Source organism: Dryocola clanedunensis (assembly GCF_038405435.1).
Lineage (GTDB): Bacteria > Pseudomonadota > Gammaproteobacteria > Enterobacterales > Enterobacteriaceae > Dryocola > Dryocola clanedunensis_A.
On sequence record NZ_JBBYHZ010000002.1, the window covers coordinates 248,803 to 364,145 of the forward strand.

99 protein-coding genes and 1 pseudogene (2 of these 100 only partly in view) are annotated in these 115,343 nt (G+C 56.2%); 63 read left to right on the forward strand and 37 right to left on the reverse strand.

All coding sequences use genetic code 11. The features are described 5' to 3' along the window. Positions 1-329, forward strand: the final stretch of a protein-coding gene (locus AAE045_RS05230; protein WP_455546777.1) for a helix-turn-helix domain-containing protein. 544 nt of this gene lie to the left of the window's left edge; 329 of the gene's 873 nt are visible here — the last part of the coding sequence; its start codon lies off the left edge, out of view; it ends in the stop codon at positions 327-329. On the opposite strand, the gene AAE045_RS05235 is transcribed toward AAE045_RS05230, so the two are convergent. Continuing rightward, on the reverse strand, positions 309-1,472 hold the full coding sequence (locus AAE045_RS05235; protein WP_455546778.1) for a benzoate/H(+) symporter BenE family transporter: 1,164 nt from the start codon (positions 1,470-1,472) through the stop codon (positions 309-311). The two genes, AAE045_RS05230 and AAE045_RS05235, sit on opposite strands and share 21 nt — an antisense overlap. A 95-nt stretch (positions 1,473-1,567) precedes the next feature. Here AAE045_RS05235 and AAE045_RS05240 point away from each other — a divergent pair, with 95 nt between their 5' ends. The 3 genes from AAE045_RS05240 (at position 1,568) to AAE045_RS05250 (ending at position 5,299) form a co-directional block, all read left to right on the forward strand. Beyond that, entirely contained in the window at positions 1,568-2,113 is a 546-nt protein-coding gene (locus tag AAE045_RS05240; protein WP_455546779.1) for a helix-turn-helix domain-containing protein, read from the forward strand. A gap of 86 nt (positions 2,114-2,199) precedes the next feature. After that, positions 2,200-4,164: a peptidase U32 family protein gene (locus AAE045_RS05245; RefSeq protein ID WP_455546780.1), complete on the forward strand. Its 1,965-nt coding sequence runs from the start codon at positions 2,200-2,202 to the stop codon at positions 4,162-4,164. Between the two features lie 265 nt (positions 4,165-4,429). Beyond that, the gene (locus tag AAE045_RS05250) at positions 4,430-5,299 is read left to right on the forward strand and encodes a crotonase/enoyl-CoA hydratase family protein (RefSeq protein ID WP_455546781.1); all 870 of its coding nucleotides are present in this window, start codon (positions 4,430-4,432) and stop codon (positions 5,297-5,299) included. 73 nt (positions 5,300-5,372) lie between these two features. Here the strand turns inward: AAE045_RS05250 and AAE045_RS05255 are convergent, their stop codons facing one another. The 12 genes from AAE045_RS05255 to pspF all read right to left on the reverse strand — a co-directional run bounded on the left by AAE045_RS05255 (position 5,373) and on the right by pspF (position 21,680). Then, positions 5,373-6,095, reverse strand: a complete 723-nt coding sequence (locus AAE045_RS05255; RefSeq protein ID WP_455546782.1) for a lipopolysaccharide core heptose(II) kinase RfaY — start codon at positions 6,093-6,095, stop codon at positions 5,373-5,375. A 170-nt stretch (positions 6,096-6,265) separates the two neighbouring features. Next, complete coding sequence (gene pdeR / locus AAE045_RS05260; protein WP_455546783.1) at positions 6,266-8,257, reverse strand: cyclic di-GMP phosphodiesterase; 1,992 nt, start codon at positions 8,255-8,257, stop codon at positions 6,266-6,268. Between the two features lie 343 nt (positions 8,258-8,600). Continuing rightward, positions 8,601-10,535, reverse strand: a complete 1,935-nt coding sequence (locus AAE045_RS05265; RefSeq protein ID WP_455546784.1) for an exoribonuclease II — start codon at positions 10,533-10,535, stop codon at positions 8,601-8,603. An 83-nt stretch (positions 10,536-10,618) separates the two neighbouring features. After that, positions 10,619-11,794, reverse strand: coding sequence for a CMD domain-containing protein (locus tag AAE045_RS05270; protein WP_455546785.1), 1,176 nt, complete (start codon positions 11,792-11,794; stop codon positions 10,619-10,621). 198 nt (positions 11,795-11,992) lie between these two features. Beyond that, entirely contained in the window at positions 11,993-12,781 is a 789-nt protein-coding gene (gene fabI / locus AAE045_RS05275) for an enoyl-ACP reductase FabI (RefSeq protein ID WP_202303677.1), read from the reverse strand. 314 nt (positions 12,782-13,095) lie between these two features. Continuing rightward, positions 13,096-13,902 (reverse strand): putrescine export ABC transporter ATP-binding protein SapF, encoded by an 807-nt coding sequence (gene sapF / locus AAE045_RS05280; protein WP_455546786.1) that lies wholly within the window; start codon positions 13,900-13,902, stop codon positions 13,096-13,098. Next, complete coding sequence (sapD, locus tag AAE045_RS05285; RefSeq protein WP_455546787.1) at positions 13,902-14,894, reverse strand: putrescine export ABC transporter ATP-binding protein SapD; 993 nt, start codon at positions 14,892-14,894, stop codon at positions 13,902-13,904. The genes sapF and sapD overlap by 1 nt, the downstream gene beginning before the upstream one ends. Then, positions 14,894-15,784 (reverse strand): putrescine export ABC transporter permease SapC, encoded by an 891-nt coding sequence (gene sapC, locus AAE045_RS05290; protein WP_455546788.1) that lies wholly within the window; start codon positions 15,782-15,784, stop codon positions 14,894-14,896. Before sapC ends, sapD begins: the two co-directional genes overlap by 1 nt. Next, positions 15,771-16,736 (reverse strand): putrescine export ABC transporter permease SapB, encoded by a 966-nt coding sequence (gene sapB, locus AAE045_RS05295; RefSeq protein ID WP_455546789.1) that lies wholly within the window; start codon positions 16,734-16,736, stop codon positions 15,771-15,773. Before sapB ends, sapC begins: the two co-directional genes overlap by 14 nt. Further along, positions 16,733-18,373 (reverse strand): ABC transporter substrate-binding protein SapA, encoded by a 1,641-nt coding sequence (gene sapA / locus AAE045_RS05300; protein ID WP_455546790.1) that lies wholly within the window; start codon positions 18,371-18,373, stop codon positions 16,733-16,735. The genes sapB and sapA overlap by 4 nt, the downstream gene beginning before the upstream one ends. A gap of 177 nt (positions 18,374-18,550) precedes the next feature. Next, positions 18,551-20,470 (reverse strand): tyrosine-protein phosphatase, encoded by a 1,920-nt coding sequence (locus AAE045_RS05305; protein WP_455546791.1) that lies wholly within the window; start codon positions 20,468-20,470, stop codon positions 18,551-18,553. A gap of 214 nt (positions 20,471-20,684) precedes the next feature. Next, positions 20,685-21,680, reverse strand: coding sequence for a phage shock protein operon transcriptional activator (pspF, locus tag AAE045_RS05310; protein ID WP_455546792.1), 996 nt, complete (start codon positions 21,678-21,680; stop codon positions 20,685-20,687). A 173-nt stretch (positions 21,681-21,853) separates the two neighbouring features. Between pspF and pspA the strand changes: the two genes are divergently transcribed. The 15 genes from pspA to AAE045_RS05385 all read left to right on the forward strand — a co-directional run bounded on the left by pspA (position 21,854) and on the right by AAE045_RS05385 (position 36,414). Next, on the forward strand, positions 21,854-22,525 hold the full coding sequence (gene pspA / locus AAE045_RS05315; RefSeq protein ID WP_455424534.1) for a phage shock protein PspA: 672 nt from the start codon (positions 21,854-21,856) through the stop codon (positions 22,523-22,525). A gap of 60 nt (positions 22,526-22,585) precedes the next feature. Continuing rightward, positions 22,586-22,810: a phage shock protein B gene (gene pspB / locus AAE045_RS05320; RefSeq protein WP_455424533.1), complete on the forward strand. Its 225-nt coding sequence runs from the start codon at positions 22,586-22,588 to the stop codon at positions 22,808-22,810. After that, entirely contained in the window at positions 22,810-23,169 is a 360-nt protein-coding gene (pspC, locus tag AAE045_RS05325; RefSeq protein ID WP_455546793.1) for an envelope stress response membrane protein PspC, read from the forward strand. Before pspB ends, pspC begins: the two co-directional genes overlap by 1 nt. A gap of 106 nt (positions 23,170-23,275) precedes the next feature. Next, complete coding sequence (gene pspD, locus AAE045_RS05330) at positions 23,276-23,509, forward strand: phage shock protein PspD (protein ID WP_455546794.1); 234 nt, start codon at positions 23,276-23,278, stop codon at positions 23,507-23,509. 198 nt (positions 23,510-23,707) lie between these two features. Further along, positions 23,708-25,390 carry an alpha-amylase family glycosyl hydrolase gene (locus tag AAE045_RS05335; RefSeq protein WP_455546795.1) on the forward strand — a complete coding sequence of 561 codons (1,683 nt, stop codon included), beginning with the start codon at positions 23,708-23,710 and terminating at the stop codon, positions 25,388-25,390. A gap of 16 nt (positions 25,391-25,406) precedes the next feature. Further along, positions 25,407-26,699 carry an ABC transporter substrate-binding protein gene (locus AAE045_RS05340; RefSeq protein ID WP_455546796.1) on the forward strand — a complete coding sequence of 431 codons (1,293 nt, stop codon included), beginning with the start codon at positions 25,407-25,409 and terminating at the stop codon, positions 26,697-26,699. A gap of 17 nt (positions 26,700-26,716) precedes the next feature. Continuing rightward, positions 26,717-27,589 (forward strand): carbohydrate ABC transporter permease, encoded by an 873-nt coding sequence (locus AAE045_RS05345; RefSeq protein ID WP_455546797.1) that lies wholly within the window; start codon positions 26,717-26,719, stop codon positions 27,587-27,589. Further along, positions 27,586-28,431 (forward strand): carbohydrate ABC transporter permease, encoded by an 846-nt coding sequence (locus AAE045_RS05350; protein ID WP_455546798.1) that lies wholly within the window; start codon positions 27,586-27,588, stop codon positions 28,429-28,431. Before AAE045_RS05345 ends, AAE045_RS05350 begins: the two co-directional genes overlap by 4 nt. A gap of 49 nt (positions 28,432-28,480) precedes the next feature. Next, positions 28,481-29,530 (forward strand): zinc-dependent alcohol dehydrogenase, encoded by a 1,050-nt coding sequence (locus tag AAE045_RS05355; RefSeq protein ID WP_455546799.1) that lies wholly within the window; start codon positions 28,481-28,483, stop codon positions 29,528-29,530. An 18-nt stretch (positions 29,531-29,548) separates the two neighbouring features. Further along, the gene (locus tag AAE045_RS05360; RefSeq protein WP_455546800.1) at positions 29,549-30,337 is read left to right on the forward strand and encodes a sugar phosphate isomerase/epimerase family protein; all 789 of its coding nucleotides are present in this window, start codon (positions 29,549-29,551) and stop codon (positions 30,335-30,337) included. Positions 30,338-30,351: 14 nt separating this feature from the next. Next, a complete protein-coding gene (locus AAE045_RS05365) occupies positions 30,352-31,392 on the forward strand; it encodes a Gfo/Idh/MocA family protein (protein WP_455546801.1) in 1,041 nt (346 codons plus the stop codon). Beyond that, positions 31,389-33,656, forward strand: coding sequence for a glycoside hydrolase family 65 protein (locus AAE045_RS05370; RefSeq protein WP_455546802.1), 2,268 nt, complete (start codon positions 31,389-31,391; stop codon positions 33,654-33,656). Before AAE045_RS05365 ends, AAE045_RS05370 begins: the two co-directional genes overlap by 4 nt. Then, on the forward strand, positions 33,653-34,330 hold the full coding sequence (gene pgmB, locus AAE045_RS05375) for a beta-phosphoglucomutase (protein WP_455546803.1): 678 nt from the start codon (positions 33,653-33,655) through the stop codon (positions 34,328-34,330). Before AAE045_RS05370 ends, pgmB begins: the two co-directional genes overlap by 4 nt. Positions 34,331-34,344: 14 nt before the next feature. Further along, positions 34,345-35,424 (forward strand): ABC transporter ATP-binding protein, encoded by a 1,080-nt coding sequence (locus AAE045_RS05380; RefSeq protein ID WP_455546804.1) that lies wholly within the window; start codon positions 34,345-34,347, stop codon positions 35,422-35,424. Between the two features lie 78 nt (positions 35,425-35,502). Then, entirely contained in the window at positions 35,503-36,414 is a 912-nt protein-coding gene (locus tag AAE045_RS05385; RefSeq protein ID WP_455546805.1) for an OmpG family monomeric porin, read from the forward strand. Between the two features lie 45 nt (positions 36,415-36,459). On the opposite strand, the gene AAE045_RS05390 is transcribed toward AAE045_RS05385, so the two are convergent. Continuing rightward, positions 36,460-37,470: a LacI family DNA-binding transcriptional regulator gene (locus AAE045_RS05390; protein ID WP_455546806.1), complete on the reverse strand. Its 1,011-nt coding sequence runs from the start codon at positions 37,468-37,470 to the stop codon at positions 36,460-36,462. 182 nt (positions 37,471-37,652) lie between these two features. On the opposite strand from AAE045_RS05390, the gene AAE045_RS05395 reads away from it, so the two are divergent. From AAE045_RS05395 to tyrR, 3 genes are all read left to right on the forward strand, one after another. Then, on the forward strand, positions 37,653-39,050 hold the full coding sequence (locus AAE045_RS05395; protein WP_455546807.1) for a YcjX family protein: 1,398 nt from the start codon (positions 37,653-37,655) through the stop codon (positions 39,048-39,050). Further along, positions 39,047-40,111 carry a TIGR01620 family protein gene (locus AAE045_RS05400; protein ID WP_455546808.1) on the forward strand — a complete coding sequence of 355 codons (1,065 nt, stop codon included), beginning with the start codon at positions 39,047-39,049 and terminating at the stop codon, positions 40,109-40,111. Before AAE045_RS05395 ends, AAE045_RS05400 begins: the two co-directional genes overlap by 4 nt. 179 nt (positions 40,112-40,290) lie before the next feature. Continuing rightward, positions 40,291-41,853 (forward strand): transcriptional regulator TyrR, encoded by a 1,563-nt coding sequence (gene tyrR, locus AAE045_RS05405; protein WP_455546809.1) that lies wholly within the window; start codon positions 40,291-40,293, stop codon positions 41,851-41,853. A gap of 38 nt (positions 41,854-41,891) precedes the next feature. On the opposite strand, the gene tpx is transcribed toward tyrR, so the two are convergent. Next, positions 41,892-42,398, reverse strand: a complete 507-nt coding sequence (gene tpx / locus AAE045_RS05410) for a thiol peroxidase (protein ID WP_455546810.1) — start codon at positions 42,396-42,398, stop codon at positions 41,892-41,894. A 138-nt stretch (positions 42,399-42,536) separates the two neighbouring features. On the opposite strand from tpx, the gene ycjG reads away from it, so the two are divergent. Continuing rightward, positions 42,537-43,502 (forward strand): L-Ala-D/L-Glu epimerase, encoded by a 966-nt coding sequence (ycjG, locus tag AAE045_RS05415; protein ID WP_455546811.1) that lies wholly within the window; start codon positions 42,537-42,539, stop codon positions 43,500-43,502. A gap of 5 nt (positions 43,503-43,507) precedes the next feature. Here ycjG and mpaA read toward each other — a convergent pair whose 3' ends face one another. Next, positions 43,508-44,215 (reverse strand): murein tripeptide amidase MpaA, encoded by a 708-nt coding sequence (gene mpaA, locus AAE045_RS05420; RefSeq protein ID WP_455546812.1) that lies wholly within the window; start codon positions 44,213-44,215, stop codon positions 43,508-43,510. Between the two features lie 97 nt (positions 44,216-44,312). After that, positions 44,313-44,780, reverse strand: a complete 468-nt coding sequence (locus tag AAE045_RS05425; protein WP_455546813.1) for a hypothetical protein — start codon at positions 44,778-44,780, stop codon at positions 44,313-44,315. 260 nt (positions 44,781-45,040) lie between these two features. Here AAE045_RS05425 and AAE045_RS05430 point away from each other — a divergent pair, with 260 nt between their 5' ends. From AAE045_RS05430 to AAE045_RS05445, 4 genes are all read left to right on the forward strand, one after another. Then, positions 45,041-46,660, forward strand: a complete 1,620-nt coding sequence (locus AAE045_RS05430) for a peptide ABC transporter substrate-binding protein (RefSeq protein WP_455546814.1) — start codon at positions 45,041-45,043, stop codon at positions 46,658-46,660. A 69-nt stretch (positions 46,661-46,729) separates the two neighbouring features. After that, positions 46,730-46,996, forward strand: coding sequence for a DksA/TraR family C4-type zinc finger protein (locus AAE045_RS05435; protein WP_455546815.1), 267 nt, complete (start codon positions 46,730-46,732; stop codon positions 46,994-46,996). A 120-nt stretch (positions 46,997-47,116) separates the two neighbouring features. Further along, complete coding sequence (gene zntB / locus AAE045_RS05440; RefSeq protein ID WP_455546816.1) at positions 47,117-48,100, forward strand: zinc transporter ZntB; 984 nt, start codon at positions 47,117-47,119, stop codon at positions 48,098-48,100. Between the two features lie 281 nt (positions 48,101-48,381). Beyond that, positions 48,382-48,531, forward strand: a complete 150-nt coding sequence (locus AAE045_RS05445) for a hypothetical protein (protein ID WP_271128851.1) — start codon at positions 48,382-48,384, stop codon at positions 48,529-48,531. A 36-nt stretch (positions 48,532-48,567) separates the two neighbouring features. Here the strand turns inward: AAE045_RS05445 and ttcA are convergent, their stop codons facing one another. Next, entirely contained in the window at positions 48,568-49,488 is a 921-nt protein-coding gene (gene ttcA, locus AAE045_RS05450; protein WP_455546817.1) for a tRNA 2-thiocytidine(32) synthetase TtcA, read from the reverse strand. A gap of 1,066 nt (positions 49,489-50,554) precedes the next feature. Between ttcA and AAE045_RS05455 the strand changes: the two genes are divergently transcribed. Then, on the forward strand, positions 50,555-50,695 hold the full coding sequence (locus AAE045_RS05455) for a hypothetical protein (RefSeq protein WP_455546818.1): 141 nt from the start codon (positions 50,555-50,557) through the stop codon (positions 50,693-50,695). A gap of 52 nt (positions 50,696-50,747) precedes the next feature. On the opposite strand, the gene ompC is transcribed toward AAE045_RS05455, so the two are convergent. Then, positions 50,748-51,899 (reverse strand): porin OmpC, encoded by a 1,152-nt coding sequence (gene ompC, locus AAE045_RS05460; RefSeq protein WP_455546819.1) that lies wholly within the window; start codon positions 51,897-51,899, stop codon positions 50,748-50,750. Positions 51,900-52,375: 476 nt separating this feature from the next. Between ompC and dbpA the strand changes: the two genes are divergently transcribed. Both dbpA and AAE045_RS05470 read left to right on the forward strand, forming a co-directional pair. Further along, positions 52,376-53,749 carry an ATP-dependent RNA helicase DbpA gene (gene dbpA / locus AAE045_RS05465; protein ID WP_455546820.1) on the forward strand — a complete coding sequence of 458 codons (1,374 nt, stop codon included), beginning with the start codon at positions 52,376-52,378 and terminating at the stop codon, positions 53,747-53,749. A 395-nt stretch (positions 53,750-54,144) separates the two neighbouring features. Continuing rightward, entirely contained in the window at positions 54,145-55,416 is a 1,272-nt protein-coding gene (locus AAE045_RS05470; protein ID WP_455546821.1) for a Rid family hydrolase, read from the forward strand. A gap of 63 nt (positions 55,417-55,479) precedes the next feature. Here the strand turns inward: AAE045_RS05470 and nifJ are convergent, their stop codons facing one another. Then, a complete protein-coding gene (gene nifJ / locus AAE045_RS05475) occupies positions 55,480-59,010 on the reverse strand; it encodes a pyruvate:ferredoxin (flavodoxin) oxidoreductase (RefSeq protein ID WP_455546822.1) in 3,531 nt (1,176 codons plus the stop codon). A gap of 279 nt (positions 59,011-59,289) precedes the next feature. Between nifJ and AAE045_RS05480 the strand changes: the two genes are divergently transcribed. Beyond that, a complete protein-coding gene (locus tag AAE045_RS05480; RefSeq protein ID WP_455424514.1) occupies positions 59,290-59,571 on the forward strand; it encodes a putative hemolysin in 282 nt (93 codons plus the stop codon). Between the two features lie 2 nt (positions 59,572-59,573). Here the strand turns inward: AAE045_RS05480 and hslJ are convergent, their stop codons facing one another. Further along, on the reverse strand, positions 59,574-59,999 hold the full coding sequence (hslJ, locus tag AAE045_RS05485; RefSeq protein WP_455546823.1) for a heat shock protein HslJ: 426 nt from the start codon (positions 59,997-59,999) through the stop codon (positions 59,574-59,576). Between the two features lie 170 nt (positions 60,000-60,169). Then, on the reverse strand, positions 60,170-61,159 hold the full coding sequence (locus AAE045_RS05490; protein ID WP_455546824.1) for a 2-hydroxyacid dehydrogenase: 990 nt from the start codon (positions 61,157-61,159) through the stop codon (positions 60,170-60,172). Between the two features lie 213 nt (positions 61,160-61,372). On the opposite strand from AAE045_RS05490, the gene AAE045_RS05495 reads away from it, so the two are divergent. From AAE045_RS05495 to AAE045_RS05505, 3 genes are read left to right on the forward strand one after another with little or no spacing between them, the layout of a single operon-like run. Further along, entirely contained in the window at positions 61,373-64,015 is a 2,643-nt protein-coding gene (locus tag AAE045_RS05495; RefSeq protein ID WP_455546825.1) for a YdbH family protein, read from the forward strand. Next, positions 64,012-64,203, forward strand: a complete 192-nt coding sequence (locus AAE045_RS05500) for a YnbE family lipoprotein (RefSeq protein WP_455546826.1) — start codon at positions 64,012-64,014, stop codon at positions 64,201-64,203. Before AAE045_RS05495 ends, AAE045_RS05500 begins: the two co-directional genes overlap by 4 nt. Positions 64,204-64,216: 13 nt before the next feature. After that, complete coding sequence (locus tag AAE045_RS05505) at positions 64,217-64,540, forward strand: YdbL family protein (protein WP_455424509.1); 324 nt, start codon at positions 64,217-64,219, stop codon at positions 64,538-64,540. 3 nt (positions 64,541-64,543) lie between these two features. Here AAE045_RS05505 and feaR read toward each other — a convergent pair whose 3' ends face one another. Then, the gene (gene feaR / locus AAE045_RS05510; RefSeq protein ID WP_455546827.1) at positions 64,544-65,452 is read right to left on the reverse strand and encodes a transcriptional regulator FeaR; all 909 of its coding nucleotides are present in this window, start codon (positions 65,450-65,452) and stop codon (positions 64,544-64,546) included. A gap of 243 nt (positions 65,453-65,695) precedes the next feature. On the opposite strand from feaR, the gene AAE045_RS05515 reads away from it, so the two are divergent. Both AAE045_RS05515 and AAE045_RS05520 read left to right on the forward strand, forming a co-directional pair. After that, positions 65,696-67,195 carry an aldehyde dehydrogenase family protein gene (locus tag AAE045_RS05515; RefSeq protein WP_455546828.1) on the forward strand — a complete coding sequence of 500 codons (1,500 nt, stop codon included), beginning with the start codon at positions 65,696-65,698 and terminating at the stop codon, positions 67,193-67,195. A gap of 98 nt (positions 67,196-67,293) precedes the next feature. Next, a complete protein-coding gene (locus AAE045_RS05520; protein ID WP_455546829.1) occupies positions 67,294-67,587 on the forward strand; it encodes a hypothetical protein in 294 nt (97 codons plus the stop codon). Between the two features lie 35 nt (positions 67,588-67,622). Here the strand turns inward: AAE045_RS05520 and AAE045_RS05525 are convergent, their stop codons facing one another. The 3 genes from AAE045_RS05525 to ftrA form a co-directional block, all read right to left on the reverse strand. Beyond that, on the reverse strand, positions 67,623-67,994 hold the full coding sequence (locus AAE045_RS05525; protein WP_455546830.1) for an RcnB family protein: 372 nt from the start codon (positions 67,992-67,994) through the stop codon (positions 67,623-67,625). A gap of 358 nt (positions 67,995-68,352) precedes the next feature. After that, the gene (gene mgtS, locus AAE045_RS05530; RefSeq protein WP_455424504.1) at positions 68,353-68,448 is read right to left on the reverse strand and encodes a protein MgtS; all 96 of its coding nucleotides are present in this window, start codon (positions 68,446-68,448) and stop codon (positions 68,353-68,355) included. 115 nt (positions 68,449-68,563) lie between these two features. Beyond that, positions 68,564-69,526, reverse strand: coding sequence for a transcriptional regulator FtrA (gene ftrA / locus AAE045_RS05535; protein WP_455546831.1), 963 nt, complete (start codon positions 69,524-69,526; stop codon positions 68,564-68,566). Positions 69,527-69,637: 111 nt separating this feature from the next. Between ftrA and AAE045_RS05540 the strand changes: the two genes are divergently transcribed. After that, positions 69,638-70,027 carry a rhodanese-like domain-containing protein gene (locus AAE045_RS05540; protein ID WP_455546832.1) on the forward strand — a complete coding sequence of 130 codons (390 nt, stop codon included), beginning with the start codon at positions 69,638-69,640 and terminating at the stop codon, positions 70,025-70,027. Between the two features lie 188 nt (positions 70,028-70,215). Continuing rightward, on the forward strand, positions 70,216-70,719 hold the full coding sequence (locus tag AAE045_RS05545; RefSeq protein ID WP_455546833.1) for a DUF1993 domain-containing protein: 504 nt from the start codon (positions 70,216-70,218) through the stop codon (positions 70,717-70,719). Between the two features lie 222 nt (positions 70,720-70,941). On the opposite strand, the gene AAE045_RS05550 is transcribed toward AAE045_RS05545, so the two are convergent. Together AAE045_RS05550 and AAE045_RS05555 are read right to left on the reverse strand one after the other, a co-directional pair. Continuing rightward, on the reverse strand, positions 70,942-73,332 hold the full coding sequence (locus AAE045_RS05550) for a glucose/quinate/shikimate family membrane-bound PQQ-dependent dehydrogenase (RefSeq protein ID WP_455546834.1): 2,391 nt from the start codon (positions 73,330-73,332) through the stop codon (positions 70,942-70,944). A 270-nt stretch (positions 73,333-73,602) separates the two neighbouring features. Then, the gene (locus tag AAE045_RS05555) at positions 73,603-75,888 is read right to left on the reverse strand and encodes an FdhF/YdeP family oxidoreductase (protein WP_455546835.1); all 2,286 of its coding nucleotides are present in this window, start codon (positions 75,886-75,888) and stop codon (positions 73,603-73,605) included. A 278-nt stretch (positions 75,889-76,166) separates the two neighbouring features. Between AAE045_RS05555 and bla the strand changes: the two genes are divergently transcribed. The 4 genes from bla to AAE045_RS05575 all read left to right on the forward strand — a co-directional run bounded on the left by bla (position 76,167) and on the right by AAE045_RS05575 (position 80,084). Then, positions 76,167-77,021 carry a class A beta-lactamase gene (gene bla, locus AAE045_RS05560; protein ID WP_455546836.1) on the forward strand — a complete coding sequence of 285 codons (855 nt, stop codon included), beginning with the start codon at positions 76,167-76,169 and terminating at the stop codon, positions 77,019-77,021. 118 nt (positions 77,022-77,139) lie between these two features. Further along, positions 77,140-78,828, forward strand: a complete 1,689-nt coding sequence (locus tag AAE045_RS05565) for a methyl-accepting chemotaxis protein (RefSeq protein ID WP_455546837.1) — start codon at positions 77,140-77,142, stop codon at positions 78,826-78,828. Between the two features lie 95 nt (positions 78,829-78,923). Next, entirely contained in the window at positions 78,924-79,646 is a 723-nt protein-coding gene (locus AAE045_RS05570) for a hypothetical protein (RefSeq protein ID WP_455546838.1), read from the forward strand. 24 nt (positions 79,647-79,670) lie between these two features. After that, complete coding sequence (locus AAE045_RS05575) at positions 79,671-80,084, forward strand: hypothetical protein (RefSeq protein ID WP_455424493.1); 414 nt, start codon at positions 79,671-79,673, stop codon at positions 80,082-80,084. A 173-nt stretch (positions 80,085-80,257) separates the two neighbouring features. Here the strand turns inward: AAE045_RS05575 and AAE045_RS05580 are convergent, their stop codons facing one another. Beyond that, positions 80,258-82,288: a hypothetical protein gene (locus AAE045_RS05580; RefSeq protein WP_455546839.1), complete on the reverse strand. Its 2,031-nt coding sequence runs from the start codon at positions 82,286-82,288 to the stop codon at positions 80,258-80,260. A 319-nt stretch (positions 82,289-82,607) separates the two neighbouring features. Between AAE045_RS05580 and AAE045_RS05585 the strand changes: the two genes are divergently transcribed. Beyond that, a complete protein-coding gene (locus AAE045_RS05585; RefSeq protein ID WP_455546840.1) occupies positions 82,608-83,408 on the forward strand; it encodes a YdcF family protein in 801 nt (266 codons plus the stop codon). Between the two features lie 599 nt (positions 83,409-84,007). Beyond that, positions 84,008-85,345: an esterase-like activity of phytase family protein gene (locus tag AAE045_RS05590; protein WP_455546841.1), complete on the forward strand. Its 1,338-nt coding sequence runs from the start codon at positions 84,008-84,010 to the stop codon at positions 85,343-85,345. Here AAE045_RS05590 and AAE045_RS05595 read toward each other — a convergent pair. After that, positions 85,320-85,520, reverse strand: coding sequence for a hypothetical protein (locus AAE045_RS05595; RefSeq protein WP_455546842.1), 201 nt, complete (start codon positions 85,518-85,520; stop codon positions 85,320-85,322). The two genes, AAE045_RS05590 and AAE045_RS05595, sit on opposite strands and share 26 nt — an antisense overlap. A gap of 34 nt (positions 85,521-85,554) precedes the next feature. Here AAE045_RS05595 and AAE045_RS05600 point away from each other — a divergent pair, with 34 nt between their 5' ends. The 11 genes from AAE045_RS05600 to AAE045_RS05650 all read left to right on the forward strand — a co-directional run bounded on the left by AAE045_RS05600 (position 85,555) and on the right by AAE045_RS05650 (position 100,312). Further along, positions 85,555-87,153 (forward strand): ABC transporter substrate-binding protein, encoded by a 1,599-nt coding sequence (locus AAE045_RS05600; protein WP_455546843.1) that lies wholly within the window; start codon positions 85,555-85,557, stop codon positions 87,151-87,153. Between the two features lie 45 nt (positions 87,154-87,198). Next, positions 87,199-87,432 (forward strand): DUF2526 family protein, encoded by a 234-nt coding sequence (locus AAE045_RS05605; protein WP_455424488.1) that lies wholly within the window; start codon positions 87,199-87,201, stop codon positions 87,430-87,432. A gap of 242 nt (positions 87,433-87,674) precedes the next feature. Beyond that, positions 87,675-89,471, forward strand: coding sequence for an allophanate hydrolase (atzF, locus tag AAE045_RS05610; protein WP_455546844.1), 1,797 nt, complete (start codon positions 87,675-87,677; stop codon positions 89,469-89,471). 9 nt (positions 89,472-89,480) lie between these two features. Beyond that, a complete protein-coding gene (uca, locus tag AAE045_RS05615; RefSeq protein WP_455546845.1) occupies positions 89,481-93,098 on the forward strand; it encodes an urea carboxylase in 3,618 nt (1,205 codons plus the stop codon). Positions 93,099-93,168: 70 nt separating this feature from the next. Next, positions 93,169-93,855, forward strand: coding sequence for a GntR family transcriptional regulator (locus AAE045_RS05620; RefSeq protein ID WP_455546846.1), 687 nt, complete (start codon positions 93,169-93,171; stop codon positions 93,853-93,855). Between the two features lie 19 nt (positions 93,856-93,874). After that, on the forward strand, positions 93,875-95,146 hold the full coding sequence (gene urtA / locus AAE045_RS05625; protein WP_455546847.1) for an urea ABC transporter substrate-binding protein: 1,272 nt from the start codon (positions 93,875-93,877) through the stop codon (positions 95,144-95,146). Positions 95,147-95,225: 79 nt separating this feature from the next. Next, positions 95,226-96,791 (forward strand): urea ABC transporter permease subunit UrtB, encoded by a 1,566-nt coding sequence (gene urtB / locus AAE045_RS05630; protein WP_455546848.1) that lies wholly within the window; start codon positions 95,226-95,228, stop codon positions 96,789-96,791. After that, a complete protein-coding gene (gene urtC, locus AAE045_RS05635; protein WP_202301630.1) occupies positions 96,791-97,864 on the forward strand; it encodes an urea ABC transporter permease subunit UrtC in 1,074 nt (357 codons plus the stop codon). Before urtB ends, urtC begins: the two co-directional genes overlap by 1 nt. Beyond that, positions 97,864-98,661 carry an urea ABC transporter ATP-binding protein UrtD gene (gene urtD, locus AAE045_RS05640; RefSeq protein WP_455546849.1) on the forward strand — a complete coding sequence of 266 codons (798 nt, stop codon included), beginning with the start codon at positions 97,864-97,866 and terminating at the stop codon, positions 98,659-98,661. Before urtC ends, urtD begins: the two co-directional genes overlap by 1 nt. 117 nt (positions 98,662-98,778) lie before the next feature. Continuing rightward, positions 98,779-99,477 carry an urea ABC transporter ATP-binding subunit UrtE gene (gene urtE / locus AAE045_RS05645; RefSeq protein ID WP_455546850.1) on the forward strand — a complete coding sequence of 233 codons (699 nt, stop codon included), beginning with the start codon at positions 98,779-98,781 and terminating at the stop codon, positions 99,475-99,477. 142 nt (positions 99,478-99,619) lie between these two features. Then, positions 99,620-100,312: a GNAT family N-acetyltransferase gene (locus AAE045_RS05650; RefSeq protein WP_455547171.1), complete on the forward strand. Its 693-nt coding sequence runs from the start codon at positions 99,620-99,622 to the stop codon at positions 100,310-100,312. Here the strand turns inward: AAE045_RS05650 and ydeE are convergent. Beyond that, positions 100,309-101,517 (reverse strand): efflux MFS transporter YdeE, encoded by a 1,209-nt coding sequence (gene ydeE / locus AAE045_RS05655; protein ID WP_455546851.1) that lies wholly within the window; start codon positions 101,515-101,517, stop codon positions 100,309-100,311. The genes AAE045_RS05650 and ydeE overlap by 4 nt on opposite strands. A gap of 194 nt (positions 101,518-101,711) precedes the next feature. Here ydeE and eamA point away from each other — a divergent pair, with 194 nt between their 5' ends. Beyond that, complete coding sequence (gene eamA / locus AAE045_RS05660) at positions 101,712-102,605, forward strand: O-acetylserine/cysteine exporter (protein WP_455546852.1); 894 nt, start codon at positions 101,712-101,714, stop codon at positions 102,603-102,605. A 55-nt stretch (positions 102,606-102,660) separates the two neighbouring features. Here the strand turns inward: eamA and AAE045_RS05665 are convergent, their stop codons facing one another. The 6 genes from AAE045_RS05665 to AAE045_RS05690 form a co-directional block, all read right to left on the reverse strand. After that, a complete protein-coding gene (locus AAE045_RS05665) occupies positions 102,661-103,890 on the reverse strand; it encodes a UxaA family hydrolase (protein WP_455546853.1) in 1,230 nt (409 codons plus the stop codon). After that, complete coding sequence (locus AAE045_RS05670) at positions 103,883-104,209, reverse strand: UxaA family hydrolase (RefSeq protein WP_455546854.1); 327 nt, start codon at positions 104,207-104,209, stop codon at positions 103,883-103,885. Before AAE045_RS05670 ends, AAE045_RS05665 begins: the two co-directional genes overlap by 8 nt. Positions 104,210-104,272: 63 nt before the next feature. Then, a complete protein-coding gene (locus AAE045_RS05675; RefSeq protein ID WP_455546855.1) occupies positions 104,273-105,034 on the reverse strand; it encodes an SDR family NAD(P)-dependent oxidoreductase in 762 nt (253 codons plus the stop codon). Between the two features lie 27 nt (positions 105,035-105,061). Next, the gene (locus AAE045_RS05680) at positions 105,062-106,075 is read right to left on the reverse strand and encodes a zinc-binding alcohol dehydrogenase family protein (protein WP_455546856.1); all 1,014 of its coding nucleotides are present in this window, start codon (positions 106,073-106,075) and stop codon (positions 105,062-105,064) included. A gap of 10 nt (positions 106,076-106,085) precedes the next feature. Next, on the reverse strand, positions 106,086-107,378 hold the full coding sequence (locus AAE045_RS05685; protein ID WP_455546857.1) for an MFS transporter: 1,293 nt from the start codon (positions 107,376-107,378) through the stop codon (positions 106,086-106,088). Positions 107,379-107,445: 67 nt separating this feature from the next. Further along, positions 107,446-108,132 carry an RraA family protein gene (locus AAE045_RS05690; RefSeq protein WP_455546858.1) on the reverse strand — a complete coding sequence of 229 codons (687 nt, stop codon included), beginning with the start codon at positions 108,130-108,132 and terminating at the stop codon, positions 107,446-107,448. Between the two features lie 269 nt (positions 108,133-108,401). Between AAE045_RS05690 and AAE045_RS05695 the strand changes: the two genes are divergently transcribed. From AAE045_RS05695 to AAE045_RS05725, 7 genes and pseudogenes are all read left to right on the forward strand, one after another. After that, positions 108,402-109,130, forward strand: a complete 729-nt coding sequence (locus tag AAE045_RS05695) for a FadR/GntR family transcriptional regulator (RefSeq protein ID WP_455546859.1) — start codon at positions 108,402-108,404, stop codon at positions 109,128-109,130. Beyond that, positions 109,130-109,306 (forward strand): annotated as a pseudogene (locus AAE045_RS05700) (EamA family transporter); the annotation flags it as partial. The gene AAE045_RS05695 and the pseudogene AAE045_RS05700, both read left to right, overlap by 1 nt. Before the next feature lie 593 nt (positions 109,307-109,899). Next, the gene (locus AAE045_RS05705) at positions 109,900-110,472 is read left to right on the forward strand and encodes a tyrosine-type DNA invertase (protein ID WP_455546860.1); all 573 of its coding nucleotides are present in this window, start codon (positions 109,900-109,902) and stop codon (positions 110,470-110,472) included. A gap of 491 nt (positions 110,473-110,963) precedes the next feature. Then, positions 110,964-111,488, forward strand: coding sequence for a fimbrial protein (locus AAE045_RS05710; protein WP_455546861.1), 525 nt, complete (start codon positions 110,964-110,966; stop codon positions 111,486-111,488). 100 nt (positions 111,489-111,588) lie between these two features. Further along, complete coding sequence (locus AAE045_RS05715) at positions 111,589-112,275, forward strand: fimbrial biogenesis chaperone (protein WP_455546862.1); 687 nt, start codon at positions 111,589-111,591, stop codon at positions 112,273-112,275. A gap of 158 nt (positions 112,276-112,433) precedes the next feature. Further along, entirely contained in the window at positions 112,434-115,019 is a 2,586-nt protein-coding gene (locus tag AAE045_RS05720; RefSeq protein ID WP_455546863.1) for a fimbria/pilus outer membrane usher protein, read from the forward strand. A gap of 18 nt (positions 115,020-115,037) precedes the next feature. Then, positions 115,038-115,343: the beginning of a fimbrial protein gene (locus AAE045_RS05725; RefSeq protein ID WP_455546864.1), read on the forward strand. 720 nt of this gene lie beyond the right edge of the window; only the first 306 of its 1,026 coding nucleotides appear in the window; the start codon lies at positions 115,038-115,040; the stop codon falls past the right edge of the window.

Below are 115,343 nucleotides of genomic sequence, written 5' to 3' on the forward strand. Positions count from 1 at the left end.
GCGGGCTGGCACCCGTGGTCCTGCGCAACATTCAGGCCTACATCGAACAGCATATCAGCGAGCCTCTGACCCTTGCCGAACTGGCGCTGGAGGCGGGGCTGAGCGAGTTTCACTTCGCAAGAATGTTCAAACAGTCGACCCGGCAGGCCCCGCATCAGTACGTCATGCAGCGCCGCATGGTTCGGGCCGAAACGCTGGTGCGCCACAGCCCGCTCTCCCTGACGGAGATCGCGATGGCCTGCGGTTTCAGCTCCGCCAGCCACTTCAGCAACCGCTTTAAATCAATGCTGGGCGTCACGCCTTCGCAGCTACGCTCTGAGGGCAAGTAGCACGCAGTAACAAATCCCACCCGCCAGCATCCCCCAGAAGGCAGAGCCTACTCCCGCCAGCGTGAGTCCGGACGCGGTCACCAGAAAAGTGACAACGGCGGCGTCGCGCTCACGCTCGTTGTTGAGCGCCTGATGCAGGCTCCCGGCAATGGTGCCCAGCAGGGCCAGCCCGGCAAGCGTATGGATCCAGGCCACAGGCAGGGCGGTCAGCAGCGACGATATCGAAGCGCCAAAAATGCCCGCCAGCACATAGAACACCCCGGCAGCGGCGGCGGCCAGCCATCTTTTATCAGGATCGGGATGCGCTTCTTTGCTCTGGCAGATTGCGGCGGTAATCGCCGCGATGCAAATCGAGAATACGCCAAACGGGGCCAGCAGCAGGGCAATCAGCGCGGTAACAACCATCAGCGGAGAGACGGGCACGTCGTAGCCCGATGCTTTTAACGTCGCCACGCCCGGTGCGTTTTGCGAAGCCATAGTGACAAGGAAAAAGGGCACGCCAATTCCCAACAGGCTGGAGAGCGAAAAGTGCGGAGCGGTAAACTCCGGCAAAACCACACCCATCGGCACGCTGTCTGTGCTGAATTCTCCTGTGACCAGGCAAATAACTAAGCCCGCGATCATCGCAACTACCACCGCATAGCGCGGGGCGAGCAGCTTTGCTACCAGCCAGCTGAGCAGCATCGTGCCGCACAATAAAAAGTGACCCTGTAACGAAGTAAAGGTATCCAGCCCAAAGCGCAGCAGTATTCCGGCCAGCATGGCGGCGGAAAGCGTTGGGGGAATGAGGCGCATCAGACGGGCGAACAGGCCGGTGGCACCGCATATCAGGATGAGCGCGGAAGCAAATATAAAGACGCCAACGGCTTCGTTAAGGGTGCTTCCGTGCAGGCTGGTAGCCAGCAAAGCGGCGCCAGGCGTGGACCATGCGGTGAGGATCGGCGCGCGATACCACAGCGTAAGAATAAGCGTGCTTATGCCCATCCCGATGCCCAGCATGGTCAGCCAGCCGGCAATCTGCGCGCTGTTTGCCCCCGCCGCATCTGCCGCCTGCCAGATGATGGCCGCCGAGCTCGCATAGCCCACCAGCACCGCCACAAAGCCGGCAAGTAAAGCAGGAAGGGGAATAGAGGGTAACCGCATGATGCTCTCCCGTGCGTTATAACGTCCGCCGAGTATAGCGCCGTGCGTTATAGCGCACAAGCGGCTATACTCCCGCCGTACATAAGGAGAACATAATGGATATCACCGCCCATTTGAGCGCCACCCTGAAAACGCTACGCCAGACGCGGGGCTGGAGCCTGGCGCTCGCAGCGGAAAAGACGGGCGTGTCAAAAGCGATGCTCGGACAGATTGAGCGAAACGAATCCAGCCCGACGGTGGCGACGCTGTGGAAGATAGCCACCGGCTTTAACGTGCCGTTTTCGGTCTTTTTGCAGACCAGCGAGCCGCCTGAACGCCCGGTTTTCGATCCCCAGAACAGCGACATGGTGGTGGTTCCGCTGTTTCCCTACGACGAACAGCTACGCTTCGACTGGTTCGCCATCTCCCTTGCCCCCGGCGCGTTAAGCGAATCCTCCCCGCATGATGTTGGCGTGGTGGAACACGTCACGGTGATCAGCGGCGCGCTGGATATGCAGATTCAGGGGCAGTGGCGGACGCTCGCGGCCGGTGAAGGTATCCGCTTCGCCGGGGATGAGGCGCACGGTTATCGCAACAGCAGCGCCGATCGCGTGCAGTTTCATTCGTTAATTCATTACCCGGCCACGCCCTCCGCGCGATGAGGGATATCGGCTAAACATCCCCTGTTTTTAAGGCGTCTTTCTGACTACAATAGCCGCCTTTCGCCATCAGACAGAAAATGAACAATATGCGCCTGCACGCAAATCATCTTGAATTACTCAGCCCCGCCCGCGACGCCGACATTGCCCGTGAAGCTATTCTGCATGGCGCAGATGCGGTTTACATCGGCGGCCCTGGTTTTGGCGCGCGCCACAACGCGGGCAACAGCCTGCGCGACCTGGCCGAACTGGTGCCGTTTGCCCATCGCTACGGCGCGAAAATCTTTGTCACGCTGAACACCATTCTGCATGATAACGAACTGGAGCCAGCGCGCCTGATGATCCACGATCTTTATCAGGCGGGCGTCGATGCGCTAATCGTGCAGGACATGGGCGTCATGGAAATGGACCTGCCGCCCATTGAAATTCACGCCAGCACGCAGTGCGACATCCGCAGCGTAGAAAAAGCGAAGTTTCTGTCTGACGTTGGCTTCTCGCAGATTGTCCTGGCCCGCGAGCTGAACCTGGACCAGATCCGCGCCATTCATCAGAACGTTGATGCGACCATCGAATTCTTTATTCACGGTGCGCTCTGCGTGGCCTATTCCGGGCAGTGCAATATTTCACACGCCCAGACGGGCCGCAGCGCAAACCGTGGCGACTGCTCGCAGGCCTGCCGTCTGCCGTACACTTTGAAAGACGATCAGGGCCGCGTGGTCGCCTTTGAAAAACATCTTCTGTCGATGAAAGATAACGACCAGAGCGCAAACCTGGCGGCTCTGGTAGAGGCGGGCGTGCGCTCCTTCAAGATTGAAGGGCGCTACAAAGATATGAGCTATGTGAAAAACATTACCTCCTATTATCGTCAGCTGCTTGATGAGCTGATGGAGAGCCGTACCGACCTGGTTCGCGCCTCTTCGGGCCGCACGTCCCACTTCTTTATTCCGTCCCCGGATAAAACGTTCCACCGCGGCAGCACCGACTACTTCGTGAATGAACGTAAAATCGACATTGGCGCCTTCGACTCCCCGAAATTCATCGGCCTGCAGGTAGGTGAAGTGCTGAAGGTTGGCAAAGATCATCTGGATGTTGCTGTCAAAGATGAGCTGACCAACGGCGATGGCCTGAACGTGCTGATCAAACGTGAAATTGTTGGCTTCCGCGCGAACACCGTCGAGAAAACGGGTAAAAACCAGTATCGCGTCTGGCCGAATGAAATGCCGGACACGCTGAAAAATCTGCGCCCGCACCATCCGCTGAACCGCAACCTCGACCATAACTGGCAACAGGCGCTGCTGAAAACCTCCAGCGAAAGGCGCGTGGCGGTGGATATGGAGCTGAGCGGCTGGCAGGAGCAGCTGGTACTGACGCTGACCAGCGAGGAGGGCGTGAGCGTAACGAAAACGCTGGAGGGGCAGTTTGAAGCCGCGAACAATCCGCAAAAAGCCTATGACAACCTGCGCGACGGCCTGACCAAGCTCGGGCAGAGCATGTACTCCTCGCGCCAGGTCAACATCAACTTACCTGAGCCGTACTTTGTCCCGAACAGCCTGCTAAACCAGCTTCGCCGTGATGCGGTCGATGCGCTCACAGAAGCGCGCTTAGCGCAGTATCAGCGCGGCTCACGGAAAGCGGTTTCGGTACCTGCGCCGGTTTATCCGGAAGAGCACCTGACGTTTCTTGCTAACGTCTACAACCACAAAGCGCGCGAGTTCTATCAGCGCTATGGCGTGAAGCTTATTGATGCCGCCTATGAAGCCCACGAAGAGAAGGGCGAAGTACCGGTGATGATCACCAAACACTGCCTGCGCTTTGCGTTTAACCTCTGCCCGAAGCAGGCGAAAGGCAATATCAAGAGCTGGCGCGCCACGCCAATGCAGCTGGTTCACGGCGACGAAGTGCTGACGCTGAAGTTCGACTGCCGCCCGTGCGAGATGCACGTCATCGGCAAGATGAAAAATCATATTCTTAAGATGCCGCTCCCCGGCAGCATCGTGGCGACCATCAGCCCGGACGAACTGATGAAAACCCTGCCGGGAAAAGCCAAAGGCTGACGCATCCGTAAGCTTAAAAGTACAGAAGAACGCCCATTCCGATGGGCGTTTTTTTTGGCTTCTGTCCTGAGACATATATAAATAATCTATCGGTTTAGTCATCTGGTCCGATAAGCCGTGGGAAAGTAACGGAGGCAGAAAAATAACCGCAAGGCTGCGTAAACAGAAACTATTGTTTGCCCATGCACGGCGGTAATTGACTGCTTTGCAACGCGATCTAAGGCTCCTTAGATCGTTCTCCCACCCTGAAACCCAGGATTGAAAGATGACAGTACTAAACCAACCAACCTGCAAATTGTTTACCGATACTGCACGTTTTACCCAGCTGTCGGGTTATTACGAAGAAGAGCGCCGCACGGTATGGATGATGCTGCGGGCGCAGCCGCGCCCGTGCTTTAACCACGTCCTGATCGAAGAGATCATGAACCTTAGCTATCTGGTCCAGCAGTCGGGATTTGAGGTGGACTTTTGGGTCACCGGCTCGCTGGTTCAGGGAATGTACAATACCGGCGGCGACCTGGGCTTTTTCGTCGAGACCATACGGCAGGGGCGGCGTGAAGCTTTGCGGGCGTATGCTCGCGCCTGTGTCGATTGCGTTCATGCCGCCTCACGCGGTTTTGATACCGGCGCGATAAGCCTGGCGATGGTCGAAGGCAGCGCCCTGGGCGGCGGTTTTGAAGCGGCGCTTGCGCACCACTTTATCCTGGCGCAGCGCGATGCGCGGCTGGGCTTCCCGGAAATCGCCTTCAACCTTTTCCCGGGAATGGGGGGCTATTCTCTGGTGGCCAGGCGCTCCGGCATGAAGCTCGCGGAAGATCTCATCTATAAAGGAGAGTCCCATACTGCGGAATGGTACGAACAGTACGGTTTAGTCGACGTGTTGTTTGAGCCTGACCAGGGCTACGTGGCAACCCGCACCTTTATTGATACGCTGCAGCCCAAGCTGAACGGCGTGCGGGCCATGCTCCGGGCGCGTCAGCGCGTGCTGCAGCTGCCCAGGGCCGAGCTGATGGATATTACGGAAGATTGGGTCGACGCCGCATTCTGCCTGCAGCCTAAGGATATTGCCTATATGGAAAGGCTGGTGCAGCTGCAAAATCGCCATACCTCGACGACCCTGCGTAAAGCAAGCTAGCAATTACAGAAGTAAGTAAAACGGCTGCGGACCTGCCGTTTTTTGACGCCGTTTCTTACCTGCGGCGTCTTTCTCAGGCTACCTGATTCATTTCAGGGTTGCCTTTTCTAACTTTCAGTTTGTTATGGCGGTGCATCTTTTTTGCCACTATCGCTTTCTGCCATATTCCGCTGACTTCAAACGGGACGCCAATTCTCAGGTTCATGGTTAAATTATCTTCGACGGCGCGCTTTTTATTATACGGTTTGCCGCACAGGTCGATAATTCTAATGCCTTCGTCACTCATGATGAAATTACCCTTGTGCGCGTCGCCGGAGATTATCTCCAGCTCATGCATCTTCTGAACCGCAGTCTTCAGTTCGTTCTTCATATCAGGGGTAATAACCGGGAGTTCCGACAATTCTTTGCCCGGAATATACTCAAACAGCATTATAGAAACTTTGGCAAAGTTCAGAAAGCGTCGCTCTGCCAGCAAAAAGAAATCGTTAGGAAACTGAAAGCCACAGTTTCGTGCGTAGTCGATCTTTTTGATCAGATTGACGTTATAACTTGCTGAAAACAGAGATTTAATGAAGCGTTCTATCAGTTTATTTCCCGGCGCGTAAATTTTCATGACGTACGGGCCGTGCTGAGTATTCAAAAGTGAAACGTGGGTATGCGGTTCACTTTTGAATACTTTATCAACACCGATGGTTTTTACATTGCATGACAATATGTCATCAAATATTTCAATGAGCTTGCGATCGCCATCTTTTACGTAGGTATGAAAGCCTTTATGCCTGAGCTTCTTTATCATCGTTGCGCCCACTCTGAAGGTAAAATACAGGGGAACGCCAGCATCGCTGGCGAAAGAGAAATAACACTTTCTCCTGATATTTTGACCTGTAGGCTAAGTATGACAAGCCCAGGGTTGTTTAATAATAAACCGCCGGGCTAAGCAGCAGGGATCCTCTGCCGGTTAAAGAGTTAGCGTGCGGTCCGCGCCTGATAACGTTTAAACCAGCGTTCAAAGGCGGCGGCGGGCATTGGCTTAGCAAAGAGATATCCCTGCCGTTCGTTGACGCCGTTTTTGGTGAGGAAGGAATCTTCTTTCTGGCTCTCCACGCCTTCGGCGATCACCTGTAAATTCAGCGCCTGGGCCACGGCAACGATGGCACGAACCAGCGACTGCGAAACGGACTGCTTGTGGATATCGCGCACGAAAGCCTGGTCGAGCTTGATTGCGTCAATCGGGAAGCGGGCGAGCTGCGAAAGAGAGGAGTAGCCGGTGCCGAAATCGTCCAGATGAACCTGCGCGCCGAGCTTGCTGAACTGCTGGATCACCGACAGCGCCAGCTCCTCGTTTTCAATCAGGCAGCTCTCCGTCAGCTCTACGTCTATCGGGCAGTACTCAAAATCCAGATCCTTCAGCGCCTGCTTCAGATCGCTGAATATGGTCTGGTCGGCCAGCTGTCGGGCGGAGACGTTCACCGCCACACGCAGGTTAATGCCCTTGTCGCGCCACTTTGCGACCTGCTGCACCACGCTAAGCATTACCCAGCGCCCCAGCGGCACAATCAGGCCGGACTCCTCGGCGTAGGAGATAAAGTCGAGCGGGGGAATCAAGCCGCGCTCGGGGGACTGCCAGCGAACCAGCGCCTCAAGGCTGCGGACTTCACCGCGCCAGGTCATTTTAGGCTGGTAGTGGATCACGAGCTGGTCGTTTTCCAGCGCCTTCCGCAGGTTGGTGTCCAGCCAGAGATATTCAAAGACGCGCTGGTTCATATCCGGCGAGAAGACGCAGAATTTACCGCGCCCGCTCTCTTTCGCCGTATACATTGCCGTATCGGCATTACGGATCAGGCTTTCGCGATCCTCGCCGTGCTGCGGGGCAAGTGAAATGCCCAGCGAACAGCCGGTATAAACCTCAATCAGGCCGATGCGGAAGGGGGTTTTGAGTCGGGTAAGAATGCGCGAGGACATCGCCTCAAGCGTGGCCTGGGATGTGTCGGACGCCAGCACGATAAACTCATCGCCTCCCAGCCTCGCCAGCACCTGACCCTCTTCAAGGCAGCTGAGTATTGCCAGCGAGACGGCCTGCAGAAGCTGATCGCCAAACATATGGCCGTAGGCATCGTTCACTTTCTTGAAATTATCGAGATCCAGATAGACAACCCCTACCTGACCGGCGCCGCGGTTTTCTATCGCTGAGCTGATCAGGTCGTGAATGGCATTTCTGTTCGGCAGGCCGGTAATCGTATCCGTGTTGGCCAGCACGCGCAGACGTTCCTGAGCGCGGCGCTCTTCGGTAATGTCGGTGCCGGAACAAATGAGATAGATTTCGTTTTTGCCGCTGCCGCTGTGCACGAACTTATTGCGAAACAGGAACAGCCGCTGGCCCTTGCGGGTTTTGATCCAGCGCTCCACTTCGTAGGAGTTACCGTTGCGAAAAAAGCCGCTGATATTGCGCTTCGAGGCGGCGGCTTCGCTGCGGCTCATAAACAGCTTAAACACGTTCTGGCCGATGACCTCCTGCTCTTTCAGCCCGGTGTACTCTTCGCTGAGACGGTTAAAGCGCTGGATATTGCCCTGGCGGTCCAGAATAACGATGACTGAGTTAGCTTCGGAAACAACCTGCTCGGCGAAAGAGAGGCCCTGGGCCAGGTCGCGGGCGACGGAAGGGGTGTCGTGCCAGGCGGAGGCCGTGCCCGCCCATTCGCGCTTTGACACCTTACGCCCTACGAGGTGGACGGGTACCTCAGCGCCGAACAGGGAGATAGACATGGTGATGCTTGAGGTGATGACGGTCATGCGGCGTATATCATCTGCCTGCTCCGGCGTCAGCGCCACAACCTGGCTGGTATCGGCCTTTTCATGAGCGGCAAGTTGCAGAGCATTGCTGTCCAGAAGCAAACGCCAGTATGGACTGGTTGTCCCTAAATAACGGTAAAGCAGGTTCTGCTCCATCTCGTCTTTCATGCTTTCTCCTGAACAGATGCATGGCGCGTCAGTTTAGTATTTATATTAGCAACATAAAGCCAATGTCAGGCGGGCAATAGCCGTTAAAAAAATAAGAATTGCGTTAACCGTCAGAAAAATAGCACTAAGGTGCATATTTTCTGGCGTCGTGAGGGCGTGAGAGTGGTTAAAAGCGCCAGTAACGGCTTATTAATTTACATGGGAAATTATAATTAAAGCAATAATATATTCAGCGCCGGATAAAAAGTAAGCGGCGTTTTTAACATGATTTAAAGGAAGGCGGGGGCGTCAGAAAAGAAAAAGGCTGAATATCCATTCAGCCTTTGTGGATCGTTATGTCGGATCAGACGGCGGGACGGGCGATTACGCTGCGGGTTTCCATGCGCACTTCGGCGATGGTCACGTCGATAACGTCAGTCACTTTGTAAGCCACTTCGCCTTTGATCTGCACGGTGCCCAGCTCCTGGCTGCAAACCATTTCATCACGCACGGCGTGAATGAACGGGGCCGGAATAAATGCCACGGCTCCGTTGTCCACCAGGCGCACGCGCATGCCGCCGCGGCTGACATCAATGATTTCGGCGGCGAAACGGGTGTCCGTGCCTGCCTTATCCTTCAGGAAGCGGGCGTACAGCCAGTCGCCAACGTCGCGCTCGGCCATGCGGTTCAGGCGGCGACGCTCGGCCATCTGGACGGTGGCCTCAGCGGCAGGGCGCCCGATGGTTTCACCCTTGATAATCGCCTTCAGCAGGCGGTGGTTAATCATGTCGCCGTACTTGCGGATAGGCGAGGTCCAGGTCGCATAGGCTTCCAGGCCAAGGCCGAAGTGCGGGCCAGGCTCGGTGCTGATTTCAGCGAAGGACTGGTAGCGGCGGATGCGGCTGTCCAGGAACCCTGTCGGCTGGGCGTCCAGCTCGCGGCGCAGCTTGCAGAAGCCGTCCAGCGTCAGCACTTCCTGCGCGTCGACGGTCAGACCGTGGCCCGCCAGCATGGTAGCCAGCTGCTCGGTATTGGCCGGATCGAAGCCGGTATGCACGTTGTAAATCCCGAAGCCGAGCCTGTCGCGCAGCACAACGGCGGCGCAGACGTTCGCGGCAATCATCGCTTCTTCAACGATACGGTTAGCGATACGGCGTGGCTCAGAGATGATATCCAGCACTTCGCCTTTCTCGCCCAGCACGAAGCGGTAGTCAGGGCGGTCTTTAAAGACCAGCGCATGGTTGTGGCGCCATTCGCCGCGGCTCAGGCAGATGCGCTGCAGCAGGCGAATTTGTTGAGCAATCTCGTCGTTCTGCGGCTGCCATTCGCCTTTGCCTTCCAGCCAGTCGGACACTTCGTCATAAACCAGCTTGGCCTTCGACTCGATGGTAGCGGCAAAGAAGTGAATGTCGCTGGCAATAGCGCCATCCTGTTCGATCGTCATACGGCAGGCGATGACGGGGCGGGTGACGTTGGCGCGCAGGGAGCAGAGGTCGTCTGACAGCTCACGCGGCAGCATCGGAATATTAAAGCCTGGCAGGTAATTGGTGAACGCACGCACTTTGGCGATGTTGTCCAGCTTGCTGCCTTCGGCTATCCACGCGGTGGGATCGGCAATAGCAACGGTCAGCTGAAGCCTGCCGTCTGCCAGCTCTTCGACATACAGCGCATCGTCCATATCTTCGGTGCTGGCGCTGTCGATGGTGACGAAGTTCAGGGCGGTCAAATCTTCACGTACCAGGCCATCGTCCAGCATCTCGGTCGCCACGCCGTCAGGCGCTTCACGCTCAAGATTATGGCGGGAAAGGGTGACCCACCAGGGGGCGAGATGATCGTCGCCGAAGGTAATGTACTGGGTCAGCTCGGCGTAGAAGCCGCGGTCGCCTTTCAGCGGGTGACGTTTCATTTCCGCCACGGCCCAGTCGCCGTTCTGGAAATCATGCGTGACGTTACGGTCAGCACGACACTGAATCGCGTCTTTCAACAGGGGATGGTCCGGCACGATGGACAGGCGATCGTCTTTACGCTGGACGCGGCCAACGAAGCGGGTGAGAAACGGCTCGATAAGCTCTTCTGGCTCCGCGGACTCCCGGTCTTTATCCGAATGGATCACTGCGCTGACCCGGTCGCCGTGCATCACTTTTTTCATCTGCGGCGGCGGAATAAAGTAGCTTTTCTGGGAGTCAACTTCGAGGAAGCCAAAGCCTTTTTCAGTGCCTTTTACCACGCCTTCAACGCGTGGAGTCTGGGAATGCAGTTGCTGTTTTAGCTGCGCGAGCAGCGGGTTATCCTGAAACATATTATTTAGTTTTCGTGGCCAAAAGAGCGGCTGACAGTTTTACGCGAATCCACCCCTGGCGGCAAGTGATGTTTACCGCGAAATCACCCCAGGCGACTGGGCTGGACGAGGGTACCGAGACCGATTTTTAAGCGGTTTACCCAGCCAAACAGACCGGCGCTGGCCAGCAGCCTCAGAACCTGAGAGGGGGTGAAGCCCTGCTCGAATAAGGGCTGGATGTGGGCGGCGCTGAATCTGTCCGGTGCGCGCGTCAGCAGCTGCACGGCCTGGATGACGGCCCGTTCACGCGGGTGGTTATGGCTCCAGGCCTGGAGCGCGCGATCGCCGTTGCGTATAGCCTCCGGCAAACCGTTCTCTTCTGCCCACTGTTGCGCGGCCTGAGCAAAGCAGGCGGGGCTGCCGTTGATCCTCGCCGTCAGCATCATGACCAGCTTTTGTTCGCTGCTCTGGCCCGGTGCGGGCTGCCAGAGCAGGCGAATCAGCTGGCTTAAGCCGTTAAGCGTCGGCGCATCGTGGGCCAGCAGCCAGTGCATGCCCTGTAGCGGGCCGAGCGGCTGGCTGACGCTCACCGCCTCAAGCTGATCCGCCTGGGCGTATCGCAGCTCGACGGGGGGTAAATCCGCAGCCCAGCCTGCACCTTCCGCGCTGAACAGCTCCGCCGCCGCGTCCTGCAGCGTATCCAGACCGGGCAGCCAGCGAACGGGCAGACCCTGAAGCGCCTGCCAGACGGCGATAGCGCGTGCCTGGAAGCCAATAAACCCGATGAGCTGGTTGAAGGTTACGATGTCGTCGACGGACAGGCCTACCTCATCCAGATGGGTCCGGGACGTGCTGTCGATGAGCGTCGGCTGGCTGGCGAGCTGGCGGGCGTACTGGGTAATTTGCGTCAGGCGCTGATTGCTCTCGCGGGAGGAGTCAGGCCCGGGCTGGGGAGCAAGACGGGCGGCATAGTGGTTGCACAGCCGCTGTACACCGCACACCTGGGCCACGGTTAACGCGGTGCTCAGCCTGTCGTAGCTGCTCAGCGTATGCAGGCGAGTCACGGTGACGTTTTCAGGCAGCAGCGTCAGGCCTGCGCTACGGGCCGCGTTTATCCACGACTGTTCTTCGGCGAGCTGTTCAGGACTTAACGTCAGGTCGAGCAAAAAACGATCGGCGTGGGCGGCTTCGGGAACTAACGGCAGCGCATCCGCCGGGCAGAGACTGGACTGGGTTTCATGATACCAGTGGTTTTTGCCCAAAATTTGGCGTTGTTCCATGGTCGTTCCTTGGTCAAAGAGTTAACAGGCCTGCCAGAAAGCGGGGGGCCTGGTTCGCTGCTTTATCCTGGCGCAAGCGTGGAAGGTGACAAAAGAATGATCGGTGATAACAAATACCGGAATGCTATATGGGGCGGTGCGGGGAGGGGGATATGCAGAAAAGTATGGGGCGGACGAGCGTCCACCCCATAGTGAAACTTATTTCAGTTCCAGCTCGTTCATTGCGGCGATGCTGAAGCCGCCGTCAACGTGGACCACTTCACCGGAGATACCGGCGGACAGGTCGGAGCACAGGAAGGCCGCAGAGTTACCCACGTCTTCGATGGTCACGGTGCGACGAATTGGGGTAACCGCTTCGCAGTGGGCCAGCATTTTACGGAAGTCTTTGATGCCGCTTGCTGCCAGAGTACGGATAGGACCCGCAGAGATGGCGTTAACACGCACGCCTTCAGGACCCATTGCGTTCGCCATGTAGCGCACGTTAGCTTCCAGAGAAGCTTTCGCCAGGCCCATCACATTGTAGTTAGGGATAGCACGCTCTGCGCCCAGGTAGGACAGAGTCAGCAGCGCAGAACCCGGGTTCAGCATTTCACGGCAAACTTTTGCCATGGCAACAAAGCTATAGGCGCTGATGTCGTGGGCGATTTTGAAGCCGTCACGGGTTACAGCGTTGACGTAGTCGCCGTCCAGCTGGTCCGCAGGAGCGAAGCCGATGGAGTGCACGAAGCCGTCAAATTTAGGCCAGCTTTTCGCCAGTTCGGTAAACAGCGCATCGATGCTTTCATCTTCTGCCACGTCGCACGGCAGCACAATGTTTGAGCCCAGCTCAGCAGCGAAACCTTCAACACGGCCTTTCAGTTTGTCGTTTTGATAGGTGAAAGCCAGCTCGGCGCCTTCGCGGTGCATCGCCTGAGCGATACCGTAAGCGATGGAAAGTTTGCTGGCGAGGCCAGTGATCAGAATGCGTTTACCGGTAAGAAAACCCATAGCTTTGAATCCTTATAGTTTCTGCTAATTTATGACTTTAGAATCATGATGTTACTGATTGCTGGTCACAATTATTCAACACGAAACCGAAATTATATCCCACTGACGCCGGGATGTGTCACGTTATTTTTCCAGGGCGTGCCGAGTGGTTAACACCTCGCCAGAGGTCTGAACAGCTGTGCTGCGCTTATCCGGCCTGGGAATAATGTTGGTGTGGGATGGTTTTGCCGGATGGCGCTGCCGCTTATCCGGCCTACAAACTACGAATAGGGTTGCTGTTGTAGGGGGGATAAGCGCCAGCGTCATCCACCGGGTTAGCGGTCTTTACGCCACGCATCCGCCGTCAGCGCTTCGCCGAAGTGGCTGGCTATCAGGCGTTTGGTCAGGTCGTGAAGCGGGGAGGCCAGCACGTCGGCGGTTGCGCCGCGCTCAACCACTTCGCCCTGATGCATCACCAGCACCTGGTCGCTGATGTGCTTCATCATGCCGATATGCTGGGTAACGTAGATATAGGCGATACCCTGTTTCTCCTGCAGCTCCAGCATCAGGTTGATTAGCTGCGAGCGCATCGACATATCCAGCGAGGCCAGCGCTTCGTCAGCGATGATCACCTTCGGACGCAGGATCAGCGCGCGGGCCAGGCCCAGACGCTGTTTCTGCCCCGGCGCCAGCATGTGCGGATAGTAGCTGGCATGGTCCGGCAGCAGCCCGACCAGACGCAGCGTCTCGACGATCTGCTTCTGCCGCGCCTCCGGCTCCATATCCGTATTCAGCCGCAGCGGAAAATCCAGAATCTGGGATATACGCTGGCGCGGGTTCAGGGACGTGCTTGGGTCCTGGAATATCATGCGGATATGCTGGCTGCGGTAGGTGTAGTCCCCGTAGTGCAGCGGGTGATCGTCAATCACCAGCTCGCCGCCGGTGGGTTCAATCATGCCCGCCAGCATCTTCGCCAGCGTCGATTTCCCCGACCCGTTCTCGCCAATAATCGCCAGCGTTTGCCTTTCGCGCAGGGTAAAGCTCAGCGGCTTCACCGCTTCCACGTGCTGGCGGCGGAACAGGCCAGTTCGGTAGCGAAACGTCTTACTTAAATTACGCACTTCGAGCAGCGTTTCGACCATTACTGACTCTCCATATTCAGCGGGAAATGACAGGCGTAGAGATGCGTTTTCGGCCCGTCAAGGCGCGGTGTTTCTATGCATTTACGCTGGGCGTAAGGGCAGCGCGGCCCGAGTCGGCAGCCGATGGGCAGATGCTCCAGCAGCGGGATAGCGCCCGGCATAGTATTCAGGCGGCTTTTGTGCGGCATCGAGCTGCCAAAGTCCGGAATAGCTCTTATCAGCGCCTGGGTATAAGGGTGGTGCGGCGTGGCAATCAGATCTTCGCTGGTGGCACTCTCTACCGTCTGGCCGCAGTACATGACGTTGATTTTATCCGCCCACTTGCTGAGCATCTGCAGGTCGTGGCTGATAAGCAAAATCGTGGTGTTGTTGTACTGGTTAAGACGGGTGAGCAGCTTAAAGATCTGCGACTGGGTGGTCGGCTCCATGGCGTTGGTCGGCTCATCCGCAATCAGCAGGCGCGGCTGGTTTGCCAGCGCAATGGCAATCATCACCTTCTGGCATTCGCCGTCGGTCAGCTCATACGGATAGCTGCGCATCGCGTCTTTGTGATCTTTAATGCCCACGCGGTGCAGGAGCTCAATTGCACGACGCTTGCGCCAGCCGAAACGCTTCCACCAGCGGCCTTTATAGGTCCAGCCGGGGATGTTCTGCGTGAGCTGCAGGCCCACTTTTTCGGAAGGGTCGAGACAGGACTGCGGCTCCTGGAAAATCATCGACACGTTATGGCCCACCAGGCGGCGGCGCTCCCGGGCCGACAGGCGAAGCAGGTCGATGTCATCGAAGCGCATGCGGTCGGCCGTAATGCGCCAGTTATCCTTGGTGACGCCGCAGATAGCTTTGGCGATCAGGCTCTTACCCGATCCCGATTCCCCCACCAGACCGCGGATCTCGCCTTCGTTGAGCGTCATACTCACGCGGTCAACGGCCTTCACCCAGCCTTCGGAGGTCATAAATTCAATCGTCAGATTGCGGATATCAAGTAGCGGCATTATTGCACCCCCGCGTTAATCGCACGGCGCAGCCCGTCGCCCAGCAGGTTGACCAGCAGTACGCTAATCATAATTGCCGCGCCCGGAAGCATGACGGTCCAGGGCGCAACATAGATCAGCTCCAGCGCATCACCCAGCATGGCTCCCCATTCCGGAGAGGGAAGCTGCGCACCGAGATCCAGAAAGCCCAGCGCGGCGATGTCCAGAATCGCCATCGACAGCGCACGGGTCACTTCCGTGACCAGCGTCGCGGCGGTATTAGGCATCACCGCAAACCATAAAATATTCAGCGTTGACGCCCCGTCAAGGCGGGCGGCAACGACATACTCTTTTTCCAACTCGTCATGCACCGCGCTGTAGACCGAGCGTACCATGCGCGGCAGCAGCGCCAGCCAGACGGCGAACATGGCATGAATCAGATGCGGACCGGCAAAGGCGACCACGATAATGGCCAGCAGCAGCGACGGAATGGACAGCAGCGTATCCAGAATATGATTTAGCACCGCAGAGCGCAGGCCGTGAGTTGCACCGGCGAAAACCCCCAGCACCACGCCAAAAATAGTGGCCGCAAGCGTTACCACGAACGCACCGCCCACGGTCGGTGCCGCGCCGCTCAGCAGGCGACTTAACACATCGCGGCCCAGATCATCCGTCCCCAGGAAGAAGGAGACTTCCCCGTAGCGTGACCATGACGGCGGCAGCAGCTGGTAGCCAAGGAACTGCTGATCCAGGCCATAGGGCGCAAACAGCCCGCCGAACACGCACAGCAGGACCAGCGCGCCGCAGCCGTACAGGCCAATCATCGCCGGGGTATCGCCATAGAATTTGCGCCAGGTCAGGCGCAGCGTACTCGGCGGCCGCTTCTCGCGATAGACGCTATCGTAAGGCATACCATTCCTTATGTTTCAGCGGGTTAGCCATAGCACCCAGAATATCGGAAATCACGTTAACGACGATCACCAGCGTGCCGACCACCATCACACCGGCGGAGATCGCCGCATAGTCCTGCTGGCGAATGGCGTTGATCAGCCAGCGGCCCAGGCCCGGCCAGCTGAACACCACTTCGGTGATCATCGCCAGCGTCAGCATGGTCGAAAACTGGAGGCCCAGACGTGGGATCACCGGAGGAAGCGCGTTGTGCAGCACGTGGCGGTGCAAAATTGTCAGACGCGATAATCCGCGCGTGGCGGCAGCGCGGATATAGTTTTGATCGAACACTTCAATCGTGCTCAGGCGCATCAGGCGAATAACTTCGGTAGTCGGAGCCACGGCCAGCGCAACGACAGGCAGCACCATATGGCGCAGGGCGCTCATGATCATCTCTTCGCGGTAGGGCGAGTCGGAAAGCCAGGCGTCAACCAGCGCAAAACCGGTCACGGATTTTACTTCATAGAGCAGATCAAAGCGGCCGGAAACCGGCAGCCAGCCCAGCGTCAGGGAGAAGAAAAGCGTCAGCAGCAGGGCAAACCAGAAGACCGGAATCGAGAAGCCCACCAGCGCCAGCGCGCTAATGAGCTGATCCTGCCATTTATTCCGGGTGATGCCCGCCAGCATGCCGACAGGAATACCAATCAGCAGCGCCAGGCCAAAAGCAAGGATGCAGAGTTCCATAGTCGCCGGGAAGACATCCCGCAGCTGTTCGTTGATGGACTGGCCGTTAATGCTGGAAACGCCAAAATCCCAGTGCAGCAGGCTCTCAAACCAGAACACCCAGGCGTTCCACAGGGAAGCCCCCTGAAGCGGCGCGTGCGGGGTGAAATAGCTCAGGCTGAAGCTGACTATCGCCAGGAACAGCAGCGTGATGAGCAGCAGCAGCAAACGTCTTAGGGTGAAGATGATCATGGTTTTTTCACCTCTACGTCCTCGCGGGAGACCCCGGCAAAAGATGCGTTACCAAACGGGCTGAGCACAAGACCTTTAATATCATAACGATAGGCCTGCAGGCGCAGTGACGAGGCCAGCGGCAGCACCGGCAAATCTCTCGCCAGAATATTTTGCGCTTCGTCGTAGGCTTCGATACGGGAAGCGAGCTGCTGGGTCGCAAGCGCCTTCTGCAGCACGGTATCAAACTCAGGGTTACACCAGCGAGCATAGTTGGTCTGCGAGCGGATAGCGGCGCAGCTCAGCATCGGGCGAAAGAAGCTGTCCGGATCGTTGCTGTCCGTCGCCCAGCCCGCAAGGGTCAGATCGTGGTTCATGTCCATCAGGCGCGCTTCCTGGAAACGCCCCTCGACGGGCACGATAATCACCTTCACGCCAATCTGCGCCATGTCCGCCTGAATCAGCTCGGCGGTTTTCAGCGGGCTTGGGTTCCAGGCCTGGGAGCTGGTCGGCACCCACAGGCGCAGCTCAAGATTGCTGATCCCCAACGCTTTCAGGCGCTGACGCGCTTTTTCAGGATTGTATTCAGTAATTTTCGCGTCGCTGTCGTAGGCCCATGAGGCGCGGGGCAGAATAGACGCGGCGGTTTCAGCCGTACCGTAATAGATGGACTGCATCAGACGCTGGTTATTAATGGCCAGCGCGAGAGCGTGGCGAACGTCCGGGTTGTTCAGCGGTGCTTTATTCGTGTTGAACGCGAGATAGGCGATGTTCATGCCCGGACGCAGGGTCAGGCGCAGGCGCGGGTCGTCGCGCAGAATCGTTAGCTGGCTGGCGGCAGGATAGGCCAGCACGTCGCATTCGCCGGTAAGCAGTTTGGACAGTCGCCCGGTGCCGCCGGAGCCTAAATCAAGCACTACCTGCGGCATCAGCGGCACGCCGCGCCAGAACTTAGGGTTACGGGCCAGGCGAACGTACTGCCCGGCACGGTATTCGCTAAGCTGGAACGGACCGGTGCCGACCGGCTGGCGGTCCATCAGCTCCTGACGATCGATTTTTTCGAGCTGCGCCGCATATTCTGCCGACATTACCGAGGCGTAGTGGGTCGCCATATGCCACAGGAACGAGGCGTCCGGCTTCTCGAGCTTAAACTCAACGGTGTTGTTATCGAGCTTGCGGACGCTTTTCACCGAGTCCGGGAACTGGAGGCTATCGAAATAAGGGTAATTGCCGCCGTTGATGTTGTGCCACGGATGCTTGCGGTTAAAGATACGCTGGAAGCTGAACACCACATCGTCGGCGTTCAGGGCGCGGGTGGGTTTAAACCACGGCGTTGTCTGGAACTGCACGTTCGGGCGCAGGTGGAAACGGTAGGTCGCGCCGTTATCCAGCACCTCCCAGCTTTGCGCCAGCTCCGGCACCAGGCGATAGGTGTAAGGATCAACGTCCAGCAGGCGGTCGAACAGCTGTGCGGCAAGCGTATCGACGGTCAGGCCGCCGCTCGTCATCTGCGGATTAAAGGTATTGACCTGGCCATTAACGCAATAGACAAACCCACTCTTGCGAATGTCGTCGGGCTTCTGGTCAGGCGTCGCTGCGAGCGCCACGCCGCTGAGGCAGCTCAGACCCAGTAAGAGAGAGGGAATAATTCCGCGCATAAGTTTTTGAGTTTTCAAAGGTGATAGCCAAAGTGTATCGCACTCTGCGGAGCTTCCCAAAATATGTCAGGTCGTTTTGCTTTTTTTATAAACAAAGCCCGGAAAAAAGACCGGGTTTTGCTGTTTTTTGCGGCGAAGCGGGCGTTCTGAACTGGCCAGAACGCCGCTTAAAACAATTCAAAAGGCGTAGCTGGCCGTCAGCGTGCCGTTAAATCCGGTGCTGCTGTCATCTGCCGCCAGCACATTTGCCCCCGCCGCCAGCGTCAGATTTCCCGTGGTCGCGCTGAGATTAATGCCCGTTTTGTAGAGATTTTTGCTGTTATACGCTGAAACCTGATCCACATTGATGCCGTACAGCGAAGCGTGGGAGGTCATCTGCGCGTCATCCAGCAGGCGTTCGTAACCGACGTTAATGCCCGGCGTCAGCGCCCAGCTACCCGGCGTGAACGGCTTCAGGTGGATATCCAGATTGCCGACCAGGCTGGTTTGCGTCTCGTTTGTGCCGTCCACGTCCAGCGCTACTTCGCTGTTTGTTTCCTGCAAGCCCTTGAGATTCAGATGCGTGACCTGTACGCCAAGACTTGGGTCAAACGTCACGATGCCGGGAACAAACCAGCCAAGGCCTGCGCGGGCGCTGTAAAACTGTCCGCTGCTGTCGCCACGCGCGGAGTCAAAACCGCCGCCGGGACGGCGCTCGCTGTCGTAATCTACGTAGCCCGCCGTGCCCTGTAAGGTACCGTACGGCCCGTCCTGTAAAGAGCGCAGGGCGTAGCGTCCGCCAAGGGTGATAAACGTCGAATTTGTTTTTATCTCGTCGGCATTGCTGCTTACCGTACCGTGGCTGTAACCGATGCCGCCGTTGACGGAGATCTGCTCGTTTGCCCGCCAGGTGCTGCCCACGATGGCCCCGGCGGAATGTTCGTTGCTGCTGCTCCGGGCGCTGTTGCCATCGGTACCCAGGTAGCTGTCCATTCCGGTCATCCAGACGGAGGCCGAGCCAACGGCTAATGTGTTGCCCGCAATCCACGGCGATAATTTGTCGTTAATCTGCGAAGGCGCACGCAAAAGATAGCTCGCCGCGTCGGCATAAACCTGCCCGCCGATGCGTTTTTCCATGCCGCCAAGCGAACCGCCGTCAATCGCCGATTGCAGATAGTAGTTGTAAGCGGTGTAGCGGCCGGAAAGCGGGGAGTCCTGTAGCGCGTTCAGAAACGCAGCGCCCGCCGCGGCGTTGCCCGTGAAGCTCTGCTGGCCGGGCAGCTGCGCGTAGCGAACCATCTTCGCCCGCAGAACGTAAATGGTTGCCTGATCCAGTCCCAGACCCTCTTTAAGATAATTATCGACGGTGCCATAGCTGATCAGGATCTGATCGAACCCTGCCTGCAGCCAGCTGGCCTGTACTCCCATCAGCGTGCGGTAGGTTTCGGCCACCGAGGGAGGAAGTGCGGCGACGGTCGCGTTAATTCTGGCGGCGGTGTACTCGTTGGTCGCCAGATAGTTTTGCATGATGTCGGCGGAGCCAACGCCCGCGATGGATTGCAGAATGGCTGCCGTCCAGCCCGTGCGGTCTTTGCCCGCCGTGCAGTGGAACAGCGCCGCGCCGTCCGCCCCGGCAAGTTCACGGAAAACCTCGTTCAGCCCCTGGCGGGCGTAGCTGCTGGTAACGAAACTCCGCTCGCCGTCCTCCATCATGGCGTTGACGCCAGCGGGAGTCAGGCCAGCGAGGGAGCTGGTAATGCTGCTGGTGCTGCCAGAGTTGCCAATCAGATCGACGTTAACGTATCTGGCACCGGTGGGCAGCGTATCCGGCGTGGTAGCAATTTCTGCTGGCGTGCGTAGATCCACAACGCTGGTGATATTCAGCGTGTCCAGAACGGCCAGGTCAGACGGGGTCGGCGTGACTGCATTGGATCTGTAAAACACACCCTGACGCATAACGCCGTCGTTGGCGGTGGCGTAAGCCGTTGTCGTCCCAGCCACATCGCGAAAGTTATCCATACCCTGGAGATGAGGGGTATTCAACGCAGTATCGGCGGCCTGAGCACCGCAGCACAGCAGATAAACGATTGTTGCGGCGTAGGTTTTCTTGAGTTTCAAAAAGCAATCCTTATCAAAGTTAGGCAAGCGGCGCCGATTGTAGGATTGCTTTGTTAAGGAAATGTTGCAGCGTGGCGAGGGGGATGCTAAGCAGGCTAATTAAGCGCTCAGAAAATATCTGAAAAGCGCGCAAAAGAAGCGAGTTAAGGTCAGTTAACTGAAAAGCAAAGAATATAACGACTGGCTGACAGCGTATGCCAGCCATAAATTTTTATTATTGCTCCGCCGACGGCGTGACATCGTGCTTCCTGAGCAGGGCGCGCAGCTGGTGGTAGGTAAGACCCAGCAAATCTGCGGCCCTGCGCTGGTTGTATTTCGCCTGGAGCAGGCTGCGCTCGAGCAGCGTTTTTTCCTGTTCGTTCTGCCAGCCGCGCAGGTCCAGCGGCAGCTGAGGAAGAGTGTCAGCGCTGGTTTCAGCTACGTGGACAAACGTCGCCTTTCGGGCAAACGGGTCGAGAATAACCTCGTCAACCTCTTCTTCACTGCTCCCGTGGCGATAAACCGATCGCTCAACCACGTTTTTTAATTCGCGAATATTGCCCGGCCAGCCGTAGTTCAGCAGCGTCTGCTGCGCCTCTTCGCTGAAGCCGGGGAAGAGCGGGAGCTGCAGCTCGCGGCACATCTGAATGGCAAAGTGCTCGGCCATCAGCATGATATCGGGCTTGCGTTCGCGCAGCGGGGGAAGGGTAACGACGTCAAACGCCAGCCGGTCCAGCAAATCCGCGCGGAATTTACCTTCTTCGGCAAGCTGCGGCAGATCGGCGTTAGTGGCGCACACCAGCCGCACGTTTACCTGCAGCGGCTGGCTGCCGCCCACGCGCTCCAGCTCACCGTATTCCACCACGCGCAGCAGCTTCTCCTGCACCATCATCGGTGCGGTTGCCAGCTCATCCAGGAAAAGCGTTCCTCCGTCGGCGCGCTCAAAGCGGCCCGGATGGCGCTTTTGCGCTCCGGTAAAGGCCCCGGCTTCGTGGCCGAACAGCTCGGAATCAAGCAGGTTGTCGTTCAGCGCCGCGCAGTTCAGCGAGATAAACGGCCCCTGCCAGCGGCGGGACAGGAAGTGGAGGCGGTTGGCGATCAGTTCTTTACCGGTGCCACGCTCGCCGATGACCAGCACGGGCTTCTCCAGCGGCGCCAGGCGCGAAACCTGCTCCAGCACCTCGAGGAAGCTGTTTGCCTCTCCGATCAGATTATCTTTGTGTTCTGCCATGGTGAAATTAACCAACTGTTAGCGAATAAAACCACTATAGCCGCTGCGCAATCAGAGTCAAATTTTATGCTGCCTTTTAAAATCAATAAGATAAAAAGTTGGCACGGAGATTGTATTAATCTTATCGAGCAAGGTGCCAGGCACCGAAAATAATGACTTAAGAGGATTGAATTATGGGTATTTTTTCTCGTTTCGCCGACATCGTGAATGCCAACATCAACTCGCTGCTGGAAAAGGCAGAGGATCCGCAGAAGCTGGTACGCCTGATGATTCAGGAAATGGAAGACACGCTCGTTGAAGTGCGTTCCACCTCGGCCCGCGCGCTGGCGGAAAAGAAACAGCTGTCCCGCCGCGTAGAGCAGGCAACGGCCCAGCAGGCCGAATGGCAGGAAAAAGCCGAGCTGGCGCTGCGTAAGGATAAAGAAGATCTGGCCCGTGCGGCGCTGATCGAAAAACAGAAATTAACCGACCTGATTGCCACCCTGGAAGATGAAGTGGTTCACGTCGATGAAACCCTGGCGCGTATGAAAAAAGAGATTGGCGAGCTGGAGAACAAACTCAGCGAAACCCGCGCGCGCCAGCAGGCATTAACGCTGCGCCACCAGGCTGCGTCCTCTTCCCGTGATGTTCGTCGCCAGCTCGACAGCGGCAAGCTGGATGAAGCAATGGCTCGTTTCGAATCCTTCGAACGTCGTATCGACCAGATGGAGTCGGAAGCGGAAAGCCACAGCTTCGGCAAGCAGAAAAATCTCGACACCCAGTTTGCCGAACTGAAGGCCGACGATGCGATCAGCGAGCAAATTGCGGCGCTGAAGGCGAAAATGAACGGTCAGGATCGCGGTTAATTATTAATGCTGCGGCTGCGCATGACGCGCCGCAGCTCGTTCGACTTGTAAGGAGTACACATGAGCGCGCTTTTTCTGGCCATACCGTTAACGATATTCGTGCTGTTTGTCGCCCCCATCTGGCTGTGGCTGCACTACAGCAACCGCTCAGCGGGCGGCGAGCTGTCGCAGGGTGAACAGCAGCGGCTGGCGCAGCTTACCGACGAGGCGAAACGCATGCGTGAACGTATCGTTGCGCTGGAGCAAATCCTCGACGCTGAGCACCCGAACTGGAGAGACAAATAATGGTGAATTCATTTTCCGGTCGTAAATTGTGGCGTATCCCTGAGAAGGGGATGCTGAAAGGTGTTTGCGCAGGTATTGCGCAGTACCTGGACGTCCCGGTCAAACTCGTACGCCTGATCGTTGTGTTATCAATGATTTTTGGCCTGTTCTTCTTCGTCATGGTGGCCTACATCGCCCTGGCGTTTATTCTTGACCCGATGCCCTACGGTGCGGATCAGGTAAAGCCGCAGCCGACCAGCCGCGATCTGCTTGATGAAGTGGATGCGGAGCTGGCGGCGGGCGAGCAGCGTTTGCGTTCGATGGAGCGGTATATCACCTCTGATACCTTCACGTTACGCAGCCGTTTTCGCCAGCTTTGAACTATGTTGTAGGGCGGATAAGCTAGCGCCATCCGCCACGCCGTAGCGGTGGATGGCACGTTGTTTATCCACCCTACGAAATTTCCACCCTGCGGAGAAAAAAACCATGACAACATTTCGTACAGCCAGCCAGAAAGCCAAACCCGGCCTGAAAATCGCCGGCAAACTGGTTCTGCTGGTCGCTCTGCGCTATGGCCCGGCGGGTGTAGCGGGGTGGGCAGTTAAATCCGTAGCGCGCCGCCCGCTGAAAATGCTGCTGGCGATGACCATCGAGCCGATGCTTGCACGCATGCTGCGTAAAGTTTCTGCTCGCTATAACCGTTCTTCATCTGTGAGATAAATCTTAAACAATATTTGCCTCCCTTCACGCCTGGTTTTTTCCTCCGTTTCATCTTAAATTTGCGGTGCCTCACAAATCTTTATCATAAGGCACCGCATTTTTGTTTTTTCCCGCAAAACACGCCCGCCTTCCGTTGACAGAAATTTTAACCGGGAGTAGTCTCGCCTCTCGTGGTACCGCTCCCATGAGAAAATTAAAATGACTCAAATTATGTATTTGTTAACGGCTATCTACGGTGAGGAAGCTAATAATGCTTTCACTGACGCCTTTATTTCCCGCATAGAAAAAGCGAAAAGCCTGAATTTTCAGAGAAGGAAAAAGGGGTGGGATGAAAATGATGTAGTTCTGATTACCTACGCCGACCAGTTTCATCGTGGCGATGAGAAAACTCTGGGCGTTCTGCGCGATTTTTATAATCGGCACCTGCACGAGCAGTTTTCACACATCCACCTTTTACCTTTTTACCCCTGGTCTTCCGACGATGGTTTTTCGGTAATAGATTATCATGCTGTAGAGTCCGCTGCCGGAGACTGGCAGGAAATAAAACGCCTCAATCAGTCAGCAAAATTAATGTTTGATTTTGTCTGCAATCATATTTCGGCGAAAAGCAAATGGTTCAGGGGTTATTTAGAGAATAAACCTGAATATCAGAATTTCTTTATCTCCGTGGACCCGTCAACTGACTTATCGGCCGTGACCCGCCCGCGCGCGCTGCCGCTTCTTTCGCCTTTTACCCTGGCGGATGGCACGCAGCAGCATATCTGGACTACCTTCAGCGACGATCAGGTCGACCTTAATTTTGCCAACCCGCAGGTGCTGCTGGCGATGGTTGACGTGCTGATCCATTACCTGCAGGAAGGGGCAGACTACGTGCGTCTGGACGCCGTGGGCTATATGTGGAAAACCATAGGTACGAACTGCATTCACCTCGAGAAAACCCATCTGCTGGTGAAGCTGTTCCGCGCGGTAGCTGATGAGATCGCGCCGGGCACCGTGCTGATTACCGAAACCAACGTGCCGCACAAAGATAATATCTCCTATCTCGGGAACGGCTATGACGAAGCCCAGATGGTGTATCAGTTTCCGCTGCCGCCGCTGGTGCTGCACGCTATCCATACCGGTTCAGCGAAGGTGCTGAGCACCTGGGCTGCTTCACTGAGCGCTGACACCAGGGGCAATACCACCTGGTTTAACTTCCTGGCATCCCACGACGGCATCGGGCTGAACCCGCTGCGCGGCATTCTGCCGGAAGATGAAATTCTGGCGCTGGTTGCCGACCTCCAGCAGGAAGGGGCGCTGGTGAACTGGAAAAATAATCCTGATGGAACTCGTAGCCCATACGAAATAAACGTCACCTATATGGACGCGTTAAACCGCCGCAATAACAATGATGAAGAGCGCCTTGCCAGATTTATTCTTGCCCACGCTATTTTACTCGTATTCCCCGGCGTGCCTGCGATATATATCCAGAGCGTTCTGGGATCGCGTAACGATTATGCTGGCGTAGAGGTATTGGGATATAACCGGGCAATTAACCGCCAGAAATACGATCTGCCTGATATTGAAGAGCAGCTGCAGGATGAAAATTCTCTGCGGCATAAGGTCTGTCAGAAATTATTGCAGCTGATTTCCGTCAGGAAAAACCAGGCGGCCTTCCATCCCGACAGCCATTTCACAGCCCAGAGTCATGCTGACAATATTCTGATTGTTCAACGAGGGGCGAAAGACGGCAGCAGCATCCTTGCCCTGTTTAATCTTAGTAATAAAGCCCAGCCATATCCTCTGGCAGATAAAAATTATCGCGATCTGCTAACGGGTGAAGTAATTAACGGTAGCCAGAATTACGAAATGCAGCCTTATCAGGTGTTATGGCTTAGTTAACTATAAGGAAATAACGATGAAAACATCCACAACGGTGCTGTTATCAGCACTGGTAGCCGCTGCTTTGCTCTCGGGTTGTAAACAGGACGACGAACAGCAGGTCACCATTGAATTTATGCACTCTTCGGTCGAGCAGGAGCGCCAGGCGGTTATCAGCAAACTGATTGAGCGCTTCGGTAAAGAAAACCCGCATATCGTCATCAAGCAGGTTCCGGTTGAGGAAGATGCTTACAACACCAAGGTGATTACCCTGGCCCGCTCGGGTTCACTGCCCGAGGTGATTGAAGTCAGCCATGACTACGCCAAAGTGATGGACAAAGAACAGCTCATAGACCGCGATGCGGTGAAATCCGTGGTTGCTGGAATGGGGGAGGACAGCTTTTACGATGGCGTACTGCGCGTAGTCCGAACCGAAGATGCCACCGCGTTTACAGGTGTGCCCATCAGCGCATGGCTGGGCGGCATCTGGTATCGCAAATCAACGCTGGCAAAGGCCGGAATAAGCGAGCCGAAAAACTGGACTGAACTGCTTGATGCCGCCCGCGCGCTGACCGATACCAAAGCTAAAAAATACGGGATTGCGCTGCCTACCGCCGAAAGCGTAATGACCGAGCAGACGTTCTCTCAGTTTGCGCTTTCCAACGGCGCTAACGTCTTCGACGCCGCGCAGAACGTGACCGTAAACTCTCCGGAAATGCTGGCTTCCCTTAATTATTACCGTGAGCTTTCACAGTACACGATGCCGGGCTCCAACGACGTCATGGAAATCAAAGACGCCTTCATGAACGGCACCGCGCCGATGGCCGTCTATTCGACCTACATCCTGCCCGCTTTCTATAAAGATGGCACTCCGCAGGATCTGGGGTTTGTCGTGCCGACGGAAAAATCCCCGGCGGTTTACGGCATGGTGACCTCGCTCACCATCACCGCCGGCCAGAGTAAAGAAGAGACCGAAGCCGCGAAAAAATTCGTCGCCTTCCTTGAGCAGGCGCAGAACTCGGCCGACTGGGTTCTGATGTCGCCGGGTGCCGCTCTGCCGGTCACCAAAGCCGTGGTCCAGACCGCGAGCTACCGGGATAATCCGGTGATCAAAGCCTTTGGCACGCTGCCCGCTGAACTGATTGCGCAGTTCCCGAACGTGCAGGTGTTTGGCTCGGTAGGGGAGAAAAACTTCACCCGCATGGGCGATATCACCGGCTCGGCGATCCTCAGCGAAATGGTCAACCAGGTCACCGTTGGCAAACAGCCTGCCGGTCCGGCGCTGGACAAAAGCCAGCAGCGCATCGTTGAGCTGATGAAACAACACTGACACCAGGATATCTCATTATGAAAAAGTGGTTATCTGGCCGCTCCGATATGCCGTTCGCCATGATGCTGCTCGCTCCCAGCCTGCTGCTGCTGGGAGGGCTTGTCGCCTGGCCGATGCTGTCGAATATCGAAATCAGTTTTCTGCGCCTGCCGCTGAATCCGAACCTGGGCGCGCGGTTTATCGGCCTGGAAAACTATATCAACATTCTTACCGATGCGGCTTTCTGGTATTCGCTGTGGACGACGTTCTGGTACACCGCTTTGGTGGTGCTGGGCAGCACGGGGCTAGGGCTGGGCGTGGCGCTATTTTTCAACCGTGAGTTCCGGCTGCGCAAGACGGCCCGTTCGCTGGTGATCCTTTCCTACGTTACGCCGTCGATCTCGCTGGTATTTGCCTGGAAATATATGTTCAACAGCGGCTACGGCATCGTGAATTACCTCGGCGTCGATAAGCTGCACCTGTTCAATGAAGCGCCGCTGTGGTTTGACAACCCCGGCAGCAGCTTCTTCCTGGTGGTGCTGTTCGCCATCTGGCGCTATTTCCCCTACGCCTTCATTTCGTTTCTGGCGATTTTGCAGACCATCGACAAATCCCTGTACGAGGCGGCGGAAATGGACGGTGCCAACGCCTGGCAGCGGTTCAAAATCGTCACGCTGCCCGCCATTATGCCGGTGCTGGCAACGGTGGTGACGCTGCGCACCATCTGGATGTTCTACATGTTTGCCGACGTCTGGCTGCTGACCACCAAAGTGAACATCCTCGGCGTTTATCTCTACAAAACGGCCTTTGCTTTTAACGATTTAGGGAAGGCCGCGGCGATCTCCGTGGTGCTGTTTGTCATCATCTTCGCCGTGATCCTGCTCACCAGAAAACGGGTAAACCTCAAATGACCGCAACTAACCGCAAACTGCTCGGGCGCGTGGGCTTTTATCTGGGGCTGGCGCTGTTTCTTATCGTCACGCTGTTCCCGTTCTTTGTCATGCTGATGACCTCTTTCAAAAGCCCGAAGGAGGCGATCTCGCTGCACCCGACCATTTTTCCCCAGCACTGGACGCTGCAGCACTATATCGACATTTTTAACCCGACCATTTTCCCGTTTTTGACCTATTTCAAAAACAGCCTGGTGGTGTCGCTTACCTCTTCGGCGATAGCGGTGCTGATCGGCATTCTCGGAGCCTATGCGCTCTCTAAGCTGCGCTTTAAGGGGCGGATGACCATCAACGCCAGCTTCTACGCGGTGTATATGTTTTCCGGGATCCTGCTGGTGGTGCCGCTGTTCAAAATCATCACCGCGCTCGGCATCTACGACACCGAAATGGCGCTGATTATCACCATGGTGACCCAGACGCTGCCCACCGCCGTCTTCATGCTGAAAAGCTATTTCGACACCATCCCGGACGAAATTGAAGAGGCGGCCATGATGGACGGGCTGAACCGGCTGCAAATCATCTTCTATATCACCGTGCCGCTGGCGATTTCCGGCCTGGTATCGGTGTTCGTTTACTGTTTCATGGTGGCCTGGAACGACTATCTGTTTGCGTCCATTTTCCTCTCCAGCTCGGCGTACTTCACGCTGCCGGTGGGTTTGAGCACGCTGTTCAGCACGCCGGATTACGTCTGGGGAAGAATGATGGCCGCCTCGCTGGTCACGGCGCTGCCGGTGGTGGTGATGTATGCGCTTTCGGAACGCTTTATTAAGAGCGGATTAACCGCGGGCGGCGTTAAAGGTTAAGGCAGTGGTTGGGTGGCAACACCCGTCTGAAAATTCAACGGAGTAAGAAATGAAAAAGTTAGTAGCAAGCGCGCCGCGCGTAGCGGCCCTGGTCGAGTATGAAGATCGTCCGGTAGCGGCGCACGAAGTAAAAATTAAGGTTGCCTTTGGCGCGCCAAAACACGGTACGGAAGTGGTGGATTTCCGGGCGGCCAGCCCGTTTATCGACGAAGAGTTCTCCAGCGAGTGGAACCTGTTCGTGCCGCGCGCTGAAGGTGCCGCTCGCGGCATTGAGTTTGGCAAATTCCAGCTCGGCAATATGGTGGTGGGCGAAGTTATCGAACGGGGCAGCGAAGTAGAGGAGTATCAGATCGGTGACCAGGTCTGTACCTATGGCCCGCTTCAGGAAACCGTGATTGCCAACGGCGTCAGTAACTACAAGCTGCGCAAAATGCCCGCCGGTGCGAGCTGGAAAAATGCTGTCTGCTATGACCCGGCGCAGTTTGCCATGAGCGGCGTTCGCGACGGCAACGTGCGCGTAGGGGATTTTGTGGTGATAGTCGGGCTTGGCGCAATCGGCCAGATTGCCGTCCAGCTGGCGAAAAAAGCCGGGGCGGCCATCGTCATTGGCGTCGATCCCATCGCCCACCGCTGCGAAATCGCTAAACGCCACGGCGCGGACTTCTGCCTGAACCCAATTGGCACCGACGTCGGGCTGGAAATCAAAAAGCTGACCGACAGGCTTGGCGCCGATGTAATCATCGAAACCAGCGGCAACAGCGACGCGCTGCAGTCCGCGCTGCGCGGCATCGCCTACGGCGGCACCATCTCGTATGTCGCCTTCGCGAAACCTTTCCACGATTTCAATCTTGGCCGCGAGGCCCATTTCAACAACGCGAAAATTGTCTTTTCACGCGGCAGCAGCGAGCCGAACCCTGAATACCCGCGCTGGGACCGTAAGCGCATCGAGCAGACCTGCTGGCAGCTGCTGATGAACGGTTACCTCAACTGCGAAGATCTCATCGACCCGGTGGTCAGCTTCCATGACAGCGCCGAAAGCTACATGAAGTACGTCGACCAGCACCCTGATTTGAGCATCAAAATGGGCGTCACCTTTTAACCTGAACGGAATTCAATCATGAAAATTGGTACTCAGAACCAGGCATTTTTCCCGACGGATATTTTAGAAAAATTTAAATACGTCAAAGAGATGGGCTTCGATGGCTTTGAAATTGACGGCGGGCTACTCGTCGACAACTTGCCCGCAGTAAAGGCGGCGATTGCCGAAACCGGCCTGCCGGTGACCACGGCCTGCGGCGGCTATGACGGCTGGATCGGCGACTTTATCGAAGAGCGCCGCCTGAACGGTTTACGGCAAATAGCCCGCATCCTGGAAGCGCTGGCGGAGGTTGGCGGCAGGGGAATTGTGGTGCCAGCCGCCTGGGGGATGTTCACCTATCGCCTGCCGCCTATGACGTCGCCCCGCAGCCAGGCCGGAGACCGCAAGGCGGTCGGCGACTCCCTGCGTTTCCTTGATGAAGCTGCGGCCCGCACCGGCACAAAGGTCTATCTGGAGCCGCTTAACCGTTATCAGGACCATATGATTAACACCCTGGCCGACGCGCGTGCGTATATCGAAGAAAACCAGCTTAAGCACACGCAGATCATCGGTGATTTCTATCACATGAACATCGAAGAAGACGATATCAGCCGGGCGTTCCACGATAACCGCGACCTGCTCGGCCACGTGCATATCGCCGACAATCATCGCTACCAGCCCGGCAGCGGCAGCATCGATTTTAAAAAGCATTTTGAGCAGCTGCGCGCCGACGGCTACAGCGGCTACATCGTTTACGAAGGGCGTATCCGCGCTGAAGATCCCGCCGCCGCATACCGCCAGTCGCTGCAGTTTTTACGTACCTGCTGAGGGGCGAGGACGAAATGAACCGAAAACTCAGGGTGGCGATAATCGGTGGCGGCCAGGTGGCTGAAACCGTCCACGCGTCGTATTACCTGACCAGAGAGGATTTGGATCTGGTGGCCGTCGTTGACAGCCATATCGATCGGGCGAAAGCGTTCGCGGAACGCCACGGCATTCCCCACGCTTTCAGCGACGCCGCTGAAATGTATCTGCAGTGCCAGCCGGACATCGTCAGCGTCTGTACGCCAAACCGTTTCCACCATCAGCACGTGCTGGAGGCGCTGGGTAACGGCTGCCACGTGATGTGCGAAAAACCCCCGGCCATGACGCCGGAGCAGGCGGCGGAAATGCGCGACGCGGCCCGCAGCGCCGGTAAGGTGCTGGCCTACGATTTCCACCATCGTTTTGCCAGCGACACCCAGCTTCTGCGCGATGAAATGGTTGCCGGTACGCTGGGCGAGGTGTACGTCACGACGGCAAAGGCCCTGCGCCGGTGCGGCGTGCCGGGCTGGGGCGTGTTTACCAATAAGGAGCTGCAGGGAGGCGGGCCGCTGATTGATATCGGCATTCACATGCTGGATGCCGCCATGTACGTGCTCGGCTTTCCGGCGGTACGCCGGGTTAGCGCCAATGCGTTTCAGAAGATTGGCACCCATAAGCATTGTGGCCAGTTCGGCGAGTGGGACCCGGCGGTCTTTACCGTTGAGGATGCCGTTTTTGCCACTATCGAATTCCACAACGGTGGCATTCTGCGGCTGGAAACGTCCTTTGCGCTCAATATTGCGGCCCAGTCGGTGTTCAACGTGGAGTTCTGCGGTGACAAAGCCGGAGCAACGCTTTTTCCCGCCCACATCTATACGGATGAGGCAGGGGAGCTGGTGACGTTGTCACAAAGAGAGGTGGCGGACGACAACCGCCACTTTAAAAGCATGCATGCTTTTGTCGAGCACGTGCGCGGGGCTCCGGTCAGCATCGCTGACGCGGAGCAGGGTTTCTTAATTCAGCAACTTGTCGCGGCAATCTATCTTGCGGCAGAACATGGGACGAGCATTGACTTATGAGCAACCTGACGCTGCTTAGCGAGCCGTATTTTTGCCCTCATCGTCTGAACAAATACGCCACGCTGATGGCCGCCGGCAACGGCTACCTGGGGCTACGGGCCTGCCACGAAGAGGCCTACACCGACCAGACTCGCGGCATGTATCTGGCCGGGTTTTACCATCGGGCTTCAGCTACGGAAACCACCGAGCTGGTTAACCTGCCGGACGTGCTGCAAATGCGCATCGAGCTGGACGGGCAGATCTTCACTTTGCTTTCCGGCACCGTAGTTAACTACCGGCGCGAGCTGAATTTCGCCAACGGTGAGCTGACGCGCCGCCTGGAGTGGCTTGCCCCCAACGGCAGACGCTACCGCATCGTCTGCCAGCGTTTCCTCTCGGCAAAACGCCTGTCGCTGGTCTGTTCACGTATTGCTATTACGCCGCTGGACGACGCAGCCTGCGTGACCATCAGCACCGGCATTGACGCCACCCAGACCAATAGCGGCCGTCAGCATCTGAATGAAACCAGCGTTCGGGTGTTCGAACAGCGCTACTTACAGGGGGTCTATACCACGCTCGACGGCAGTAAAGAGCTGACCATCAGCAGCTATTGCGAAGTTGCTCCGCAAACTGAGAGCAGCTTTTATGCGAAGAACCGCCGTCTGACGCAGCACTGTCAGGGCCGGGTGGCGAAGGGCGAGGCGTTTGAGCTGGTCAAAACCAGCTGGATTGCCTGCTCGTCAGACGAGCATTATCGGCCGGACGCGGCCCTGGCTGAGCTTGTCGCCTGCGTTGCGCCCGGCTATGAGCAGCTGCTGAGCGAGTCGGCACTAAGCTGGCAGAGCTACTGGCAAAGCAGCCGCGTGGTGGTTAACAGCCGCGACGATGGGGATCAGCGGGCGCTGGATTTCGCGCTTTATCATCTCTTTGCCATGACGCCTGGCCACAGCGAACGTTGCAGCATCGCCGCAAAAGGGCTGACCGGCGAAGGGTACAAAGGCCACATCTTCTGGGATACGGAAGTCTTTTTGCTGCCGTTTAACCTGCTTACCAGGCCAGCCGCTGCCCGCCAGCTGCTGAGCTACCGCTGGCATAACCTGGCTGGCGCAAGGGCGAAGGCGCTTGAAAACGGCTATCAGGGCGCGCTGTTCCCCTGGGAAAGCGCCTGGAGCGGCGAAGAAGAGACGCCGGAATTTGCGGCAATTAACATCCGTACCGGCCTGCGTCAGAAAGTGGCCTCCGCGCTGGCAGAACACCATCTGGTTGCGGATATCGCCTGGGCGGTAGACGTGTTCTTCCAGGCTACGGGAGACAAAGCGTTCATGCATGAGCGGGGCGTCACGCTGCTCAAGGAAACCGCCAGATTCTGGATCGGCAGGGCCGTGGAGGTGAACGGTCGGCTGGAAATTCACGATGTGATTGGCCCGGACGAGTACACCGAGCACGTAAACAATAACGCCTATACGAACTATATGGCGTACCACAACGTGGCGCTGGCGGTGGCGTATGTGCAGCGGCTGGCTAACGACGACGGCGAGTTTATTAGCCAGGCAAAGGATTTTCTCAGCCGCCTCTGGCTGCCGCAGGCCAACGAAGCGCAGCTTATCGGGCAGGACGACAGCTTCTTCAGCAAGCCGACCATCGATCTCAGCAAATATAAAGCGCAGCAGGGCAGCCAGGCGATCCTGCTGGACTACTCCCGTGCCGAGGTGAACGAGATGCAGATCCTCAAGCAGGCGGACGTGGTGATGCTGATGTATATGCTGCCGTGGCTTTTCACCCCCGAACAGCTTGAGGCTAATCTGGACTACTACGAGCCGCGAACGATTCATGACTCCTCGCTCAGCAAGGCGATTCACGGCGTGGTTGCCGCGCGCTGCGGGCGCACTGCGCAGGCTTATCGGTTCTGGCAGCAGGCGTGCCTGATCGATCTTGGTGATGAGCCGCATAGCTGTGATGACGGTATTCATGCCGCGGCGACGGGGGCCATCTGGCTTGGAGCCGTGCAGGGATTTGCCGGGTTAACCATCGGCCAGGGCGAGCTGTGTTTACATCCACGCCTTCCTGAAAACTGGCAGTCCATCAGCCTGCCGTTTATCTGGCAGGGCACGTCCGTACTCCTCACGCTGACTCATGAAACGATCGCGGTTTCGGTGGCCTCGGGCGTTCTGGCTATGCGCATCGGGGAACAACAGGTTGCCGTCAGAGGAAGCGAAACGTTTTTAATAAGCGACTTTTTCACGCCCGTTAATGGGAGCGGTACCATGCAGGAGGTGCAGCCATGAAACCGCAGGCGGTAATTTTTGATCTGGATGGCGTAGTGACCGACACCGCGCATCTTCATTTTCTTGCGTGGCGGCAGATAGCCCGTGAAGCAGGTATCGAAATTAACGAAGAGATTAACGAGCAGCTCAAGGGCATCAGCCGTATGGGGTCTCTGGAGCGCATCTTACGCTGCGGCGGGGCGGAGCATCGTTTCAGCCAGCTACAGCGGGAGCAGATGGCGGAGCGTAAGAACAGCCTGTACGTCGCCTCGCTGCAACAGCTTACCCCTTCCTCCGTATTACCGGGGATAGCGCCGCTGCTCGACGAGCTTCATGAGCGAAAGATCGCGGTAGGGCTGGCCTCTGTTTCGCTGAATGCCCCTCATATCCTCAGGGCGTTGGGGATAAGCGACCGGTTTGATTTCTGCGCCGACGCCAGCCGGATAGAGCGTTCCAAGCCCGATCCGGAAATCTTTCTGGCGGCCTGTGCAGGACTTGGCGTAGATCCTGTGTCCTGCATCGGCATTGAGGATGCCCAGGCGGGCATCGCCGCGATTAACGCCTGCGGCATGCTGTCGGTAGGCATCGGCAGCCGTCTGCAGCAGGCCGATCTGCTGCTGCAAACTACGGCGGAGCTTAGCTGGTCGCGATTACAGAGGTTCTGGCAAACCCACCGCAGCGCGCAGGTTTTGTAAAAAAGGAATAAGAGATGGCACAACTATCGTTACAGCATATCCAGAAGATTTATAACAACCAGGTTCACGTGGTGAAAGACTTCACCCTGGAGATAGAGGACAAGGAATTTATCGTGTTCGTCGGGCCTTCCGGCTGCGGTAAATCCACAACGCTGCGCATGATTGCGGGGCTGGAAGAGATAAGCGGCGGCGAGCTGCTGATTGACGGCGTCTGCATGAACGACGTACCGGCGAAGTCCCGCGGCATCGCCATGGTCTTCCAGAACTACGCGCTTTACCCGCACATGTCCGTTTACGACAACATGGCGTTTGGGCTGAAGATGCAAAAGCTGGACGCAAAAATTATCGATGAGCGCGTCGAGTGGGCCGCACAGATTCTGGGGCTGAAAGCGCTGCTGGATCGCAAACCGGCGGCGCTGTCCGGCGGCCAGCGGCAGCGCGTTGCGCTGGGTCGGGCAATCGTGCGCGAAGCGGGAGTGTTTCTGATGGATGAACCGCTCTCAAACCTGGACGCCAGGCTGCGCGTACAGATGCGTGCGGAGATAAGCAAGCTTCATCAGAAGCTGAACACCACGATGATCTACGTGACGCACGATCAAACCGAAGCCATGACCATGGCAACCCGAATCGTGATCATGAAAGAGGGCATTATCCAGCAGGTAGGCGCGCCGAAAACCGTTTATAACCATCCGGCAAACATGTTTGTGGCGGGCTTTATCGGCTCGCCATCCATGAACTTTATCCGTGGCACGCTGGATAACGGCTATTTCGTTACCGAAACGCTGAAGCTGGCTGTTCCGGCAGAAAAATACGCGGCGATTAACGCGGAGCGCTATCTTCATAAACCCATAATTCTGGGGATACGCCCAGAGGATATTTCATCCGCTCAACAGAAGCAGGGCGTGGATGCTTATATCAGCGTTGCTGAATTAACAGGTGCGGAGTTTATGCTGTATGTCACCGTAGGGGGACATGAATTAACCGTGCGGGCGAATTCCGACGTGGATTACCGGGCAGCGCAAAATATTAAAATCACCTTTGATATGAATAAAAGCCATTTTTTCGATGCGGAAACAGAAATCGCACTGGGCTGAATGAATAACTTGTACCCTGCCGGTTGTTTTCTTCCGGCATTCTTTCGTTAGCTGTTGTATTTGACAAGGACTACCTAAATGAAAAGATTGTTGCAAAGCGCGGCGCTAATAGCCTGCGCAGGTGCGGCGTGCGTCCACGCCGCGGAAGATAATAGCTGGCACTTTAGTATCGGGGCCATGTACGAAATTGAAAATATAGAAGGGCAGGCCGACGATAAAGACGGCTTATATGAACCTTCGGTCTGGTTCAACGCCTCATTGGGCGACTGGAGCATGACCATGACGATGTATCAGGAGGGGGCCGCGGATTACAGTAATTTTACGCGAGGCACCTACTTTAACCGCCCGGAACTCGATGTGCGCTATCAGTTCTATGAAAGTGATACCGCCGTATTTGGCTTTACCTCCGGCGTGCGAAACTATGGTTACCATTTTAAAAACGATGACGGCTCGAATAACGGCACCGCGAATACACAGCGTTATAAATTTATGCCCGATTACTTCCTGAAGATAAATGATAGCTGGAGCTTCAGCGGCTGGCTGGCTTATTACCGCTTTATTAACGATCTGGCGCAGACGGGCTATTCCGACAGCCGCGTGGAGACCGAAACGGGATTCACCTGGCGCATAAACGAAACGTTCTCCCTGCAGACCAACTACTATCTGGAGCGCGGTTTTAACACCGACAGCGACAAAAATAACGGCGAATTTTCAACCCAGGAAATGCGCATTTATCTGCCCATCGCCCTTGGCAGCACAACGCTGACGCCTTACACGCGACTGGGGCTGGATCGCTGGACTAACTGGGACTGGTCAGAAGATATCGACCGGGAAGATCACGACTACAACCGGCTTGGGCTGCTGTATGCCTATGACTTCAATAACGGGCTGTCGATGAGCCTCGAGTACGCCTATGAATGGGAGCATCACAATGATGCCGCGGACGATAAATTCCATTACGCAGGCATCGGTGTAAATTACGCGTTCTGATAATCAGCCGGATGGTTGCGCAAGATGGCAACCATCCTTTGCGTATTAATTGAGCGAACCCGTCAGCGTCAGGGTTGTGGGAATAATCATCCGCGAAGGCGAATTTTTGCCGGCGATTTTATCAAACAGCAGGGCGCTGCCTGCGGCGCCCAGCTCCTGAGTCGGTACTTCAATTCCTCCCGGCGGAGGGGCAAGCAGGAAACTCAGCATATCGTTGCTGTAGCCCACCACCGAAAGCTGCTGCGGAATAGCAATGCCATTTTCGTGCGCGATGCGATACAGGCTCATTAATTTCAGGCTGTCGGTTGCGAATATTGCCTCGGGAAGTTCGCTGCCGCCGAGCAGTTTTTTTGCCGCTTCCAGCGCGGTTTCATTGGTATATCCGCCGTCAACAATCCACTCTTCGGGCAGATTAATTCCCTGCGCTTGCAGACAATCTTTAAATCCGGCCAGCCGATCGACGGAAACGTGATAATCCAGCGGCGCGTGCAGGCAGGCTATTTTACGATGGCCTTTATCAAGCAGTGCCTGGGTTAAGGCCACGCTGTCACGGTAATTATCCGTATCAACCGAGAAGACGTGGGAAAAATCACCTTCCACCTTGCCAATGACCACCACCGGAATAGCGTACCGATCCAGCTCTTCAAAAAAAGATTCGTCTCTTGGCGAGCTGAGCATAATAATGCCCTTGATCATCTTCTGCTTGATTTTGCTGATGCATTTTTGCAGATCCTCTTCGCTGTTTTTAGAGGTCTGTAAAATAACGTCGAACCCTTCATCTTCCGCACGAGCGGTAATTGCGTGCAGCACTTCAGAGAAAAAAGGATTCCCCGCCGTTGTTTTTGTTGAGCGGGTGGAGATAACCATTACCGCGTCAAAACCTGATGACGTCAAAGCGCGGGCTAATTTGTTCGGCTGATAATTCAGCTCTTCTATAGCCTGTAAAACCCGGTCGCGGGCTTCCGGGGATATATTCGTCTGCTTATTTAAAACCCGTGAAACGGTAGATTTCGAAACCTTTGCCACACGAGCGATATCATAGATAGTGGGCGACATGACTGAGCCTGTCCTGTGCTGCGCCAAAAGATAAGGCATATTACTTAACCACAAACGGACTGTCTATTAACGATGCTGTCTGGTAAATAGCGTGTAAAATTGAACAAACGCCTTTGATTTTCCGGCCATTACCCCCATAACTTCACTCATCACTGTTTCAGAAAAACGCAACCAGGACGCATATGAACAGAATCAAGAATGAACTCAATGCGCTAGTGAACCGTGGCGTTGACCGGCATCTGCGCCTTGCGGTTACCGGGCTTAGCCGTAGCGGTAAGACCGCGTTTATCACGGCAATGGTTAACCAGCTGCTCAGCGTCAACAACGGCGCACGCTTGCCAATGCTTGCCGCCGCGCGGGAAGAGCGCCTGCTGGGCGTGAAACGCGTGCCGCAGCGCGACCTGGGCATACAGCGTTTTACCTATGATGAAGGCTTGGCGCAGCTGTACGGCACCCCGCCGAGCTGGCCCACGCCAACCCGTGGCGTAAGCGAAATGCGCCTTGCGCTCCGCTATCGCTCTAACGATTCTCTGCTGCGCCACTTTAAAGACACCTCAACGCTGTATCTGGAAATCGTCGACTATCCGGGCGAATGGCTGCTGGATTTGCCGATGCTGGCACAGGACTACCTGAGCTGGTCGCGGCAGATGACCGGCCTGCTGCAGGGCGACCGCGCCGAGTGGTCTGCCGAATGGCGCAGGCTTTGCGAAGGTCTGGATCCGCTGGCGCCCGCCGATGAAAACCGGCTGGGCGAAATTTCCCAGGCCTGGACGGACTATCTGCTGCGCTGCAAGCGCGAAGGCCTGCACTTCATCCAGCCGGGCCGCTTTGTGCTGCCGGGCGATATGGCCGGTGCGCCAGCGCTGCAGTTTTTCCCGTGGCCGGACGTTGACGGCTTCGGCGAATCTAAGCTCGCTCAGGCCGACAAATCTACCAACCTCGGCATGCTGCGTTCCCGCTTCGAGTATTACTGCGAAAAGGTGGTTAAAGGCTTCTATAAAAATTACTTCCTGCGCTTTGACCGCCAGATCGTGCTGGTGGACTGTCTGCAACCGCTGAACAGCGGCCCGCAGGCGTTTAACGATATGCGCCTGGCGCTGACGCAGCTGATGCAAAGTTTTCAGTACGGGCAGCGAACGCTGTTCCGCAGGCTGTTCTCGCCGGTCATCGATAAACTTCTCTTCGCAGCGACGAAGGCCGACCACGTAACGATTGACCAGCACGCCAACATGGTTTCGCTGTTGCAGCAGCTGGTGCAGGACGCCTGGCAAAATGCTGCGTTCGAGGGTATCGATCGGGAATGCATGGGCATTGCCTCGGTACAGGCCACGCAGAGCGGGCTGGTGGACGTTCAGGGAGAGCAAATCCCTGCGCTGCGCGGTCATCGTCTGGACGATGGCTCGCCGCTTACGGTCTATCCCGGCGAAGTGCCTTCACGTCTGCCCGGCAGCGCCTTCTGGGATAAACAGGGCTTTAAGTTTGAACAGTTTCGCCCGCAGGTTATGGATGTCGACCGGCCTCTGCCGCACATTCGCCTCGACGCGGCGCTGGAGTTTCTGATTGGAGATAAATTGCGATGAGCGAACCATTAAAGCCGCGTATCGATTTCGCACAGCCGCTGGAAGTGGAAAAAGATCCCGTATACAAAAGCGCCCACGCCTTTAGCGAGCCGGAGGCCGAGAAGTTTACACCCGCGCTGGCAACCCTCGACGAAGTGGAAGAGGAGAGCCAGGCCGAGGCCGTTGTCGAAGCCGCGCTGCGCCCGAAACGCAGCATCTGGCGGCGCATGGTGATGGCAGGGCTGGGGCTGTTTGGCATCAGCGTGGTGGCGCAGGGCGTGCAGTGGACGCATAACGCCTTTGTCACCCAGGACTGGATCGCGCTGGGTGGCGGCGTCGCGGGTGGGTTGATCATCGCCGCAGGCGTGGGTTCTGTGGCCACCGAGTGGCGTCGTCTGTGGCGTCTGCGCCAGCGGGCGGAAGAGCGGGACGAGGCTCGCGATCTGATGAGCAGCCACGGCACGGGAAAAGGGCGCGCCTTCTGCGAAAAGCTGGCACGCCAGGCCGGGCTGGACCAGGGGCACCCCGCGCTACAGCGCTGGTACGCCTCGATTCATGAAACCCATAACGATCGTGAAGTCGTCGCGCTTTACGCCCAGCTGGTGCAGCCGGTGCTGGATAACCAGGCGCGTCGTGAAATCAGCCGCTCCGCAGCCGAGTCCACGCTGATGATTGCCGTCAGCCCGCTGGCGCTGGTGGATATGGCGTTTATCGCCTGGCGTAACCTGCGTCTGATTAACCGCATCGCGGCGCTGTACGGCATTGAGCTCGGTTATTACAGCCGTATCCGCCTGTTCCGCCTGGTGCTGCTGAACATCGCTTTTGCCGGTGCCAGCGAGCTGGTGCGGGAAGTAGGGATGGACTGGGTTGGGCAGGATATCGCCGCGCGTCTCTCCACCCGAGCTGCGCAGGGCATTGGCGCGGGCCTGCTGACCGCACGGCTTGGCATCAAGGCGATGGAGCTTTGCCGCCCGCTGCCGTGGATAGGCGAGGATAAGCCGCGCCTCGGCGACTTCCGCCGCCAGCTGCTCGTGCAGCTGAAAGAGACGATGTCCAAAAAGCCTGCCAATCCACCTGTCTGACGTCGCTTGATGCTGCGCTTATCCGACCTGCGGCAAAATTTCGTGGGTGGGTAAGCGTCAGCGTCATCATTCGTGTATATCTGTCAACTTTTCTTCACACATCTCTTCTGACCGGCCGGCATCTGGAGTATTATCACTGCATCTGATGATTCTGTTTACTGCGATAAAAGGTCACCTCCATGCGTCTGGAAGTTTTTTGTGAAGACCGCCTTGGTCTTACCCGCGAATTACTCGATCTGTTAGTCCTGCGTGGCATTGATTTACGGGGCATTGAAATTGACCCGGTGGGGATCATTTACCTCAATTTTTCCACCCTTGAGTTCGACTCATTCAGCAGCCTGATGGGTGAGATTCGCCGCATTCCCGGCGTTAAAGACGTGCGCACGGTGCCGTGGATGCCGTCCGAACGCGAGCACCGCGCGTTAAGCGCGCTGCTGGAAGCGCTTCCGGAACCCGTATTGTCGCTGGACATGCGAAGCAAGGTCGAACTGGCGAACCCGGCAAGCTGCGTGCTGTTCGGGCAGGGCGAAGAGAAACTGCGCAACCACAATGCGGCAAACCTGATCAACGGCTTTAACTTTATGCGCTGGCTGGAAGGCGCGCCTGCGGACTCGCATACCGAACACGTGGTGATTAACGGGCAAAATTTCCTGATGGAGATCACCCCGGTGCATCTGGACGGCGAGGATGGCAAATCCATGCTGGTTGGTGCGGTGGTCATGCTGCGCTCCACGGTACGTATGGGCCGCCAGCTGCAGAACATCTCCCAGGCGGATATCAGCGCCTTCAGCCAGATTGTTGCCGTCAGCCCGAAGATGCGCCACGTTGTGGAGCAGGCGCACAAGCTCGCGCTGCTCAACGCGCCGCTGCTGATCGTTGGCGATACCGGAACGGGCAAAGATTTACTGGCCCACGCCTGCCATCTTGGCAGCCCGCGCGCGCAGAAGCCTTACCTGGCGCTGAACTGCGGTTCAATGCCGGATGACGTCGTCGAAAGCGAGCTGTTTGGCCATGCGCCCGGCGCCTATGCCAACGCCGTGGAAGGTAAAAAAGGCTTCTTTGAGCAGGCTAACGGCGGTTCTGTCCTGCTGGATGAAATCGGCGAAATGTCGCCGCGCATGCAAACCAAGCTGCTGCGCTTCCTCAACGACGGCACCTTCCGCCGGGTGGGCGAAGAGCATGAGGTACACGTAGACGTGCGCGTGATTTGTGCGACGCAAAAGAATCTGGTTGAGATGGTGCAGAAAGGCGAATTCCGCGAAGATCTTTATTATCGCCTTAACGTACTGACGCTGAACCTGCCGCCTCTGCGCGACCGTCCGCAGGACATCATGCCGCTGACGGAGCTGTTTGTTGCGCGCTTCGCCGACGAGCAGGGCGTGCCGCGTCCTAAGCTCGCTAACGATCTCAGCAACGTGCTGACGCGTTACGGCTGGCCGGGCAACGTTCGCCAGCTGAAGAATGCCGTCTACCGCGCGCTGACGCAGCTTGAAGGATACGAATTACGTCCGCAGGACATCCTGCTGCCTGATTTCGATACGGCGAGCCTGGCGGTGGGGGAAGAAGCGATGGAAGGGACGCTGGATGATATTTCGCGTCGTTTCGAACGTTCGGTTCTGACCCAGCTTTACCGGACCTATCCAAGCACCCGTAAACTGGCTAAACGGCTCGGCGTGTCGCACACGGCGATTGCCAACAAGCTGCGTGAATATGGCCTGGGCCAGCGTAAAACCGAAGAGTAAATCACATAATGCCCCCCAGACAGGGGGGCATTCACACCTTAAGCCTTCAGGGCTTCCAGCGCAGCAGCGTAGTCAGGTTCGTTAGTGATTTCATTCACTAATTCGCTGAACACCACTTCATCATTTTCATTAATTACCACTACCGCACGTGCGGTCAGGCCTTTCAGCGCGCCTTCAGCGATAGCCACGCCGTAATCCTGCTGGAACTCAGGGTTGCGCAGGGTGGACAGGGTGATGACGTTGCTCAGGCCTTCTGCGCCGCAGAAGCGGGACTGGGCGAACGGCAGGTCGGCGGAGACGCACAGCACAACGGTGTTCTCCAGCTCTGTCGCCAGCTGGTTGAATTTACGCACGGATGCCGCACAAACGCCGGTATCGATGCTTGGGAAAATGTTCAGCACTTTACGTTTGCCCGCGAACTGGCTCAGCGCAACATCGGTAAGGTCCTTAGCGACCAGAGAAAAAGATGCTGCTTTGCTGCCAGCCTGAGGGATCTGACCTGCAACCGCAACCGGGTTGCCCTGGAAATGAACGAGTTGTGACATGTTTAATCTTCCTGTTTACATATAATTAACGCCGCAAGCAGTGTATTCCAGGATTCATCGGATGAATATAAAAAACTGATACTGCACGCAAAAGTGTTCACTCCTATACTGAGCAAAACGCCGTTAACAAGGGTAATGATGAGAAAAGTTAAGGTTTATCAGGAAGCATGGCCGCTGCATACGCCGTTTGTCATCTCGCGCGGTACCCGCAGCGAAGCCGTCGTTGTCGTGGTAGAGATAGAGGACGATGACGTTAAGGGCGTGGGCGAATGCACGCCGTACCCGCGCTACGGTGAAAGTGACGCTTCAGTACTGGCGCAAATCACCACCATACTTCCGCAGCTTGAACTGGGCATGACTCGTGAAGAGTTGCAGACGGCCCTGCCTGCCGGGGCTGCACGTAACGCCGTGGATAGCGCTTTGTGGGATCTGGAGGCACGAAGTAAAAAAACAACCGTTTCTCACCTGGCTGAAGTGGTGCTACCGGAACTGGTGACCACCGCGCAGACGGTAGGCATTGCCCCGCCTGAACAGATGGCAGCCGCTGCGGCGCTGCTGTGGCAGAAAGGGGCGCGGCTGTTGAAAATCAAACTCGACGACAGGCTGATTACCGAACGTATGGTTGCTATTCGTGCGGCTGTGCCGGAAGCCGTTTTGATTGTGGACGCCAACGAAGCGTGGAAAAGCGAAGGGTTAGCCGCGCGCTGCCAGCTGCTGGCCGATCTGAACGTGGCGATGCTGGAACAGCCGTTGCCTGCCGGTAAAGACGGCACGCTGGCGAACTTTATTCATCCGTTACCGATCTGCGCTGACGAAAGCTGCCACACCCGCGAAAGCCTGGCGGCGCTGAAAGGGCGCTATGAGATGGTCAACGTCAAGCTGGATAAAACCGGGGGGCTGACCGAGGCGCTGGCATTAACGCAGGCCGCGCGCGAGCAGGGTTTTGACGTGATGCTGGGATGCATGCTCTGTACCTCCCGCGCCATCGCCGCTGCGTTACCGCTGGCGGCGAAGGTGCGCTTTGCCGATCTGGACGGGCCGACCTGGCTTGCGGTGGACGTCGAGCCCGCGCTGCATTTTGAAACAGGAAAACTCTTCCCGTAAAACGCTTAGCGCTGCCAGTGCAGCAGGCCCATCATGGCATCCAGATAGCGCTCGCTGGCCTCATCCGCTGAAACAGGCGGGAACTCTGCGGTAATGCACGGCAGGTTCAGATCGGCACACCAGCTGCCGAATGAGCCTGGCGTTTCGTAGCCCACGCTGGTTACCAGCGGCAACTCGAAGGCGTCCGCCAGCCAGCTCCCCAACGGCGAGCCGTGGGGATCTTCAATGCAGCCCAGCGGGTCGTGAAATGAAACAACCCATGCGGGTGTGAGCGAGTGGATTAGCTGGCAAAGGGCGGCAGTCTCTGGCTCTGAGCCTGGTTTCGCCCCGGTGGACAACACCACGTCTCGCTCCTCCGCGCTGCTGTTCCAGCGGTATACCGTTTCCCCTGGCTTCCAGTTGGCCGAAGGGAAATTGCGGTTGAGATCGACGCCGTTGGCATTGGCGCGCAGGCCAAGCTGACAGCCATCCGGGTTGACGGCGAGCACCACATGATGGCGGCGATACCTGGATTCCAGCGTGCGTAGCGCGCAGGAAAGGGTGACCATCGCGGCATTTTCATCACCGTGCGTACCGGCAATAATCAGCCCGCTGCGGGTTTCAGAAGGGCTGGCCGGAAACCAGAGCAGGGGGGCGCCGAACACGGATTTACCGTAGCGTTCGCTACCCTTAGGCAGATGACCCCGTTGCGGGCGAGGGCGGTGACCTGGCATAGCTGTCCTTAATATCGGGAGATAATGATTCATCAGTAATAGCAGTGTTTAATCACAATCTCATCTAAAACAAGCGGCTGCCAGGCGGAAGCGGAGATTATTTCGCCTCTTCCCCATAAAGATCGTTGGCGACTTCGCCTTTGAACGGCTGCAGGCCATCACAGGCATAGACATGACTCCCCAGCGCCAGGCTGTACTCCATACCTTTAAGATTGTTTATCGCGCCGCCCCAGACGATATCCGGTCGGCCAGTTGAGTCTTCAATAAAGGTCCGGGACAGGCTGTCGAACTTCACCGGCAAATATTTATCGTACTGTTTGTTGGCGGCGTTTTCGGTGGTTGAGGCAAAGAGATCTAGCTCGCCGGATTTATTGTTTTTCAGCGCGATAATCGTACGCCCGGCATTTTTACCCTTCATAGCAGCAGACTGGATTTCGATACTTTTCCCGCAAAGCTGATGCTCTGTGGCCTTGAGATTACCAAGCATTGCTGGCGCAGGTTCTGCAGCCCAGGCCGCGTTGAGACAGCCGGCAAGTAACGCCAGCAAAAGAGAGGTGCGTAACATCTAAAGTCCTTGTAATCAATATTGATAATTAACAGGCAATGATATGAGGGATTTCTTGCGCACGATCCGTCAGAAAGTGCTATTTCGGGGTCAAAAACCATTTTTCAGAATTTGAAGCCTGAGTATTTTTATTAAAAACGTTGTCTGCCGGGGCTAAATCACGATGCACGGTTGCATAAAAGCATGTAGTTTGCTTTTCTTATTGGCAAAACAAGCAATTGCGCCACGTAAGCCACCTTACTATCTCTGAAGGGTAACGGATGAAAACAACTTTTCGCATTACCTGCTGTGCGCTGGCCGTAGCGTGCACGTTCTCTACCGCCTGGGCTGCCGATGTGCCTGCCGGGGCTAAACTTGCGCCGAAGCAGGAGCTGGTTCGCCATATTAAAGATGAACCCGCCTCTCTTGATCCGATGAAAGCCGTTGGGCTGCCCGAAATTCAGGTTATCCGCGATCTGTTTGAAGGCCTGGTTAATCAGAATGAAAAAGGGGAGCTGGTACCGGGCGTTGCCACTAAATGGCAAAGCAACGATAACCGCACCTGGACCTTTACCCTGCGTGACGATGCCCGCTGGTCTGACGGCAGCCCGGTGACCGCCCAGGATTTCGTCTATAGCTGGCAGCGTCTGGTCGACCCTAAAAATACCTCCCCGTTTGCGTGGTTCGCAGCCCTCGCGGGCATGACTAACGCACAGGCGATCATCGACGGCAAAATGCCGGTAGATAAGCTGGGCGTAACCGCAGTTGATGCCAGAACTTTACGCGTTCAGCTCGATAAGCCGGTGCCTTACCTGCCTAATCTGACGGCTAACTTCTCGCTCTTCCCTGTGCCGAAAGCAGTGGTGGAAAAATTTGGTCAGGACTGGACGAAACCGGGTAACCTGGTAGGTAACGGTGCGTATACGCTCAGCCAGCGCGTGGTGAATGAAAAACTGGTCGTGGTGCCAAATACCCACTACTGGGATAACGCCAAAACCGTGCTGACGAAGGTGACCTTCGTGCCCATCAACCAGGAAACGGCGGCCACTAAGCGCTACCTGGCCGGGGACATCGACATCACCGAGTCCTTCCCGAAAGTGATGTACCAGAAGCTGCTGAAAGATATCCCCGGTCAGGTTTATACCCCGCCGCAGCTCGGCACCTATTACTATGCGTTTAACACCCGGAAAGGCCCGACGGCGGATCAGCGTGTGCGGCTGGCGCTGAGCATGACAATCGACCGGCGCATCATGGCGGACAAGGTGCTGGGCACCGGCGAGAAGCCAGCCTGGCGCTTCACTCCGGACGTCACGGCAGGCTTTAAGCCGGAACAATCTCCCTTTGAGCAAATGAGCCAGCAGGAAGCAAACGCGCAGGCGAAGACTCTGCTTCAGGCCGCAGGCTACGGCCCGAACAAGCCGCTGCAGCTAACCCTGCTGTATAACACTTCCGAGAACCATCAGAAAATTGCCATCGCGGTGGCGTCTATGTGGAAGAAAAATCTCGGCGTGGCCGTCAAGCTGCAAAACCAGGAGTGGAAAACCTACATCGACAGCCGCAATACCGGCAATTTCGACGTGATTCGCGCGTCGTGGGTAGGGGATTACAACGAGCCGTCGACGTTCCTGTCTCTTCTTACCTCCACCCACAGCGGCAATATTTCACGTTTTAACTCACCGGCGTACGACAAGCTCCTGACTCAGGCCAGCCAGGAAGTTACCGATGAGGCGCGTAATAAAGATTACAACCAGGCTGAAAGGATCATCCAGGAGCAGGCGCCGATTGCGCCGATTTATCAGTACACCAACGGGCGTCTGATTAAACCGTGGCTTAAGGGTTATCCGATCAACAACCCGGAAGACGTGGCCTACAGCCGTACCATGTATCTTCTGGCGCACTGACAAAATCCCGGCCCGCCCGCAGGTGCTATTATTGACACAGGCGAGTAGACAAACGTTCGGAGGTGACAAATGGCATCCGGGTGGGCAAATGATGATGCAGTGCAGGAACAAATCGACAGCACGATAGACGACGCTATCGCCCGCGCGCGCAGCGAATTACCAACAGGTGAAAGCCTGGAATATTGCGAAGAGTGCGGGGACCCCATCCCGCAGGCCAGGCGTAAGGCGATTCCCGGCGTCAGGCTGTGCGTGAAATGCCAGCAGGAAGAAGACGCCAGAAAAGCCACCTTCTCCGGCTACAACCGCCGGGGTTCAAAAGACAGCCAGCTGCGTTAACTCCCCGATCCAGATACCCTCACTTTCCCTGTTAATTCAGCGCGATTGCCATCATGGCTGTTGAATAACTAACGAAGATGGCTAGACTGGCAGCAGAGTCTTTTGGCTGGAGAGAAAGCAGTGGATGTAATTAATGGAGCCGAGCTTCAGGTGCCGGACGCGGTCTTTGCCTGGCAGCTGGACGGCTGTGGCGGCGTCAGACCTGTCGAAAATGATACTATCATCGACAGCGAGCATCCTTGCTGGCTGCACCTGAACTACACCAATCGCGACAGCGCCGAATGGCTGGAAAAAACCCCGCTTTTGCCTAACTACGTGCGCGATGCGCTGTCCGGTGAAAGTTTGCGCCCGCGGGTATCGCGGGTGGGTGAGGGAACGCTCATCACCCTGCGCTGCATCAACGGCAGCACCGATGAGCGTCCGGACCAGCTGGTGGCTATGCGCCTGTACATGGACGAGCGGCTTATCGTTTCTACCCGGCAGAGGCAGGTGCTGGCGCTGGACGACGTGGTAAACGATCTCAACGAAGGCACCGGGCCTACGGACTGCGGCAGCTGGCTGGTGGACGTCTGCGATGCCCTGACCGACCACGCGAGCGAATTTATCGAACAGCTGCACGACAAAATCATCGACCTTGAAGATAACCTGCTCGATCAGCAGATCCCGCCGCGCGGTTTCCTTGCGCTGCTGCGCAAACAGCTGATTGTTATGCGTCGCTATATGGCACCGCAGCGTGACGTCTATGCGCGCCTGTCCAGCGAGCGTCTGCCGTGGATGACCGACGACCATCGCCGCCGCATGCAGGACATCTCTGACCGGCTTGGGCGCGGGCTCGATGAAATCGACTCCTGTATTGCCCGCACGGCCATAATGACCGACGAAATCTCGACGGTGATGCAGGAGGCCATGGGCCGCCGTACCTATACCATGTCGCTGATGGCGATGGTCTTTTTACCCAGCACCTTCCTGACCGGCCTGTTCGGCGTCAACCTTGGCGGCATCCCCGGCGGCAGCTGGCACTTTGGCTTCAGCCTGTTCTGCATAATGTTGGTGGTCGTGATAGGGGGTGTTGCCTGGTGGTTACATCGCAGTAAATGGTTGTAAAATTTCAGATTATTTGCGCAAGGCAGGGCAGGAAATGCCGTCTAAATTGAGCAAAGTCAATAAATCACCGGGCGGGGAGGTGCAAAATCTCTCTTGCAGGTGAATGCAACGTCAAGCGATGGGCGTTGCGCTCCATATTGTCTTACTTCCTTTTTTTTGAATTACTGCATAGCACAATTGATTCGTACGACGCCGGCTTTGATAGTCGGCTTTTTTTTGTCTGCTGCCCCATCCTGAATGGCGTTGTCTATGCTTAAAGGGAGACACAACAGGAGGCAAAGATGAACGAACATCGCGGCATGTTGATGAGTGACCCGGTTCCATCCGACCCGGTACCGATCCCCGATCCCATTCCGAAACCGCAGCCAATACCCGATCCGCCGATAGATCCCGATCCGAAACCGATAATCGACCCGCCACCGCATATGTGAAGCTTTCCCTCTCCAGAACGGAGAGGGATGAAAGGCTTATTTGATTTCCAGCACTTCCAGACGCTGCAGCGGGGCGTCGCTGTCGTCCTCTTCCGGCTGCCAGCCAGCAGGCTGCATCGGGAGTTCTTCACGGTCAAAGGCCAGGTCGCCCCCGTCCACGACTTCAGCGCCGTGCTGCAGGCCTTTAAAGTCGAACAGGTCGGTATCGCACAGATGTGAAGGCACAACGTTCTGCATGGCGCTGAACATAGTTTCAATGCGGCCTGGATAGCGCTTATCCCAGTCGCGCAGCATATCGCCAATTACCTGACGCTGCAGGTTCGGCTGCGAGCCGCACAGGTTGCAAGGAATGATTGGGTATTCGCGCGCAACGGCAAAACGTTCGATATCTTTTTCACGGCAGTAGGCCAGCGGACGAATAACAATGTGCTTACCGTCGTCGCTCATCAGCTTCGGCGGCATGCCTTTCATTTTGCCGCCGTAGAACATGTTCAGGAACAGCGTCTGCAGGATATCGTCACGGTGGTGGCCGAGCGCGATTTTTGTCGCGCCAAGTTCGGTTGCCGTGCGATACAGAATGCCGCGGCGCAGGCGTGAACACAGCGAGCAGGTTGTTTTCCCTTCCGGGATCTTCTCTTTTACGATGCCGTAGGTATTCTCTTCGACAATCTTGTACTCAACCCCGATGCTCTCAAGGTAGGCGGGCAGGATATGCTCCGGGAAGCCAGGCTGTTTCTGGTCAAGGTTAACCGCGATCAGGCTGAAGTTAATCGGTGCGCTCTGCTGCAGATTGCGCAGGATTTCCAGCATCGTGTAGCTGTCTTTACCGCCGGAAAGGCAGACCATGATGCGGTCGCCTTCTTCAATCATGTTGTAATCCGCGATCGCTTCACCCACGTTACGGCGAAGACGTTTCTGAAGTTTATTGAGGTTGTACTGCTCTTTTTGACTGGTCATGGAGTTCTCGGGCTATAAACCAATACGCGTAACGCGCAATGCTGGCGTGTATGGTACGGATTGGCGAGCCGAATGCCAGCATGATTTGCACCCCGTCTGCATCTGTCCGGTACTGAACAAGGGAAGCCACACGTTTTATGCCGGGTTGTGTTTATCAGAGAAGTAGATAACAGGGGGAAGGGGCGGCGAGACACTGACCTCTTACATGCTGATTATGTGCGGAAATCCATATCCTGAAACCAGCATCTCACCATAATAAAAAGAGCGCCAACGGACATTGGCGCCTGGGCTTAGTGGCCCTAATAAGAAACTGTCACCTGTAGAGTAACGCGGCGATCATAATTAATTGCGGGAGATTAATCATCGGGAGAGTGATTTATAAATAAATGTTTGCTGGTATAAGTGCTTACATTTTTGATTAACGCATAATTTGTATGGTTAATTTGACTTGTGTATTATCCACCGCCTGACTTTCCAGTCAGCAAAGCCCGAACGCACAATTTTTAATCGCGCGTTGGGGAAAACGGCCTCAGGAAGGGTCATTATCCGCCACTAGCTCATCGGGAAGAGCGACAACCAGGATGTTGTAGTACGGGGTTCGAGGCTCCGGTGGCGGTCCAACTTTTTAGATCCAATCCTCTGTTACCGACGCTGAACGTCCCAGCAACCACTCTCCAGATTCCGCAGCAATTAAGCCTGCATAAATTCGCACTTAACCGTGACTGTAATGCAATGATTTGGATTAAGTTCCTTAAAAATCAATAAGAATATATCCGTGCATTGTTCATGGAGGATGTTTATACATAGTAAACCTGTCACGGAAAAGACAGGAAGACTTCTGGTACTGCTGTGTGTTTACGGGGCCTGATCGATGTCGACAGGCTCCCGGATTTTTCCCCTCTTCTACAGCCCTTACACCCCTGCTGAATCAAATACCGTGAAGAGACGCAATGGCGGCCCCGCCAGGTTGTGCTAGTTTTTTTATGGGACATCATAAGAGAGCGGGTTAATGAGCCAGGATGAAGAGCGGGTACAGTTAATTGGTTGTGCTATAGGGGCTGCGGTAGTGAGTCTCATTGCGGAGGGGCTGGAGATTAACCGCGACAATATAGTCAGTGAACTTCAGCGGCAGGGTAAAACGATTGGCGATGGGGTGGGCAGTATTATCAGCCACGAAGCGGTAGACATTGTTATGCGTGGCATCTGAGGATTAAAAATAATAAGGCCTGCGCTTGCAGGCCTTATTAGCTATTGCGTCATTAGAACTGGTAAACCAGGCCTAAAGCAACGATATCGTCGGTAGAGATGCCGTTGTCTTTGTAGAAGTGGTCGTCTTCGTCCAGCAGGTTGATTTTATAATCAACGTAGGTAGACATGTTCTTGTTGAAGTAATAGGTTGCGCCAACGTCTGCGTATTTAACCAGGTCTTTGTCGCCTGAGTCAGCGTGGAGTTTTTTAAGGCTGCTAGTGGTCACATTCAGATCCTTACCTTTAGACATCAGGAAAGAAACTGCCGGACGCAGGCCGAAGTCGAACTGGTACTGTGCGGTCACTTCGAAGTTTTGGGTTTTATTCGCTACGCCGTTGCTGTCGCCGTAAGGCGTCATATTACGGGTTTCGGAATACATGGTGGCCAGATAGATGTTGTTGGCATCGTATTTCAGGCCGGCAGTCCATGCGTCAGCCTTGTCGCCACCTGCGTTAGAGTATTGATACTTCTGCTGATCGTTTGAACGATCGGACGACGCGTAAGCCGCACCGGCGCTGAAGCCCATGCCCAGATCGTAAGTAGATGACAGGCCCCAGCCGTCGCCGTTTTCATTGCGAACGTCGTTATCGCTGTTACGGTTGTTCGTACCTTCCTGATCGTTGCTCTTGCTTTCGTTAGCGCCCTGGTACTGAGCGGCGATGCTCAGGCCGTCGACCAGACCGAAGAAATCGGTATTACGATAGGTTGCCACGCCGTTCGCACGGTTGGTCATGAAGTTATCGGCCTGGGAGTAAGAGTCGCCGCCGAACTCTGGCAGCATATCGGTCCAGCCTTCCACGTCGTACAGCACGCCGTAGTTACGGCCGTAGTCGAATGAGCCGTAGTCGCCGAATTTCAGGCCGGCAAACGCCAGACGGGTCCAGGAGTTATCACCGTTATTTTCGGTGTTGTTCGCCTGAACGTTATATTCCCACTGGCCGTAGCCGGTCAGCATATCGTTGATCTGGGTTTCACCCTTGAAGCCAACACGCACGTAGGTCTGGTCGCCATCTTTACCGGCATCATCAGAGAAATAATGCAGGCCATCAACTTTCCCATAAAGGTCCAGCTTATTACCGTCTTTATTATAAACTTCAGCTGCATGAACGGAACCCGCTGCCAGTAAGGCAGGGATAAGAAATGCCAATGTTTTTCTAAACATACAGAACACCCTCTGAGTATAATTTTTATTAACTGTTTGCTTTATAAGCACACGAGATAGCTCGTGAACTAATCGTACTCAGATAGTTCAAATCCCTTTACGCAGCAGTTGTAAGAAAAATAGCTATACCATGTCAATTTATCACGACTGAAACCTTCATTATCTTTATGAATGAATGAGTTATAATCATCAGTGCATGTATATTTACCTTCCCTGGCGTTTGTTTAAGACAATATTTCTTTATTTTATCGGCTGATAGATTGTTTATCAGAGGGGCAATGAATGCTGAGGCGAGTTTTATTGTGGCTTATTTTTAACCGCCCGGATTATTAAATGTGATTTCACTCCCAAATAGTTTGGTTACATTTCACGAGGGGATAAAACGTGATCTGATGCAGAGAAATGACCCCATCACCCGATTCTGCTAGACTACGCGCCAGCCGCTGCGTGCCAGCCCATCTAGTGAGAGTAATACTGTGACATCTTTTTCTACCCTAAACGTCCTGCCTGCGGAACAAATCGCCAACCTTAATGAGCTGGGCTATCTGTCCATGACGCCCGTTCAGGCGGCCGCGCTGCCCGCTATCCTCGCAGGGAAAGATGTCCGTGCGCAGGCGAAGACCGGCAGCGGCAAAACCGCCGCCTTCGGCCTCGGTCTGCTGCAGCACATTGATGCCAGCCAGTTCATCACCCAGTCGCTGGTGCTGTGCCCAACGCGCGAGCTGGCGGATCAGGTTGCCAAAGAGCTGCGCCGTCTGGCTCGTTACATGCCGAATATTAAAATTCTGACGCTGTGCGGCGGCCAGCCGTTTGGCGTCCAGCGCGACTCGCTGACCCATGCCCCGCACGTTATTGTGGCCACGCCAGGCCGCCTGCTGGACCATCTGAAGAAAGAGACCGTCAGGCTGGATGCGCTGCAAACATTGGTACTGGACGAAGCGGACCGCATGCTGGATATGGGCTTCGCGGACGCTATTGATGAAGTTATCAGCCACGCGCCGGAAAAGCGCCAGACGCTGCTGTTTTCCGCCACCTGGCCAACCGCCATCGCTGCAATCAGCTCCCGCGTTCAGCGTGAGCCACTGACCATCGAAATCGATTCAGTCGATGAGCTGCCCTCCGTTGAACAACAGTTCTTCGAAGTCTCCCGCGGCGGTAAAATTGGCCTGCTGCAAAAGCTGCTCAGCAAGCATCAGCCCGCTTCCTGCGTCGTTTTCTGCAATACCAAAAAAGATTGCCAGGCCGTCTGCGACGCGCTGAGCGAAAGTAACCAGAGCGTACTGGCGCTGCACGGCGATATGGAACAGCGTGACCGCGACCAGACGCTGGTGCGCTTTGCCAACGGCAGCAGCCGCGTGCTGGTGGCGACGGACGTTGCCGCGCGCGGGCTGGATATTAAAGCCCTGGAAATGGTCATTAACTATGAACTGTCCTGGGATCCTGAAGTGCACGTCCACCGCATTGGCCGTACCGCGCGTGCGGGGCAGAGCGGTCTTGCCATCAGCTTCTGTGCGCCGGAAGAAGCCCAGCGCGCAAGCGTGCTGGCGGACATGCTGCATTTGTCCCTGAACTGGCAGCAGGCACCCACCGGCATCACCATTAAGCCGCTTGAAGCCGAAATGGCGACGCTGTGCATCGACGGCGGCAAGAAAGCGAAAATGCGCCCCGGCGATATTCTCGGCGCGCTGACGGGGGATATGGGGCTGGCAGGGGCGGATATCGGCAAGATAGACGTGCATCCTGTCCACGTTTACGTTGCCGTGCGTCAGTCAGTTGCCCGCCACGCCTGGAAGCAGCTGCAGCAGGGCAAGATTAAGGGTAAATCCGTTAAGGTTCGTTTGTTGAAATAAAGAGAGTGCCGGATGACGTCCTGTCGACAAAGAATACCTGGCAGGATGTCATCCGGCAGTTCACCAATCAGCATCTGGAGGATGCCGTACTGCCAATAAACTGTATGTTCGTCACAAAGTGCGGCTGGCACAGAAAAATATTTTGCCCGGAAACTCCCAAAATAATGGGGGATTTAATCAAAATGAATGAATAGTCTCGTTTTGATAAGTTTCGCAGTTTGCCTGTCCTGCTTCAATTTGACGCTGCTCATCCCGCCTTGCTCCGTGAATAATAATCTCTCTTTTTCTCGCTATGATATTAATCTGGCATGAGCCCTCTTTTTTAACGGGTTGACAACCCTTGCCGGGAGGATTAAAAATCATCCATCATTTCAATCTGGAAAAGGATGTTTATTATGAGTGGCTATAATGCAGTCCTGGCAAGAAATACAATTAATGACCCGAATAAAAATGGCTTACAGTCGGATAGCGTCGCTTTTTCCCATTATAATAACCTTTCAGCACAGCTACCCATAGTGCCAGCCACGGGAAAGTTGATAGAAGGTGGGGTTAAAGAACAGGCTGGGCAGTGTTTTAAGAATATCAAATCCATTCTGGAAAGTATTAATCATTCCTTAAATGATGTTGTCAGATTAACGGTCTTTATTCGAAATATAAAAGATATCGAAGTTATCAATGAAGTTTATAAAACTTACTTCCCGGCTTATGTTCCGGCCAGAACAATAGTTGCCGTTGCCGCCTTACCGATGAATGCTCTGCTGCAAATTGAAGCGCTAATTACCAACGGCGAAGGTACTATTCCCAACGCCCCGCAGGCTGGCGATCTCATCAAGCTGACTAATAATACCGGCACTGCGCCGCTTTGCCCGTTGTCAGCGCAGACTGTCTCTTTCTCTCACTACAACAACCTTACCGCGCAGCTGCCCATCGATCCGACATCAGGCAGGTTAGTAGCAGGGGGGATAAAAGAGCAGGCCGCGCAGTGTTTAAAAAATATTAAAGCGATTTTAGAAAGTATAAACGTGCCATTCGATGATATCGTTAAAACGACCGTCTTTATTAAAAACATTTCGGATATCGAAGCGGTAAACGCAGTGTATAAAACCTTCTTCCCGGACTCCGCAATTGCCAGAGCGGTCGGTTATTTCCCGGCGAGAACGGTAGTGGCCGCTTCAGCGTTGCCGATGGATGCTTTGGTACAAATTGAGGCTGTTGTCTCCCACGGCGACGGGACGCCGCCACAGGCGATTGAAGATCGGCACGGGCTTATTATTGAGGCGCATAATACTAACGATGCGCCACTCTGCCCGTTATCCACGCAAACGGTCGCTTTCTCTCATTACAATAATATTTTGGCGCAGCTACCTTTACACCCGGCAAGCGGCAAGATTGTTGCTGGCGGCATAAAAGAGCAGGCCGAACAGTGCCTGAAGAATATAAAGACAATTATTGAAAGCGTTAACCATACGATGGATGATGTCGTGAAAATTAATATCTTCCTCAAGAATATAACGGATCTGGATGCCGTAGATGAGGTTTATAAAAAATACTTCGTAAACGTCGTTCCGGCTCGCAGAGTCGTTGGTGTATCCGCCTTACTTCAGGATGCGCTTATTCAGATTGATGCGATAGTCTCAAACGCGGAAGGAACGCCGCCACGGGCGTAACGGAAAGGAAATACTGCGGGGGAAATCGGCCTGCGTCACAGGCGGTTCCCCCCGCAATGGGCATTACTCGCTACCGGCTTTTTCGGCTTTACCTGCCATCCGGGCCAGGAAGTCATACCTCTTTTGCAAATCCTCTGCCGCATCCTTCCACAGCTGCTCGGCAACGTCCGGCTGCTGGGCGTTCAGGCGGCGGAAGCGCTGCTCTTTCATCAGCGTATCGGCCAGCGCGTCCGACGGCGGACGGGAATCCAGCGCCAGCGGCAGCTTGCCTTCGTCCGCGCGGCGCGGGTCGAAGCGGTAGAGCGGCCAGAAGCCGGTCGCGGTGAGCTGGCGCATCTGATCGTGGCTCAGGGCCAGATCGTAACCGTGCTCCTCGCACGGGCTGTAGGCAATAATCAGCGACGGGCCAGGATAGGCCTCCGCTTCCTGAATCGCCTTCACCGTCTGGTTCAGCTGTGCGCCAAGCGAGATTTGCGCCACATAAACATGCCCGTACATCATCATGCTGACGCCGAGATCTTTACGTGCTTTGCGCTTGCCGTGCTCGCCAAACTTGGTGACCGCGCCGAGCGGCGTGGCTTTCGACGCCTGGCCGCCGGTGTTGGAGTAACACTGGGTATCCAGCACCAGAATGTTGACGTTTTCAGTCAGGCTCAGGACGTGATCAAGGCCGCCGAAGCCGATGTCATACGCCCAGCCGTCGCCGCCAATCAGCCAGATAGATTTCTCTACCAGCGCGTCGGCGTCGGTGAGCAGCTGACGGGCATCCGCGTCATCCACGTTAGCCAGATGCTGGCGCAGAGCGACAACCTGCTCGCGGCGAACTTCCGGGGTAGCCTCAGCGTGAAGCTGCTCGTTGAGCTCCGCTGGCAGCCGGTCGGCGAATTTTTCCAGCAGGCGCATCACGCGGGCGCGGTGCTGATCGACAGTCAGGCGGAAGCCGAGCCCAAATTCGGCGTTGTCCTCAAACAGCGAGTTCGCCCAGGCCGGGCCGCGCCCGTTGGCGTCGGTGGTGTACGGCGTGGAGGGCAGGTTGCCGCCATAAATCGATGAGCAGCCGGTGGCGTTGGCAATCAGCATGCGGTCGCCGTAAAGCTGGGTGAGCAGCTTGATGTAAGGCGTCTCGCCGCAGCCGGAGCAGGCACCGGAATACTCGAACAGCGGCTGGAGCAGCTGCGAAGTACGGATGTCGATACGCTCCAGGCTGGTGCGCTCCATCTCCGGCATGCTGAGGAAGAAATCGTAGTTCTCTTTCTCTTCTTCAACGTGCTCAAGGCGCGACATCATGTTGATGGCCTTGATTTCCGGGTTCTGGCGATCTTTCGCCGGGCAGACTTCCACGCACAGGTTACAGCCGGTGCAGTCCTCTGGCGCGACCTGAAGCACGTATTTCTGGCCTTTCATGTCGCGGGACTTCACGTCCAGCGATTGCAGGGCGGCAGGTGCGTGCTCCATGACGTCCGGCTGAACCACCTTCGCGCGGATTGCCGAGTGCGGGCATGCCGCAACGCAGTGGTTACACTGGGTGCAGATGTCCGGCTTCCAGATAGGGATCTCTTCGGCAATATTGCGTTTTTCCCACTGGGTGGTGCCCATCGGCCAGGTGCCGTCCGGCGGCAGGGCGGAAACGGGCAGGGCGTCGCCCAGACCTGCCAGCATGGCTGCGGTAACAGTTTTGACGAAATCCGGTGCCGCATCGGATACCACCGGCGGGCGCATCGGGCTGCTTTCGTTCACGTCCTGGAGCTGAACCTCCGCCAGGGATTCGCGGGCCAGCGCCAGCGCCTGCCAGTTACGCTCGACCAGCTCCTGGCCTTTGCTGCTGTAGCTTTTGGCAATCGCGCCCTGTAACTCGGCCAGCGCGCTGTCCCCCGGCAGGATGTTAGTCAGATGGAAGAACGCCATCTGCATGACGGTGTTGATACGCGCGCCAAGCTGGCATTCACGGGCGATTTTCGCTGCGTTAACAACAAAGAAGCGCGCCTTCTTCTGGTTTAATACCGCCTGCACTTCCTGAGGCAGCCGGTGCCAGACCTCATCCGCGCCGTAAGGCGTATTGAGCAGGAAGATCCCGCCGGGCTTCAGGCGCTCCGCCATCTGGTACTTGTCGATAAACTGCAGCTGGTGGCAGCCGACAAAGTCAGCCCGGTCGATCAGATAGGTGGCGTTGATCGGCTGCTCGCTGACGCGCAGGTGGGAAACCGTCAGGCCGCCAGCCTTCTTCGAGTCATAAACGAAATAGCCCTGGGTAAAGAACGGCGTCGAGTTACCGATGATTTTAATGTTGTTTTTGGTTGCCGAGACGCTGCCGTCGCTGCCCAGACCGTAAAACAGCGCTTCCAGCTTCGAGCGGGACGGCAGGGTGTTTTCCGGCAGCGGCAGGGATAGGTTGGTCACGTCGTCGTAAATGCCGACGGTAAAGCGAGGGCGGGGCTTCGCCTCTTTCAGCTCGTTAAACACCGCCAGCACGCAGTCCGGGCCAAACTCTTTGGAGGAGAGACCATAGCGCCCGCCAATCACGCGCGGCAGCGTTTCGCGGTCGCCACGGTTGAAGGCTTCGGCAAGCGAGGTCATCACGTCCAGATACAGCGGCTCCGCCAGCGCGCCGGGCTCTTTAGTTCTGTCGAGCACCGCAACGTGACGGGCGCTTTGCGGCAGTACTTCCAGCAGATGGTCCGCAGAGAAAGGACGGAACAGGCGAACTTTAAGGACGCCAACTTTTTCGCCGTGCTGTAAAAGCTCATCAACCACTTCTTCGCAGGTGCCGATTGCGGAACCCATCAGGATAATCACGCGTTCGGCCTGCGGGTGGCCGTAGTATTCAAATGGACGATACTGGCGCCCGGTTGCGGCGGCGAAGCTGTCCATCGCCTGCTCTACATGTTCGTAAACCGCGTTGTACCACGGGTTCGTCGCCTCGCGGGACTGGAAATAGGTGTCCGGGTTCGCAGAGGTACCGCGAATAACTGGATGATCCGGGTTCAGCGCCCGGGCACGGTGTTCGTCAATCTCCTTTTGCGGCAGAAGATCCAGAATGGTGCTGTCCGCCAGCGGAGCAATCTTGTTGATTTCGTGGGAGGTGCGGAAGCCGTCGAAGAAGTGAATAAACGGCACGCGGCTTTTCAGCGTCGCAATGTGCGAAATCAGCGCGAAGTCCTGTGCTTCCTGGACGCTGCTGGCGCAAAGCATGGCGCAACCGGTCTGGCGAATGGCCATCACATCCGAATGGTCGCCAAAAATAGACAGCGCGTGGGTTGCCACCGTACGGGCGGCTACGTGCAGTACAAACGGCGTTAGCTGCCCGGCCAGCTTGTACAGCGTGGGGATCATCAGCAGTAAACCCTGCGATGACGTAAAGGAAGTGGAGAGGGCGCCAGTTTGTAGCGCGCCGTGCACGGTAGCGATAGCCCCGGCCTCGGACTGCATCTCTACCACGCGGGGAGTATCACCCCAGACGTTTTTACGGTCATCCCCGGACCAGGCATCCGCCAGCTCGGCCATTGTCGAACTAGGAGTGATCGGGTAAATGGCAATAACCTCACTGGCACGAAACGCCACGGAGGCGACCGCACCATTGCCGTCGATAGTGATCATATGGTTGCTCTCATTGCGCAAAGATAAAAGACCCGCATAACCTCGGCGAGCCGAAGAATAATGCTTTAAGTCTAGCAAAGGGCGGGAAGCGCGATTTTCGCTTTTGTGTGATGGTTATTGGCGGAATGAATAATCCCGACCAGGAATTATCTGGAGTTTTATCCTAAAAGGTGACCGGCAATACAAATTTAGACACTTTTTGTTGCGTGTCGCCCTCGACCCCGGCAGGGCTGGCGCTTATGATTCATAGGTTTTGCAACGTTCAGGGGGAGAAGAGGAATGCGCGCTGCGTTTTTAGCCGGCTGTGCCGCACTGGTGTTATCCACATCGCTGTTAACGGCATGTAGTAGTGAACCACCGCAACAGGCAACGGCTGCCCACGTTCCACCGGGAATGAGAGCGGCGATGTCAGGTCAGAGTGAGGCGAATTGCGCAATGATTGGCGGGACGTTAAGCGTGGCTCGTCAGCTGGACGGCTCGTCTGTGGGCATGTGCGCCATGCCCAACGGCAAACGCTGTAGCGAGAACGCGCTTGCCGCCGGAACCTGCGGGTCTTACTAGTCTTAGTTGACCAGATCGGCCAGCTTATACACTAAGGTGTGCTGGCTGGTTTTCAGCGTCAGCTGCTGTTTCGCTAAATCTACCTTCGCGCCGCTGGTCAGCATGTCGTTAATCATATGATCCAGCTCGTTGAGCTGCGGCTCCACGCACATCATCATGGTCATACCCAGGCCTTTCGCCGACAGGGTGTTATCTTTCAGCGTTGCCTGCCCCATAAAGCGGTTACACATCGCGCCATAAACATGCATATTTTCACCGAAGCTCAGCTCCGGCACGCGTTTAATGCCGGTCAGCGGTTTGCCGTCTACGCTTTGCAGCACGTAGCGGTGATGCTGTAAATCCTGGGCGGTGACCGTTCCTTTGTCACCGGGCTGCGCACAGCCCGCCAGCACCATGGTAGCCAGCATCAGTGAAGCTAATTTTTTCATTTCTTCTCCCTAAGGTATTGATTTCGTCAATGAGTTGGCGCCACTGTGGCAAAAAGCGGGCCGGGTTGCAGTAAGGATAATCTTAAAAATATTCGGTGGATGACACCCTGCGGCTTACTGCCGTAGGCCGGATAAGCGAAGCGTCATCCGGCGCTGTACGGTGGACCGAATCAGTTTACCTGGTTAACGCAGGGCTCACCGTTCTCAAGCTGACGCAGGTTCTCCAGCGTGGTCTCGGAGATGCTGGTTAACGCCTCGGCGGTCAGGAAGGCCTGATGCCCGGTGAACAGCACGTTGTGGCAGGCGGAGAGGCGGCGGAAGACGTCATCCTGGATCACGTCATTGGACTTATCTTCAAAGAACAGGTCGCGCTCGTTCTCGTAGACGTCCATGCCCAGCGCGCCAATCTTCTGGGTTTTCAGCGCTTCTATCGCCGCCTGGGAGTCAATCAGGCCGCCACGGCTGGTGTTAATCACCATCACGCCGTCCTTCATCTGGTCGAACGCGGTGCGGTTCAGCAGATGATAGTTTTCCGGCGTCAGGGGGCAGTGCAGCGAGATAACGTCCGACTGGGCGAAAAGCGTCGGCAGGTCGACATACTCCACGCCAATCTCCAGCGCCGCCGCGCTTGGGTACGGGTCGAAGGCCAGCAGGCGCATGCCGAAGCCTTTGAGAATGCGCAGCGTCGCCACGCCGATTTTCCCGGTGCCAATGACGCCCGCCGTTTTGCCGTACATGGTAAAACCGGTCAGCCCTTCAAGGGAGAAGTTAGCGTCGCGGGTACGCTGATAGGCACGGTGAATACGACGGTTCAGGCACATCATCATGCCGATGGCGTGTTCGGCCACCGCCTCCGGGGAATAAGCCGGAACGCGTACAACCGGCAGATCCAGCTCTTTGGCCGCGTCCAGATCCACGTTGTTGAAGCCCGCGCAGCGCAGGGCGATAAACTTCACCCCCTGCTTTTTTAGCTCTTCCAGCACCGGGCGGCTGCCGTCGTCATTAACGAAGATGCAGACGCCGTCGCAGCCGTGGGCCGTTTTGGCGGTTTTCTCTGTTAGCAGGAAGTCATAAAATTCAAGATCGAAGCCATATTCCTGGTTAACATTCTCCAGATACTTCTTGTCATACTGTTTTGTGCTGTACACGGCCAGTTTCATAAGACTTTTCTCCAGATGGTTTTAAGGCTAAATTATCATGCTTAAAATTTTCTTACAATTCTTAAAAAAGAGTTTTTGAAGGCCTTTCGCCCCCATCGAATGCCGCTCATCTAAGCTTAGTCGATGGCGCAGCCTTCACGCCCAACGCGAATCATGCCAGAATGGTGGCATCATCCGGCATAAATTGCCGCTGAATCAGGATATTAACCGCCCATGAAGGGTAAATATAAAGCCATAATTGCGCTGGTATTGATACTCATTTTGCTGCCGCTGGCGCTGCTGCTGACCGTCGCCAGCTGGCTGCCGACCCTTGCAGGGGTCTGGCTCCCGCAGGGGACGCGCATCGCGCTGGAAAAAAGCCCCCGGCTGAGCCGTGGCGCAGTTATTATCCCCGATCTTCGTTATCTTGCCGGAGACTGCGAACTGGCGAGCCTCAAAGATGCCACCTTAAGCCATCCTTCCCGCTGGCGGCTGCACGTCAATGAGCTGAATATTAACCCTGACTGTATTAGTAAAATTCCCGTAGACAATTCTGGACCGGCAGCGCCCCGAACCCTTGCCGAGTGGCAGTCGTTGCTGCCGCGGACGCTGCTGACCATTGATAAGGTGAATGTTACGCCCTGGCAGCAATTTGCGGGCGGACTTCGCGTTTCGCTGACGCCCACGCAGCAGGAGGTGCATTACTCTGGCCCGCTGCTCACCGTGGACGCAAAGTTAAAAGGGCAGTCCCTTGAGCTGGAGCAGTTTAAGGTGCGTGCCTTTGAGGGGATGGAGCCTGTGGAACTGGTGGGGAAATTTACCCTGCCGCTTGTGCCAAATGGCCTGCCGGATCAGGGTTATGTAACCTCCACGCTGCGCATCCCCCAGGAGCCTGAGCTGATTCATGCCGTGCTTGACTGGCATGAAGAACAAGGATCGCTGACCCTGCGCAAGTCAGACGACAGCGAACCCCTGGCCATGCTCCCCTGGACCATCAGCAGCAGCATATTTGAGATCAACGGCGGCCAGTGGCAGTGGCCCTATGAGGGCGTTCCGCTACGCGGCGGCGTTGCGCTGCGTGTCGATAACTGGCAGCAGGGGCTGGACGGGGCCACCCTCAGCGGGCGCATGAACGTGGTCACGCAGGGTCAGGCGGGCAAGGGCAACGCGGTGCTGAACATCGGTCCTGGCAAGCTCAGCCTGACCAACAGCGCGCTGCCGTTGCAGCTGACCGGCGAGGCGAAACAGGATGCGCTGGTGTTCTACGCCGTGCTGCCAGGTGAGCTAAGCGGCGCGCTGACCAACCCACAGTTATTGTTCAGGCCCGGCGCGCTGCTGCGCTCGCGCGGCCGGGTTATCGACTCGCTGGATATTGACGAGATTCGCTGGCCGCTGGCCGGGGTGCGGCTCACCGCGCAGGGCGTGGACGGGCGTTTGCAGGCGATTATCCGCGCGCATGAAAATGAAATGGGCAGCGTCGTACTCCACCTGGACGGCAAAGCGGACAATTTCCTGCCGGACGCAGGGCTGTGGCAATGGCACTACTGGGGCCGCGGGGGCTTTAAGCCAATGAACGCCCGCTGGGACGTGAGCGGCAAAGGGGAGTGGCGCGACAACCTCATTGAACTGACTTCGCTGTCGACCGGGTTCGACAAGCTGCAATATGGCACCATGCAGATGAACGCTCCGCGTCTGGTGCTTGAGAAACCCGTTCGCTGGGCGCGTGATGAAGCCCATCCATCGTTCACCGGGGCGCTTTCGCTTGATGCCGGGAGCACAACGTTCACCGGCGGCAGCACGCTCCCCGCGTCCACGCTGAAATTTAGCGTGGACGGCGAGGATCCTTCCTCGTTCCAGTTCAAAGGCGATCTCCACGCGGGGGCTATTGGCCCGGTGCGGGTTATAGGCCGCTGGGACGGCGAGCGCCTGCGCGGCAACGCATGGTGGCCCGAGCAGGCGCTGATGGTATTTCAGCCGCTCGTTCCGCCGGACTGGAAGCTGGATCTGAAAGAGGGCAGCCTTTACGCCCAGGTCGCGTTCTCGGCGGCCAGCGGGCAGGGCTTTGAAGCCGGGGGCCACGGCGTGGTGAAAAAGGGCAGCGTCTGGCTGCCGGACAACCAGATCAACGGCGTTGATTTTGTCATGCCGTTCCGCTTCAGCGACGCAACATGGCATCTGGGTACCCGTGGTCCGGTGACGCTGCGCATTGGCGAGGTTAAAAACCAGGTCACCGCGCAGAATATTACTGCCGATCTCGAAGGCTGGTATCCGTGGAGCGAGGACAGGCCGCTGATACTAAGCGACGTCAGCGTTGACATTCTGGGCGGCAAAATTCTCATGCAGCAGCTGCGCATGCCCCAGCGCGATGCGGCGCTGCTGCGCTTACAAAATATCTCGTCAAGCCAGCTGGTGTCCGCCGTCAATCCGAAGCAGTTCACCCTGTCGGGGCCGATAAGCGGCGCGCTGCCGCTGTGGCTGAACCATCCGCAGTGGATAATCAAAGACGGCTGGCTGACCAACCCCGGCGCGCTGACCTTCCGCATGGACAAAGACATGGCGGACGCCATCGTTGCCAACAATATGGCGGCGGGAGCGGCAATAAACTGGCTGAGGTATATGGAGATTTCGCGCTCGTGGACCAAAATCAACTTAGATAACCTGGGCGAGGTGACGATGAGCGCAAGCGTCACCGGCATCAGCCACGTTGAGGACAAGAAAAATACCGTGCATCTCAACTATACCCATCAGGAAAATCTTTTTACGCTCTGGCGCAGCCTGCGCTTCGGCGACAATTTACAGACCTGGCTGGAAGAGAACGCCGCGATCCCGCGGGCGCGCTGCCAGAAACCCGGTGAAGCATGTGAGGATACACAATGAAATTTTATAGTGCCGCAGGGCTGGCTGCCGGGCTTGTGCTGCTGTCGGGATGCACGCCGCGCATTGAAGTGGCGGCGCCGAAAGAGCCGATCACCATCAACATGAACGTGAAGATCGAGCATGAGATCCACATTAAAGTCGATAAAGACGTGGAAACCCTGCTGAAAAGCCGCAGCGATCTGTTTTGATGAGGGCTAAGACATGAAAACGACACTTAAAGCCGCGCTGATGTGCACGATGCTGTTCAGCCAGCCGCTGCTGGCGGTAACGCTGAATGAAGCGCGGCAGCAGGGGCTGGTCGGCGAAACGCTGAGCGGCTATATCGCGCCGATCAAACAGGATAAAGAGACGCTGGCGCTGGTGAACAGCATCAACGAGGCGAGGGCGGCGCACTACCAGCAGCTGGCCGACAGCAATAATATTTCCGTTGATGAAGTGGCGAAGCTGGCCGGGCAGAAGCTGGTGACGCGTGCAGCTCCAGGCGAATATGTGCGTGGCATCAACGGGCAATGGATGAAAAAGTAGCGCCTATTGCCACCTCTTACGGTATTCACCCGGCGACACGCCAAAGCGCAGCTTAAACGCGGTGGAAAAGTGGCTGTGATCGGTAAAGCCCCAGCTGTAGCCGATCCCCGCAAGCTTTTCACTGGCGCAGGCGGTGCGCAAGGCCTGGGCGCATAAGTCCAGGCGGCGGTTCCTGATGTACTGCGCAACCACCAGGCCTTTATCCGCGAACATGCGGTAGAGGCTGCGCACCGACATTCCCGCCTCGCCGGCAATCCACTCCGGGCGTAAAGCTTCCGACTGAATATTGTTATCGATCAGCGCCATGACCCGCGCGAGCTGCCTTTCTTTTTTAGAGACAGCGGTATCCCGTACCTGCAGCACCGGCCGCAGCAGGCAGATTATCGCTTCCAGCGCGGCCTCACTTTCGCAGGCGTTAAGATCCGGACTCTGCATGCTTTCATGCAGCAGACGCTGGCTCAGCTGAACCACGGGCATCTCACCATTCAGACGCCTTGCGCAGGGGATATCGCCGCTGCGCAGGTTCTGCTCAACCAGATGGCGCGGCACCAGCAGCGAAACCTGCCTGGCGCGCTGCGTATAGGTGAAGCTGCTGGGGCGGGAGGCGTCGATGAGCGTGATATCTCCCCGGCGCATCACGGCCTGGCTGCCGCCCTGTTCCATCACTGCTTCCCCCTCAAGCTGGAAAACCGTATAGAACCAGGCGTCGTTGCCGCGGCTGACCTCCTGCTGGGTGCGGAACAGCCGGGCGTGGGCGATATCCACCACGCTCAGCTTCATGGCATTGGCATGGTGCTCTTCAAGCGTGCCGCGGAAACCCTCATCCAGCAGCTGTCCGGCAAAATGCCCGCAGGCCCGGTTGATGTGGCCCAGCCAGCTGTCAAATCGCTCGTTATTATCCGGTACTGCCATTAATCCCCCCACGGCCTGCCAGTGTGTTTATCAATACTTACAGGTTGCGCGATGCGGTTGAAGCCTTTCGCGTCTGGTATAGGAATTCACTATAGATAAGCGCGGCGCGAAAACGTCGGACAATGTCGCCAAATGCGGAGGCTGTCACAGGGAGCAAAGTCATTGGCAGGAACGTGAAAGGCAATTATGGCGTCTGTGACTAGACTGGAAGCCATAAGCTTTATGCCATGATAAGGAGAAAGTATGTCCGCTCAAACAGTTGCTACTCTGGGATCCGTACAGCATTTTCTGGCGAGAAACCACGGGCTTTATATTGACGGAGGCTGGCAGGACTCGACAAACGACGCGCGGCTGAAGGTCTTTAACCCGGCTGACGGGCTGCAAATCGCCACCAGCGCGGACGCCAGCGAGCAGGACGTTGATAAAGCCGTAACGTCGGCCTGGCGAGCTTTTACCAGCGGCGTATGGGCCAATATGCTGCCCGCCGGGCGTGAAAAAATCCTCCTGCGCTTTGCGGATCTGCTGGAAGAAAACGCCGAAGAAATGGCGCAGCTGGAAACGCTGGAGCAGGGGAAATCCATCAATATTTCCCGTGCGTTTGAGGTGGGCTGTGCGCTGAACTGGATGCGCTATACCGCCGGGCTGACGACTAAAATCAGTGGCCGCACGCTGGATGTTTCCATCCCGATGCCAGAAGGGGCGCGCTACCAGGCGTGGACCCGTAAAGAGCCGGTCGGCGTTGTGGCGGGCATTGTGCCCTGGAACTTCCCGCTGCTGATCGGCATGTGGAAAGTCATGCCCGCGCTGGCGGCAGGCTGCTCCATCGTGGTGAAACCTTCCGAAACCACGCCGCTGACTCTGTTACGCATGGCAGAGCTGGCCAGCGAAGCGGGGGTGCCTGATGGGGTATTCAACGTAGTAACGGGGACGGGAGCGGGCTGTGGACGGGCGCTGACGGAACATCCCCTGATTGCTAAAGTCAGTTTTACCGGCTCGACCGCGACGGGCAAAGGCATCGCGCGGGCAGCGGCAGACCGCTTAACCCGCGTCACGCTGGAGCTGGGCGGTAAGAACCCGGCCATTGTGCTGAAGGATGCCGATCCGGCGATGGTTATCGAGGGGCTGATGGCGGGCAGCTTCCTCAACCAGGGGCAGGTCTGCGCCGCCAGCTCGCGCATCTATATTGAATCCCCGCTGTTCGATTCGCTGGTCGGCGACTTTGAGCTGGCGGTAAAATCTCTTTCCGTAGGCGCGGGCATGGATACGGCCACGCACATCAATCCGCTGGTCTCGAAAGGGCATCAGCAAAAAGTGGCCGATTACCTGATAGACGCCCAGCAGCATAATGCGGAGCTGATAACCGGCAACGCTGGCCCGAAAAACGGGGGATATTACGTGCCGCCGACGCTGGTGGTTAATCCGTCCGCCGAACTGCGGCTGAACCAGGAAGAGGTGTTTGGCCCGGTAGTAAATCTGGTGCGCGTCAGCGATGCGGAAGAGGCGTTGCGGCTGGCGAACGACACCGAATACGGCCTGACGGCGAGCCTGTGGACCAGCAACCTGCAGGCGGCGATGAGCTACACTTCGCGCATTCAGGCCGGTACCGTCTGGGTCAACAGCCATACGCTGATCGACGCCAACATGCCGTTTGGCGGCATGAAACAGTCAGGTACGGGCAGAGATTTCGGCCCGGACTGGCTGGATGCCTACACGGAAACGAAATCTATCTGCGTGCGTTATTAATCGGCATCTGGCACCTGCCGGGTCGACCCGCGTCGATTTGGCAGGTATATTTCGCCGGGATAACCGCGCACGTTCGCGCATACGAATAAGGGAACTCCATGGCAAAGCACCCCATTGGCAAGCATCTGCGCGCCCCGGTCACATTTAACGAGAAAAACGTCCTGATCTACGTAGTTCGCGGCTCACAAATCGAGCATATGCCGCCGGATGAAGACGAAGATTATCCGGGCGATATGCAAATGCTGATGCCGGTATTAACAAAAGATTTTGACGCGGAATTAAACGGTACGCTGGAGGAGTGCGGCGCTGGAGACGTGATCGTCTTTATGTGTACTACGGATCTTATATTTGAATATGGCTATTCGAAAATAAAAGCGATGCGCAGCGCCTGAAAATAACCCCGAGCGTTCGGGGTTATTATTTCGAATTAGTTACCGTAGAAAATTTCGCCCTTGACGGCACGCACAATTTTCCCTTCCGCATCGGTAATCAGCACGTAGTTACCGCCCATATAGGTCCAGTGGCTGCCTGCTTCTGGCGCAGGAAGGTGGCGGATTTGCCAGGCGTCTATCTGATAAGGTTTAGTGCGATACAGGTCCGGCACAACGTCCCCAATGGCAAAGTGCTTATAGTCAGCAAAAAACTCTTTTAGCTCAAAAGAGGAAGGGTCGTTAGTTTTTGGTGTGGCTGCGGTTTTTGGCGTGGCGGCCTTAGCCGGTTCACCATAGGCCTGTGCTGAAAAAGCAGCGGGCAGCGTCATCAGAAGGACGGACAGCATTACAACTTTCGACTTACGCATAACTTTTCACCTGTTAAAATTTTTGTGCTGATATGACCGTATCATCCCCTAAACAACTCTGTCGAATGATGAACAAACGTAACATAATGATAATGGTCGACAAGGTGCCAGGCGGCAAGCAGCAATATTAAGCGTATTCACGCCTTTCGTTTAGGCAAGGTTGAGGTCAGGCGGGCTATTTTGAGAGTCATCTGAAGTCTGCGCTTAATAAAACAGCAGGCTCAGCGAACAAAAATAAAATCTATCCATGCATCTTGAACCGTCACCAGAGTGGCGGTTTTTTTTCGCCGCCATAAAAAAAGCCCCCCGAGATTTGCATCTGCGAGGGGCCGTGTTGGTGGGGGAGCATCACCGTTCATTAGTCATCCCATTTGTGGCTCAGATAAGCGGCCAGAAAACCGGAAAAGACAATAATTCCCAGTACGGCCATAAATACGTTCATATTTCCCAGCATAACTATTCCTCCTTGCTGCGCATTTCGATAGAAATACCTCTCGTTAATTAAATTACTCAGTTGAGTGCCCCGATATTAGCGGACACAAGTTAAACAAGAGCTAACCGGCTGTAAACTATTCGCCGGTTGAAGTAAATATTTTTCGCCAGGCCGCGGGGCTGGTGGCTAGCTGTTTACGAAAGTGATGGCGTAACGTCGCCGCGCTGCCAAATCCCGTCAGCTCTGCAATTTTCTCAACGGAAGCACTGCTGTTTTCTAATAAATCTCGGCAGCGGGCTAAACGGGCGGCAAGAAGCCATTTTGCCGGTGTGGTGCCGGTAGCCGCTTCGAAACGACGCAAAAAGGTACGCGGACTCATGCCGACAAATTTTGCCATGCTGGCAACGCTGTGCAGCCCGGCCAGGTTAGCATGCAGATAATCAAAGAGTGGACCCAGGCGATGGCTCTCATAGGCAACGGGAACCGCCTGCTCAATAAACTGTGCCTGACCACCGTCGCGGTGGGGAGGGACCACCAGGCGGCGAGCGACGCTGTTTGCCGCCGCGCTGCCATAATCCCGACGTACCAGGTGTAAACACAGGTCGATTCCCGCCGCGCTACCGGCAGAAGTAAGCACGCTGCCGTTATCAATATACAGTACGTCTGGCGTAACCTGGATGTTCGGATAGCGCTGCTGGAGCAGATCGGTATAGCGCCAGTGGGTCGTGGCCCGCTGGTTGTCCAGCAGGCCCGCGGCGGCCAGAACAAACACGCCAGAGCAGATAGTCAAAAGCCTGGCACCGCGATTGTGCGCCGCAATCAGAGCCGCACACAGATCTGGTGGAACGGGCGCGTCGGCTCCACGCCAGCCGGGTATAATGATTGTTCCGGCTTGCTCCAGCAGCTCAAGGCCTCCATCTACCGCAAAGCGTATGCCTCCGGTCGCCCTTAATTCACCTTGTTCGATACCCGCGACGGCAAAGCGATACCAGTCGTCGCCCATTTCCGGGCGGGCCAGCCCGAAAATCTCCACCGCAACCCCAAACTCAAAAGTACAGAGGCCGTCATAGGCCAGGGCAACAACCAGCGTGTTGGTCATGAAACGTTCCGCAGTAAATTTGGCATGATGTTCACGCTATATGGCATTCCTGCCACCTGTCAACAAGGCAGCGGAGCACTATAGTGTTGGCACACCTACTGAGGAGCGCCCATGAGCTACGTAACAGAATACACACCCGCCGCACCAGAAATCGCCGCCGCCCATTTTTTGCAGCGTCTGACTCTGGAAACCGACTGTGACGATGTGCACAGCTCAATGAAAGAAGGGGATATGGATTTCGTGCTTTTGCATGTTGTGGGCACGCCAGAGGCGTTTAACCGCCGCCATATCCCCGGCGCGCTGCATCTGCGGCACCGGGATATGACCGTGGAGCGCATGGCCGAGTGGCCGGCCGATACGCTGTTCGTGGTCTACTGCGCTGGCCCACACTGCAACGGTGCCGACCGGGCAGCCCTCAAGCTGGCGCGCATGGGACGCCCGGTCAAAATCATGATCGGCGGTATTACCGGCTGGGCCGACGAGGGGTTTGAATTTGCGTGATGGGTTTAAAGGTGCAGAATACGCGGAGTTAACAGCAAGAAAAGCCCTCAGTAACAGATGTACCGAGGGTTGCAGAGTGCAGGACTACCAATGCGAATAAACACTAAGGCTAACTTCAGAGGAACAGCTTTGAAGTTAACGTAATGTTAATTATATGTCTATATGTTTGTAAAAATAAGAGGTTTGCAATGTCACTCTATAGCGAAACAAAAGCACAGTTCATTCACGGTTTGCACAACCTGAGCGCCATTCTTGAACAAAGTGCGGCCTGGTCGAAAGAGCACGTCAACGGTGAAGCAGCCCTGCTGGAAATGAAACTGGCGGACGATATGTTCCCGCTGGCCCGCCAGGTGCAGGTGACCTGTGATATGGCTAAACGGGCCGTGGCTCGCCTGGCCGGTGTCGAAGCTCCGGTTATGGAAGACACAGAAACAACTGTCGATCAGCTACGGGCCCGTATCGCAACAACAATTGCGTGGATGGAAAGCGTGCAGGATGTTCAGCTGGAAGGGGATGACGAAAGGCCGATTCTGGTTAAAGCTCGCGAACATGAGCTGCATTTCACAGCCCAAAGCTTCGTGTTCAAATTCGCAGTGCCAAACTTCTATTTCCACTTCACGACCGCCTACGACATTCTTCGCCACGCGGGTGTCCCGCTCGGTAAGCGCCATTTTCTGGGTAAGATTAACTAGTTCTGTCCATGGGGAGGTCGAACAGGCGCGGCCTCATTCGAAAAAAAAGGCGGAAAGCAAAATGCTTCCCGCCTTAAGTTACAGACAGCCCCTTGCGTAGGTCGGATAAGCGCAGCGTCATCCGACACAACCAGCGTTAATGGTGGATGGCGTTTAAGCTTATCCACCTTACAAACGCTGGTTGTTCCTCTTTATCATCGCCCGGCGTAAAGCAGTTTTCAGTTATTTAGCATCTGGCAGCGCGTAGGCAATAATGTAATCGCCGCGGTCAGGAGACTGACGCGCCCCGCCTGCGTTAATCACGATGTACTGCTTGCCGGTTTTCGGTGACACGTAGGTCATCGGGCCGGACTGGCTGCCGACCGGCAGGCGAGATTTCCAGATCTCTTTGCCGTTGGCGGTATCAAACGCGCGCAGATAGAAGTCCTGAGTACCCGCGAAGAACAGCAGGCCTGACTGCGTGGAGAGCGATGCGCCCAGCGTCGGCATACCGATTGGGATAGGCATGTGCATGCGAATACCCAGCGGGCCGGTATCCTGCACGGTGCCCACCGGCACCTGCCAGACGACTTTCCCGGACTTCAGATCCACCGCCGACATCGTGCCGAACGGAGGCTTCTGGCAGGGAATGCCCAGCGGCGACAGGAAACGCTCGCGCATTGCGCCGTATGGCGTTCCGTCCATCGGTACAATACCCATCTCAATGCCGCTGGCGTCTTTCGCCACGTTCGCACGCGGCACCATATAGTTCGCAAGGCCCAGACGCATATCGTTGACGAACATCAGGCTGTTGTTCGGATCAACCGAGACGCTGCCCCAGTTCATGCCGCCCAGCGAGCCTGGGTATTGCAAAGAGCGATCCAGCCCCGGCGGGGTGAAGACGCCCTGATGACGCATGCCTTTGAACTCGATGCGGCAGATCAGCAGGTCGATCGGCGTCGCGCCCCACATATCCGATTCGGTCAGCGTTTCGTTGCCAATCATCGGCATGCCGACAGAATACGGCTGGGTTTTCGAATAGCGCTCGCCTTCCACGTTACCCTGCGGAACAGGACGCTCTTCCACCTTCGCGACAGGCTCCCCGGTCTCGCGGTTGAGCATGAAAATCATGCCCTGCTTGGAGGTCTGCACGATAACCGGCGTAGTGCCGCCTTTGCCGTTCGGCAGGTCGTACAGCAGCGGCTGAGACGGCAGGTCGAAGTCCCACAGATCGTGGTGGGTAGTCTGGAAATGCCAGCGAACTTTCCCGCTGGTGGCATCCACCGCCACAATGGAAGAGCTGTATTTATCATCTTCCGGGGTACGCGTGCCGCCAAAGAAGTCAGGCGTGGCGTTACCGGTAGGCAGATAGACAAGGTTCAGCTTCGCGTCGTAGGACATCGCGGACCAGACGTTCGGCGTGCCGCGAGTATAGGTCTGGCCTTCAGGCGGTACGCCGGTAATGTTCGGATTACCCGGATCCCAGGCCCATGCCAGTTTACCGGTATGGACGTCATAAGCACGTACCACGCCCGGAGGCTCGCCGGTAGAGAAGTTATCCGCTACGCGACCCCCAACGATAACCACGTTCCCCGCGACGAGCGGCGTAGAGGTTTGCTGGTAGTAGCCCGGTTTTACTTCGCCCATGCCAACCTTCAGATCCACGGTGCCGTGGTCGCCAAAGTCTTCGCACAGCTTGCCGTTATCGGCGTTGATCGCCAGCAGGCGAGCATCGGTGGTTGGCAGGAACAGGCGACGAGGGCAGGCGGCTGGCTGTGCCGGTTCTGCAAGCGTGGCGGCGGCCTTTTGCGTGGTTTCTTCGAAGTAGCCTAAGCCACGGCAGCGCTGCCAGTTTGGCGCGGTCGCCTTGCTGTCAAAGCGCCATTTTTCTTTGCCGGAGTCCACGTCCAGCGCCAGCACTTTGCTGTACGGCGTACAGACGAACAGCGTGTCGCCTACCTGAAGCGGGGTGTTCTGGTCTTCCGCGCCGGAGCCGTTGCTCTGCGGAATGTCGCCAGTGTGCGCGGTCCACGCCACTTTCAGTTCAGAAACGTTACCTTTGTTAATCTGGTCGAGCGCCGCAAAGCGGTCGCCGTGGGTGGTATTACCCCAGTGCTTCCAGTCCTTTTGGGCTTCGCCAGGGGTGACAGGTTTCACCGGCACATCTTCTGTTGCCGCGACCTGAACCTGAGGCACAAACATCCAGCCAGCGCTCACCAGCATACAAACGGCAAGCGCGGCGGCAATCCCGTAGGCGGGCGCTTTTTTTACCGTAGCCGCACCGTTAGCGGCACGCAGGATTGGCCAGGCGAGAGCCGACAGGAACGCCAGCACCGCGAAGGTAAACAGGCGTGAAAACAGCGGCCAGAAATCCATACCGGCGTCGCTGATGGCCCAGAAAATGGTGCAGATAAAGGCCAGCGCGTAGAGTGCGAGGCCCGCAGTCTTTTTCCTGAAAATTAAAACGGCGGAAACGAGCATCACGATGCCCATCAGCAGGAAATACCAGCTGCCGCCCAGCGAGACTAAATAAGCCCCGCCAATGCCGATGGCGAGGCCAATGAGTGCCATCAGACCGCCAAGTAACCACAGCAGCCCTGATGCCAGGCCGCGCGGAGGGGAATTACTTACCATATCGTTCTCCTGTCAGAACAGTGTCCTTGTACTGCACGTGCGAAAGCGTCTCCGAAGCCGGAGAACGCAAAAGTGTACCGATTGGGGTAAACATGAACGCATCTGGTCGCGGTGGGTGCCTGGTCAGGCGATTATTACGAACCAAATGGTGAATGCTGCGGCTATCATAATCCTCACTTATGATATTGCAAAGTTGTTAACGAGAAATTTCGCATTTATTGCGAACAGGGGGCGTTACACCCCCTGCTGTCGGTCGGAGAGGCGCCAGCGTTAAGCGATACGGCTGCTTTTTACCTGCGCGGCAAGACTGATTTTGACGGGGACGGACTTAGAGGTTGGCGTGCCCGTACCGTCACCGACGCTGTCCAGAGGAACCAGCGGGTTCGTTTCAGGGTAGTACGCCGCCAGGTTGCCGCGCGGGATGGCGTACGGCACGATCTTAAAGCCGCTGACCTTACGGAGAATGCCATCGTTCCAGACCGTTTCAATATCCACCAGATCGCCATCTTTTAAGCCAAGGGCTGCCAGATCTTCCGGGTTAATGAACAGCACTTCGCGCTGGCCGTAAACCCCGCGATAGCGGTCGTCCAGCCCGTAGATTGTGGTGTTGTACTGGTCATGTGAACGTAATGTTTGCAGCACAAACGGGGCGTCCAGCTCGCCAGACAGGGAATCGGGCAGCGGGGCGGCGCTGAATTCTGCTTTACCGCTCGGCGTGGCGAAGCGCAGCTCTGCCGCCGCGTTCCCCAGATAGAAACCTCCGGGAATATCGCACTGCTGATTGAAATTCGCGAAGCCGGGAAGGGTGGCGGCAATATGGTCGCGGATCAGGTTGTAATCGGCGGAAAGAGCCAGCCAGTCGAGTTTTTCCTTACCCAATACCGCATCCGCAATTCCCGCCACAATTGCCGTTTCCGAACGCTGAGTGCTGGCAATCGGGTTGCCGATACCTTCAGAGGCGTGAACCATGCTGAAGGAGTCCTCAACGGTGACAAACTGCCTCCCCGTCGCCTGCACGTCGGCCTCGGTACGCCCCAGGGTTGGCAGGATCAGAGCGTCTTTTCCCGGAACCAGGTGGCTGCGGTTGAGCTTGGTGCTGATGTGCACCGTCAGGCCGCAGCGGCGCAGCGCCTCTTCGGTACGCGGGCTGTCCGGCGCGGCGGCGGCCAGGTTGCCCCCCAGCGCAATAAGCACCTTTACTTCGTCACGCAGCATGGCCGCGAGCGCCTGCACGGTGTTGTGGCCCGCAGCGCGAGGAGGCTCAAAACCGAAATGTTCGGCCAGGCTATCCAGCAGGGCGGCAGAAGGCTTCTCGTCGATACCCATGGTGCGGTTGCCCTGCACGTTACTGTGGCCGCGAACCGGACAAAGGCCCGCGCCCGGCTTGCCGAGGTGGCCGCCCAGCAGCTGCAGGTTAACGATCTCGCGGACCGTATTCAGCGAATGTTTATGCTGGGTGATGCCCATCGCCCAGGTGCAAATCACCCGGTCGGCCTGCTGCCAGATGGCGGCGGCGTCGCGCAGCTGCTGCTCGCTTAATCCAGACTGACGAACGATGTGCTGCCAGCTGGTGCCGTCGATTTCCGCAAACCAGGCCTCCGCGCCGTGGGTGTGCTCCGCGAGGAACTGCTCGTCGAACACGTCACGCTGGCCGCCGCGCCAGCTTTCCAGCAGCGCTTTCGCCATTCCGCGCACGGCGGCCATATCGCCACCGAGATTCGGCTGGTAGTAGCTGGTGCTGATGGACCCGGCCATCGGCGTCACGACTTCGAGCGGCTTCTGTGGATCGGCAAAACGCTCAAGCCCGCGTTCGCGCAGCGTATTAAAGGTGACAATCTGCGCGCCGTTTTCCGCCGCGTGGCGCAGGCTGTGCAGCATGCGCGGGTGGTTTGTCCCCGGATTCTGGCCGAAGACGAAAATGGCGTTCGCCTTCTCAAAATCGTTCAGGTGGATGGTTCCCTTGCCGACGCCGATGCTGCGCTTCAGGCCGCTGCCGCTGGCCTCGTGGCACATATTCGAGCAGTCCGGGAAGTTGTTGGTGCCGACCATGCGGCCAAACAGCTGATAAAGATAAGAGGCTTCGTTGCTGGCGCGGCCGGAGGTGTACAGCTCCAACTGGTCAGGGTTGTCCATCTGGCGGATATGCGTAGAAATCAGCGTAAAGGCGTCGTCCCAGCTGACAGGCTCGTAATGATCAGTCCGCGCGTTGTAGCGCAAAGGTTCGGTCAGTCGTCCCTGATATTCCAGGAAGTAGTCGCTCTGCTGATAAAGCTTGCTGACGCTGTGCGCGGCAAAAAATTGCGCGTCGATAAAGCGGCGCGTGGCTTCCCAGGTGACTGCTTTGGCACCGTTTTCACAGAAGCTGAAGGTACTTTTGTTATCGTCTCCCCAGGCGCAGCCGGGGCAGTCAAAGCCTTTGGCTTTGTTCATGCGCATCAAGTTGCGCAAATTTTTCAGGGCGTGCCTGCTGTCGAGAACGAAGCGGGTAGTGGCTTCAAGGGATCCCCAGCCGCCGGCTGCGGCAGAATAGGGCTTTATGGCAGGTTTAAATTTCATCGGTGTCTGTCTTGTTGCGCAAATAATTACAGCAAGTTTACTCCTGTTTAACAAAATAGTGCGGGCAAAAAGCGCCGTTCAGGGTAATGCCGTTAGTTTTAGAGCGTGATACCCGGGGCGACCACCGGGTTTGGCGTCCCTCCGGGAACCAAATCCCGGCGTTTCCCCTAATTCATTGGCTTAAGTGAATGGTGTTACCACTCAGGGCGTTTGTTAAGCTCACCATACTTGCTACCATGGCCCGGCCTCGCCACCTGCACCCTACAAAGGATCCTGAAATGAAACACGTTTTACCTCTTTCTCTGCTCGCTATTTTTCTAGCCAGCGCCCCAGCCTGGGCCGCGACCTCTTCCCTGGATGCACAGCTTGCCGCGCTGGAAAAAAGTGCCGATGGCCGTCTTGGCGTCACGCTTATTGATACCGCCACGGGCAAGCGCTACAGCTATCGTGGAAATGAACGCTTTCCGATGACCAGCACCTTTAAAGTGCTGGCCGCAGCGGCAGTGCTCAAGAAAAGCGAACGGCAGCCGGACCTGCTGGATAAAAATGTTACCTGGCAGCAAAGCGACCTGGTGAGCTGGTCCCCGGTGACGGAGAAGCACGTCGGGAAAGGCATGAAAATGACGGATATCGCGGCAGCCGCAATTGAATGGAGCGATAACACTGCGGGGAATATCCTGCTTAAAGAAATTGGCGGGCCGTCGGGCATTGCGCAGCTTGCCGCATCTTTAGGGGACGATAAAACCCATCTCGACCGCTGGGAGCCGGAGCTGAACACCGCCATTCCAGGCGACGAGCGTGATACCACCACGCCGGACGCAATGGCCGCCAACCTGCAAAAGCTGGTGCTGGGCAATGCCCTTAAAGCAGAGCAAAAGCAGCTGCTGCAGAACTGGATGAAACAGAACCAGACGGGCGCGAAAAGTATCCGCGCGGGCACGCCGGAAGGCTGGGTGGTGGGGGATAAAACCGGCGCCGGGGATTACGGCACCACCAACGACGTGGCGGTGATCTGGCCGCCGCAAAAAGCTCCGCAGGTGCTGACCGTCTATTTCACCCAGCATAAGCAGGATGCTGAAGCGCGCCGCGACGTGCTGGCGAAGGCGGCGTCAATCGTTCTGCAGGGGAAATAAGCGGCATTTGTAGATAATTTGTTACGCAGCCCACACTTCTGAGCCATGTCCGTAATGCTTTGCTTTTGCAGGCCGATATCGACTTCACGATACCTTACCTACAAGAGACTCCAGGGACATGGCTACAAAAACAATCTCCTCGCAGGATTCAGTCTACTTCTGGCATCACATCCGCCTCGTTCCGCTGTTCAGCGCCATTCTCGGCGGTATTTTAGTGCTGTTTGCGCTGTGTATCGCGCTGGCGAGCTACTTTCTGATCCAGAGCAATAATGCCCTTCAGGACGTTACCGAAGAGATTCAGGTCAGAACGGGGATCTCGAATAGCTCAAACCACCTGCGCACGGCGCGCCTGAATATCATTCACGCTGGTTCCGCCGTCCGCGTGGGCGAAATGGAAGACAACAAGCGCAATATCGCCGAAGCCGAAAAACGCATTAAACAGGCTCAGGATGGCTTCAGCGCCTACATGAATCGACGCGTAAAAACGCCCGCAGATGAAGCGCTGGATGCGGATTTAAACGGGCGCTTTACCGCCTACGTCACTCAGGGACTTCAGCCGATGATCAAATATGCCAAAAACGGCATGTTTGAGGCGATCATTAAGCATGAAACGGAAACGGCCCGCCAGCTGGATGCGGACTATAACTCCGTGCTGCTGAAAGCGATTGCCATCCGTACCGAAAGGGCAAACGCGCTGGGCCAGCAGGCCCATGCCCGCACGCGGCTGAGCATGATTGTTATGGCGGGAGCCTTCGGGGTTGCGCTGTTTATGACCATTTTCACCTTCGTGATGCTGCGTCGGGTGGTCATTGGGCCATTACAGCAGGCCGCCGTGCGCATCGAAAGCATCGCCGCAGGTGATTTAACCCTGCCGCCGCAGCCGAGCGGGCGCAGCGAAATCGGCAGGCTCAGCCAGCACCTGCAGGATATGCAGGCGTCGCTGGTAAAAACGGTGGGAACCGTGCGCGAAGGGGCCGAGGCGATTTATCAGGGCACCAGTGAGATCAGCGCCGGCAACACCGATCTCTCTTCGCGTACCGAAGAGCAGGCGGCAGCCCTGGAGCAGACGGCGGCCAGCATGGAGCAGCTGACCGCGACGGTGAAGCAAAACGCCGATAACGCCCATCACGCCAGCAGGCTGGCGGAAGATGCCTCCCATAAGGCAAGCGACGGAGGACGTATGGTTTCCGGCGTGGTGACGACCATGAACAATATCTCCAGCAGCTCGAAGAAGATCTCCGAGATCACCGCGGTCATCAACAGCATTGCCTTCCAGACCAATATTCTGGCGCTTAACGCGGCGGTTGAGGCGGCGCGCGCCGGGGAGCAGGGTAGAGGCTTTGCGGTTGTCGCCAGCGAAGTGCGCACCCTGGCCCAGCGCAGCGCGCAGGCCGCGAAAGAGATCGAAGGGCTGATTGGCGAGTCGGTGACTTTAATCGATGCCGGTTCCCGCCAGGTTATGCAGGCGGGCGACACCATGAACGGCCTGGTGGAGGCGGTGCGCCGCGTTACCGACATCATGCTGGAAATTGCCGCCGCGTCCGACGAGCAGAGCCGGGGAATTGTGCAGGTGGGGCAGGCCATCAACGAAATGGATAACGTCACCCAGCAGAACGCCTCGCTGGTAGAAGAGGCCTCGGCGGCGGCGGTTTCGCTGGAAGAGCAGGCCGCCCGCCTGACCGCAGCGGTAGGGATTTTCCGTCTGAACGCGCAGTCGTCCCACAAAGTTGCAAAACCAGAGGGTAAAATCGCCAGGCTAAAAGCCGTGAAGGCGGTGGAAAACGATGACAACTGGGCTACGTTTTAATCGTCTCTTCTGAATAATAAAGAAAAAGCGCCGGATGCCGATGACTCTATTACCGTCGGCGTCCGGTTGCCGCCCAAACCACAGGAACACGCCGCGTGAGCATGATTCAGAATCTGATTAAAAAGGCCTTCGGGACGGTAAACGTCAACGAGGCGGTCAGCTTTTTAGCCAGCGCGTGCAACCGGATGAAGAACAGCAGCAGAGCCGAAATCCTCCATGAAATTGAGCAGGCGCTGACCGGCGTTAATCTGCAGCGCGTGCCGGGCCAGGATGCGGCTTTGGCCGCACGCCTTAAGGCGGCGGAGGCGGAGGTAGTACATCTGCGGGCCGAGCTGGCGAACGTGCGGCTAAAAGTGCAGCCCCAGACGGAGGTTCAACGGCTAAGCGCCCGCCTTAACCTGCTGCAAAAGAGCCTGGACGGCGAGCGCGAGCACCACTACCGGGAGCAGGCTTTACTGCGGGAGACGATGCAGCGCCAGCTGGACGATTTGCACCGCACAATGCAGCGGGACATAAAGAGCCAGAGAGAGCTTCGCGAAGAGCTGGTGAAAAATGGTGATGCGCTGGTGGACGCGGTTCAGGCCTGTCAGACCTATATCAACGTGCTGAAAACCGATCTCAGCGAAGCCCGCGCCCTGGCCGAAGGGTACAACAGCGAAATCCGCGCGCAGATACAGATTAATCTAACTCTTCAGTCCTCTCTGGACGAACTGCTGAAAACAACGCAAAATCAGGGCTTCGCAAAAGAAAGCGCGCCGGGCGAACGTCCACAGAGCATCGGGTCGAAAAACTTTACGCGTTGGATTGCAGAAAAATAACCTACTCCCGCAGGATACTAAGCAATGAGTTACCGTTTTACCCTCACCGCCCTGGCGGTTTTTTCACTTTTGGGCTGTGCGAAACCCGTAACCGGCGAACCCGCGGCTGACTTCACCACCGGCCCGACGCTCGTCACCGTGGAACATGCATGGACCCGCGTTGACGATGGTACAACGGTAGTGGTTACCGTTGACGGTAAGGATGCCGCCGCGCTGAAAGTCGGCGAAAGCGTGGCGCTTCGTCTGCCCGAGGGAACCTACCAGATTGGCGGCTACGCAAGATCGCTGATTGGTAAAGTCAGCGTTGATTCCGTCAAGCTCACCACCAGCGTGAAGGGCGAGAAGGCCGTGGAGTATGCGGTCACCAAAAACAAAGCGGGCTTTAAAGAAGTCTCCCCGGACGAAATCAATAAACCTGAGGACAAGCCGGAAGCCTGACGGATTAAATTTTTGCGTTAGTGTGATGTTTTTCAGTGTCAATAATATTGCCTGAAAAATGTTCGCCAGAAAACAGGGATGGGACAGCGTAATTTACAACTTAGTTAATGGGTAATGCCATCCTGTAGGGTGGCATTATGATGTTACAACAGAAACTGTTCAGTGATGTTTTGTTACAGAAATATAACCACCTTGCTGCCATCTTCCTGAATAACAGTTTCATAGGCTGGCCATATATCGAAAAAAGGATAGGTAAGATCTGTATCACCGCACCGAACATTATATGTTAGCTGTTGTACTCTACGTCGTTTTGCCCTAATTGTAGGTAGTGCGTCCAAAAATCCCAGCATCTTATCGATGGTAATTTCACCATGATAAAAATGATCGCTATCATGCTTTATCAGTCTGCGTTTGCCATTCTTTAACTCTGTTGTTTGGCCCGGCAGGCGATCAATGAAGCTATAAAACGCCGTTTTGTCGACAACATAGCAACCATCCTGATGATAAACATCGCCTAACACCGAGGTCGTGATAATCATTTTATGAAAACCTTTCGGCTGCCATTTTTCTGGCAAATTTAAGGCCTTGCGTATCAGTTCAGGACGGGCTGAGTAATAATCTGCATAACGCGTTACTTGCTTCATCCAAGAGGCATTTTTGCGTAGCCCTGCGCCATCACCAAGGATATTTACCAGCGTCTGGTAATAGCGATTAAAATGCAACGGATGACCGTTAGATTTGAGCTCGATAAAAAATAGATGGTCATCAATTGCCATCGCGCAGTCGCAATCAAAATCCTTTCTTACTGGAAGTGGAGCCGCACAAATTCGTGCTGCTCTGACCCGCTTAACAAACTCCCGCTCGTGACATTTTCCTTTATCATCAAGCGGGATTTTTTTCGAGCTAAATAGTGATAGTAATGAGCGCGTCGTGCTACTCATCGAAACGATGGAAGGCATCAGGCAAAGTCCCTCGTCGCAGGGGAGTAGTGGGCAGTCATTTATATCTAGCGCTCTGTCATCAAAGGTAAAATAATCGGTGACTAATTTTGCTGCCGTCCAGGAAATCCCGCCTTCTGCAAACAGGCGTATCCATTCATCGCGGGTCCGGTAAATAACCCAGTCTTTTAGCCGCAGACCACCGGGTGTTCGTCGTTTAAAGCGTGCTTCCATTTCTTGTTTAGCTAACGCTACTAACATTTCATATGCGTGGATCCAAGCGTAAATCATTACGCCGCCATATTCTATATATAAATCCTCCGGCGACATATTCTCCATTTCGCAAAAGAAGACGATAGAAAAAAAATCATTTTCGCTGATCCAATCGGGTATTACCGGCTTAAGTTTGGTAACGAAATCAGGATTTTTTTCCAGCAAGTTTTTAGTTTCATTGTACACATTTACACCGCGCATAGTAAAGCGAGAACGGGCTACCTCATAGGATTTGTAAGCGCAGTTTTCGTCGACGTGCAGTGAAACATTCTGTGGGTCAGTGAGGTTTATTTTTGCCTGGCAAAAACGAAACAGATCGCTAATACGATTAAGTGAGTCAAAGTCATCCCATTCTTTTATCCAGTTTCCGGTTGTCATCACTGCCTGTTCGGAACATTGATATTCAAGGTTGAGCGAATATTTATGCCGTAATTTATTGAAAATATGCCCTGTATAGGAGCAGATCTGGTCGAAAATCATATCGATAGATTTCATGTCTTCCGGGGTAACGTCTTCCGAAAGAGGTAATTTGTCAATCTGAAATGTCACTGGAAAAATGGATGTCAGCCTTGCGCTTGGGATATTCTTAACAATAGACGATGTTATGCTTAGACTTATTTCAGAAAAGATCAAAAATGCGTTGAGTTTTGTTTCACTTCCTGTGGCTTTATCAAGCCTGTTATTCATGATCCTTATGCGACGGAAAAAATTGTTATAAGCCTGATGAATGGTCTGACATTCACACTCTGTTTGTAGAATTTTGTCTCTGTGGTCAGGAAAACGCTTTAACAACTGATAAACACATCGACCAAAATAATGAGAGTAATCTTCTGCTGACTGTTGCGAGTAACGTTGGTAATAGAGTGCGGAGATTTTAAGCACGTTTAGGGCAGATTCAAAATCAATTTCGTTAATCCAGCGATCATAAAACGCAACAAACTGTTCACCGTTTTGCGCAAGTTTTTTTATGCTCCGCGTATCGTAATAAACCATTTCACCGTTCCCTTAGTCACAAATCTCCATACTATTTTATTAAAATATGCTCAATATTTCCTACTGCAAAGCTTTATTTTAAGGTTGGTTGGGGTCAGCTTCGCTGATTGGGCTATCAATGATATAGATGGTATTGCGACTTACTGCCGAGGGTGGTTCGTGTAGGAGGTGCGTAAGGAACGAGAAAGTTGTTTACGGTGATTATTAGTACACTGATAGCCTCTGCTTACTATCCGAACCCTTCCTTTCAGCACCATCTGATACCCAGCCCGACCGTGCCGATATATGATGCATACTGGTTTTTTGACACGGAGGGGTTATGTTGACGACAACTTTCCCGGCCTTACAGGCAACAACCATCGGGGCGATTAACACCCTGGGGCAGTGGCTGGCCCGCAATGATTTTGCTGAATCTCCCCAGGCGGACGACGCCGATCTCATCGTGCTGGCGGGTAACGCCGTGATCCCAACCATCGATGCCGCATGCCAGCTTGCGGCGGCCAGCGAACTGCCTTTGCTGATTACAGGCGGCATTGGCCATTCAACCACGTTTCTGTACGGTGCTATTGCCGTCCATCCACGCTATAACACCATCCCGACCACCGGACGTGCGGAGGCGGCGATCATCAAAGACATCGCCACGGAGTTCTGGAAAATCCCCGCCGAGCGCATCATTACCGAAGAGAAGTCCACCAACTGCGGCGAGAACGCGAGCTTCACGAAAAAACGCCTTGCAGAGCAGGGAATGGCGCCCGCGCGAGTCATCGTAATTCAGGATCCCACCATGCAGCGCCGCACCCTGGCAACGTTTGAACGCGCCTGGCAGGGGGAAAGCCAGCAGCCCGAGTGGCGAAGCTGGCCGGGCATCGTGCCTTTGATGGTTGCCGACGAGCGCAGCAGCCAGTTTTCCCCTCCGCAGAAAGGGCTGTGGCCCGTAGCCCGCTACATCTCGTTAATTCTGGGGGAAATCCCGCGAATTCGTGACGACCTGCAGGGATACGGACCGCAGGGCCGCGATTATATCGTCCACGTTGAGATCCCCGCGCAGGTGATGAATGCCTGGCAGCTGCTGCAAAATGACAGCGCGCTGGCGCGCTTAATCGGCGAGCGGGGCCTGTAATTATTTTCTCCCCCGCACAGGACTGTCTCTTATATAGATCTTTGAGTCAGTTACTGGCGAGATCGAGAAGATTCCGTTCACTTTGCGTCAGGTGGCATATGTTGCTGCCGAACCGGTGAACGTCCCACCTCCGATGTCGCTGTAGGTTTTAAAGCGATGCTATTTCTGATGCGATAGTTAACTCAAAGCGACACCCTGTTCCCGGCTTAAATCGCTCCGGTTTTTGCCCTTCAGGCAGGGTCACGTGGTCGGGAACCACGTGAGAGAGCGATCGTCGGGAACGAATCGCGAACGACCCTGCATGTTGGGTAAAAACCGGAGTTTACCGCTTCAGCGGCGATTTATTTGCCGGGCGCCGGGGTCGTCAGGGGGATGGCGTAATCCCCATGACACGTTCACCGTTCGCAACGGTAGCAGAGATAGCCAGACGTACGGGTGAACGGAATGCCAGCAGGTTAACAGATCCCACCCTGGCGCATGACCGGGAAGAGTTGTGGCTAAGAGACTGCACTCAGGGGGAGACCGCCTTCAGCCGTCATAATTATGTCATCTGACTGTTTTATAACTCCGTGACACCAAAACCACGGATCCGTAAAACAATGAAATTAAAACCCCTTGCGCTGCTGGCTCTTTCTCTTTTCCCTCTGTTAAGCCAGGCCGCTGAGCCTTTGGTTAATCGTTACGTTGTCACCTTTCCGCAGGGTGACCGCGTTGCCTATACCGGCACGTACGCCAGCCAGTTTCCCGACGGCCTGCCGGTGGGCGTAGGCTCCGGACTACAGTTTCTGCGTAAAGAAGGGAACGATCTGATTTTCGCCACGGTGACCGATCGCGGTCCAAATGCCGACTCGCCGAAGGCGGGCAAAAAAGATTCTAAAATTTTTGCCAGTCCGAAGTTTACGCCGCTGCTGATGACCCTCCGCGTGGGCGATGGCAAAGCGCTGGCGACCGACGCCCACCCGCTGCATGACGACCAGGGACCAGTAAGCGGCCTGCCGCTGCCGGAAGGGCTGATTGGCGCAACCAACGAAGTTGCTCTGGATGATAAATTGATGCAGCTGGCGAGTGACAAACGCGGGCTGGACACCGAAGGCATCACGCCGGACGGCAAGGGCGGATACTGGCTGTGCGATGAATACGGCCCGTTTATCGTCAATATTGACGCCAGCGGTAAAATCCTCAAAAAGTACGGCCCGCAGGCGGAACAGGGCGAGCAGGGCGTGGCCGGGGGCCTGCCGAATATCATCAAATGGCGACAGGCCAACCGTGGGTTTGAAGGGATAACGCGGATGCCGGACGGGCGCATTATCGCCGCCGTGCAAAGCACGCTGGATATCGACGGCAAAAGTAAAAACAGCGCGCTGTTTACCCGCCTGGTCAGCATCGACCCTGCTACCGGCAAAACGGCGATGTACGGCTACCCAATCGATGCCGACGTTTACAAGAAGGCCAAAGATGCCAAAATTGGCGACATCGTGGCGCTGGACGACCACCGCATTCTGCTGCTTGAGCAGGGCGGCGATAAAAACAAAGTCATGCGCAATCTGGTCTACGTTGTCGATCTTTCCCAGGCTACGGACCTGAGCGGGTTCGATAAAGAGCAGGCGCCAGAGTTTAACGATGCGCAGCAGCTTAAGTCGCGCGGCATCAGGCTGGCGGAAAAGAAAGAGGTGCTGGATCTGCGCAAGCTTGGCTGGCAGCAGGAAAAAGCCGAGGGCATGACGCTTATCGATAGCCAGACTATTGCGGTCATCAACGATAACGACTTTGGCCTGCAGCCGGTGCTGGATAACCCGGACGACTATGAGGTGGACGGCAAAGGGCACCTGACCCGCGACGGCAAAACGGTGGAGACTAAAATCGGCCTGAAGCCGCTGGAGAAGCCGCAGTCGCTCAATGAGCTGTGGGTAATTAAGCTGCCGGAAAGTCTGAAGTAACGTTATTCCTGTTCGCCCTCTTCCAGTCCGGCAGAGGGCGCACAACCCCAGCTTTATCTCCTGCCGCTGCTGCCAAAATAAGCAAAAAACGCTCAAAATGAATAACAAGATAGACTTTTGTTATTTGCCGCCCGCGCCCGCCTGTGTTGATATTAATATTCAAAATAATAATCACACTATCCATTTGGCAAACTAATAAAGGCAACGCTATGTCTACAGGGAAAACGCTTCTCGGGCTGCTGATCGCCGCTCTTTCCACCGTCGGTGCCGCGTATGCCGCGCCTGCCAGCACGCTGATTTACTGCTCCGAAGCCTCGCCGGAATCTTTTAACCCGCAGATCGCCAGCTCCGGGCCGACCTTTGTCGCCAGCTCGCAGACGTTGTATAACCGCCTGATTACCTTCCGTCCGAGCGATAATATGCCCGTGCCGTCGCTGGCAACGGAGTGGAAAATCAGCCCGGACGGCAGGACCTACACCTTCACGCTGCGCAAAGGCGTGAAGTTCACCAGCAACAAATACTTTAAGCCGACGCGTGACTTTAATGCCGATGACGTTATTTTCTCGGTGATGCGCCAGAAAGATGCGAACCACCCTTATCACAAGGTTTCGCAGGCGAACTACGAATACTTCAACGACGTCGGGCTGGACAAGCTCATCACCGACGTGAAAAAAATCGACGACTATCACGTGCAGTTTACGCTGAGCGAGCCGAATGCGGCGTTCCTTGCAGACTGGGGCATGGACTTTGCTTCAATTCTGTCCGCGGAATATGCGGATGCGATGATGAAAAAGGGCACCCCTGAACTGGTGGATACCCAGCCCATCGGCACCGGGCCGTACGCGCTACAGGAATATAAGGTGGACTCCCTGATCCGCTACGTCGCGAACCCGAACTACTGGGGCGGCGAAGTGCCGACTAAACACCTGATCTTCTCGATTACGCCAAACGTGCAGACTCGCCTGGCGAAGCTGCAGAAGAACGAGTGTCAGATTATCCCCGCGCCGAGCCCGGTTCAGTTCGATGCTATCAAAGCTAATAAAGACCTTGCGCTGCACTCCATTGACGGTCTGAACGTGGGCTACCTGGCATTCAACACGACTAAAAAACCGTTTGATAACGTGCTGGTTCGCCAGGCGCTTAACTACGCGGTGGATAAAAAAGCCATCGTTAACGCCGTGTTCATGGGCTCCGGCTCCGTTGCAAATTCGCCAATTCCGCCGACCATGATGGGCTACAACAAAGACCTCAAGGATTACAGCTACGATCCTGAAAAAGCGAAGGCGCTGCTGAAGCAGGCCGGGCTTGAGAAGGGGTTTGAAACCGATCTGTGGTCAATGCCGGTGCAGCGCCCGTATAACCCGAACTCCCGCCGCATCGCGGAGATGATTCAGGCGGACTGGGCGAAGGTGGGCGTAAACGCCAAAATCGTCACCTTTGAGTGGGGCGAATACCTCTCCGGCATGCGCAAAGGGGAAGACTCTTCGGCGCTGTTCGGCTGGATGTCCGACAACGGCGACCCGGATAACTTCGCCGATACGCTGTTAGGCTGCGGCAGCATCGAGAGCGGCTCGAACGTCGCCCGCTGGTGCGATAAGGGCTACGACGCGCTGATCCAGAAGGCGAAGCTGACCAGCGACCCGGCTGCCCGTGCGAAGCTCTACGAGCAGGCGCAGGAGATTTTCTATCAGCAGGCGCCGTGGATCCCGCTGGCCAACGGCAAAACATTTTATGCCACGCGCAGCAACGTGAGTGGGTATAGTGTCAGCCTGAACGGCAGTGATTTTTCGAAGGTAAAGATTAACTAACCGGTGGATAAGCGAAAGCGTCATCCACCGACAAGAGGAGAAACCATGGCACATCTGGACGACGTTATCGCACGCGTAGACGCGCAAATTGCTGAGTGCAGCATTGAGCATATGAACGAACTGCTGATTGAGCTGAGCGACGATGCGGAATTAAGCCGTGAAGATCGCTATACCCAGCAGCAGCGTCTGCGCACCGCCATAGCGCACAAAGGGCATCACACTCGCGAAGAGGCGGAGCATCGCCGGGAAGAGTTAACCAAAGGCGGCACGATTATTTAGCAGATTTTACGGTGGATGACGCTTTCGCTATTTTTATTAAGTAAGGCGGATAAGTATCAGCGTCATCCATCGCTTGCACCACGTAAACGTTAATTAATCGAAATTCCGCTCTACAATAGTGCAAATATAAAATAAGAAAATCTTATATTTAATCTATCTCGCTGAATTAAAACCATAATAAATAACTGGCACGCTTAATGCTTTAACAGTCTCATCTTGTATACCAGATGGGATGCCAGCTTATGTCAGTTTCCACCATATCCGAATGGGTCGCGTTTTATCGCCAGCAGCCGCAGCAGCTGGTGGCGGCTTATCAGAGCCTGGATGCTAATTTATCCCGCGAAGACAGCGCGTGGATATATATCGCCACGCATGACGAAATATATTCTCAGTTAACCTCGATATTCCAGCTGATTAATTCCGGCGAAAAGCAAGTTAATGACTTCCCGCTATTAGGCGTGCCTTTTGCCGTGAAAGATAATATCGATGTCGCCGGCATGCCCACCAGCGCGGGCTGTCCGGCCTTTACTTATCTGCCGGAGCAGGACGCAACGGTCGTCGCCCGGCTGAAAGCGGCGGGGGCAGTTGCCGTCGGCAAAACGAATCTCGATCAGTTTGCCACGGGCCTGGTCGGCACCCGTTCGCCGTTTGGCGCGGTGCAGAACGCTTTTAATCCTGAGTATGTCAGCGGCGGCTCCAGCTCCGGTTCTGCATCAGCGGTGGCTCGCGGGCTGGTTTGCTTTGCGCTGGGGACTGATACCGCCGGTTCGGGCCGCGTGCCAGCGGGGTTCAATAACATCGTGGGCCTTAAACCGACCAAAGGCTGGCTTTCTGCCCACGGCGTGGTTCCCGCCTGCCGCCTGAACGACTGCGTGTCCGTCTTTGCCCTAACGGTTGCCGATGCGCAAACCGTGGCTGCGGTAGCGGGCGGATACGATCCACAGGATCCCTATTCCCGTGCAAATCCGAAATCGGCCCCGGCTCGCTTCAGCGATAAACCCCGCTTTGCCATCCCGGACAAGCTCGAATTTTTCGGCGACAGGCAAAGCGAAGCAGCGTTTGCTAAATCGCTGGCACGGCTGCGGGAGCAGGGCGCAGAGCTGGTTGCCATCGACTTCGGCGATTTTAACGCGCTGGCGGAGCAGCTTTATAACGCTGCCTGGGTTGCCGAACGCACCGTAGCGGTGGGTGAAATCTTCAAAAATCAGCCGGAAGAGATGGATCCGACCGTGCGCGGCATCGTCGCTAACGGCCTGAACTTCAGCGCCTGCGACGCCTGGCAGGCGGAATATACCCGCGCCGAACTCTCCCGGAAAATTAACGCCCGGCTGACGGAGTTTGATGCGCTGGTCGTGCCAACCTCGCCAACTATTCACACCATCGCGGAAATGGCGCAGGAGCCGGTGCGTTACAACTCGCAGTTTGGCACCTACACCAACTTCACCAACCTTGCCGATCTCTGCGCGCTGGCGCTGCCGGGGGATTTTCGGGATGACGGCCTGCCTGCCGGGATCACGCTGATTGCCCCAGCATGGCACGACCAGGCGCTGAGCCACTTTGGCAGCGCATGGCAGTCCGCGATAAATCTACCTTTAGGCGCCACGAACATAGCCATGCCGGATGCGGCGGCGGAAAAACCGTCTGCGGATCACGTCCGTGTGGCGGTGGTTGGCGCGCACCTGCGCGGCATGCCGCTGAACCATCAGCTCACCACGCGCAGCGCGGTTTTCATCAAAGAAGCCCGTACCGCCGACAACTACCGCCTTTACGCCTTAGCCAATACCCAGCCCGCAAAGCCGGGCCTGGCCCGCAGCCAGCAAGGGCAGCCGATTGCGCTTGAACTGTGGGACATCCCGCTGGCGCGCTTTGGCGAGTTTGTGGCGGAAATTCCCGCGCCGCTCGGCATTGGCACCCTCACGCTTGATGACGGCACCACCGTGAAAGGGTTTATTTGCGAATCGTCGGCCCTTGCTGACGCCACGGATATCACCGCGTGGGGCGGCTGGAAAGCCTGGCTTGCCCGTCACCACAGCGCCTGAGGAGGAAATATGTTCAGCACAGTCTTAATTGCCAACCGTGGCGAAATCGCCGTTCGCGCTATCAGAACGCTTAAGAAAATGGGGATTACCAGCGTAGCGGTCTATTCCGACCCGGATGCAAACGCGCAGCACGTGATGGACGCTGACGTTGCCGTCGCTCTTGGTGGTGAAAAGGCGGCGGAGAGCTACCTGGATATCGACAAAATTCTCGCAGCGGCAAAACAGAGCGGCGCGCAGGCCATCTTTCCCGGCTACGGCTTCCTGTCTGAACGAGCCGAGTTCGCACAGGCCTGCGAAGAGGCCGGGATTGTCTTTATCGGCCCGACGGCGGCGCAGATCCGTGATTTTGGCCTGAAGCACTGCGCCCGGGACCTGGCCTTCAAAGCCGATGTGCCGATGACGCCGGGCACCGGGCTGCTGCTCACTCTGCAGGAAGCGCAGCTGGCGGCGGCAGAAATTGGCTATCCGGTGATGCTGAAAACCACCGCTGGCGGAGGCGGCATTGGCCTTACCCGCTGTGACGATGAGGCAGGGCTGACGGAAGCCTGGGCCAGCGTAAAGCGCATGGGACAGCAGTTTTTCAGCGACGATGGCGTCTTTATCGAGCGGTTTGTCGACCGGGCGCGCCATCTTGAAGTGCAGATCTTCGGCGATGGCAAAGGCAAAGTGGTGGCGCTTGGCGAACGCGACTGCTCGCTGCAGCGCCGCAACCAGAAAGTGGTGGAAGAAACCCCCGCGCCAAATCTGCCGCAGGCCACACGCGAGGCAATTCATGCCGCCGCAGTTGCCCTGGGTGAATCCGTTAACTACCGCAGCGCGGGCACCGTGGAGTTTATCTACGATGCGGCTCGCGATGCGTTCTATTTCCTGGAAGTGAATACGCGATTGCAGGTAGAGCATCCGGTTACCGAAATGGTCACCGGCCTGGATTTGATTGAGTGCATGGTGAACGTTGCCGCTGGCGTAACGCTGGACTGGCAACGCCTCGCGCTGCCGCCAAAGGGCGCAGCGATTGAAGTACGGATTTACGCCGAGGACGCGCTAAAAAACTTCCAGCCAGCTCCGGGCGTATTGACGGACGTTTGCTTCCCCGAGGACGTTCGCGTGGACGGCTGGGTGAGCACCGGCAGCGAAGTCAGCGCCTTCTATGATCCGATGATCGCCAAAGTGATCGTCCACGGTGACGATCGTCAGCAGGCGTTAAGTAAACTGAACGAGGCGCTGGCGGCGACCCGTCTGCACGGCATCGCCACCAATCTGGACTACCTGCGCCAGATTGTTCAGCTGGCGGAATTCAAAGCCGGCGTGATGTGGACGCGCCTGCTGGATACGGTTGTCTACGAAGCCCATGCGATAGAAGTGCTGGAGCCGGGCACCTGGAGCAGCGTGCAGGACAGCCCTGGCCGCCTCGGCTACTGGGACATCGGCGTGCCGCCATCCGGCCCGATGGACGACTTCGCCTTCCGTCTGGCAAACCGCATAGTTGGTAACCATCCTGCCGCTGCCGGGCTGGAGTTCACCCTACAGGGCCCGACGCTGCGCTTCCATAGCGATGCGACTATTGCCCTGACCGGCGCAGACTGCCCGGCGACTGTTGACGAGGAACCTGTCCCGTACTGGCAGCCGGTAATCATCAAGGCCGGACAAACGCTCAGGCTTGGGCGCGCCACCACGGGCTGCCGCACTTATCTGGCCGTTCGCAACGGGCTGGACGTGCCGGTTTACCTCGGCAGCCGCTCCACCTTTGCGCTCGGGCAGTTTGGCGGCCACGCCGGGCGCACTTTGCGCGTCGCGGACGTGCTGGCTATTTCGCAGCCTAACCTGCCAGCCTGCACCACGCCTTCGCCTATCTCTCTGCCGCAAACGCCGGAACCGGCTGTTATCCCGCAGTACGGTGAAGTATGGGAAATCGGCGTGCTCTACGGCCCGCACGGCGCGCCGGACTTCTTCACCCCTGAATCCATGCGGACTTTCTTTGACGCGGAATGGCAGGTTCATTACAACTCCAACCGCCTCGGCGTGCGGCTGGTCGGGCCTAAGCCGGAATGGACGCGGGCCGACGGCGGCGAGGCCGGGCTGCATCCTTCCAACGTCCATGACTGCGAATACGCCATTGGCGCGGTGAACTTCACCGGCGACTTCCCGGTGATCCTGACGCGGGACGGGCCGAGCCTCGGGGGATTTGTCTGTCCGGTCACCATTGCTAAAGCGGAGCTGTGGAAGGTCGGGCAGGTGAAGCCGGGCGACCGCATTCGTTTCCACGCCATCACTTTTGAACACGCGCAGTCGCTGGAAATCGCACAGGAGGTGGCGGTCACCAATCTTCTTCATGTTGCCACGCTGCCGGACCTGCATCCGGGAATTTTGCCCGATACCACATCCAGCGCGGCGATCCTGGCTGAACTGCCCGCGCAGAGCGGCTTCCCCGCCGTGGTTTACCGCCAGGCCGGTGATAATTACGTGCTGATTGAGTACGGCGATCAGGTACTGGATCTGGCCCTGCGCCTGCGCATCTACCTGCTGATGAAGGCGATTAAGCAGGCCAATGCGAACGGCGTTGAGGAGCTTTCGCCCGGCGTGCGGTCGCTGCAGGTGCGCTATGACAGCCAGCATATCTCCCAGACGCAGCTTTTGACGCTGTTGTTAGGGCTGGAGAAACGGCTCGGCGACGTCACAAAACTCAAAATTCCTTCACGGATTGTGCATTTGCCGATGGCCTTCGAAGACAGCGCCACGCTGGCAGCCGTTGAGCGCTACAAAGAAACCGTTCGCGCAGATGCGCCGTGGCTGCCCAACAACGTCGATTTTATCCAGCGCACCAACGGGCTGGCGAACCGCGACGAAGTGAAGCAGATCCTCTTCGACGCCAGCTATCTGGTGCTGGGCCTGGGCGATGTTTATCTCGGCGCGCCTTGTGCCGTGCCGCTGGATCCGCGCCACCGTTTACTCAGTTCTAAATACAACCCGGCCCGCACCTGGACCGCAGAAGGCACGGTCGGGATCGGCGGCATGTACATGTGCATCTACGGGATGGATTCGCCGGGCGGCTATCAGCTGGTCGGACGCACGGTGCCAATCTGGAACAAGTTCCTCAAAAACGAGCAGTTTGGCGACGAGCCGTGGCTGCTGAAATTCTTCGACCAGGTGCGCTTCTACCCGGTAAGCGAAGACGAACTGACGGCATTCCGTTCGGCCTTCCGGGAGGGGCGTGCGCAGGTTCGCGTCGAGGAGGTCGAGTTTGATTTTGCGCAGTACAGCCAGTTCCTGGAGGACAACGCCGAGGATATCGCTGACTTCCGCAGTCGTCAGCAGCTTGCCTTTAACAGCGAGGTCGCCCACTGGAAAGAGCAGGAAAGCGCCGCCGTGGAAAGCGCAATGCAGGCGGAGCAGGAGATTCTGGAGGATCAGGAGGGGCATCTTGTCAGCGCCGATCTGAACGGCAACATCTGGAAGATCCTGGTGGAGCCGGGCCAGAGGGTAAAGCAGGGCGAAGCGCTGATCGTGGTGGAGGCCATGAAGATGGAGCTGCTGGTGGCCGCGCCGTGCGACGGGACGGTGACGCGCATCAGCTGCCAGCAGGGCCGCCCCGTGGGGCCTGGGGACGCGCTGCTTTGGCTTGAAGCTTAACGGTGGATGACGCTGCGCTTATCCACCCTACGGCTGGCGGAAAAGTGCGCGTCTTCCGCACGGGGAAACTATGCAAACCAGTAAAAAACCTGAAGGCATCGCAGAGCGCATCTACCGCCAGCTGAAACAGGAGATTTTCGATTTCCAGCTGCTGCCGGGAGACCGCTTCAGCGAAAACGATATCGCAAGGCGGCTGGACGCCAGCCGTACCCCGGTGCGCCAGGCGCTGTACGCCCTGGAGCAGGAAGGATACGTCGGGGTGCAGCCCCGCAGCGGCTGGCAGATCAAAGCGGTGGATTTTGACTACCTGGAATCGCTCTACGACCTGCGGATTGTGCTGGAGCTTGAAGCGGTGAAGCGGCTGTGTGCGCTACCGCCGGAGGTGAAGCCGCTGCCGCTGCAGACGCTGAAGCACTTCTGGATTGACTCTCCGCAGCTGGCGGACGGCGGCGAGGTTGCCAGCCACGACGAGGCGTTCCACATGACGCTGGTAGATGCAGCGGGGAACCCTGAAATGGCGCGGGTTCACCGCGACATCACCGAAAAAATTCGTATCGTGCGGCGGCTGGATTTTACCCAGCGGCCACGCGTCAGCGCGACGTATCACGAGCACGGGCAGATTTTGCTCGCCATTTTAGACCGTCATTTTCAGGAGGCGCAGAGCCGTTTACACGACCACATTGCCGCAAGTCAGAAAGAGGTTCGTCAGATTACTCTCCATATGCTTCAGCAGGCGAAGCGTGGGGTTTTTCCTTAATACTTTTGGAGTGACAACTATGCACCGTCGTACCTTTGTTAAAGCTTTTGCGCTCTCTGCCTCCGTTATCAGCATGGGGCTGGCGTTCAGCGCGCAGGCCGCCGACACCATCAAAGTCGGCATTATGCACTCGCTGTCCGGCACCATGGCCATCTCTGAAACGCCGCTGAAGGACGTGGCGCTGATGACCATCGCGGACATTAACGCGAAGGGCGGCGTGCTGGGGAAACAGCTGGAGCCGGTAGTGGTCGATCCGGCGTCTAACTGGCCGCTGTTTGCAGAAAAAGCGCGCCAGCTGCTGAGCCAGGATAAGGCGGCGGTGGTCTTTGGCTGCTGGACGTCGGTGTCGCGCAAATCCGTGCTGCCGGTGTTTGAGGAGCTGAACGGCCTGCTGTTCTACCCGGTGCAGTACGAAGGGGAAGAGATGTCGCCAAACGTATTCTACACCGGCGCGGCCCCTAACCAGCAGGCTATCCCGGCGGTGGAATACCTGATGAGCGAAGACGGCGGGGAGGCGAAACGCTTCTTCCTGCTGGGCACGGACTACGTTTATCCACGCACCACCAACAAAATTCTGCGCGCGTTCCTGCATTCCAAAGGCGTTCAGGACAAGGATATCGAAGAGGTCTACACGCCGTTTGGCTACAGCGATTACCAGACCATCGTATCCAATATCAAAAAATTCTCCGCCGGTGGCAAAACCGCGGTGATCTCCACCATCAACGGCGACTCCAACGTGCCGTTCTATAAAGAGCTGGCTAACCAGGGCCTGAAAGCTACGGACGTTCCCGTCGTGGCGTTCTCCGTAGGGGAAGAGGAGCTGCGCGGCATCGACACCAAACCGCTGGTGGGCAACCTTGCCGCGTGGAACTACTTCGAATCCGTGGATAACCCAACCAACAAGCAGTTTGTTGCCGAGTGGAAGGCCTACGCCAAAGCCCACAAGCTGCCGAACGCCGACACCGTGGTGACCAACGATCCGATGGAAGCAACCTACGTCGGCATTCATATGTGGGCGCAGGCGGTAGAAAAAGCGGGCACGACGGACGTGGATAAAGTCCGCGAGGCGATGGCAGGACAGACCTTTAAGGCACCTTCCGGCTTCACGCTGACCATGGATGCCACCAACCATCACCTGCACAAACCGGTAATGATCGGCGAAATCGAAAATAACGGCCAGTTCAACGTGGTGTGGCAGACCGAAGGCCCGGTTCGCGCCCAGCCGTGGAGCCCGTTTATCACCGGCAACGACAAGAAATCTGACGCGCCCGTGAAGACGGCGAGCAACTGAGTCAGACCCGCCGGGAAGGCGCTGCGCCGTGTAGGGTGAATAAGCGCAGCGCCATCCACCAAAAAAACAGGAGACGACCATGAAACTAGTCCGCTGGCTGCTTATCGTAGCCTGGCTGCTGCCGTGTTTCGCCCGCGCGGGGGATGCCGAAGATTTTGCGGCGGCTAACCGCAGCCAGCAGGCTAAGCTGCTGCAAAGCTGGGCCGCCGCACCTGACGCCGCTCGTCTGCCGCTGCTTAGCGCGCTCGCGCAGGAGAATCTGGTCACGGACGAGCAGCACCACGCGTTTGCGCAGAATGACGCCGCGCTGTCGCCGTTGGGTGACGTCAAATCCCCGGTCGGAGAGGTAAAAAAACTCCGCCTCACCAACCGCCTTCGCGTTCTGGCGGGCAGCGCGCTGGCCAGCCATCGCCTGGTAAGTGACAACGTAACTGAAAGGCTGGGGGCAGCACAGGCGCTTCAGCGCGATGCCGACGCCGATCTCCTTCCTCTGCTGGAACAAAGGCTTAAAGTCGAAGAGGACAGCGATGTTCGTGCTGCTCTTGCGGGCGCCGTAGCCCGGCTCCAGCTGGCAAGCCCGGATGCAAAGACCAGGCTTAGCGCCGTTGAGCTGCTGGGACATTCCGCTGACCCGGATACCCAGGCGTTGCTCAAGCCGCTAACAAACCCGCAGGCTGAGCCTGACGAACAGGTGCGAAAGGCGGCGGATGAGGGGCTGCAAAAAATCCAGCACCGGCTGATGCTCGGCGACATCCTGGGGCAGGCGTTCATGGGCTTATCCCTCGGCTCGATTCTGCTGCTGGCGGCGCTGGGCCTGGCGATTACCTACGGCCTGCTGGGCGTTATCAATATGGCCCACGGCGAAATGCTGATGCTGGGCGCCTATTCCGCATGGCTGGTACAGACCGCCTTCCAGCACTACGCGCCCGCCTGGCTGACTTTCTACCCGGTTGTGGCGCTGCCGGTCGCCTTTGCGATTACCGGCGGCATCGGCATGGCGCTTGAGCGCACGGTGATCCGCCATTTATACGGCCGCCCGCTGGAAACGCTGCTGGCGACGTGGGGCATCAGCCTGATGCTGATCCAGATTGTGCGCATGGTGTTCGGCGCGCAGAACATGGAGGTGGCTAACCCGGCGTGGCTTTCCGGCGGCGTGCAGGTTTTGCCGAATCTTATCCTGCCGTGGAACCGGCTGGTGGTGCTGGGCTTTGTGATGCTGGTGCTGCTGTTCACCTGGCTGCTGCTCAATAAAACCCGGCTGGGCATGAACGTGCGGGCAGTGACGCAAAACCGCGCCATGGCGGCCTGCTGCGGCGTGCCTACCGGGCGCGTCGATATGCTGGCGTTTGGCCTAGGCTCCGGGATTGCCGGGCTGGGCGGCGTGGCGCTTTCGCAGCTCGGCAATGTCGGGCCGGAGCTTGGCCAGGGCTATATCATCGACTCTTTCCTGGTGGTGGTGCTCGGCGGCGTCGGGCAGCTTGCCGGCAGCGTTGCCGCCGCCTTTGGTCTGGGCATCTTCAACAAAATCCTCGAGCCGCAGATTGGCGCGGTGCTGGGGAAAATCCTCATCCTTGTGCTGATTATTCTGTTTATCCAGAAGCGTCCACAGGGCCTGTTCGCGCTGAAAGGGAGGGTAGCTGACTGATGAGCCTGCCGCTGACTTTAACCGTGACCCGCCGCGCGCCTCGTTTTAGCCTGGTGCTGGGAACGCTGCTGGTGGCGCTACTGCTGACGCTGCCGTTTTTAACGCTGCTGCCCGCCGGGCATCCGCTGAGCTTATCGACATACACGTTAACGCTGGTGGGCAAAATACTCTGCTACGCCACGGTGGCCGTGGCGCTGGATCTGGTCTGGGGCTACGCCGGGCTGCTTTCTCTCGGGCACGGCATTTTCTTTGCCCTGGGCGGCTACGCGATGGGGATGTACCTGATGCGCCAGGCCGCAGGCGACGGGCTGCCCGCGTTTATGTCGTTTCTCTCCTGGAGCGAACTGCCGTGGTTCTGGTGGGGAACGCAGCACTTCGCCTGGGCAATGGCGCTGGTCGTGCTGGCGCCGGGGCTGCTGGCGCTGGTATTCGGCTTCTTTGCCTTCCGCTCGAAAATCAAAGGTGTGTATTTCTCAATCATGACCCAGGCACTCACCTATGCGGGGATGCTGCTGTTCTTTCGTAACGAAACCGGCTTCGGCGGCAACAACGGCTTTACCGGTTTTACCACGCTGCTGGGGATGCCAATCACCGCGACCAGCACGCGCATCGGGCTGTTCATCGCCACGGTGATCCTGCTGATCGCCTCGTTGGGCATTGGTTTTGCCCTTGCACGCAGCAAGTTTGGCCGCGTGTTGACCGCCGTGCGCGACGCGGAAAACCGGCTGGTGTTCTGCGGGTACGATCCGCGAGGTTTCAAACTGCTTGTCTGGACGTTATCCGCCGTGCTTTGTGGCCTGGCTGGCGCGCTGTACGTGCCGCAGGTGGGGATCATCAACCCTGGCGAAATGTCGCCGACTAATTCCATCGAGGCGGCAATCTGGGTGGCGCTGGGCGGGCGCGGCACGCTGATTGGCCCCATTCTCGGTGCGGGCCTGGTCAACGGCGCGAAAAGCTACTTCACCATGGCGGTGCCGGAATACTGGCAGCTGTTCCTCGGGCTGATTTTTATCGTCGTTACGCTGTTCCTGCCGCGCGGCGTCATCGGATTACTGCGCAGGAGGGATAAATAATGCAGCCAGGCGAACCGTTGTTTACCCGTCAGCACCTGACGGACCGCTACCGCGACCAGACGGATCCGATCCTGATGCTTGAAAACATCAACGTGAATTTTGATGGTTTCCAGGCGCTGACGAACCTGTCGCTGAACATTGGCGTGGGCGAGCTGCGCTGCGTGATTGGCCCGAACGGCGCGGGGAAAACCACGCTGATGGACGTCATCACCGGTAAAACGAAGCCGCAAACGGGTAAGGCGTTTTACGACCAGTCTACGGATTTAATGCGCCTGGAGCCTGCCGATATTGCCAGGTGCGGAATAGGGCGCAAGTTTCAGAAGCCAACGGTGTTTGAAGCGCTGACGGTGTTTGAAAACCTGGAGATTGCGCAGAAAGCGGATAAATCCGTCTGGGCAAGCCTGAAGGCAAAGCTCAATTCAGAGCAGCGCGACCGCATTGACGAAATGCTCACCACGCTGCGCCTGAGCGCCGAACGCAGCCGCCAGGCGGGGCTGCTGTCCCACGGGCAGAAACAGTTTCTGGAAATCGGCATGCTGCTGGTGCAGGAACCTCATTTGCTGCTGCTGGACGAACCCGCAGCGGGGATGACCGACGCGGAAACGGAATACACCGCAGAGTTATTTAAAAACCTCGCGGGCAAGCATTCCCTGATGGTGGTGGAACATGACATGGGCTTCGTTGAAACCATCGCCGACCACGTAACGGTATTACACCAGGGTCAGGTGCTGGCGGAGGGATCGCTGCGCGAAGTGCAGGCCAACGATCGGGTGATAGAAGTCTATCTGGGGCGATAGTTTCGTCCCTCACCCCGGCCCTCTCCCTGCAGGGGAGAGGGGGAAAACCATACCAATCCAGTTCCCTCGCCCCTCAGGGGAGAGGGTTAGGGTGAGGGGTATAAAAGGAGATGAGAAATGCTACAAGTTAACGAACTCAACCAGTTTTACGGCGGCAGCCACATCCTGCGCGGCGTATCGTTTGAAGCAAAAATCGGCGAGGTTACCTGCCTGCTGGGGCGTAACGGCGTGGGAAAAAGCACGCTGCTTAAATGCCTGATGGGGCTGATCCCGGCGAAATCGGGCAGCGTCAGCTGGCAGCAGAAAAATATCACTTCCCGTAAACCGCATCAGCGGGTCCAGGCGGGCATTGCCTACGTGCCGCAGGGAAGAGAAATCTTTCCCCGTCTGACGGTAGAGGAAAACCTGCTGATGGGGCTTTCACGCTTTGCGGGGCGGGACGCTAAGCAGGTGCCGGAAGAGATTTATCAACTTTTCCCGGTTTTGAAAGAGATGAAGCTGCGTCGCGGTGGCGATCTCTCCGGTGGGCAACAGCAGCAGCTGGCGATTGGCCGTGCGCTGGCATGCAGACCGCAGCTGTTAATTCTTGATGAGCCGACCGAGGGCATTCAGCCGTCGGTGATCAAGGAGATAGGCCTGGTCATCAGCCAGCTTGCCGCAAGAGGCGATATGGCCATTCTGCTGGTGGAGCAGTTCTACGATTTTGCCGCCGGGCTGGCGGACAGCTATCTGGTGATGTCACGCGGTTCGATTGTGCAGCGGGGAGCGGGAAGGGATATGGAAACGGAGGGCGTTCGCGGGCTGGTGGCAATCTAAAAAGTGGTCTTACAGAATGACGCCTTTCTGGCCCTATGGGTAAGGCCACTTTAGCACTATAGTCAGGGTCACCGCTCACCGTTCCCGGAGGTTTGTTTTGACTGGCTCTGTAAATGAATATCTGCAACCGATTGGCGACGCGATGCCCGACTGGCAGGCGCGTCCTCTTCCCCAGCGCGTGGTGCTGGAGGGAAAATACTGCCGTCTTGAACCTCTGGATCCCGAAGCCCACACAAAGTCGTTGCTCAAAGCCTGGGGCAAGGCGCAGGACGGTCGCGACTGGACCTATCTGGGCATAGGGCCGTTTGCCAGCGAAGCGCAGTTTGCGGAGCACATCGTGACTACGGCCGCGAGCAGCGATCCGCTGCATTACACCATTATCGACAATGCGACCGGACACGCGCTGGGCACGATTGCGCTGATGCGTATCGACCCGACAAACGGCGTGATGGAAGTGGGCTTTGTGACTTTTTCACCGGAGCTGAAGCGCACCGTGCAGGCCACGGAAGCACACTATCTGCTGATGAAGTATGCTTTTGACGAGCTGGGCTATCGCCGCTATGAGTGGAAGTGCGACAGCCTGAACGCCCCGTCGCGCAGCGCCGCCCTGCGTCTTGGCTTTCGCTTTGAAGGCGTGTTCCGCCAGCTGCTGATCTACAAAGGCAGAACGCGCGACACGGCCTGGTTTTCCATTATCGACGGCGAATGGCCGCTGGTTAAGGAAGCATTTGAGGCCTGGCTGTCTGACGCCAATCTGCCAGCGGGCAAGCAGCAGCGCACGCTTTCCAGCCTGCGTGAAGAGCTGGCCGCGCAGATCCCGCGAGATTTGCTTTAAAACATGGAGGGAATGGTCGGTGACTTCACGGCCATTCCCCGCACAATCATGAAATAAGCCAGCGCAATCGCCGCCATCAGCACCACGAAAAGCATCGACGGCGAAAACCACGTCAGCAGCAGCCCGGTGATCATCGGATTACAGGCTCCCCCCAGCCATCCCAGCTGCTGGGCCGCGAAGTAGCTCGCCTTCAGGCCCGACGGGGCGATGTTATCCACCAGCATATACTCCCCCGGCGCGTAAATAAGTTCCCCGACGGTGAACACGGCGGCGGAAATCCCCCACAACAGCAGGTTGCTTCCCGAAAGCATAAAACCGGCCAGCCCGGCCATAAAGAACAGGGTGCCGCAGAACATCAGTTTCCTGATGTTATCCGGGCGGATTCGCTTTCCTACCATGTACTGAAAAACAACCACCACAAAAGCGTTCACCGGCAGCACCACGCCGACGACTTTTTCCGCGAGGCCAGAGTCGGAAATGGCAATTGCATACTGCGACAGGCAGGCGGCAAAAGATCCGTAGACCAGCGAGCCAAGAAACGCCGAAAGGGTGAAATACATCAACGCCCGGTCTTTCAACATTGTGCGCGGTGAAAGCACCGTGGTGCCCGGCTGCGCGTTTTCGTTAACCGGGGCGCTGCGCACATAGCGGCTGATGAGAATAAACGGGATCACCGCCGTCAGGCCGGAGAGCCAGAACGGCAGGTTAGTGCTGTAAAGCACCGCAAGCGTGCCGATCGGCGGCCCAACCGTCCAGCCGATGTTGGCAAACGTGTAGTTGAGCGAGAAGATTTTCGGCTTCTGGTGGATTTCCAGCGTGTCGGAAAAATAGCCTTTCAGCACCGTGGCAAAGACGGAGTAGGCGCAGTTGATCAGCGAGTAAAACACCACGACCAGCACGGCATTATTGACCAGCGGAATAGCGATAAAACCGCCGAGGAAGAGAGCAATCGACAGCAGCATATAGATTTTTTTATCGAATTTATCCGCAAGAATGCCGAACCACAGGCTGAAGACAACGCCTGCCGTCAGGGCCAGCGTCAGAGCAAAGCCGATCTCTTTTAGCGGCATGCCGTACTGGCGGGACAGATAAATCGTCATAAACGGCAGGGTCAGGCCGCGTCCCACGGTGAGCAGCAGGGAGGCGATAAGTAACACGCTTGTTGATAATGCCTTACCGGAAAACCACTTCTTATAGATCGTCATTTTATCGTTATCATGGGGATCGCGCTGTCAGATCGTCAGATTTATCATGAAGAAACAGGCGTGTACAGGTACTGATTATGGCAGGTGCACGCCATAGCAAATCTGTATGGCAGTCATTAATTGCGATCTGTATCTGTTCAGCGCGCTGTTTTAGGCATAGGTTTTAACAAAATTATTACTAACAGGGGCAGGGTATGACGCGTAAAGACGGATTGCTGGCGATGCTGGTGGTCGTAGTGTGGGGACTTAATTTCGTAGTGATTAAAATGGGGCTGCACAATATGCCGCCGCTGCTGCTGGCAGGGTTACGCTTTTTGCTTGTCGCATTCCCCGCGCTGTTATTTGTCGCCCGTCCCCGCATCCCATTTCGATTACTTGCGGCCTATGCCCTGACCATCAGCTTTGGGCAGTTCGCCTTTCTGTTCAGCGCTATTAAATTCGGCATGCCTGCCGGGCTTGCGTCGCTGGTATTACAGGCGCAGGCATTTTTCACCATTATTCTGGGGGCCTTTGCCTTCCGGGAACGTTTACAGACGAAACAGATTGCCGGTATTGCGCTTGCGGTCATCGGCGTGCTGATCCTGATTGAGGGCAGCCTCGGCGGCGAGCACGTCGCGCTGCTGGGCTTTATGCTGACGCTGGCGGCGGCGTTCAGCTGGGCGTGCGGCAACATCTTCAATAAAAAAATTATGCAGCTGGCCTCACGCCCGCCGATCATGTCGCTGGTGGTATGGAGCGCGCTGATTCCGGTTATACCGTTCTTTGTAGCAAGCCTGCTGATGGACGGCCCGGCGGTTATGCTGCAAAGCCTGGTGGCTATCGATTTTGTCACCGTCGCGTCGCTGGTCTATCTCGCCTTTGTCGCCACCATCGTTGGTTACGGCATCTGGGGCAGCCTGCTGGGCCGCTATGAAACCTGGCGTGTTGCGCCGCTGTCGCTGCTGGTGCCGGTAGTCGGCATGGCCAGCGCCGCTCTGCTGCTGGACGAAACGCTGTCTGCCACACAGCTGGTCGGTGCGGCGCTGATTATGGCGGGGCTGTATATCAACGTGTTTGGGTTAAGAATTCGTAAGCCAGTGGCGGGATAAAAACGATGGGTGACGCTGCATGCAGGGCGAATAAGCGCAGCGTCATCCATGCTAATTAACTTTCGCAACGAAGGGGGATGAGCACCTCTTTGCTCTGGTATTTGTAGGGGATGAAATACTCTTTATGCCCTTGCTGCTCGCTCTTGCTCATTTTGCCGCGGGCAATCGCCATCACCAGCTCGGCGATCTCTGCGCTCAGCTCGTCCTGCGAAATGTCGCCGCTCAGGACACGGCCCGCGTCCACATCCATATCATCAATCATATTTTCGTAGGTCTGGCTGTTGCCGGTGAGTTTAATCACCGGGGCTACCGCCGAGCCCACCACGCTGCCGCGCCCGGTGACGAAGAAGATGATGTGGCTGCCGCAGGAGATCAAATCCATCAACCCTTCGTTGTCATTAGGGTTGGTGATGCCGAACTGCATCCAGTGCGGGTCTGGGGTAGAGTCGAGCAGCCACAGGCCTTTGTGCTTTGGTTTGCCGCTGACCTTCAGCACGCCCTGAATCGGGCGCGAGCCGCTTTTTATCACCGCCCCCATGCTTTTTTCTTCGATGGTAGACAGACCGCCGGCAAAATTGCCTGGGCTGACGGAATACTGGCGCACAGATTTACAGTACTCCAGCGCCTTATTGTAGGTCGCCACAATTTCGCTTCTGGCCGAATCGCTGGCGGCGCGGGAGGAGAGGAGGTCCAGCAGCCCGATGGCCTCGACGATCTCTTCGAAAATAGCGGTGCCCCCGGCGTCAACCAGCCAGTCGTAAAAATTACCCACGGCGACGTTACCCGCAAGCCCGCTGGTGTAGTCGCTGCCGCCGCATTCGCTGCCGATGATTAAGTCATTAAACCCCATCGAGCTTCGCGGCGTGCTGGCCAATTTTGTCTTCATTTCGCGGATGTTTTTCACCCCGCGGGCAACGCTGCTTTTCGTTCCGCCGGCCTGCTGGATAAAGAACCAGCCGCTGGGCTTGCCCTCTTCGCGGGCGATATTGCTCAGCCACTCTGGCTGGATGTATTCACAGCCCAGGCCCACGGCGAGGACGGCACCCACGTTGGGATGACGGATCAGCGAGATGAGCATCCTCACGGCGTATTCGTTATCGGTACAGCCGGAAAACCCAACGACCTCAACTTCCGGGTCGTTTATTTCAGCGACGATTTTATCCGCCACAAAATGCGCGCACTCAACGGTGTAGATCACGAGGATTTTATTACGAATACCCTGGGTGCCGTTTTGCCGCTGATAACCTTGCCAGGTCATGTTTTTAAGCAGATCTAATCTATTCATATTTCACATCCTTAGGCGCTCCGGTCACGACATCGAGATGAGATGACCGCTCATCGTAGTTGCTGCGCATAACGTGCAGATGCACCCAGTCGCCCTGGCGGATATCCCGGGTGGCACAGCCAATGCTGATGCCGTATTTAATAATTTGTGCGCCGCAGGGGATCGGTAGCAGGGCAATTTTATGACCCATTTTGATGGCTTCGTGGGCCTCCACGGTGGCGACGGCCGCACCACGCAGCTGTGCCAGACCTGGGCTTACCGGGGTAAGGGCCGTGGCGACGTTGTCTGCCTGATTAATCTTGTAGACGACCTGCTCCATATTTTCTTCCACTCTTATCAGGATGAAGAAACGCCACCGGTAAACGTCCGGTGGCGCAGAGAATCAGAAGCCGATAAGCGCGCCGCCGTCGACGACCAGCACCTGGCCGCTGACGAATGCTGCCGCGTCGGAAGCCAGGTAGGTTGCCGCCCAGCCGATATCCTCCGGCTTGCCAAATTTCTTCATCGGCGTGCGGCCCAAAATTTTATTTTTGCGCTCGTCATCGCCTTCGATGGCTTTGCGCAGCATTGGCGTGTCAATCCAGCCGGGCGCGATACCGTTAATACGGATCCCGGCACCGGACAGCTCGGTGGTCAGGGCTCGGATAAGCCCAAGATAGGCAGACTTCGCCGCCGCATATCCTGCAACGTACGGCTGGCCGAGGAACGAGGTCATTGAGGCAGTAAAGAGAATGCTGGCGTTGCCGTGCTGCTTCATATGCGGCACCAGCGCTTTGGTCAGGGCAAACGCGCCGACGACATGCACGTCCAGCACGGATTCAAAATCTGCCACGCTCATCTCTTCGATAGGCTTTTTACAGTGGTTACCCGCATTGTTGACCAGGATATCTATCTGGCCGACTTTGCCGAGCAGGGCATCGATAAACGCAGGTGCTTCGTTCGTTTTGCTGACGTCAAATTGCGCGGCGATTGCCTGCGGGCCGAGGCGTTCAGCGGCCTGTTTCGCCAGCTCGCCGTTCAAATCGGCAATCACGACTCTGGCCCCGCTGGCAATCATACATTCCGCCATGGCGTAGCCCAGGCCGCTGGCCGAGCCGGTGATAAGGGCGGTTTTACCTTCCAGTGAAAATGCGTTCTTAAGCATGATTATATTTCCCGGTTGAGTGAGTATTCAAAGGTTGATGAGGATCTTGGTTATCGCGCCAGGGTCGGCAGCCCAGGCCGCAAAGGCTTCCCCGGCCAGCTCCAGCGGATAATGCGCGCTGATTATCTGGTTCAGGGGGTAACGGCCCTGTTCCATTAGCGCCTGTACCGCCCGGAAGTCGCTGGCGGTAGCATTGCGCGAACCGCGAATATCCAGCTCTTTGAGTAAGAACACGGCGCTGTTAAAGGTGACGGGGTATTTGGCGTAGCCGACATAGACGATACGTCCGCTGAAGGCGACCAGCTCACTGGCCTGTTCAATCGTGGAGCTCTGGCCGACGGCTTCAATAACCAGCGCCGGGCCTCGTCCCTGATCGATCTTTTCCAGCTCTCCGGCCAGGTCCGTAAGCTTGCTGTTAATAAATACCGCCGCGCCGCAGGCACGGGCAACGGCCTGCTTGCGGTCGTCGATATCAATAGCGATGACCCTGGCTCCCTGGGCGGCGGCGGCCGTAATAGCCCCCAGCCCGATCACCCCGCAGCCTATCACCGCCACCCATTCGCCAATCTGAATGGCGCCCCGACGCGCGGCATGCAGTCCCACGGCCAGCGGTTCGACCAGCGCCAGCTCGTCGCAGCTCAGGGCATTGTTGACCTGCACCTTAGCGGCAGGAACAACCAGCTTTTGTGACATGCCCCCCGCGCGCTGCACGCCGAGCGTCTGATTGTTTTTGCAGGCGTTAGGCCTTCCGGCCAGGCAACTGCTGCAAACGCCGCAGTCCGTACAGGGCAGGACAACAACGCGGTCCCCCGCGGTGACGGTAGTGACACTTTTTCCGACGCGCAGCACTTCACCACCAATTTCATGGCCTGGAATACAGGGATAAACAACGAGCGGGTTAAAACCGCGGTAAGTATTTAAATCTGAACCGCACAGGCCAACGCGCTGCACATGTACCAGCACGTCGTTCTCTCCAATTGTGGGTTCGGGGAGTTCTACAAAGTGGGTAAGACTATTTTTATCAATTGTTAATGCTTTCATAATGTCATCCTCAGGCATCTGCCTCTGACAAAAAGGCATTCTTTTTGTTTGTGGTTTTTATTGGCCGGACAAAGAAGGCCACGCTTAATGCACCTATTACGCCCACGACGCCAGCCAGCGCAAAGGCAGCGATAAAATTACCGCCCGTGTAATCAACAATAAGTCCGGTGAGAATAGGGGCGATCATTCCCGACGAATTTGCCAGCAGGTGAACAAAGCCGCCGACGCCGCCAACTTTATCCGGAGAAATACTGTCTGAAATAATCGACCACGGGGAGGATGCGGCCAGGTACATAAAGAAAATGCCCAGCGACATCATAATAACGGCATGCTCTACCGACTGTACGATACCCGCAAAAACAATACAGATTGCGGAGATAATGAGCCCGGCAACAATCAGCAGCTTTCTGGCAAAGAGTAATTTCCCGGTTTTCTTAAAAATATAATCAGAAACTGTTCCGCCAATCACCATCCCTACGCTACCAAGCAGCCACGGAATAGCGGAAGCCATACTCATTTCGGTGATATTCAGGCCCTTCGCCATCGACAGATAGCTGGGAAACCAGGTCAGAAAGAAATAGAGAATATAGTTAATCGCAAAAAATGCGATGCCGGTAGCCAGCACTAAGGGTTGCGTCAGAAAGAAACGCAGCGGCAGCTTAGCCTGTGCGGTCTGGCTGGCGGCGGTATGCTGCAGCGAGGCGTGATACTCGTCGATTTCTGATTGGGCGATTGTCGGGTGGTTTTCTGGTTTATCGGTAAACGATTTTAACCAGTAAAAGGCCCAGACAAAGCCGAGACACATCAGAACGATAAACGCGACGCGCCAGTTCCACATGACAATCAGAAAGCCTGCGATTGGCCCTGCAATGGCTCCCCCCAGCGGATTCCCGGCATTAGCAATACCTATCGCTTTGGCTCGTTCATGGACAGGAACCCAATTGGTGATAACTTTATTAACGTTGGTGCTGATTGGCCCTTCGCTCATGCCGAAAAGCACCCGAATAATAAACAGAATAATATAGCTGAATGCCAGGCCCGTTAGCCCACAAAATAAAGACCAGGAGAGCATGGCGATCGCCATAACTTTGCGAGGCCCGAACAGATCGGAAAGATAGCCGCCGACAAAATTAAACAGCGCATAGCCAAAGAAAAAGCTGCTGAGCATAAGTCCAATTTCAGTAGGTGACAAAGACAAATAATCTTTTATATAGGGCATGGCGACGGAAAATGCGGCCCGGTCCAGATAATTTATAACGCCCGCAATGAACAGAAGGGTAACGACCTTATTTCTCTGTTTCATAAGTTGACTCGTCTGTAATGGCCGACGCGAAAACAGGTGCGCAAGCCAGGATCAAATAGCAGGGGAATTACATCACGCCAAATTTATCGAAAGCCTCAACGGTGCTCATGCCACTATGAATGGCGAGGCGAACTTTATTTTCGACAGAGACTTTTTCCAGCGCCTGCGTAATCACATCTCGTTCTATTGCCTGAGGAATAATCAGTAAGCCGTCGCGGTCGCCGTAGACGATATCGCCTGGGTTGACGCGGATGCCGTTAAATTCGATGGGCACGCCGTAATCAATGACCTTGCCTCGCGGTCCCTGGTCCTGCGCATAGGTGCCGTGGGAGAAGGTCGGGAAATTAAGATCGAGAATTTCATTGCTGTCACGAATATAGCCATCCAGCACCGCCCCGGCAGCTTTCAGGTGGCGGGCACGGGTGGACATCAGCCCGCCCCAGAGCGCATAACGCAGCGAACTACCGGTCGCAATGTAAACGTCATCTTCTTTGAGTGAGTCGAGAGCTTCAAACATCAGGCCGAAAGGCTTTTCCCCGAGGGAGGAGAAGCCTGAGCTGGACTGTAGCTCATAGACGTCAGCTTCCAGAACCGGCACGGCTCTTCCCGCAATGACCATATCCGAACGCAGAGGCTTAACGGTGGGCGCTACGTATTGATGCAGATAGCCCATCGTATCCAGAATATCGCCGACGACCGCCGGAAAGAGACGATGACGCATGAGTTCGAACAGTGCCTTATCATCTGACCACATAGTTATCTCCATAGTTTTTCAAATGTCCAGGCGCAACAGGATGCCGGACGGTTGATGAAAAACTATACCCAACCTATCAACCTGTCAAACAGGTTGATAGCTTGACTGATATATATGACGATAGGCTCACATTTTCGTAAAATGCAGCAGCCGGACGAATAGCGTCAGCATCCTGACGCCTGGCAAGGGTGTAGGATGAGCTAAGTCAATGATTTTAAGGCTCATCCAGGCGGGCATTTCTATCGTGTGAATCAGGAGCTGTTTTCAACATGGGTATTCAGATGCCAATTCAAAGCAATACGCTGTCTTCGCAGGTTAAGCACTACATTCTGGATATGATCGCCCAGCAGCAGTTAACGCCCGGCATGGCGGTGCCGAGTGAAATCAAACTGATTGAGGAACTGGGCGTCAGCCGCGGCGTCATTCGGGAAGCCTATCGCTCGCTTTCCGCGCTGGGGATCCTGGAGATAAAAAGCGGCAAGGTTCCGCGGGTAAAGGCGTTCGACAGCAGCGTACTCCAGCTGATTTTTGGTTTTTCGCTTGCCTCAAGCCAGGTGAGCGTCTCGCAGATTCTTAGCGTTCGCCGCTGGCTGGAGATCGGCAGTGCGGGGATGGCGGCAGCCAACGGAACCGAGGAAGATTTTCTGTTGCTGAAGGCGGAAATGGAGCAGCTGGCGGCCACCATCTTCAGGCCGGGTGAGTTTATCCAGCACGACATCAATTTCCATCTGATTATCGCCCGTGCGTCCGGTAATCCGCTGTTTGGCATTCTGCTTCAGTCTTTATACGAGCAGTTACGTCTCTCGGTACATGCAGGCCTGGAGGCACAAAGTGAAACCCATGAGAAGCTGAACCATATCGTGGCGCTTCACCAGACGATATGCGACTGCGTATGCGCCAGGGACGGAGCAGGGGCAATGAAAGCGATGACGAACCATTTCGATACGGCGGTTAACTCGCTCATCGAGAAAGGGGAACAGATACAGCTTGCGGAATAAAAACCTGGCGTGTTGCGCCGCTGTCGCTGCTGGTGCCGGTAGTCGGCATGGCCAGCGCCGCTCTGCTGCTGGACGAAACGCTTTCTGCCACACAGCTGGTCGGTGCGGCGCTGATTATGGCGGGGCTGTATATCAACGTGTTTGGGTTGAAAGTAAGAAAGGCGGTTAACGGATAATAGCGGGAGGATGATGCTGCCTTCAGGCCAGATAAGCGTAGCGTCATCCGTAACCCTTAAGATGTCAGAATTGCCGGACGTCGATTCCAGCCGAGGTTACATTTATTATAATAATTGGTGCTGTGTTTGCGGCATCATTTTTATCCATGCAGTTGTATGCTTATATAAATTTTTAATTGTAAATAAAAGTTATGATTGCCTTATTCGAAACCATTTTGGAAATGGCATTTATTGTGTGCTTTTAATCGGCTGCGGTATATTCTTCTATAATAGCCTGGTAACCATGCATCAGCATTTTGGTATCATTCATCACTTTAACTAAATATATTACAACAAGTTTGGAATCTTAGAATTATCCTAGTTTCAGCATTCCGTCAGTTTTTCCACTGCCCAGAGAAAAAAGTAAACCAAAGATAAACAAGAACATTTTTATAAACTGCCTCGAGAATACCTATTCCCGGTTATTGCACTTCCAGGTTACAATTCCCATGATCTTTCCAGGGTTAAAATATAATAAGCTGGCCTGGATCAAATTAATTTACTAATTAAGCAGAGTACACTTCACAACCTTTTTTGGGTTAACAGGGATTGATATGGAAAAACGTAAACATTTGACCGTCTTTGAGATCAATGCGCTTTTAGTTGCGGCGAGTGAAAGTTTTTATCCGGAGCGAAACTATTGTTTAATATATATGTGCTTTCTGCACGGGTGCCGGGTAAGCGAACTCAACCAAATCAAACTTTCTGACATTGATATGGGGAGCGCCTCGCTGAGCCTGCGGCGGCTGAAGAACGGGCTTTGTACGCAGCAGCCGTTAATCGCATCGGAAATGGCCGTTTTAAGACGCTGGTTAGAGGTAAGGCAGCGGCAGCCAGGGGCAAATTCGCCGTGGCTCTTCCTGTCACGTCGGGGAGGTATGCTCTCAAGGCAGCAGATTTATGAGGTCATGCGCGAATGCGGCGAACGGGCAGGGTTATCGGTTGCGGTTCATCCCCATATGCTGCGTCATGCCTGCGGGTATGCGATGGCCGAAAAAGGAATTGATACCCGCCTGATTCAGGATTACCTGGGGCATCGGAATATTCGACACACGGTTTTATACACCGCCAGCAATATGCGGCGTTTTCAGAATATATGGCAGGGGGAATTTCCGGAGGAGTACTGATTGTTACAATTTTGTAAGGTGTATCTTACGATTTGGACCAAACTGTCATGTAATATAATTACATGTTTCTATATTGTCAAATCATTGCCGGTATATTTTCCTGGTACCTGCCATTCCTTTTTGTAAATCAATAGCCTACGCAAGATTCCTCTTTCTGAGGCTCCTCACTTCCGCGTTACATCCTAGTGCATTCTGGCCATATTTCATCTTTATTTTTTTCACAATCAAACCTTGCTTATCTTATCAAAACTTAACTTCGTGAATGTATGCCACATCATAACCTGTCTTTTGCGGCGTAGATTTAAAATAAAACTAAAAATACGCCTTATTTCAGTCAAATCCTCCAACTGGTCAAAATGGTCCAAATTGACATGTCGGCGGGTTATTAATTGCTCGTAATGCTGTCATTTTCACCAGACGTAAATGGATGCGGGGTGGTCTGTATGAATGGACTTCCTCTTAAAAAATTTATGTTTTAAGAGAGAGCAAGAATGAAAAAGACTTTATTGGCTATGGCAATCACAGGTGCTTCGGTTGTGGGCACGATAAACGTGGCTAATGCGGCCGACGGCACCATCAACTTTAACGGGGTGATTTTAGATCAGACCTGCACCGTTTCTCCTAACACTCAAACCCAGACGGTTAGCCTGGGACAAATCGCCAACACGTCATTTGGCGGTACGGCAGGAGCCAAATCTTCACCTACAGCTTTCCAGATCAATCTGAGCAGCTGCCCTGCAGGCCTGGCTAGCGCCGCGGTGAAGTTTGATGGCACATCCGACACCAATAACAGCAATCTGCTGCAGGTCACCCAGGGAACGGGTGCGGCGACCGGCGTAGGCATAGAAATTTCCGACGCAAACGGCGTAATTCCGCTACATACCGCCTCGGCGGACTATCCGCTGGCTAACGGTAGCGCGCAGCTGCAGTTTATCGCGCGTTATGTCTCCACCTCCGCAACCGTGGGGAATGGCCAGGCCAACGGCGTGTCACAGTTTACCCTGAACTATAAGTAAGACGCTTACCCCTCATTGACGGATTTTTAATCCACAGGAATGTTGGCGGCCAGGGACGGCCTTTTTAATTTGCGCAGCAGAGGACATCAGAAAAATGAGCATGAAACAGGCAGCATGGCGCAGCATGATGGCCATTCCGTTGTTATTGACCGCCCTGAGCTCGTCTGCGAGCACGGTTATTGGCGGTACACGCGTCATTTATGATGGGAGCAAGAAAGAAACGTCCATATCAATCAGCAACCCGACGAAAGCAGGTCAATCGGGTGTGTTTCTGGTGCAGTCATGGGTTGAGGGTGAAGCAAGCGGGAGCAAGGCACCGTTTGTCGTAACGCCGCCGCTATTTCGTATCGATGCCAACCAGGAAAACATTTTGCGCATTGTGCGCACCGGCGGCAATTTGCCGGAGGATCGGGAGTCGGTATTCTGGCTCAACGTCAAGTCAATACCCGCCTCGGACGGTAACAGCGAGAACGTCTTACAAATCGTGGTGAAATCCCGCCTTAAATTATTCTACCGGCCCGCTAAATTGCCAGGATTGCCGATTGAAGCCTACAAACAGCTCACTTTCAGCCGCAGCGGCAACAAGCTGCAGGTCAATAATCCGACCCCGTATTACGTCACGTTCTACAGCCTGAAAGTGGGGGGGATGGAAATCAAAGACGCCGACCTGGTTCCTCCGAAGGGCAGTACGAGCTATGCATTCCCGGCAGGAGCAGCAGGCAGCGTTGTGTGGCAGACGATTAACGATTACGGCGGTATCAGCAAGCCGGAAACCAAATCCCTGTAGCACTTACAGAAGAAAAACTCAGTGAGCAGCAGCGTACCCGGCTATTCCGGGAGGAAAAGTGCTGCCTGTTTTCAGGTGGCTGAGGGCTGCTCGCCTTATTCAAAACATTACTTTCAGGGCTGCACCGGTGTGGCACGGTCGGGCAAGGAATGACAGTTATGGAATTTAAAAAAACGCAACCACTCTACGGGCAGCGGCCCACTACGAGCAGGCTGCAGGTACGCCGAACGCCGCTTTCAATGCTGGTAACCGGCCAATTGCTGCTGGGAATGGGAGTTTTGCCCGGGGTTGCAGAGGCCCGGGATACGTTCAACGTCAATGCGCTGGAAATCGATAATCCTAACCAGGGCGCGGTGGATCTGTCGCAGTTTGCTGAAACCTACGGTCAGGCACCGGGCAGCTACCGGGTGTCACTATTTGTTAACGGCGAGCAGGTCGATACGCGGGACGTGAACTTTATCGCCGGTAAAGACGGCAAGCTCGAAGCGCAGCTGACCCCGGCAGACTATGTGGCGCTGGGCGTGCGGGAGGATTCATTCCCGGCGCTGAAAGCAGCACCCCAGGATAAGCCCATTGGTGATATTGGCCGCTACATCCCGGCGGCCAGCGCCGTGCTGACATTCAGCACGCTGCGGCTGGATGTCAGTATCCCACAGGCGGCAATGAGTGCTCAGGCTCAGGGTGCGGTAGATCCGAAAACATGGGACCAGGGGATCCCCGCTATTTTCCTCAACTACAGCATGAGCGGGTCGAATACACAGTACAACGGCAATAACGGCGATAACAGCGACAGCTACTACGCCAACCTGCAAAGCGGTCTGAACCTGGGCGCATGGCGGCTACGCAACTATTCAACCTATAGCTACAGCAGCGGCGACGATGACGGTGATGGCAGTAAGTTCGACTCCATTAATACCTATTTGCAGCGTGATATTCAGGCGCTCAAGGCTCAGCTGACGTTAGGGCAGAGCAGCAGCACGTCCGATGTATTTGACAGCGTGCAGTTCACCGGCGCGCAGCTGGCGTCGGACGATAATATGCTGCCGGACAGCCTGCGCGGGTTTGCTCCGGTGATAAGAGGTATCGCAAATTCAAACGCAAAAGTGACGGTAAAGCAAAACGGCTACGTGATTTATCAGAGCTATGTGGCTCCCGGCGCTTTTACTATCAAGGATTTGTACCCGACTTCTTCGAGCGGGGATCTGAATGTGACCATCACGGAATCGGACGGTTCGGAGCGATCGTTCGTGCAGCCGTTCTCGGCGGTACCGATTATGCAGCGTGAAGGGGGAGTGAAGTTTGCGGTCACCGGCGGGCAATACCGCTCGGCGATTGACGACGGCAGCGAACCTTACTTCGGGCAGGGCACGCTCATTTACGGCATATCCAATGCCGTAACGCTGTATGGAGGAACTCAGGTCGCCGAGCAGTATGACTCAGTGGCAGGGGGGATCGGTCTGGGCCTCGGTGAGCTGGGGTCGGTTTCGACTGATATAACCTACGCCCGATCGCAGCTGGACAACGACGTGAATAAGACCGGTCAATCCTACCGGGTGCAGTACGCCAAGGATTTGCAGACAACGGGGACAACCTTCACGCTGGCTGCCTATCGCTATTCGACCAAGGGCTATTACACATTCCAGGAAGCTAACGATCTGCACACCGGTGACGATCAGGATGACTTCAACCTGACCTATAACAAAAAGCAGAAGATGCAGCTTGATGTGAGCCAGAACCTGGCGGAGTACGGTTCGATATTTGTCTCAGCCTACCAGCAAACCTACTGGCAGGAGGACGGCTACGAGCGCAACCTCAGCGCGGGGTATAACTCCAGCTACAACGGTATCAACTATGGATTTACTTACACCTATAGCGAAAACCCGGGCAGCAGTCAGCAGGCGGATCAGCAGTTTGCTTTCAATATACAGATCCCACTGGATCGCTGGTTGAGCAACTCATGGGCTACATACAACGTGAATTCCGATAGCCATGGAAAAACATTGCAACAGGTCGGCCTTAACGGTACGGCGCTGGCGGACAACAACCTGACCTACGGGGTGCAGGAGAGTTACGGCAACGACGGCCAGGGAAATGCGGGCAACGTGACGGCGGACTACAAGGGAACCTACGGCGAGGTGAACGCCGGGTACAACTACGACGACAATTCGCGGCAGGTGAACTATGGGCTGCAGGGCAGCGTGGTCGCACACCAGTACGGCGTAACGCTAGGTCAGCCTCTTGGCGATGCAATAGCCATAGTGCGCGCTCCGGGCGCGGATGGAGCAACCATTCAGAACAACACCGGGGTGAAGACGGACTGGCGGGGGTACGCGGTGGTGCCGTATGTCAACGCGTACAAGAAGAACCGCATCGCGCTGGACACTACGACGCTGGGTGAAGATGTGGATATCGATACCCAGACGCAAACGGTCGTGCCGACCAAAGGCGCCGTCGTGCTGGCCGACTTTGATACGCGTATCGGTCGTCGTGTGCTGATGACATTGTTGTTCCAGGGTAAGCCGGTGCCGTTTGGCGCAATGGCGTCGCTGAAGGGTACCTCCGCAGGCGCAGGCATTGTGGGCGAGGACGGTGAGGTTTATCTGACGGGATTACCGGACAGCGGAACGCTGATGGTGAAGTGGGGCAGCGCGCAGGGCCAGCAGTGCAATGTGACCTATAGCCTGCCAGCACAGGTGAAAAATCCGGCACAGCAAATCACCACGGTGCAGGGCGTGTGTCTATAACCAGACAAAGAGATAATTATGAGTCTTATAGATAAAAAGAAGCGTTTATTATCGCTTGTGCTATTAGCAATCGCTTTTACCTTTTCCTCTTATGCTTTTTCGGCGGGGGTATCATGCGGTTACACCGGTGGCGGAAATTATAACGTGACCGGAGCAGATATTGTGTTGCAGCGCGGGGCTACGATCGGGACATTATCAAATAAGTTCACTAATAGCCCCGGATACTCTTTTACCTGCAGCACTCCTGATTCTGCGGCAGACAGAGATTTATCATTCACCATGAGGACATCGCAGGCTCCGGTCAGCGGCTACACGGACGTCTAC

Coding starts and splice junctions, on each gene's coding strand:
- AAE045_RS05695 (WP_455546859.1), top strand. CDS start 108,402: ATGGGTATTCAGATGCCAATTCAAAGCAATACGCTGTCTTCGCAGGTT.
- AAE045_RS05380 (WP_455546804.1), top strand. CDS start 34,345: ATGGCACAACTATCGTTACAGCATATCCAGAAGATTTATAACAACCAG.
- feaR (WP_455546827.1), bottom strand. CDS start 65,452: ATGGCAGTACCGGATAATAACGAGCGATTTGACAGCTGGCTGGGCCAC.
- AAE045_RS05250 (WP_455546781.1), top strand. CDS start 4,430: ATGACAGTACTAAACCAACCAACCTGCAAATTGTTTACCGATACTGCA.
- AAE045_RS05710 (WP_455546861.1), top strand. CDS start 110,964: ATGAAAAAGACTTTATTGGCTATGGCAATCACAGGTGCTTCGGTTGTG.
- AAE045_RS05350 (WP_455546798.1), top strand. CDS start 27,586: ATGACCGCAACTAACCGCAAACTGCTCGGGCGCGTGGGCTTTTATCTG.
- AAE045_RS05675 (WP_455546855.1), bottom strand. CDS start 105,034: ATGCTTAAGAACGCATTTTCACTGGAAGGTAAAACCGCCCTTATCACC.
- pspA (WP_455424534.1), top strand. CDS start 21,854: ATGGGTATTTTTTCTCGTTTCGCCGACATCGTGAATGCCAACATCAAC.
- AAE045_RS05720 (WP_455546863.1), top strand. CDS start 112,434: ATGGAATTTAAAAAAACGCAACCACTCTACGGGCAGCGGCCCACTACG.
- AAE045_RS05715 (WP_455546862.1), top strand. CDS start 111,589: ATGAAACAGGCAGCATGGCGCAGCATGATGGCCATTCCGTTGTTATTG.
- AAE045_RS05620 (WP_455546846.1), top strand. CDS start 93,169: ATGCAAACCAGTAAAAAACCTGAAGGCATCGCAGAGCGCATCTACCGC.
- AAE045_RS05235 (WP_455546778.1), bottom strand. CDS start 1,472: ATGCGGTTACCCTCTATTCCCCTTCCTGCTTTACTTGCCGGCTTTGTG.
- uca (WP_455546845.1), top strand. CDS start 89,481: ATGTTCAGCACAGTCTTAATTGCCAACCGTGGCGAAATCGCCGTTCGC.
- urtB (WP_455546848.1), top strand. CDS start 95,226: ATGAAACTAGTCCGCTGGCTGCTTATCGTAGCCTGGCTGCTGCCGTGT.
- AAE045_RS05565 (WP_455546837.1), top strand. CDS start 77,140: ATGGCTACAAAAACAATCTCCTCGCAGGATTCAGTCTACTTCTGGCAT.
- AAE045_RS05505 (WP_455424509.1), top strand. CDS start 64,217: ATGAAAACGACACTTAAAGCCGCGCTGATGTGCACGATGCTGTTCAGC.
- AAE045_RS05345 (WP_455546797.1), top strand. CDS start 26,717: ATGAAAAAGTGGTTATCTGGCCGCTCCGATATGCCGTTCGCCATGATG.
- AAE045_RS05470 (WP_455546821.1), top strand. CDS start 54,145: ATGAGTGGCTATAATGCAGTCCTGGCAAGAAATACAATTAATGACCCG.
- AAE045_RS05540 (WP_455546832.1), top strand. CDS start 69,638: ATGAGCTACGTAACAGAATACACACCCGCCGCACCAGAAATCGCCGCC.
- AAE045_RS05550 (WP_455546834.1), bottom strand. CDS start 73,332: ATGGTAAGTAATTCCCCTCCGCGCGGCCTGGCATCAGGGCTGCTGTGG.
- AAE045_RS05365 (WP_455546801.1), top strand. CDS start 30,352: ATGAACCGAAAACTCAGGGTGGCGATAATCGGTGGCGGCCAGGTGGCT.
- AAE045_RS05245 (WP_455546780.1), top strand. CDS start 2,200: ATGCGCCTGCACGCAAATCATCTTGAATTACTCAGCCCCGCCCGCGAC.
- sapD (WP_455546787.1), bottom strand. CDS start 14,894: ATGCCGCTACTTGATATCCGCAATCTGACGATTGAATTTATGACCTCC.
- pspF (WP_455546792.1), bottom strand. CDS start 21,680: ATGGCAGAACACAAAGATAATCTGATCGGAGAGGCAAACAGCTTCCTC.
- AAE045_RS05685 (WP_455546857.1), bottom strand. CDS start 107,378: ATGAAACAGAGAAATAAGGTCGTTACCCTTCTGTTCATTGCGGGCGTT.
- AAE045_RS05395 (WP_455546807.1), top strand. CDS start 37,653: ATGAACAGAATCAAGAATGAACTCAATGCGCTAGTGAACCGTGGCGTT.
- urtA (WP_455546847.1), top strand. CDS start 93,875: ATGCACCGTCGTACCTTTGTTAAAGCTTTTGCGCTCTCTGCCTCCGTT.
- AAE045_RS05650 (WP_455547171.1), top strand. CDS start 99,620: ATGCCCGACTGGCAGGCGCGTCCTCTTCCCCAGCGCGTGGTGCTGGAG.
- AAE045_RS05360 (WP_455546800.1), top strand. CDS start 29,549: ATGAAAATTGGTACTCAGAACCAGGCATTTTTCCCGACGGATATTTTA.
- pspD (WP_455546794.1), top strand. CDS start 23,276: ATGACAACATTTCGTACAGCCAGCCAGAAAGCCAAACCCGGCCTGAAA.
- AAE045_RS05270 (WP_455546785.1), bottom strand. CDS start 11,794: ATGGAACAACGCCAAATTTTGGGCAAAAACCACTGGTATCATGAAACC.
- ompC (WP_455546819.1), bottom strand. CDS start 51,899: ATGTTTAGAAAAACATTGGCATTTCTTATCCCTGCCTTACTGGCAGCG.
- AAE045_RS05515 (WP_455546828.1), top strand. CDS start 65,696: ATGTCCGCTCAAACAGTTGCTACTCTGGGATCCGTACAGCATTTTCTG.
- tpx (WP_455546810.1), bottom strand. CDS start 42,398: ATGTCACAACTCGTTCATTTCCAGGGCAACCCGGTTGCGGTTGCAGGT.
- AAE045_RS05390 (WP_455546806.1), bottom strand. CDS start 37,470: ATGTCGCCCACTATCTATGATATCGCTCGTGTGGCAAAGGTTTCGAAA.
- tyrR (WP_455546809.1), top strand. CDS start 40,291: ATGCGTCTGGAAGTTTTTTGTGAAGACCGCCTTGGTCTTACCCGCGAA.
- hslJ (WP_455546823.1), bottom strand. CDS start 59,999: ATGAAAAAATTAGCTTCACTGATGCTGGCTACCATGGTGCTGGCGGGC.
- AAE045_RS05335 (WP_455546795.1), top strand. CDS start 23,708: ATGACTCAAATTATGTATTTGTTAACGGCTATCTACGGTGAGGAAGCT.
- AAE045_RS05265 (WP_455546784.1), bottom strand. CDS start 10,535: ATGTTTCAGGATAACCCGCTGCTCGCGCAGCTAAAACAGCAACTGCAT.
- sapB (WP_455546789.1), bottom strand. CDS start 16,736: ATGATCATCTTCACCCTAAGACGTTTGCTGCTGCTGCTCATCACGCTG.
- eamA (WP_455546852.1), top strand. CDS start 101,712: ATGACGCGTAAAGACGGATTGCTGGCGATGCTGGTGGTCGTAGTGTGG.
- nifJ (WP_455546822.1), bottom strand. CDS start 59,010: ATGATCACTATCGACGGCAATGGTGCGGTCGCCTCCGTGGCGTTTCGT.
- pgmB (WP_455546803.1), top strand. CDS start 33,653: ATGAAACCGCAGGCGGTAATTTTTGATCTGGATGGCGTAGTGACCGAC.
- sapA (WP_455546790.1), bottom strand. CDS start 18,373: ATGCGCGGAATTATTCCCTCTCTCTTACTGGGTCTGAGCTGCCTCAGC.
- AAE045_RS05435 (WP_455546815.1), top strand. CDS start 46,730: ATGGCATCCGGGTGGGCAAATGATGATGCAGTGCAGGAACAAATCGAC.
- AAE045_RS05430 (WP_455546814.1), top strand. CDS start 45,041: ATGAAAACAACTTTTCGCATTACCTGCTGTGCGCTGGCCGTAGCGTGC.
- AAE045_RS05555 (WP_455546835.1), bottom strand. CDS start 75,888: ATGAAATTTAAACCTGCCATAAAGCCCTATTCTGCCGCAGCCGGCGGC.
- AAE045_RS05665 (WP_455546853.1), bottom strand. CDS start 103,890: ATGAATAGATTAGATCTGCTTAAAAACATGACCTGGCAAGGTTATCAG.
- ydeE (WP_455546851.1), bottom strand. CDS start 101,517: ATGACGATCTATAAGAAGTGGTTTTCCGGTAAGGCATTATCAACAAGC.
- pspC (WP_455546793.1), top strand. CDS start 22,810: ATGGTGAATTCATTTTCCGGTCGTAAATTGTGGCGTATCCCTGAGAAG.
- urtC (WP_202301630.1), top strand. CDS start 96,791: ATGAGCCTGCCGCTGACTTTAACCGTGACCCGCCGCGCGCCTCGTTTT.
- urtD (WP_455546849.1), top strand. CDS start 97,864: ATGCAGCCAGGCGAACCGTTGTTTACCCGTCAGCACCTGACGGACCGC.
- bla (WP_455546836.1), top strand. CDS start 76,167: ATGAAACACGTTTTACCTCTTTCTCTGCTCGCTATTTTTCTAGCCAGC.
- AAE045_RS05575 (WP_455424493.1), top strand. CDS start 79,671: ATGAGTTACCGTTTTACCCTCACCGCCCTGGCGGTTTTTTCACTTTTG.
- AAE045_RS05545 (WP_455546833.1), top strand. CDS start 70,216: ATGTCACTCTATAGCGAAACAAAAGCACAGTTCATTCACGGTTTGCAC.
- AAE045_RS05480 (WP_455424514.1), top strand. CDS start 59,290: ATGCGCGCTGCGTTTTTAGCCGGCTGTGCCGCACTGGTGTTATCCACA.
- atzF (WP_455546844.1), top strand. CDS start 87,675: ATGTCAGTTTCCACCATATCCGAATGGGTCGCGTTTTATCGCCAGCAG.
- AAE045_RS05445 (WP_271128851.1), top strand. CDS start 48,382: ATGAACGAACATCGCGGCATGTTGATGAGTGACCCGGTTCCATCCGAC.
- AAE045_RS05425 (WP_455546813.1), bottom strand. CDS start 44,780: ATGTTACGCACCTCTCTTTTGCTGGCGTTACTTGCCGGCTGTCTCAAC.
- AAE045_RS05400 (WP_455546808.1), top strand. CDS start 39,047: ATGAGCGAACCATTAAAGCCGCGTATCGATTTCGCACAGCCGCTGGAA.
- urtE (WP_455546850.1), top strand. CDS start 98,779: ATGCTACAAGTTAACGAACTCAACCAGTTTTACGGCGGCAGCCACATC.
- mgtS (WP_455424504.1), bottom strand. CDS start 68,448: ATGCTGGGAAATATGAACGTATTTATGGCCGTACTGGGAATTATTGTC.
- AAE045_RS05525 (WP_455546830.1), bottom strand. CDS start 67,994: ATGCGTAAGTCGAAAGTTGTAATGCTGTCCGTCCTTCTGATGACGCTG.
- pspB (WP_455424533.1), top strand. CDS start 22,586: ATGAGCGCGCTTTTTCTGGCCATACCGTTAACGATATTCGTGCTGTTT.
- AAE045_RS05670 (WP_455546854.1), bottom strand. CDS start 104,209: ATGGAGCAGGTCGTCTACAAGATTAATCAGGCAGACAACGTCGCCACG.
- sapC (WP_455546788.1), bottom strand. CDS start 15,784: ATGCCTTACGATAGCGTCTATCGCGAGAAGCGGCCGCCGAGTACGCTG.
- AAE045_RS05495 (WP_455546825.1), top strand. CDS start 61,373: ATGAAGGGTAAATATAAAGCCATAATTGCGCTGGTATTGATACTCATT.
- AAE045_RS05585 (WP_455546840.1), top strand. CDS start 82,608: ATGTTGACGACAACTTTCCCGGCCTTACAGGCAACAACCATCGGGGCG.
- AAE045_RS05355 (WP_455546799.1), top strand. CDS start 28,481: ATGAAAAAGTTAGTAGCAAGCGCGCCGCGCGTAGCGGCCCTGGTCGAG.
- AAE045_RS05690 (WP_455546858.1), bottom strand. CDS start 108,132: ATGTGGTCAGATGATAAGGCACTGTTCGAACTCATGCGTCATCGTCTC.
- ttcA (WP_455546817.1), bottom strand. CDS start 49,488: ATGACCAGTCAAAAAGAGCAGTACAACCTCAATAAACTTCAGAAACGT.
- sapF (WP_455546786.1), bottom strand. CDS start 13,902: ATGGTCGAAACGCTGCTCGAAGTGCGTAATTTAAGTAAGACGTTTCGC.
- ftrA (WP_455546831.1), bottom strand. CDS start 69,526: ATGACCAACACGCTGGTTGTTGCCCTGGCCTATGACGGCCTCTGTACT.
- AAE045_RS05490 (WP_455546824.1), bottom strand. CDS start 61,159: ATGAAACTGGCCGTGTACAGCACAAAACAGTATGACAAGAAGTATCTG.
- AAE045_RS05255 (WP_455546782.1), bottom strand. CDS start 6,095: ATGATAAAGAAGCTCAGGCATAAAGGCTTTCATACCTACGTAAAAGAT.
- mpaA (WP_455546812.1), bottom strand. CDS start 44,215: ATGCCAGGTCACCGCCCTCGCCCGCAACGGGGTCATCTGCCTAAGGGT.
- AAE045_RS05580 (WP_455546839.1), bottom strand. CDS start 82,288: ATGGTTTATTACGATACGCGGAGCATAAAAAAACTTGCGCAAAACGGT.
- pdeR (WP_455546783.1), bottom strand. CDS start 8,257: ATGAAAGACGAGATGGAGCAGAACCTGCTTTACCGTTATTTAGGGACA.
- AAE045_RS05385 (WP_455546805.1), top strand. CDS start 35,503: ATGAAAAGATTGTTGCAAAGCGCGGCGCTAATAGCCTGCGCAGGTGCG.
- AAE045_RS05340 (WP_455546796.1), top strand. CDS start 25,407: ATGAAAACATCCACAACGGTGCTGTTATCAGCACTGGTAGCCGCTGCT.
- AAE045_RS05520 (WP_455546829.1), top strand. CDS start 67,294: ATGGCAAAGCACCCCATTGGCAAGCATCTGCGCGCCCCGGTCACATTT.
- AAE045_RS05680 (WP_455546856.1), bottom strand. CDS start 106,075: ATGAAAGCATTAACAATTGATAAAAATAGTCTTACCCACTTTGTAGAA.
- AAE045_RS05590 (WP_455546841.1), top strand. CDS start 84,008: ATGAAATTAAAACCCCTTGCGCTGCTGGCTCTTTCTCTTTTCCCTCTG.
- ycjG (WP_455546811.1), top strand. CDS start 42,537: ATGAGAAAAGTTAAGGTTTATCAGGAAGCATGGCCGCTGCATACGCCG.
- AAE045_RS05370 (WP_455546802.1), top strand. CDS start 31,389: ATGAGCAACCTGACGCTGCTTAGCGAGCCGTATTTTTGCCCTCATCGT.
- AAE045_RS05500 (WP_455546826.1), top strand. CDS start 64,012: ATGAAATTTTATAGTGCCGCAGGGCTGGCTGCCGGGCTTGTGCTGCTG.
- AAE045_RS05600 (WP_455546843.1), top strand. CDS start 85,555: ATGTCTACAGGGAAAACGCTTCTCGGGCTGCTGATCGCCGCTCTTTCC.
- fabI (WP_202303677.1), bottom strand. CDS start 12,781: ATGGGTTTTCTTACCGGTAAACGCATTCTGATCACTGGCCTCGCCAGC.
- AAE045_RS05240 (WP_455546779.1), top strand. CDS start 1,568: ATGGATATCACCGCCCATTTGAGCGCCACCCTGAAAACGCTACGCCAG.
- AAE045_RS05705 (WP_455546860.1), top strand. CDS start 109,900: ATGGAAAAACGTAAACATTTGACCGTCTTTGAGATCAATGCGCTTTTA.
- AAE045_RS05605 (WP_455424488.1), top strand. CDS start 87,199: ATGGCACATCTGGACGACGTTATCGCACGCGTAGACGCGCAAATTGCT.